Raw genomic sequence first — 115343 nt, 5'->3', positions numbered from 1 at the left:
CTGGTTCGCGTCATCCGATGACCTCTTCTGTTCACGAATGAGAACTCAGTTCCGAATACGGAAAGATTGGCCTGGACCATAAGGAATCTCCGTGTGCATGTCAATGCATGGGGCGACCCGTTCATGGAGAGTCGGTCCCGAACGGCGACGAAGACCCGGCACCCGCGACCGGCTGCGGGGTGAAGCGGCCCGGCGGCCCTGTGAGAGGGCGAGGAGTTCGTCTCCAGAGGAACATGGGCGTTCCTCGGGCAGCGGCTGGGCGGGCACGGAATCGCTGGGAACCCTCGCGCGTTGAGGAGAGCGGGCAGGGGATGCCGGTGGTGTATGTGCCGAGCAGCCCGAGCGACCGAGCTGACAGAAATTGGAGGGGCCGTAATGGCTGCGCAGACGCAGAGGGCCGTGCTGGCGGGCGGATGCTTCTGGGGGATGGAGGAGCTGATCCGCCGCCTTCCGGGTGTGACGGCGACCCGGGTCGGATACACCGGGGGTGACGTGCCGAACGCGACGTACCGTAACCACGGTACGCACGCGGAGGCCATTGAGATCCTTTTCGACCCCGAGAAGACCGACTACCGCGCGATCCTGGAGTTCTTCTTCCAGATCCACGACCCCAGCACCAGCAATCGCCAGGGCAACGACATCGGCCTCAGCTACCGTTCGGCGATCTACTACACGGACGATGAGCAGAAGCGGATCGCCGAGGACACGATCGCTGATGTGGACGCCTCCGGACTCTGGCCGGGGAAGGTCGTCACGGAGGTGGAGCCGGTCGGCCCCTTCTGGGAGGCCGAGCCCGAGCACCAGGACTATCTGCAGCGTTACCCGAGCGGCTACACCTGCCACTTCCCGCGCCCGGGTTGGCGGCTGCCCGCCCGCACGGAGGGCTGACCGGGAGGCGGCTCGGCGGAGGGTGGAGGCTGAGGGCGGAGGCGGGCCGGCCCAGGGTCCGTGGCTGGGCCGCTGTTGCACTCGCGGGGCCGTCGTTTGCAACCGCGGGGCCGTCGTCACCCGCTGCGGACCGGGGCGCCGCTGCATGGCGGTGTTTGTCAGCCCCTCGGCCACCGGAGGCAGCGACGGGGCCACACCTGCGTAGCCCTGAGTCCTAGTTAGGACGGGACAGCGGCGTCGGCCTCCGACTCGTCCGTCTCCGGATCCGGTGACGGTTCGCGGAGCTGATCGCGCACATAGTTCCAGACCACTGCGATCAGCGCGGCGATCGGTACAGCGAGCAGACTGCCCACGATGCCGGCCAGGCTGCCGCCCAACGTCACCGCCAGCAGGACCGCTGCCGCGTGGAGGCCGAGCCCGCGACTTTGGATCATGGGCTGGAACACGTTGCCTTCCAGCTGCTGCACCACGACGATGATGGCCAGCACGATCAGCGCGTCCGTCAGGCCGTTGGAGACCAGCGCGATAAGAACCGCGACGAAACCGGCGAACAGCGCACCGATGATCGGCACGAACGCGGAGACGAAGGTCAGCACCGCCAGCGGGAGCACCAGCGGTACCCCCAGAACCCACAGGCCCAGGCCGATCAGGACGGCGTCGAGCAGGCCGACAGCCGCCTGGGAACGCACGAACGCCCCCAGGGTGTCCCAGCCCCGCGCGGCCACGACCGGGACGTCGGTGGCGAGCCGACCGGGCAGCTGACGGGCGAGCCACGGCAGGAACCGCGGGCCGTCCTTGAGGAAGAAGAACATCAGGAAGAGGGCCAGGACGGCCGTGACCAAGCCGTTCACCACGGTGCTCACTCCCGTGACGACAGCGCCCACCATGCTGCCGAGGCCGTCCTGCGCGCGGGAGACCCCGGAGTCGAAGGCCTTGTTGATCTGGGCGTCGCCGATGTTCAACGGCGGCCCGGCGGCCCACTCGCGCAACTTCTGGATGCCCTCGCCCACGCCGTCGGTCAGATCGCCGGACTGGGATGCCACCGGTACCGCGATCAGCGCCACGATGCCCAGGCCGACCAGGAGGAACAGCACCGTCACGACCGATGCGGCGAGGGCGGGTCTCCACCCGTGACGACGCAGGAAACGGGTCGGTGGCCAGGTCAGTGTGGTCAGAAGCAGGCCGACCACGAGCGGCCAGACGACCGACCACATCTGGCCCAGGACCCACAACGTCACCGCGAGCATCAGGAATATGAGCAGCAACTCCACGGAGACACGCGCCGACGTGCGGAGCGCGCCGCGGACTCTCGTGGAACTCAAGGTGGCAGTCACGGGTGCACCCTATGGGTACTCACGTCATACGAAAAACCGCAGATCGGACGGGTCTCGCGCACGCTCAGCGGGGCAGCGTCGCGGGGCTTCCGCCGTTCGCCTCGTAGCCCGCGACCGCGAGGGCCCGGTACACCGCGAACTCGGCGGCCGGGTCGGCGGACAGGGTCCAGGGCAGGGCGCCGACGTGGCCGTCGATGTGCAGGAGCTGGCTCATCGCCTCGGCCCAGCGCTCGGAGCGGACCAGGAAGAAGACCAGGAGGTGGCGGACGTGCGCCAGCATCGGGTCACCGGGCCGGGAGGAGTGCACGGCGTGCAGCGCGCCGTGGATCGCCTTGGTCACGACCTCGCTCTGGTAGAAGCCGCTGACCAGGTTCACCTCGGGGAGGTGCTCGAAGACCGCGAAGAGCGGCATGGCGGCGAGCAGCGAGCCCCGGGGAGCGCGGGCGGCCGCCGCCTCGGCGAAGTCGTACGCCAGTTCGCGCGAGCCGTGCCACTTCTCGCACCAGTAGTGCAGTGCGGCCAGATGCGCCCCCATGTGGTTCGGGGCGCGGTCCAGGATCTTCAGCCACAGCTGCTCGAACTCCGGCCGGGGATACGCCAGTCCACGCGCCACGGACAGCTCGATGATGTACGGGACCGGGTCGCCGGGCGCCAGCAGCGCCGCCGCACCGCACGCCGCCCTCGCCTCCTCCATGATGATCCGGAACTCGTCCGTTCCGGGTGTCGCTGTCCGCCACGCCTGCTGGACCAGGAACTCCGCGTGCACCGCCGCGCCACCCGCGTCCTTGGGCGCCTCGGCCCGCCACACTCTGAGCCACTGCCCGCCCGGTGTCTCGCTGACCCCGCCGGGCCGCTGCCGCAGCTCCAGCGACGCGGCGCCGGCGAAGGCCTGCACGCGCTGCCAGCGCAGCTCGCCCTCGCTCTCCGTGCCCGCGAGGAGTTGCGCGGCCGCGTGATGGTCCTGCGTGCGCTGCACCAGGTCCAGGACGTCCAACAGGTCCTGGTCGGGGCCCGGCATCCGGATGTCCAGCTCCTCCTGCTGCGCGAATCCGTAGTCCGCCGGGTCCGCGGCGTCCGGGTGGCCCGGATGGACCTGCTCGATCATGCCGCGCCTGCGCCGCAGGAAGGGGAGCAGCACGAAGCCGAACAGGACCAGCGCCATCAGCACCCAGAGAATTTCCATGTCCCAAGGGTTCCAGACGCCTGTGACAATTGGCCAACCCGGTCCGCGGCCTGTGGATAACCGCGGATGACTTCCTCCACGGCCCCTCGTGCCGGACCCGGTGCTGACCCCGCGACGGCCCCCATGCCGACCCTGTACTGGCCCCCCGTGCCTGCCCGTGTCGACCCAGCTGCGCCGACTCGCCGTCCGCCATCGCTTGCGCAGGCGCACTACCCTCGGTGCCCATGAGCGACAGGCACATCAGTCAGCATTTCGAGACCCTCGCGATCCACGCGGGCAACACCGCGGATCCCCTCACCGGCGCGGTCGTCCCGCCCATCTACCAGGTTTCGACCTACAAGCAGGACGGAGTCGGCGGCCTGCGCGGCGGCTACGAGTACAGCCGCAGCGCCAACCCGACGCGCACCGCCCTGGAGGAGAACCTCGCGGCCCTGGAGGGCGGCCGCCGAGGCCTCGCGTTCGCATCCGGACTGGCGGCCGAGGACTGCCTGTTGCGTACGCTGCTCAGCCCCGGCGACCACGTGGTCATCCCCAACGACGCGTACGGCGGCACGTTCCGTCTGTTCGCCAAGGTCGTCTCCCGGTGGGGGGTGGAGTGGTCGGTCGCCGACACCGCCGACCCCGCTGCCGTACGGGCCGCGATCACCCCGAAGACCAAGGCCGTGTGGGTGGAGACCCCCTCCAACCCGCTGCTCGGCATCACCGACATCGCCGCCGTCGCCCAGGTCGCCCACGAGGCGGGCGCCCGGCTCGTCGTCGACAACACCTTCGCCACGCCCTACCTGCAGCAGCCGCTGTCGCTCGGCGCGGACGTCGTCGTGCACTCGCTGACCAAGTACATGGGCGGCCACTCGGACGTCGTCGGCGGCGCCCTCGTCGTCGGTGACCCGGAGCTGGGGGAGGAGCTGGCGTACCACCAGAACTCGATGGGCGCGGTCGCCGGGCCCTTCGACTCCTGGCTGGTGCTGCGCGGCACCAAGACGCTGTCGGTGCGCATGGACCGGCACAGCGAGAACGCCACCCAGGTCGCCGACATGCTGACCCGGCACGCGCGCGTGACGAACGTTCTGTACCCGGGTCTGCCGGAGCACCCCGGTCACGAGGTCGCCGCCAAGCAGATGCGGGCCTTCGGCGGCATGGTCTCCTTCCGGGTGGAAGGCGGCGAGGAGGCGGCCGTCGAGGTCTGCAACCGCGCCAAGGTCTTCACGCTGGGTGAGTCCCTGGGCGGAGTCGAGTCACTGATCGAGCACCCCGGACGCATGACGCACGCCTCCGCGGCCGGCTCGGCCCTGGAGGTGCCCGCCGATCTCGTCCGCCTCTCCGTGGGCATCGAGAACGTCGAGGACCTCCTGGACGACCTGCGCCAGGCGCTCGGTTAGGCCACGGCCGGTCCGTCGTACGTCGCCCGGTGCTCACCAGCCCGTGAGCGGTGGAGTCGTCTCGGAGGGCGGCTCCACCCAGGGCTCCACCATCAGCGCCCACACGATGAACGCCACGACCGCCGCGCACAGCAGCAGCCACATCACACGACGGGCGGCCCTCCTGCGGCGCAGCATCCGGCCGCCACGCCGCACGACGTCCGCGTACAGGTCCGGGGGCACGGCCGACGTCGGCCCCTCGAGGATCCGCCGTACCGCGGCCTCACGTCGTGGCTGGTTCATCGGGACCTCATGACGGCACCATCTTCGCGCCGATCGTGGTGGTGGCCGGGCCCCGCGGCGGATGGAGGAGGTTCGTGATCGAGCGGTCGCAGATCGCGCGGACGCGTTCCCGGGAGAGACCGAGCAGGGCCGCCGCCTGTTCCTCGGCGACCCCCTCGTAGAGACGAAGGACCAGGATCAGGCGTTCCTGCGGGCTGAGCCGGGCCAGCGGGCCGGGGCGGCGCGGGCGGGACCGGCCGAGGGCGCCGGGGGCGCCGTACTGGTGCCATGCCCCGCGAGCGAAGCGGGTGGCGAGGTGCTGGCGGGCCCGGTCGTACGGGTCCTCGCCGCGCAACCGGTCCCAGCACGCGTAGGTGTGGGCGAGGGCCAGCGTCAACAGGTGTCGCGCGCGCGGATTGTCGCGCGGGTCCTCCGCGGTCAGGAGCGTGGCGGCGTGCAGCAGCCGCCCGGCCGCGCCCGCGACGAACGCGTCGAACTCCCGGGACCGGCGGGCGTCCTGGCCCGCATGCCGTTCTCGCACCGCGCCTCCCGCCTGAGGGAGATCCTGAGGGGACCGGCCCTCGGCCGCGTACCACGACACCGTGTACGGAGATCACGTACGGAATACGGAACGGCGACAGGAACGGCGTACGACTGAGGACCTGGTCTCATCTGAGGCCAGGTATGGCCTGTCGGTCAAGAGCCGCGCACCGCCCAGCACGGCAGGCAGCGGGAAGCCGCCCCGGGCCCTGGCGCTCGGCTCGGACGCGCACGCGCGCGTGAGGGCCGCTCAGGAGGCCGGCGGAGGCTCCGCTCCCGGTACGCCCTGCGCCGCCATCCGGGCGGAGAGCGCGGTGTTGAAGCGGGTGAGGAGCGTGCAGAACGACTCGCGTTCCCCCGGCGCCCAGTCGTGTGTCAGCTCGGCCATCAACTGACGCCTCGACGAGCGCACTTCCTCAAGACGCGACTGCCCGCGCGGGGACAGCTGGAGCACCACCGCCCGGCCGTCCTCGGGGTGCGAGGTCCGCTTGACGAGCCCGGTGTCGACGAGTGGAGCCACCTGCCGGGTGACCGTGGACGAGTCGATGCCCATGCTCGCGGCAAGCGCCTTGACGCCCATGGGGCCTTCCTTGTGGAGCCGGTTGAGCAGCAGGTACGCGGCCCGGTCCATGGAGTTGCGCACCTGCCCCACCCCGCCGAGCCGGGTCTGTTCGGCACGGCGGGCGAACACCGCCACCTCGTGCTGCAGCGTGTCGAGGAGACCGGTGTCACCGACGGTCGTCATGTCCATCGACATTTCGGGTGTTGTGGGCATGGCCGGGGGCTCACTTCATGAAGGGGGCGCTGGTTTGGGGGACAGGGTACGCGGCCGGGAGGCGGGCCGTACCGGGGCTGGACAAACCAGTCCCGGAGGTTGGTCACAGCGTCGGTCGCTGCGAACTGCGAGACTTGAGTCATGAACTACCGCGACGCCCACTCCGTGCCGCCGGTCACGCTCGATGATGTGCGCGGAGCCCAGAAGATGCTCTCGGGCGTGGCGCGGGTGACCGCGATGGAGGGCAGCCGGCATCTGACCCAGTTGGTGGGAGCGCCGGTCCACTTCAAGTGCGAGAACCTCCAGCGGACGGGTTCGTTCAAGCTACGCGGCGCCTACGTCCGGATCGCCGGACTGCTGCCCGAGGAGCGGGCCGCCGGCGTCGTCGCGGCCAGCGCGGGCAACCACGCGCAGGGCGTGGCCCTTGCGTCCTCGCTGCTCGGCGTGCGTTCCACGGTGTTCATGCCGCACGGCGCCCCGCTGCCGAAGATCAGTGCCACGAAGGAGTACGGCGCCGAGGTGCGCCTGCACGGCCAGGTGGTCGACGAGACGCTGGCCGCCGCTCAGGAGTACGCGGCCGAGACGGGCGCGGTGTTCATCCACCCCTTCGACCACCCCGACGTCATCGCCGGCCAGGGCACGGTCGGCCTGGAGATCCTGGAGCAGTGCCCGGAGGTACGCACGATCGTCGTGGGTATCGGCGGGGGAGGGCTCGCGGCGGGTGTCGCGACCGCGGTGAAGGCGCTCAGGCCGGACGTGCGGATCGTGGGCGTACAGGCGGCGGGCGCGGCCGCGTACCCGCCCTCGCTGGCAGCCGGGCGCCCGGTGTCGATCGAGAACCCGGCGACGATGGCCGACGGCATCAAGGTCGGGCGGCCCGGCGACGTACCCTTCGGCATCATCGGCGATCTGGTCGACGAGGTGCGCACGGTGACGGAGGACGAGCTGTCCGCCGCGCTGCTGCTGTGTCTGGAGCGGGCCAAGCTGGTCGTCGAACCGGCCGGGGCGAGCCCCGTCGCGGCGCTGCTGAGCGACCCCGGCTCCCTCGAGGGACCGGTCGTGGCGTTGCTGTCCGGCGGGAACGTCGACCCGCTGCTGCTCCAGCGCATCCTGCGGCACGGCATGGCCGCGCAGGGCCGCTATCTGGCCGTACGCCTCCGGCTGACGGACCGGCCGGGCGCCCTCGCGACACTTCTCAAGGTGTTGTCAGTGGTGGACGCTAACGTCCTCGATGTGAGTCACGTACGGACCGACCCACGGCTCGGGCTCACGGAGGCGGAGGTCGAACTGCACCTGGAGACGAAGGGGCCGGTGCACTGCGCTGACGTCGGCAGGGCGTTGCGCGACGCGGGCTACACAGTCATCGCCTGAGGCGCTCACACCGTATAACCCCAGGTCAAAATCCTCTCGTCACTCGATCGGGTAAATCCATTGAGAGACGCGATGCATCGCGTTATGGTGTGTGTCGTAAAGTCGTCGATCGCTCGCCAGTCCGGACGAACCGCTCAGACGGACCCATTCACATCCAGCGCATCTAGGCTTTCCCAAGAATCCCCGAAGACGTGGAGACTCATATGCCAGGCGCCATCTATGCCGAAGGCCTGGTCAAGACCTTCGGCCACGTAAGGGCTCTGGACGGCGTCGACCTCGATGTCCCCGAAGGTACGGTCCTCGGCCTGCTCGGACCGAACGGTGCGGGCAAGACGACCGCCGTCCGCTGCCTGACGACCCTGCTGCGCCCCGACAGCGGCAAGGCCGTCGTCGCCGGTCTGGACGTGCTCGAGCAGCCGGACGCGGTGCGGCGCTCGATCGGCCTGTCCGGCCAGTTCGCCGCGGTCGACGAGTACCTGACCGGCCGCGAGAACCTCCAGATGGTCGGCCAGCTCTACCAGATGAAGGCCAGGGCGGCGAAGGTCCGGGCCGGTGAGTTGCTCGACCAGTTCCACCTCGCCGACGCGGCCGACCGGCCCGCGAAGACCTACTCCGGCGGCATGCGACGCCGCCTCGACCTGGCCGCGGCGCTCGTCGTGTCCCCGCCCGTGATGTTCATGGACGAACCGACCACCGGTCTCGACCCCCGCAACCGACAGCAGCTGTGGGAGGTCATCAAGCAGCTGGTCTCCGGCGGTACGACGCTGCTGCTGACCACCCAGTACCTGGAGGAGGCCGACCACCTCGCCCACGACATCGCCGTGGTCGACCACGGCAAAGTCATCGCCCGCGGCACCTCCGACCAGCTCAAGGCCCGCACCGGCGGTGAGCGCGTCGAGGTCGTGGTCCATGAGCGAGAGCACATCGCGACCGCCGCCGAGGTGCTTGCGGGCTTCGGCAAGGGCGAGACGTCCATCGAGGACCACACACGCAAGCTCACCGTGCCTGTCTCCGGCGGCGCGAAGCTCCTCGCCGAGGTCATCCGCGAACTCGACGTCCGCGGCATCGAGATAGACGACATCGGGCTGCGCCGCCCGACCCTGGATGATGTCTTCCTCTCCCTGACGGGCCATGTGGCCGAGGTCGGGGACGAGGGGAACGAGGCGGCGGCGGACGCCAAGGACCGCAGGCCCAAGAAGGACCAGAAGGGCCAGAGGAATCAGAAGGCCGAGCAGGCCGAGAAGAAGGAGGCCGCCCAGTGAGTGCCGTCACCGACGCCGTGCGGATCGGGGCGCCCGCCAACCCCGTCACCCAGTCCATCCGGGACTCGCTGGTCGTGGCCAAGCGGAACCTGATTCGCATGTCCCGAATTCCTGAAATGGTTATTTTCGGGCTGATTCAGCCCATTATGTTCGTGGTGCTGTTCAGCTACGTCTTCGGTGGCTCCATGAACATCGGCGGCACCACGGACCCGCAGGTCTACCGTGAGTTCCTGATGGCAGGCATCTTCGCCCAGACCGTCACCTTCGCCACCGCCGGGGCGGGCGCGGGCATCGCCGACGACATGCACAAGGGGCTCATCGACCGCTTCCGCTCGCTGCCCATGGCGCGCGGCGCGGTGCTCACCGGGCGCACGCTCGCCGATCTGGTGCAGACCGCGCTCACCCTGTTCGTGCTGGCCATGGTCGCCCTGCTGGTCGGCTGGCGCACCCACACCAACATCGGCGAGGTGCTCGGCGCCTTCGGACTGCTGCTTCTGGCGGGCTACGCGTTCACCTGGATCGGCGCGGTCATCGGGCTGTCCGTACGGACGCCGGAGGCGGCGACCTCGGGCGGACTGATCTGGCTCTTCCCGGTCACGTTCGTCTCGAACGCGTTCGTGGACTCCAGCCGGATGACGCCCTGGCTGCAGCACGTCGCCGACTGGAATCCGTTCAGCGCGACCGTCCAGGCCTGCCGCGTGCTCTTCGGCAACCCCGGGGTCTCGACCTCGGACGCCTGGCCCATGGTGCACCCGGTGTGGGCCTCGCTGATCTACTCGGTCCTGATCATCGTCATATTCAGGACGCTGGCGGTCCGCAAGTACCGCTCCGCCACGGCATGAGCAAGCCCCGCCATGAGGAAGCCCCCGCTATGACGAAGCCTCCGGCGTCACGAAGCCCCCGGCGTCACGGGGAGGACGCTGCTGATGCGTCTCACGGGAACGCCGGGGGCCCGTCAAGGTCAGGCCGGCCGGAATCGGCCGTCGATGGCGACCGAGTGGTCAGCCGCTGTACGGCTCGGACTTGAGGATCGTCACCGAGGCCTTCCTGCCGTTCGGCAGCTCGTACTCCGCGCCCTCGCCGACCTTGTGGCCGATCACGCCGGAGCCCAGAGGGGACTGGGGCGAGTAGGTCTCGATGTCGGAGCTCGCGTACTCGCGCGAGGCGAGCAGGAAGGTCAGCGTGTCGTTCTCGTCGCCGTCGAAGGCGATGGTCACGACCATGCCCGGGGCCACGGTGCCGTCCGTCGAGGCCGGCGCCTCGCCGACCTTGGCGTTCTCCAGGAGCTGGGTCAGCTGGCGCACACGGAGTTCCTGCTTGCCCTGCTCCTCCTTGGCCGCGTGGTACCCGCCGTTCTCGCGCAGGTCCCCCTCCTCGCGCGCGGCGGCGATCTTGGCGGCGATCTCCGTGCGCGCAGGACCAGACAGGTACTCCAGCTCGGCCTTGAGCTGGTTGTACGCCTCCTGGGTCAGCCAGGTGACGTTGTCGCTGGTCTGGGTCACAGGTGCTCCTCGTAGGTACTGGGAATACAAAGCATCGCCCTACCCAGAAGAATGTTCCTTCCTGGATGGGCGAAACCACGAGCCTAACAATTCAGAAGCGGAAGGGGGAGGACATAAGCGACCAGAAACGCGTCTGCGCAGGTCATCGCCCATGTATTCGCGGGCGAGCTGGGCGCGGTCGTCCCCCGGGGCGGGTCAGTCGGCGTGACAGCCCAGGAGCTCGGCCGTGGTGCCGGGTGACGTCGTGCGGAGTGTGACGACCTTGTCGATGCGGGTGGCGTCCCCGGTGAAACGGAAGTCGGCCCGGCCCACCTCGGCGCCGCTCTCCGCCTGGGAGCGTACGGTGCAGTAGCCGCTGACACCGGAGTCCTTGCGGACCTCCAGATGTACCTGGACCGCGTCCTTGCCCTGCTCGAACGTGATCACTTCGGCGCTGATCTTGTTCTGGCCGACGTAGTGGTAGGCGAAGTAGCCCATGAGGGCGAGCAGCAGGGCAGTGAAGACGGACCCCGCGATCTTGAGCTTGTGATCGGCGCGCTCGTCCGAGGAGCGGCCGTAACGGCCCTCGGGCGGTCGCGTGCTCACCGTACTCATGATCGTCCTCTCGGCAGAAGCGGGACCAATCTCCCGGAAGCGGCCTTCGGAGCCGGACCCCGGAACAATTCGCCGCCCGATTCGGTCACTATAGAAGCCTCCCGCTCGCCCCTCGGCCGCCGCCCCTCAACGACGTCCCTGAGGGACGGCACCTATTGAATTGCACCCGTTCACATCGGGCGCCGACTACAAGGATTGAGTCTTGACTGACCAGTTGCGACTGATGGCCGTGCACGCCCACCCCGACGACGAGTCGAGCAAGGGCGCGGCCACCATGGCGAAGTACGTGTCCGAGGGGGTGGACGTGCTCGTCGTGACCTGCACGGGCGGGGAGCGCGGCTCCATCCTCAATCCGAAGCTGCAGGGTGACCCGTACATCGAGGAGCACATCCACGAAGTACGCAAGAAGGAGATGGACGAGGCCCGCGAGATCCTGGGCGTCAAGCAGGAGTGGCTCGGTTTCGTCGACTCCGGCCTGCCCGAGGGCGACCCGCTGCCGCCGCTGCCGGATGGCTGCTTCGCCCTGGAGGACATCGACAAGGCGTCCGGTGAGCTGGTGAGAAAGATCCGTTCGTTCCGCCCGCAGGTGATCACCACCTACGACGAGAACGGCGGCTACCCGCACCCCGACCACATCATGACCCACAAGATCTCCATGGTGGCGTTCGAGGGTGCGGCGGACACCGAGAAGTATCCGGAGGAGGAGTTCGGCCCGGCGTACCAGCCGCAGAAGCTCTACTACAACCAGGGCTTCAACCGCCCCCGCACCGAGGCGCTGCACCAGGCGATGCTCGACCGAGGCCTGGAGTCGCCGTACGGGGAGTGGCTCAAGCGCTGGGACGAGTTCGGCCTCCACGAGCGCACGCTGACCACGTACGTCCCGTGCGGCGACTTCTTCGAGATCCGTGACAAGGCGCTGATCGCGCACGCCACGCAGATCGACCCCGACGGCGGTTGGTTCCGCGTGCCGATGGAGCTCCAGAGGAAGGTCTGGCCGACGGAGGAGTACGAGCTCGCGAAGTCCCTCGTCGATACCTCCCTCCCCGAGGACGACCTCTTTGCGGGCATCCGCGACAATGCCTGACATGAGCGCAAGCGCAAGCCTGGCAATGACGCACCTCGCGACCCTCGCCAAGGAGGTCGACGACGACAAGGTGACCCCCGGTGTCCTCGGCTTCATCGTCTTCGCGGTGATGGCCCTGGCGGTGTGGGCTCTGATGAAGTCCATGAGCCGGCACATGAACAAGGTCGACTTCACCGAGTCCTCGGACGGGAAGGCAGGCTCTGGGGGCACGGGCACTGCGGCCGAGCCGAAGGCGAAGCAGGGCTGAGACCGCCGGGACGCCGCACCGGGAAGCGGGCGGCCGGGCCGACGCCCACCGCACCCGACGCGGGTCGGCGCGGGTCGGCGCGGGTCGGCGCGGGTCGGGTGCGGGTCGGCGCGCCCACCGCGGCCGTCCCGCCCACCGCGGCCGTCCCGCCCACCGCGGCCGTCCCGCTCACCGTGCCACCGCCGTCACGGGGGTCGTCCGGCGGTGGCCGCCGTGGGTGCGGTGGCCGCGGTGGCACGGGCTCCGCGGCCGGTCTACGCCCGCGAACCGACCGCCACCCCCATGATTTCCCGGGCATGCCTCCCCGGCACCATCCCCAGCCGCCACGCCTGCCAGCCCGCTTCGAGGTCCACGCCCCGCTCCAGAAGGAGCTGGTAGGCCTCGATGTGGTCGGCCAGTTTCTTGTCGCGGGCCGGGTGGCCGACTCGGGACAGTTGGGTCAGTTCCTCCTGGGCGACCGCCGTGCCGACCTCGGTGCCTCCCGGCGAGGCATACGGCAGCAGTGTGCAGCGGAGGAGACGCGCCCAGTCCTCGCCCCGTCGGTCGCCGTACGACGTGAACAGCCCCACCGCCTCGTCGCACAGCGCAAGGGCCTGCTGCGTACGGGCGTTCCCCGCCTCCACGACCACCAGCTCCAGGCAGGTCCATGCCTCGCCGTGCGCGACGCCGATGCGCTGGAAGTCGGCTCGGGCGTCCACCAGGAGCTGGCGGGCGAATCCGGAGTTCCGCAACGAGCCCGTCTGTGCCGCTCGCTGGTCCCGGGTCACCCGGGCCGAGTGATGGCGGGCACAGGCGAGGCCGTACACGTCGCGCATACGGGAGAACATCGTGCGGGAACGTTCCAGTTCGCGGACCGCCTGGTCGAGGTCGCCCGCCTCCTCCAGGGCCTGGCCCAGGTAGTAGACCGTCCAGGCCTCGCCGCGGGCGTCCTCGTTGTCGCGGTGGCGGGAGGCCGCCTGGCGCAGGGCGTCCAGCGCCGCGGGCGCGTCGCCGTCGACCAGGCGGGCCCGGGCCAGCTGGGTCAGGGCCCAGGCCTCGCCCCGGGCGTCGCGGGTGCGGCCGTACAGGTCGAGGGCCGCGCGCAGTTCACGTTCCGCGAGCGGGACGTCACCCATGCGCAGGCCCAGCTGGCCGAGCTGGAAGTGGGCCCACGCCTCGCCGTGCACCGACTCGCCGGCCCGGTGCAGGACCAGGGACTCGGTGAGCAGGTCCAGCGCCTCCGACAGACGCGCCCGGTCGCGTTCCACCGCCGCCAGCGCGTGCATCGTCCAGGCCCGGTCGGTGGCCAGCTCCGGGGCGGACTGGAGATCGAGGGCCTCGCGGAGACGGGCCGCGGCCTCGGACAGGTTGCCCTGATGGTGGAGGGTGATGCCGAGGGAGCACAGGGCCCGGGCGGCGCCCGCGTCGTGATGGGCCTCCATATAGAGGTCCACCACCGACGCCAGGGTGGTGCGCGCCTTGTCCAGCTCGCCGAGCTGCCGTGCCGCGATGCCTGTACGCCACTGCACCGAGCGGACCAGCAAACCCTGGTCGACGGCCTGCGCCAGCTCGCTGATCTCGCCCAGGCGGTAGAGGTCGCCGCGCAGCAGGCAGTAGTCGCACAGGGCGCCCAGCAGATTCAGTACGGCGGCCTGGTTCACGCCCTCCGCGTGCCGCAGCGTCGACGTGATGAAGCTCGACTCGTCGTCCAGCCAGCGCAACGCCTCGTCCAGGGAGAGGAAGCCGTGCGGGCTGAAGCGGTCCGAGCGGGTCGACATGTTGCCGTCGACCAGGCGCAGCACGGAGTCCGCGAGGTCGGCGTAGTTCACGATCAGCCGTTCCTGCGCCGCCGTACGTTCGGCCGGTTCCTCCTCGTCGAGGAGGCGGGCCTGGGCGAAGGTCCGCACGACGTCGTGCAGGCGGTAGCGGTTGCCGCGGACGTGGTCGATCAGGCCCGCCCGGGCCAGCGCCTCCAGGTGGCGCTTGGCCTCCGCCTCGTCCGTGGCCAGCAGCGAGGCCGCCGCGGCGGCGCCGAGCGAGGCACGGCCGGCCAGGGCGAGGCGGCGCAGCAGCCGGCGGGCCGTGTCGGACTGGTCGGTGTAGCGCAGCCACAGGACCCGCTCGGTGGGTTCGACCGGGCCGTACGCGCCCAGGTCCGCGGCCAGTTGACGGGGTGAGCGCGGGCCCAGGCAGGACCCGGCGATCCGCAGCGCCAGCGGCAGACCACCGCACAGTTCTCTGATCCGGTCGCTGGACTCGGCGTCGTAGGGGCCGGTGCTGTCCTGCGCGGCCGCGCCGAGCAGTTCCTCCGCACCGGGCGCGTCCAGGGCCTCGACGGGGAGGTGCCGCACCTCCGCGGGCAGGTCGGCGGGCAGGGCGAGGGGCTCGCGGGCGGTGACCAGGACCAGGCTGTCGGAGCGCTCGGGGACCAGTGCGCGGACCTGCTCGGGGTCCGAGGCGTCGTCCAGGACGATGGTGACCGGCAGGCCGGCCAGATGCTGGTGGTACAGCTCGCTCAGCCGCTTGACGTGCTGGTCCGCGGAGGAGCGCTCGCGGAACAGCAACTGTTCGCGGGGTGCACCGAGCCGGTTGAGGAGGTGCAGCAGCGCGTCCCGGGTGGGCAGCGGCTGCTCCTGAGGGGTGTCGCCGCGCAGATCGACCACGCAGGCGCCGCGGAAGTAGTCCTTGAGGTCGTGGGCGGCGCGCACCGCGAGTGTCGTACGGCCGCTGCCGGGCGGCCCGTGCAGCACGACCACCGTGGGCCGGGTCTCCGTGCTCGCCCGGGACGCCTGCACCCACTGCCGGATCCGCGCCATCTCCTGCCGACGGCCGGCGAACGTGCCGCCCGGTTCCGGGAGTTGGCCGAACGACTGCTGCAGCACGCTGCGTCCGCGGGCCGCCGCGCTCTTGTCCGCACCCATGAGACGCGGGCCCGTCTTCTTCGGCCCGGTGGACGCGCTCAGCACCCGCTGCTGATCGAGGAACGGGCGGATGCCCCGTACCTCCAGTGCCGTCAGCCACTGCAGCCGCAGCTGTTCGGGGCCGCCGGGCTGGCTGATCGCGCCCGCGCGGTGGTGCGCGGCCGGCAGATGGGAGCCGGCCACCTTCACGACGGTCGCCGTCGCACCCACCACTCCGACGGCCACCCCGGCGCCCAGCGCGGTGCCCGCGCCGGTGCCGAGCGCCAGGTCGGCGACGGCGGCCGCGACCGCGGCGACGCCCGCGACCAGCAGCGGAGTACCGGAGCCCTCCTGGGCGTAGCGCTGACCGAAGGTGAGCTGACCGGCCTTCGCCTCGTCCAGTGCGCGGGTGTAGGCCTCGTACTCCCCGGCGGCGGTCTGCGCCATCGCGTCCAGCGCGCCACGCGCCCGCGACAGCAGCACGCCGCCCTCGGTGCGCCCGCCCGAGCGCCGTACCTCCTCCTCCACGGCCCGCGCCAACAGCCGTTCGGCCTCCGCGCGATGACTGTCCCGCATGTCTCGTCCCCCTCCGGCCGCAACTCCTTTGACTTGCAGTGTCCTTCGGTGGATGCGGGAGCGCGAGAGGGCGGCGATCAACGAATTCGCGTCGGTTGACCTGAGACCACTCGGATCCGCGGCGGGTGGCTTGGGGCCACTCGGATCCGCGGCGGTTGACCTGAGACCACTCGGATCCGCGGCGGGTGGCTTGGGACCACTCGGATCCGACTCGGGTGACCTGAGACCACCCGATCGTTCTTATCCGTGTGGCGTCGCGGCCAGGTCCGTCCCCTGGTCCGGCGGGACGCTCGGGCAGGATGGGTACATGCCGAACCGACTGGCCCATGAGACCTCCCCCTACCTCCTCCAGCACGCCGACAACCCGGTCGACTGGTGGCCCTGGTCGGAAGCGGCCTTCGCGGAGGCCCGGGAGCGGGGGGTTCCCGTACACCTGAGCGTCGGCTACTCCAGCTGCCACTGGTGCCATGTCCTGGCGCGGGAAAGTTTCGAGGACGAAGCGGTCGCCGCCTACATGAACGCCCACTTCGTCAACATCAAGGTGGACCGCGAGGAGCGCCCCGACGTCGACGCCGTCTACATGGAGGCGGTGCAGGCGGCCACCGGCCAGGGCGGCTGGCCCATGACCGTGTTCCTCACGCCGGACGCCGAGCCCTTCTACTTCGGCACCTACTTCCCGCCCGTCCCCCGCCAGGGCATGCCCTCCTTCCGACAGGTGCTGGAAGGTGTCCAGCAGGCCTGGGCCGACCGGCGGGATGAGGTCGCCGAGGTCGCCGGGAAGATCGTCCGGGATCTGGCCGGGCGGGAGATCTCGTACGGCGACAGCCGGGCACCCGGCGAGGAGGAGCTCGCGCAGGCGCTGCTCGGGCTGACCCGGGAGTACGACCCGCAGCGCGGCGGTTTCGGCGGGGCGCCCAAGTTCCCGCCGTCCATGGTGATCGAGTTCCTGCTGCGGCACCACGCCCGCACCGGCGCCGAGGGCGCCCTCCAGATGGCCCGGGACACCTGCGAGCGCATGGCCCGCGGCGGGATCTACGACCAGCTCGGCGGCGGCTTCGCCCGCTACTCCGTCGATCGCGACTGGGTCGTGCCGCATTTCGAGAAGATGCTCTACGACAACGCCCTGCTGTGCCGGGCGTACGCCCACCTGTGGCGGGCCACCGCCCGCGACGGAGTCGCTGACGAACACAGCGAGCTCGCCCGGCGGGTCGCGCTGGAGACCGCCGACTTCATGGTGCGGGAACTGCGCACCGCGGAAGGCGGGTTCGCCTCCGCGCTCGACGCCGACAGTGACGACGGGCACGGCAGGCATGTCGAAGGCGCGTACTACGCCTGGACGCCCGGGCAGCTCACCGAGGTGCTCGGCGAGGACGACGCCGAGTTCGCCGCCCAGTACTTCCACGTCACCGCGGAGGGCACCTTCGAGGAGGGGGCCTCCGTGCTCCAACTCCCGGAGCAGGAGGGCGTGTTCGACGCCGAGCGGATCGAGTCCGTCAAGCGGCGGTTGCTCGCGTCCCGGTCCGAGCGGCCCGCCCCCGGCCGGGACGACAAGGTCGTCGCCGCCTGGAACGGCCTCGCGATCGCCGCGCTCGCCGAGACCGGCGCCTACTTCGACCGCCCCGACCTGGTGGAGGCCGCGGTGGGCGCCGCCGACCTCCTGGTCCGGCTGCACCTGGACGACTACGCCCGGCTCTCCCGCACCAGCAAGGACGGCCAGGTCGGCGCCAACGCGGGTGTGCTGGAGGACTACGCCGATGTGGCGGAGGGCTTCCTCACGCTCGCGTCGGTGACCGGCGAAGGGGTCTGGCTGGATTTCGCCGGGTTCCTTCTCGACCACGTCCTGGCCCGGTTCGCCGACGACTCCGGGAGTCTCTACGACACCGCCTCCGACGCCGAGCGGCTGATCCGCCGTCCGCAGGACCCCACCGACAACGCCACGCCCTCCGGCTGGAACGCCGCCGCCGCGGCCCTGCTGAGCTACGCGGCCCACACCGGGTCCGAGCCGCACCGCACCGCCGCCGAGAAGGCGCTCGGTGTCGTCAAGGCCCTCGGCCCGCGCGTCCCCCGCTTCGTCGGCTGGGGGCTCGCCGCCGCCGAGTCCCTGCTGGACGGGCCGCGCGAGGTGGCGGTCGTCGGACCGGCGCTGAACGACCCGGGCACCAGGGCCCTGCACCGTACGGCACTGCTCGGCGCCGCGCCCGGTGCGGTGGTCGCCGTCGGGACGCCGGGCAGTGACGAGTTTCCGCTGCTCGCCGACCGGCCGCTGAGCGACGGTGAACCGACCGCGTATGTCTGCCGTAACTTCACTTGTGACGCCCCGACGACCGATGCGGACCGGTTGCGCACGCAACTGGGCGGCTGAGGGAAGTCAACAAGAGTTGATGGCCGCCAACAAGAGTTGACGGCCGTCAATGAGTGTTGATGGCCGCCAACGGGAGCTGAGGCCGGCCGAGGACAGCGCGCCGAGCGCCGGGGATCCGGAACGGGGGGCTTCGTTCAGGGTGCCCAAATGCGCCATGCGTTCGGGTAACTCCCGCTACCTACCTCGCCGTTACGAAACTAACATTTTATCAGAACAACTCCCGCGCTTCACAGTTCCCCCTTAACCTCTGCACAGTGACGCGATGGACGACAGTCCGTCGCGACGGGGGTTTTGGGGATCTGGGGGGATCTGTTGCTCACGTCTGTCTTCCTCGCTGCCGTTTCGCTTGCCTTGTTCTGGATGGCGGCCTTCACCTTGTGGTGGCAGATGCACGCGTGGCGTACGCCCGAAGTGCTCGCCTCCACCCGCTTCCACAGACCGGACGGCGGGGAGAGCCTCTCGTTCTCGCTGCTGCTTCCGGCCCGGCACGAACAGGCCGTGCTCGACCACACCATCCAGCGGCTGCTGGAGTCGAGCCACACCGACTTCGAGATCATCGTGATCGTCGGGCACGACGACCCGGAGACCACGGCGGTCGCCTGCGACGCCGCGGAGCGTGATCCACGCGTCCGGGTCGTCGTCGACACCCATGAGAAGAAGAACAAGCCGAAGGCCATGAACACGGCATTGCCGCACTGCCGCGGCGATGTCGTCGGGGTCTTCGACGCCGAGGACCAGGTCCATCCGGAGCTCCTCGCGCACGTCGACCACGCCTTCCGCACCACCGGCGCGGACGTCGTCCAGGGCGGGGTGCAGCTGATCAACTTCCACTCCAGCTGGTACAGCCTGCGCAACTGCCTGGAGTACTTCTTCTGGTTCCGCTCGCGGCTGCACCTGCACGCGCAGAAAGGGTTCATCCCGCTCGGCGGCAACACCGTCTTCGTCCGTACGGGCGTGCTGCGGGAAGCCGAGGGCTGGGACCCCGACTGCCTCGCCGAGGACTGCGACCTGGGCGTGCGGCTGTCCAGCGTCGGCAAGAAGGTGGTCGTCGCCTACGACTCCGACATGGTGACCAAGGAGGAGACGCCCGGTTCGCTGATGTCGCTGCTGAAGCAGCGCACCCGCTGGAACCAGGGCTTCCTCCAGGTGTACCGGAAGAAGGACTGGAAACAGCTCCCGGGCTTCGGGCAGCGACTGCTGGCCCGCTACACGCTGATGACGCCGTTCATGCAGGCCTTCACCGGCGTCATCATCCCCCTCAACGTGGCCGTCGCGCTCTTCCTCGACGTGCCCGTGAGTATCGCCTTCATCACCTTCCTGCCGCTGGTCACCGCCATGGTGACCTTCGTCTTCGAGCTCGTCGGACTGCACGACTTCGGCAAGCAGTACGGGCTCCGGGTGCGCTTCGTCCACTATCTCAAGCTCGTCGTGGGCGGCCCGTTCTACCAGGTGCTCCTCGCCGGGGCCGCCATCCGCGCCGTATGGCGTGAGCAGCGCGGCCGCAACGACTGGGAGCTGACCTCGCATGTCGGCGCGCATCTCACCCCGTCCGAAGTGACCCGAGAGGACGTTCCCGCGTGACTTCCACCCTTCCCGCGGTGACCACGTCCACGGTCCCCGCGCAGCGGCAGCCTGCGCCCGAGTCCGGCCCGGCCGGCCGCACGGCCCCGCCGAGCCGCCTGCGGTCCTCCCGCTCCGACCTCCTGCTGTGCGGCGCGCTCCTCGTGGCGATCCTGGTCGTACAGGGCTGGAACATCGCCGACTACCCGACCCTCAGCGACGACGAGGGCACCTACCTCTCCCAGGCCTGGGCGGTCCAGGAGGGCAAGGGCCTCGCCCACTACACCTACTGGTACGACCACCCGCCGCTCGGCTGGATCCAGCTCGCCCTGCTGACCTGGATACCGTCGCTGATCAGCCCCGAGTCGATGACGGTCGGCTCGATGCGCGTGATGATGCTGCTCGTCAGCGGCATCAGCGCGATCCTGGTCTACGTCCTGGGGCGCCGGCTGTCCCTGCCCCGCTGGGCCGCCGGGCTCGGCATGCTCCTCTTCGGGCTCTCGCCGCTGTCCGTGGTCCTCCAGCGGGAGATCTTCCTCGACAACCTCGCGGTGATGTGGACGCTGCTCGCGTTCACCCTCGCCGCCTCGCCGAGCCGTCACCTCTGGCACCACTTCGGGGCGGGCGTCGCGGCCGCCACGGCCGTGCTCACCAAGGAGACGATGCTCGTCGTCCTGCCCGCGCTCCTGGTGACGATGTGGCGGCACAGCCATCGCGACACCCGGAAGTTCGCGGTCACCGGCGCCATCACGGCCTGCGTGCTGATCGGTTGCGCGTACCCGCTCTTCGCCCTCCTCAAGGGTGAGCTGATCCCCGGCGGTGGCCACGTCTCGCTCTGGGACGGCGTCAAGTACCAGATGACCAGGCCCGGTTCGGGCTTCATCCTCGACCAGGGCTCCGGCTCCCACGGCGTCCTGCAGTCGTGGCTGTACTACGACCGTGTCCTGCCGTTGGGCGGCCTCGCCGGCGCGCTGCTGCTGCTGGTCACCTGGCGCTGGTCGGTCACCGCCCGCGCGCTGGCCGGACCGGCCCTGACGGTGGCGATCCTCGCCGCGCTGGCCCTGCGGCCCAACGGCTACCTGCCCGCGATGTACGTCATCCAGGCGCTGCCCTTCCTCGCCCTGGTCCTCGCCGGGGGCACCGCGTCCGTCGTCCACGGCGTGGTGCGCCGCTGGCGGGCCGAGGGGGAGAAACGGTTGCTCACGGGCGGGCGGTACGTTCTCGCGACCGTCCTCGCGATCGCCGCCGGCGCCTATGTCGTACCGAAGTGGTACGACGGCGCCCACACGGCCGTCACCGTCGACGCCAACGCCCCCTACCGGGCCGCCTCGAAGTGGCTGAGCAGCGAGGTGGCGGACCCGAAGGACAAGCGGGTGCTCGTCGACGACGCGATGTGGCTGGACCTGGTGCACGCCGGGTACGAGCCCGGACTCGGCGTCATCTGGTTCTACAAGGCCGACCTCGACCCCGCGGTGACGAAGACGATGCCGCGCGGCTGGCAGGACATCGACTACCTGGTCGCCTCGCCGACGGTGCGGCGCGACGCGGTCGACCTGCCCAACGTCAAGGCGGCCATCCAGCATTCGACACCGGTCGCCACCTTCGGCACCGGTGAGGACCGGGTCGAGATCCGGCAGATCCAGACCACCGGCACCGCCGTGGGAGGCGTCCGATGAGCCAGGAATCCACGAGCCAGGAATCCATCGTCCCCGGAGAACTCGACGATCCGGCCGTACGCGCGGTGGAGGTTCCGGAGCCCGGGGCCGTCACCGTCGTCGTCCCGACCTTCAACGAGTCCGCCAACATCCGCGAACTGCTGCACCTGATCACCGAGTCGGTGCCGTCCCGGCTGCCCTGCGAGGTGGTCTTCGTGGACGACTCCACCGACGACACCCCGCAGGTCATCCACGAGGCGGCCAGGGACTGCCCCTTCCCGGTCACCGTCCTGCACCGGGACGAGCCGGTCGGCGGGCTCGGCGGTGCGGTCGTCGAGGGCATGAAGGCGGCCTCCTCCGAGTGGATCGTCGTCATGGACGGCGACTGCCAGCACCCGCCGTCCCTGGTACCCGAGCTGGTCGCCACCGGCGAGCGGGCGAACGCCTCGCTGGTCGTCGCCTCCCGCTACATCAAGGGCGGCAGCCGCGCCGGTCTCGCCGGCAGCTACCGGGTGGCCGTCTCGCGCGGCGCGACCTGGCTGACCAAGTCCCTCTTCCCGCGCAAGCTGCGCGGGATCAGTGACCCGATGAGCGGCTTCTTCGCGATCCGGCGCAGCGCGGTCACCGCGGACGTGCTCCAGCCGCTCGGCTACAAGATCCTGCTCGAACTCGCCGTACGCAGCCGTCCGCGCGGGGTCACCGAGGTGCCGTTCGTCTTCCAGGACCGGTTCGCGGGCGAGTCCAAGTCCAGCGCCCAGGAGGGCCTGCGCTTCCTGCGCCACCTGGTCGGCCTGCGGACCGCCTCCCCGGCCGCCCGCATGGTCGGCTTCGGGCTGATCGGCGCGAGCGGGTTCGTGCCGAACCTGGTCGGCCTGTGGGCGCTGACCCTGGTCGGCCTGCACTACGTGCCGGCGGAGATCCTCGCCAACCAGTTCGGGGTGGCCTGGAACTTCGTCCTCATCGAGCATCTGCTCTTCCGTGACCGGCGACGGCACCGGCGGTGGTGGGACCGCGCGGGGAGGTTCGCGCTGCTCGCCAACGCGGACCTTGTGCTGCGCATCCCGCTGATCGCGGTGTTCGTCGACCGGTTCGGGATGGGTGTGCTGTCCGCGACCGCGCTCGCTCTCGTGACGACCTTCGTCCTGCGTTTCGCGGGAACCGAAGCGCTGGTCTATCTGCCGCGCAGGGGCCGCGGGGGCCGTGGCGACGGCCCCGACGACGGCCCCGTCGACGGCCCCGACGACGGCCGTGACGCAAGGAGATCCGTGTGAACAACCGGGGTGTCACCAAGCACCGGAGAAGAACCGCGCTCATGGGGGTCGGCGCGCTCACCGCCGGCCTGCTGCTCGCCGCACCGCAACCCGCCTCCGCCGCCAACCTGGTGAAGAACCCCGGCTTCGAGACCGCCGGCACCGGGGACATGCCGTACTGCTGGGAGAAGTCGGGCTGGGGCGACAACGACGGCACCTTCTCGACGGTGAGCGACGCCCACAGCGGCTCCAAGGCCATGAAGGTGTCGCTCACCCGACGGGTCGACGGTGACCGCAAGGCGCTGATCACCGAGTCCACCGACTGCGCGCCGGTCGTGACCGTGGGCAAGCAGTACGACCTCGGGCTCTGGTACAAGTCGACCACCCCGGACGCGTCGCTCACGCTCTTCCGGCACGACGCGACCGCGGGCTGGCAGTACTGGACCGACCTGAAGACGCCGGCGATGTCCGCCACGTGGTCCCAGGCGACGGTCCGCACCCCCGAGGTCCCGGTCGGCACCGACCGCATCACCTGGGGCGTCTCCGTGTACGGCACGGGCTCGGCGACCACCGACGACTACACGATGGAGCAGGTCACCGACCCGGTCCCGCCCGCCGCCTGCACGGGCACGGCCGAGGAGTGCGCCAACGGCAGGTGGACGGTGCTGCCGACGCAGAACCCGGTCCGTTCCATGCACTCCGTCGTCCTCAACAACGGCAAGGTGCTGCTGATCGCGGGCTCCGGCAACAGCGAGGAGCAGTTCGACGCGGGCACGTTCACCTCGGCCGTGTACGACCCGGTCAAGGGCACGTACAAGGTCATCCCCACGCCGAAGGACATGTTCTGCTCCGGCCACGTCCAGCTCCAGGACGGGCGGGTGCTGGTGATGAGCGGCAACAAGGCGTACCCGGTGGCGGGCGGGCACGGCTACGAGGGCTACAAGGACTCGTACGTCTTCGATCCGAAGACCGAGACGTACAGCAAGACGAACGACATGAACGACGGCCACTGGTATCCGTCGGCGACCGCGCTCGGCAACGGTGACGTCATCTCCTTCGGCGGTCTGCGCGAGGACTCCACCGGTTCGGTGGCGGCCGAGCGGTGGTCGGACGCCGAGCAGCAGTGGCTGCCGCTGTGGAAGGTCAACCAGACCTGGTCGTACTGGGGTCTGTACCCGTCGATGATCCTGATGCAGGACGGGCGCCTCTTCTACTCGGGCAGCCATGTCTTCGGCAACAACATCCCGGGCACCGGGTCGGCGGTCTACGACTACGACGCCAACACCGTCACCCAGATCCCGGGCCTGCAGAACAAGGATGAGCGCGACCAGTCGGCGAGCGTGCTGCTGCCTCCGGCGCAGGACCAGAAGGTCCTCACCCTCGGCGGCGGCAACATCGACTCCAACCCGGACGGCAACCGGCTGACGGACATCATCGACCTCAAGGCCGCGAACCCGTCGTACGTCGCCGGTCCGCCGCTGCCGCAGGGCACGGTCGATCTCGGCAACGGTCCGGTGGCCGAGACCGGCAACCAGGGCAAGATGTACGTCTCCGCCGTACTGCTGCCGGACGGCAAGGTGCTGGAGACCGGCGGCGCGCTGCACAACCGGGCCAATCCGGTGTTCGAGTCGTCGCTCTACGATCCGGCGACCCACACCTTCGACCCGGTGGCCGCGGACCCCGAGGCGCGGGGCTACCACTCGTCCTCGTTCCTGCTGCCCGACGGCCGGGTGATGTCGACCGGCGACAACCCGGGCAACGGCACCTGGAACCACAACGTGTCGATCTACACACCGCCCTATCTGCTCAAGGGCCCGCGTCCGACGATCACGTCGGTGATCGACACCGAGTGGAACTACGGCGACACCCAGCGGATCACGGTCGACCGGCCCATCGCCAAGGCGGAGCTGATCCGCCCGGCCGCCGTCACCCACTCCTCGGACCCGAACCAGCGGTTCGTCGACCTGCCGCTGTCGGTGTCCGGCGACAACGTCGACCTGAACGTCACGAGCAACCCGAACCTGGCGCCACCCGGCTGGTACATGCTCTTCGGGGTCGACGCCAACGGGGTGCCGTCGGTGGCCAAGTGGGTGCACCTCCAGGGCCCGGCCGCGCTCAGCGCCAGCGACGCCTCGGCGCACGTCCACTCCTTCGCCGACTCGCTCCAGGGCACCGTCAAGGAGCCCGGCAAGAAGAGGACCTCGCAGAAGGTCAGCCCGACCGTCTCCGGCTGCGACCGGCACTACGGCTCGATCAACGTCTGCGTGCCGACCGCGTTCCCGGCGGAGGTCCAGAAGACGACGGCAGCCCGCTGCACCTGGCTGAAGGCGAACGACTACGGCCGCCTGAAGATCAACGGCAGGGACGACCCGCTGAGGCTCGACCCCGACCAGGACGGGATCGCCTGCGGGAAGGGTGATGTGAAGAAGCAGAGTTAGCGGGTCGCCCGCGAATCTGTCAGGGCGCGCTCCACGACGGCCTCCAGCCGTCCGTGGCGCGCGCCCTTCCCGTACGCGCCCTTCCCGTACGCACGTTTGCCACGCGCGTCCGCCCGGGGCGCCGACTACAGGTCGCGCTACACCTCGCGTCGATGGGCGGCTGCCAGCACCCATACGACCAGGCGGCCGTCCTCGACCGTGTGGACGACGCGGTAGTCCCCGACGCGCAGGCGCCAACGGGCGTTGTGTCCTTGGAGCGCCTTGATGTCGAAGGCAGCCGTGCCGTTCGTGTCCAGCGCCCGCTGGAGCTCGGTCAGGCGGTAGAGGATGCGCAGGGCGTCGGGGCGGGGGATCTTGAGCATGTCCCGCTGGGCATGCGGCGTGAACCGCGTGACGTGTCCCATGGTTCAGGGACCGTCGGCGCGGAGCGCGGCCGCCATCTGCTCAAGGGAAACGGACCCGTCGAGTCCCTCGGACTCGGCCTCGTCGGCCAGCCCGTTCAGCCACGCGTCCTCGGCCCGCTCCGCGAGCTCACGCAGCCGCCGGTACTCCTCGATGTCGAGGACGACCGCCTCCTGCCTGCCGCGCCGACTGATGATCGTGGGGGTGTGGTCCCGGTGGGCGCGGTCGATCACATCCGCGAGGTGACTGCGGACCTCGGCCATGGGCTCGATCACTGGCTCAGGCATGTCATCAATGTATCAGGTGTACATCTGTGACATCAGGTGCCTGTCGTGGCGAGCCCGTGCTCGAAGACGCCCAGGGCGCGGTCGAGAAGCTCGCGGAGGTCGTCCCGGAAGTCGTTCTCGGCCCAGTACAGGGAGACCTCGGCCAGGCCGCCGATGAGGGACATCGCGTAGACCCGCACCTCCAGGCTGTCCTCGTCGCGGCCGGTGCGCTCCGCGACGGCGCCGGCGAGCAGTCTGCCGGTGACGGACATGCTCTCCAACATCCGCGAGCGCACCGCCGGGACCTCGACCATCAGCCGTGACCGCAGCCGGGTGACCTCGGGTTCTTCGGCCGTCCCGAGGTCGACGGCCCTCCGCAGGACGTACCGCAGGGAGGTCGTCCATGGCTCGCCCGTGGGCCGGCCGCACAGTTCCTCCAGCAGGAGCGGGTCGTCGTCCGTGAGGACGATGTCCTCCTTCGTGGGGAAGTAGCGGAAGACCGTGGACGGCGACACCTCGGCGCGCTCGGCGATCTGCTCGATCGTGGTGGCGTCGTAACCCTGTTCCTTGATCAGCGTGTACGTCGCGTCGCGGATCGCCGTCCGGGTCTTGATCTTCTTCCGCTCACGAAGCCCCAGTTGGGGGCCGTCGGGGAGGGGGAGGGGGCGTGCGGGTGTCATGCGGGTCATTGTCGGGGAATCGGCCTGCGGAAGGTGGGGCTGCGGAAGGTGCGGCTGCGGGTCAGTACGCGATCAGCGAGATGCCCACGTAATGGGCGATGAAGGCCGCCAGGGTGAGGGAGTGGAACACCTCGTGGAAGCCGAACCAGCGGGGTGAGGGGTTCGGGCGCTTGAGGCCGTAGATCACTCCGCCCGCGCTGTACAGGAGACCGCCGACGATCACCAGGACCAGCACCGCGATGCCGCCTGCCCGCATGAAGTCGGGCAGGAAGAAGACGGCCGCCCAGCCCATCGCGATGTAGCAGGGGGTGTAGAGCCAGCGTGGGGCGCCGACCCAGAAGACGCGGAAGATGATCCCGGCCGCGGCGGCGCCCCAGACGCCCCACAGCAGCCACTGCCCCTTGTCGCTGGGCAGGAGCAGCATTGTCAGTGGGGTGTAGGTGCCGGCGATGATCAGGAAGATGTTGGCGTGATCCAGGCGGCGCAGGACGCCGTCCATCCGGGGGCTCCACTCGCCCCGGTGGTACAGCGCGCTCACGCCGAAGAGCAGGCAGGCCGTCAGGACGTAGATCGCGCAGGCGATCCGGGCTCTGGTGGTGTCGGCGAGGGCCGTGAGCACCAGCCCGGCGACGAGTACGGCCGGGAACATGCCGAGGTGCAACCAGCCGCGCAGCTTGGGCTTGACCGGATGCGGCAGGGAGAGCGCGACGGGACCGCGGCCGGCGGAGGCCGGGTTGTCCGTGGGCGCGTCGGGGACGGACGCAGTCATACGGTGCATCGTATCTACGCAACCGTAAGTGACGGGTCGGCCGGATGGGCTGACCGGCCAAGAGTGGCCAGCGTCTCACGGAGGTTGCTCAAGGAAGCGTCAGCTGAACCCCACGTGGACGCAAAGCGGCCATTTTACACGTGGCATTCCTCACTCCGCTCACCTGTGAGACCCACTGGACATATGGGCGCTCCCGTCGGACGATCATATGAGTGCGGTCGGCACCGGATGAGCGCCGGAGATCACCATCCTGAGGCATCCGGGTCGCAGCCCCCACGGGGCCTCCAAGCTGAATACCCTCATTTATCCCCTCATCTAGGAGCAATCGTGGCGCGCGACATCGCGGCTCCCCCCGTCATCCCCACCTCCCACAAGGAACTGGTCTCGTGGGTGAACGAGATCGCAGAACTGACGCAGCCGGACAGCGTGGTCTGGTGTGACGGATCCGAAGCGGAGTACGAGCGCCTGTGCGAGGAGCTCGTGGCCAAGGGCACCTTCAGGAAACTCGACCCGATCAAGCGTCCCAACTCGTACTACGCGGCCTCCGACCCGACCGATGTCGCCCGGGTCGAGGACCGCACCTTCATCTGCTCCGAGCGGGAAGAGGACGCGGGCCCGACCAACCACTGGAAGGATCCCGCGGAGATGCGCGAGATCTTCGCCGGTGACCAGGGCGTCTTCCGCGGTTCGATGAAGGGCCGGACGATGTACGTCGTCCCGTTCTGCATGGGCCCGCTCGGCTCGGACCTTTCCGCGATCGGCGTCGAGATAACCGACTCCGCCTACGTCGCCGTCTCCATGCGCACCATGACCCGCATGGGACAGCCGGTCCTCGACGAACTCGGCTCCGACGGCTTCTTCGTGCGTGCCGTGCACACGCTCGGGGCGCCGCTGGAGGAGGGCCAGGAGGACGTGCCGTGGCCCTGCAACTCCACGAAGTACATCTCGCACTTCCCGGAGACCCGCGAGATCTGGTCCTACGGCTCCGGCTACGGCGGCAACGCCCTGCTCGGCAAGAAGTGCTACGCCCTGCGCATAGCCTCCGTCATGGCGCGGGACGAGGGCTGGCTGGCAGAGCACATGCTGATCCTCAAGCTCACCCCTCCGCGGGGGGAGTCCAAGTACGTCGCCGCCGCCTTCCCGAGCGCCTGCGGCAAGACCAACCTCGCCATGCTGGAGCCGACCACCCGCGGCTGGACGGTCGAGACCATCGGCGACGACATCGCCTGGATGCGGTTCGGCGAGGACGGTCGCCTGTACGCCATCAACCCCGAGGCCGGCTTCTTCGGCGTCGCGCCCGGCACCGGTGAGCACACCAACGCCAACGCGATGAAGACGTTGTGGGGCAACTCCGTCTTCACCAACGTGGCGCTCACCGACGACAACGACATCTGGTGGGAGGGCATGACGGAGGAGACCCCGGCCCACCTGACGGACTGGAAGGGCAACGACTGGACGCCGGATTCGGCGACTCCGGCCGCCCACCCCAACGCCCGTTTCACCACCCCCGCCGCCCAGTGCCCGATCATCGCGCCCGAGTGGGAGGACCCCAAGGGTGTGCCGATCTCGGCGATCCTCTTCGGCGGCCGTCGCGCCACCGCCGTACCGCTGGTGACGGAGTCGTTCGACTGGAACCACGGTGTCTTCCTCGGCGCCAACGTGGCCAGCGAGAAGACCGCCGCCGCCGAGGGCAAGGTCGGCGAGCTGCGCCGCGACCCCTTCGCGATGCTGCCGTTCTGCGGCTACAACATGGGTGACTACATGGGTCACTGGGTCGACGTGGCGAAGGACAAGGACCCGTCCAAGCTGCCGAAGATCTACTACGTCAACTGGTTCCGCAAGAACGACGAGGGCGCGTTCGTCTGGCCCGGCTTCGGCGAGAACTCCCGCGTCCTGAAATGGATCGTGGAGCGCCTGGAGGGCAAGGGCGAGGGCGTCGAGACCCCGATCGGCATCCTGCCGGCCAAGGGGGCCCTCGACACCGACGGTCTCGAACTGGACGAGAAGGACCTCGACTTCCTCCTCACGGTGGACAAGGAGGTCTGGCGCGAGGAGGCAGCCCTGGTCCCCGGCCACCTCAACACCTTCGGCGACCACACGCCCAAGGAGCTGTGGGACGAGTACCACGCGCTGGTGAAGCGCCTGGGCTGAACCGCCCCCGACCCCAAGACGCCGCGGCCGGTCTGATCGTGCCCTGACCAGCAACATCGTCAAGGCCGGCTGCGGTGACGCACCACAGACCGGCGAGACTGCGCACAACGGTGTGCGGAGCCCTGGGCCCGCCGTCGCCTCCCCCCGTCAGGGCGGACGGGGGGAGGCGACAGCGGGCCTTCGCCTGTCGGGGCGTCGGGGCGTCGGGGCGTCGGGGCCTTGGGGGTCCGGGGTCCTGGGTCTGCCGGTGTGCCACGGTGAGGCGAGGGCACCGCTGCAGCGCGAGCTTGGCGTGTCCTGAAGGCCCTTGATCCCGTGGTGAACGCACCTTGCGTTGATGAATCAAGGCCCACCGGTCGCAAAAAACCGATATTTGCGGACAATGCGTCTATGGTGCTGCAATGTGCGGAATTCGCCACGCGGCGGTCCCGTCGGGTCAGGCGACGGGCGTCACCGGGGTAAGCCCCGCGAGCCGCATCTGAGAGGGTCGACCATTCGGTCAAGATCACCCTTTTGGCGGTGTGGCGAATCGGCGCCAACGGTATCGACGTCGCTCGGGTGATCCTTGGTCACGGAGTGGGTGGATATATAATCATTCTGTCACGAAGCGGGAAGAACTGCCTCGTCTGTGTCCGTAGGGGATGGGCACGCAAGCGAAACGAAGCGCACTGAGTGCGCGCTTGCTGTCGGATCCCTCTTACACGTGAGGAAGGTTCTCTTGAACCGCAGAACGATCCGAATCTCGCGCCTGAGGTCCGCCACGATGGTGTCGGTGGGCGCGGTCGCCGTGGCGCTCAGCGTCGTCCCGAGCACGGTGGCTGTCGCAGACGCGATGCAGGGGTCCGGCGCTGACCGCGCTGCGACGCAGCTGCGCCCGGACAACACCCCCACCGGCGCCATCGAGGACGCGATCCGCAGGGCCGGTTCCGATGGGCGGGCGACAGTACGCCAGGACGACACCGCCGGGGATCGTGCCCTTGCGGTCCGCGACCGCGGTCCCCAGGGCCGACCGGGCAAGCATGGCAAGCCGGGTCCGCAGGGTCCCCAGGGTCCGCAGGGTCCGCAGGGTCCCCAGGGTGCCCAGGGCGCGCAGGGTGCTCAGGGCGCGCAGGGTGCTGACGGTGTTCAGGGCTCTCAGGGTGCCCAGGGTGCTCAGGGCGCGCAGGGTGCTCAGGGTGCTCAGGGCACGCAGGGCTCTCAGGGTGCTCAGGGCGCGCAGGGTGCTGACGGTGTTCAGGGTGCCCAGGGCTCTCAGGGAGCACAAGGCGCTCAGGGCGCTCAGGGCACGCAGGGTGCTGACGGTGTTCAGGGTGCCCAGGGAGCTCAGGGTGCTCAGGGTGCTCAGGGAGCCCAGGGAGCCCAGGGAGCCCAGGGAGCCCAGGGAGCACAAGGCGCCCAGGGTGCCCAGGGTGCTCAGGGCACGCAGGGTGCTGACGGTGTTCAGGGTGCCCAGGGAGCCCAGGGAGCCCAGGGAGCACAAGGCGCCCAGGGTGCTCAGGGCACGCAGGGTGCTGACGGTGTTCAGGGTGCCCAGGGCGCGCAAGGTGCACAAGGCGCTCAGGGTGCCCAGGGCGCGCAGGGTGCTCAGGGTGCTCAAGGCGCTCAGGGTGCGCAGGGTGCGCAGGGTGCTCAGGGCGCTCAGGGTGCCCAGGGCAATCAGGGCTCCCAGGGTGCCCAGGGCGCTCAGGGTGCCCAGGGCACGCTCGGCAGTTCCTACGTCAACACCGCCACCGCTCTGGGAATCGCGTCCGTCGACTGCAACGGCACTGATGTCGCCACCGGCGGCGGTGCTCTGACCGTGGGCACCCTCACCGGGAGCTACCCGACCGGCGGAACCACCGTGACGCCTCCCACCGGGTGGCAGGGCACCGCGGTCGGTACCGTCACCGCCTACGTGGTCTGCGCTGACGTGACCCCGTAACCCCTCTGAGTAACCCCTCAGAGCGGTGCCCCCGAGGCTTCGGCCGCGGGGGCACCGCTCTGAGGGGTGGCGGGCCACTCACCACGTCACTGGCATTGCGCCTACACCAACAGCGGCCCGCCGCACCGTTCTGTGCCGTCCTTCATCGCGATGAGGTTGGCGAGCACGTACGAGATGTTCTTCTCGGAGTGCCACTCCGACGGGAAGCAGGTGGTGAGCCGCGAACTCTGGAACCGGGCCTCGAGATCGGGCACGAAGGTGCGGTAGTGGTTGTCCGTGTAGTACCAGAACGAGTTCTCGTTGTAGTACGCGACGTGACTCGGGTCCTGGTACGCGCCCCGGCCGTCGGAGCTGGGTGTCACGGTGAGGAGCATGCCGCCGGGTGCCAGCAGCCGGTACAGCTCGTTGATCAGCGGCACCTTCGCGGGCACGTGCTCCAGGAAGTTCACGGCCCGCATCAGGCCGACGGAGTCGTCGGGCAGATCCACCCTGCCGGGCAGGGTCGCGACGATGTCGACGCCCTCCGCCGGGTACTTGTCCACGCCCACGTAGCCGGGCGGCTTGCGGCGGGCCGCGCCGAGGTCCAGCGCGACGAGCCCTCTCCGGTAGGTCCAGGCGAGGGCGTTGGCCTCGATGTACTTGTCGTACAGAGCGACGGTCTCGCGCTGGATGTGCGCGTTGATCTCCGGGTCGCGCTGGGTGTTCTCGGGGTGCATCCGCTGGAGGTACAGACAGCGGGGGATGTGGTGGAAGTCGCCGACGTGGTACAGACGGCACATCAGGTCCTGGTCGTCCAGGACCGTGCGGGCCGCGTCGTACCCGCCGGCCTTGTCGTAGGCGTCCTTGCGGAACGCGCGCACGTGGTTGGGCGCGTACCAGATGTAGGCGACGTTGTGCGGAGTCGGAGCCATGGACCTGACTTGGAGCAGCGTGCGTCCGTCGACGCGCACGTCCTCGTAGTGCCAGCCGTGCGTCTCGTTGAAGCGGCTGTCGTCGCGCTTCCCGTCCTCGGTGATCTGCGCGGTGTTGCTGTAGACGAAAACGGTGTCGGGGTGCTCGTCGAAGGCCTTGCCGAGTTCCGCCAGGCACGCCTTCGCCAGCAGGTCGTCGTGGTCGAGTTCCACGAGGATCTCGCCGCGCGCCAGTTCACAGGCCCTGCGCTTCGCCGCTCCGACGCCGACGACCTCGTCCGCGATCTCCACCCGGACTCTTGCGTCGGGGCGCTCCGGCCGCCACCGGGCGCCGTTGTTGAGCAGGACGATCCATTCCCAGTCCGAACAGGTCTGCGCCTGCAGGGTCGCCAGGCACTCATCGAGGAAACGGGGCCGGTGGCTGGGGGTGAAGACGGAGAATGTGGGTGTCGCGGTCGACGTCATCCGATGCTCCCTGCTGATGTGCCGTGGCCGCCTGTGAAGTGAAACCGCGGGCGCACCGGTGAGCGCCACCAGCCATTGCCGGACGTTTCACTGCGTCACATCTCGTGGGCGAGTGTGATGTTCAACGACGTTACGAGGCCGTGCCGACGGTGCCGCCGCTTGGCGGGAGAGTGGGGGCGCAGTCCACCCGAATGTACGCAGGGAGATCCGCTGACGATCCGCTGCCGGGCATGGCGCCCGGTCCGCGCGTCGCTGCGGGTGCACGCGGACCGGGGCCGCAGGAGGAGCCCTTCCGGGCTCAGGCGGACGCCACCTCGCGCGGCTCCAGGGCCACCGTGTGCGCGTCCATCCGCTCGGCGGCGAGGATCGCGGCCGCCGTGTCGGCACGGGAGGCCGCCACCACCAGTGCCCGGCCCGCGAGCGCGTGGGCCCGTCGGTGCAGGGCTGCCAGGCGCGGGGTGTGGCCGTCGGCCACCGTCGCGCGGGCCGGGGCAGGACCGCCGCGGAGTCGGGCCACCTGCCCGGCGAGCTGTTCGGCCGCGGCGTCCAGGTCGGCGGAGGGTGCCGCCCCGCGCAGCTCGTCCGTGACGGTGAGCAGCGCGGCGAGATGGCCCGCGAGCTGGATGTCCAACTCCTCCTCGCGCGAAAGGTGGGGGAAGTCGGAGGTGGTGCCGGCCATCGTGCTGTGGACCGACTTGGTGCGGATCGGCTCGTACATGGGATGGCCTCCTGTGCTGTCAGGAAACCATCCTAGCTTAGATTTCGTCTAAAGTTGAGTCGCTCAAGGGCCGGCCGCTACGGCTGGCTGTAGCCGTCCAGGAACCGCCCGATCCGGCCCACCGCGTCCCGTAGGTCCGTCGCCGTCGGGAGTGTCACCACCCTGAAGTGGTCCGGCTCCGGCCAGTTGAAGCCGGTGCCCTGGACGACCATGATCTTCTCCTGGCGCAGCAGGTCCAGCACCATCCGGCGGTCGTCCTTGATCTTGAACACCGTCGGGTCCAGCCGCGGGAAGAGGTACAGCGCCCCCTTCGGCCGGACACACGTCACGCCCGGGATCTGCGTCAGCAGCTCGTACGCCGTGTCCATCTGCTCCTTGAGTCGCCCGCCCGGCAGCACCAGGTCCTTGATGGTCTGCCGGCCGCTCAGTGCGGCCACCACCCCGTGCTGTCCCGGCATGTTCGCGCACAGGCGCATGTTGGCCAGTATCGTCAGGCCCTCGATGTAGGAGTCGGCGTGCGCGCGCGGCCCCGAGATCGCCATCCAGCCGACCCGGTAGCCGGCCACCCGGTACGCCTTCGACATGCCGTTGAAGGTGAGGGTGAGCAGGTCCGGGGCGACCTTGGCGGTCGGGGTGTGGGTGGCGTCGTCGTAGAGGATCTTGTCGTAGATCTCGTCCGAGCAGATCAGCAGGTTGTGCCGGCGGGCGATGTCCGTCAGTCCTCGGATCATCGCCTCGTCGTAGACCGCGCCCGTCGGGTTGTTCGGGTTGATGATGACGAGCGCCTTGGTGCGGTCGGTGACCTTCCGCTCCACGTCCGCGAGGTCGGGCATCCAGTCGGACTGCTCGTCGCACCGGTAGTGCACGGCCGTACCGCCGGACAGGGACACGGCGGCGGTCCACAGTGGATAGTCGGGTGCCGGTACGAGGACCTCGTCCCCGTCGTCCAGCAGCCCCTGCATCGCCATCACGATCAGTTCGGAGACGCCGTTGCCGACGAAGACGTGCTCGACGTCCGTCTCGATGCCGAGGGTCTGGTTGTGCATGACGACCGCCCGGCGCGCGGCCAGCAGCCCCTTCGCGTCGCCGTACCCGTGCGCCGACGACACGTTCCGGAGGATGTCCTCCAGGATCTCGGGCGGGCACTCGAACCCGAACGCGGCCGGATTCCCGGTGTTCAGCTTGAGGATGCGGTGCCCTGCCGCTTCCAGGCGCATCGCCTCCTGGAGAACCGGGCCCCGGATCTCGTAACAGACGTTGGCGAGCTTGGTCGACTGGATCACCTGCATGTCTGGGAGCTTACGGCCCGGTAACGCTCCATGGGTCGTGTTTTCCGCCACGTGAGACGCGGCGGTTTGGATGGATATCTCCGTCAGCCGTCCCGTCGGCCGCCTCCGTCTCCGGAATGTGCGGCCATGGCAAGGTCACCACGGCGGGCACAGGCCGAAAACGACTCCTTGTCTCCGCGCGCCCCTCCATTGACAATGCGCATGACAAAAATGCCGAGTGGCCGGAAGATCTCCGGTCACCCTTGTCATGCAGAGGGGACCCCACATGAGAAAGCCTCTCGTCGCCGCGCTCTTCGCCCTGGTGATCACCGGGGCCGGCGCGGCGCCGGCGGTCGCGGCGCCCCACCCCGAGGCCGCGGTCAGGAACGTCACCAGGGCCGCCACCAGGGCCGACACCACGGCCGTCACCAGAGCCACCTCGCCCACGCTCCAGGCCGTCACCCTCGCCGGGACCGTCGCGCTGAGCAACTGCTCCGGCTCCGTGGTCCGCTTCCCGACCTCCCTGGACACCGCCCCCGCGCTGGTGCTCACCAACGGCCACTGCCTGGAGAGCGGCTTCCCGGAGCCCGGTGAGGTGATCGTCAACCAGGCGTCCAGCCGTACCTTCGGCCTGCTCAACTCCGCCGGTACTCGCGTCGCGACGCTGCGCGCGAGCAAGGTCGCCTACTCGACGATGACCGACACGGACGCCACGATCTACCAGCTCACCAGCAGCTACGCCGCGATCCGGAACGCGTACGGCATCAGCGCGCTCACCGTGCAGGACACGCACCCGGCCGCCGGAACCGCGATCACCGTCGCCTCCGGCTACTGGCAGCGGCTCTACAACTGCAGCATCGACGGGTTCGTGTACCGCATGAAGGAGGGCGACTGGACCTGGAAGGACTCGGTCCGCTACACCTCCGCCTGCAACACCATCGGCGGCACCTCGGGCTCGCCGGTCGTCGACCAGGCCACCGGCAAGGTCGTCGCCGTCAACAACACCGGCAACGAGGACGGCGCGAGCTGCACGGAGAACAACCCGTGCGAGGTCGACGCGAGCGGCAAGGTCACCGTCCGCAAAGGCATCAACTACGCCCAGGAGACCTACCTGTTCCCGGCCTGCTTCACGACCGGCAACGTGCTCGACCTGAGCGCCTTGGGGTGTGCCCTGCCCAAGCCGTAGGGCTTCAGGGGGTCCTCCGCACCGCCCGCCCCGCCAGTACGTCCGTCCGGCGGCCGTCCTCGATCACGAAACGGCCGTCGACCAGGACGTACGGGATGCCCGTCGGGAGCACCCGCGGGGTGTCGAAGCTCGACCCCGCCGCCACCGTGGCCGGGTCGAACAGCACCAGGTCCGCCCGGAAACCCTCGCGGACCCGCCCGCGGTCCGGCAGCCGCAGCCGGGCCGCCGGGCGGGCGGTGAGGTGGGCGACGCACTCCTCCAGGGACAGCACGCCCAGTTCCCGCACGTACCGGCCGAGGTAGTGCGGGAAGGTGCCGTACGCCCGCGGGTGCGGCTTGGCGCCCTGGAGGATGCCGTCGGAGCCGCCGGTGTGGACGCGGTGGCGCATGATCGCCCGCACGTTCTCCTCGTGCCCGACGTGCTGGAGGATCGTCGAGCCGAGCCGGTCGTCGAGGAGGAGCCGGCGAGCGGTGACCCAGGGGGACTCGCCGAGCCGGTCCGCCGACTCCTGGACCGTACGGCCGACGTACTCGGCCAGCCCCGGAGCCGTCACGCCGGAGATCTCGATCGTGTCCCACTCGACGGGCACCCCGTGGCAGCCGTCCGCGCCGACGACCTCCAGGTCGTACCGGACGCGCTCCGCGGTCTCCTCGTCCACCAGCCGCCGCAGGACCGCCTCCGGGCCGCCCTCGCTCGCCCAGCTCGGCAGCAGCGCGGCCAGCGTGGTGGAGCCGGGCGTGTAGGGGTAGGTGTCGAGGCTGATGTCGGCCCCGGCGGCCAGCGCCTCGTCGAGCAGGGACAGCAGCTCGGGCGCGCGGCCCTTGTTCACGCCGAAGTTCATGGTGGCGTGCGCGAGATGGAGCGCGCAGCCGGCCTCCCGGGTGAGGGCCACCATCTCCTCGTACGCCTGCAACGCCCCGGCCCCGTACGAGCGGTGATGCGGGCAGTAGTAGCCGCCGTACCGCGCCACCACCCGGCACAGTTCGGTCAGTTCGGCGTCCTTGGCGTACATGCCGGGCGTGTAGGTGAGGCCCGACGACATGCCGACGGCGCCCTGCTCCATGCCCTCCGCGACCAACTGCCGCATCCGGTCGAGCTCCTGGGGCGTCGCCGCGCGGTCCTCCCAGCCGACGGCGAGCGCCCGGACCGTGCCCTGGGGGATGAGGTAGGCGGCGTTCACCGCGATGCCCCGGCCGTCGAAACCGGAGTCGAGCCGGTCGAGGTACTCGCCGACCGACCGCCAGTCGAAGTCGATGTCGTCGCCGTCGCCGTTCCAGCCGGTGATGGCCCGGCGCACCTCCTCCCGTGTCCGGTCGTCGACCGGGGCGTACGACAGCCCGTCCTGGCCGAGGACCTCCAGCGTGACCCCTTGCGCGGCCTTGGCGCTGTGGTCGGGGTCGCGGAGCAGGGCGAGGTCGCTGTGCGCGTGCATGTCGATGAAGCCGGGGGAGAGGACGAGCCCCTCGGCGTCCAGTTCCCGGCGGGCCTCGGGGCGCTGGCACCCGGCCGCCGCGGCCTCCTGGACGATCGACACGATCCGGCCGCCGTCGACGACCACGTCGGCACGGTACGACGGACCGCCGGACCCGTCCACGACGTCCGCGTCCCGGATGACGAGCTCTTCCACGAAGGCCTCCTGGCAGTCTCTACTGGCGGTCGTCTCTACCGTCGGTCTCCACCGGCGGTCCCTGCTGCGGTCTCTAGAAGAACGTGCGGATGTAGTCGACGACCGTGCCGTCCGCCTCGGCGACCGGGATCAGCTGCCACTTGTCGAAGGACGTGCACGGGTGGGACAGCCCCAGACCGACCCAGTCGCCGACCTCCAGGTCAGCCTCGGGAGCCGTACGTACCCAGGCGTGCTGGTCGGACAGGGCGGTCACCTCGATTCCGGCGGCCGGGCGCTCCACGCCGTCCCGGCGGACGACCTGGGCGAAGGGCAGGTCGAGGTCGTAGGCCGCGTCCCGCTTGCCCGCGTTGAGGAACGCCTGCTCGGCGGACGGGCGGGACACCACCTGCGTCCACAGCCGGAACGCCGGCTCCAGCGCGCCCTCCTCGGGGACCCGGTTGAAGGGCGTGATCTTGCGGTAGTGGCCGTCGTCGTGCGAGACGTAGGCACCCGAGCGCAGCACCTTCAGTACGGGGGAGGACAGTTCGGGGATCTCCGCGAAGACGTCGGCGACCGCGTCGAACCAGGCGCTGCCGCCCGCGCTGACGACGATCTCGTCCGTGTGCGCGAACCGTCCTGCCTTGTCGAAGTCGACGGCGAGCGCGACCAGCCGCCGCAGCCAGGCGTGCACCCGCTCCGGATCGGCTCCCGGGACCTCGCCCTCGTAACCGGCGACACCGACGAGCCGTAGCGTCCGCGTTCCGGCCACCGCGTCGGCGACCGCCGCGCACTCCGCCTCCGTACGGACGCCGGTGCGCGCGCCTTCGCCGGCGGCGAGTTCCACGACGACGTCGAGGGGGCGGCGGGCTCCGCGCAGGGCCGCGTCCATCAGCTCGACTCCGCGTACGGAGTCGACGTAACAGAGGAGACGGAAGTCGTCGTCGGCGTCGAGCTGGGCGGAGATCCAGCGCAGGGCGGCCGGATCGACCAGCTCGTTCGCGAGGAAGATCCGCTGGACGCCGAACGCGCGCGCCACCCTCACCTGGTGCGGCACCGCGAGGGTGATGCCCCAGGCCCCGTGCTCGATCTGCCGCTGGAAGAGCTGCGGGGCCATGGAGGTCTTGCCGTGCGGGGCGAAGGTGAGTCCGTGGCGGGTCGCGTACGTCTCCATGAGCCGCAGGTTGTGCTCCAGGCGCTCGGCGGAGAGGGCGAGCACGGGGGTGGCGAAACCGTCGGTGAAGAGGTTGCGGCGCCGGCCGGTCAGCTCGCCGACGGTCAGGCCGTCGGCGTCCGGGGGGAGGCCCTTGAAACGGTGGTCGACGCGCTCCTCGGCGAGGCGGGCGAGAGCTTCGGAGGGGCTGGCGAGGGTTTCGGAGGGGCTTTCGGCTGTCACGGAGCCTCCCTGGTTCCAGTGTGTTGCATAGTGTGCAACAGTCATTGCGTATATCGCTTACCGCTGTCTAACATCTCGCCCACGCGGGGTCAACGGAGCCGCCGCCACCCGCACACGGTTGAGGAGCTACGACGATCGTGACCACTACAGGACCCAGCAATGCCCCCGACGTCGTGGACGTCGTCGCGCTCGGCGAGTCCATGGTCACGTTCATGCCCTCCCGGCCCGGTCGCCTCGCCGATGTCCCCTCCTTCGACCGGGGGATCGGAGGCGCGGAGTCGAACGTGGCGTGCGTGCTGGCCGCCGCCGGGCACTCCGTGCGCTGGGTCAGCCGGGTCGGCGCGGACGGGTTCGGCGACCACCTCGTCGAGGAGATCGGGGCGTACGGCGTCGACGTCTCCGCGGTACGCCGGGACCCGGTGCGGCCGACGGGCGTGTACTTCCGTACGGCGGGGGACCGGGCCGACGACGACCACGAGGTGGCGTACTACCGGGCGGGGTCGGCGGCCTCCGCGATGGCGACGGACACCGTGGACCTGACGGCGGTACGGTCGGGGCGGATCCTTCACCTCTCCGGGATCACGGCCGCCCTGTCCGGCGACTGCCTGCGTCTGCTGCGCGAGCTGACCGCCCGGCGCCCGAACCGTCCGCTGGTCTCCTTCGACGTCAACCACCGCGTCGGCCTCTGGCGGGACACCGACGGACCGCGCGTCCTGCTGGAGCTGGCCCGCGGAGCCGACATCGTGTTCGTGGGGGAGGACGAGGCCGAGGAGGCGTGGGGCATCACGGGCGGCGCGGAGGCGATCCGCGAGGCACTGCCCGAGCCCGGCGTGCTGGTGGTCAAACAGGGGGAGCGGGGGGCGACGCTGTTCGGCCACCCCGCGGGCAGCCGTACGGCCGGGACGGCTCCCGACCCGAGGAACGGCAGTTCCCGGCGGGCGTCGGGTGACGGGGTCCACCTCTCGACTGAGGCTGAGGTTGAGGCTGCGGCGGCCACTCCGGCGACGGACGGCAGCCCCCGGCCGGCATCGGACGACCCGGCCCACCCCCCGGCCGCCACTCCGGCGACGTTCGTCCCCGCCCTCCAGGTGGACGTGGTCGCGACGGTAGGCGCCGGTGACGCCTTCGCCGCCGGCTTCCTGTCGGCCACCCTGCGTCAACTCCCCGTAAGGGACCGCCTCCGCCACGGCCACCTCTGGGCCGCCGCCGCCCTCACCACCCCCGGCGACCTCGCCCCGCCCCCCACCCGCGACCACGCCGACCGCCTCGTCGCCCTGGACGACGACGCGTGGGGGAGACTTCGACTCGGCCCCGGCTGGACACAGGCCGCACAACGGGCCGAGGAGGAGGTACGTACGCCATGAGCCAGACCGTCGACCGCGCGCTGAGCATCCTGCCGCTGCTCGCGGAGGGCCCCGCCGACCTGGGGCAGGTCGCCGACCGCCTCGGCGTGCACAAGTCCACCGCGCTGCGCCTTCTCCGCACCCTGCACGAGCACGGCATGGTCTACCGCCAGTCCGACCAGCGCTACCGACTCGGCGCCCGCCTCATCGCCCTCGCCCAGGAGGCGATGGAGAACCTCGACATCCGCGAGATCGCCCACCCGCACCTCGTAGGCCTCAACGAACAGTGCGGTCACACCGTCCACCTCGCGGTCTACGAGGAGGCCGAGGTGCTCTACATCGACAAGGTGGAGAGCCGCTACCCGGTGCGCATGTACTCGCGGATCGGCAAACCGGTGGCCATCACCGTCGCCGCCGTGGCGAAGCTGCTCCTCGCCGACCGCCCGGAAGCCGAGCGCCGCGTCCTCGCCGAGAAGCTCGACTACCCCCTGTACACGGCCCGTTCGACACCCAACGCCGCCGCCTTCCTGCGCGAACTGGAGAAGGTGCGCGAACAGGGCTGGGCCACCGACCTCGGTGGCCACGAGGAGTCCATCAACTGCGTCGCGGCCCCCATCCGCGGCGCCGACGGCAGGGTGGTCGCCGCGATGTCGGTCTCCGCGCCCAACGTCGTCGTCACCGCCGACGAACTCCTCACCCTGCTCCCGCTGGTGCGCCGTACCGCGGACGGCATCAGCGGCGAGTACTCCGGCCGGCCCCCCGTCAAGGAAGTCACCTCATGACCGAGAAGATCTCGCTCACCCCCTCGACCCACACCACACCGCCCGCGAAGTTCTCCCACGGCGTGCGGAAGGGCAACATCCTCCAGGTCGCCGGCCAGGTCGGCTTCCTCCCCGCCGAGGAGGGCAAGCCGCCCACGCCGGCCGGTCCGACCCTGCGCGAGCAGACCCTCCAGACCCTCGCCAACGTCAAGGCGATCCTGGAGGAGGGCGGCGCGAGCTGGGACGACGTGATGATGATCCGCGTCTATCTGACGGACGTGGACCACTTCGCCGAGATGAACGGCATCTACAACACCTACTTCGAGGAGCAGGCCCTCACCGCACCCCCGGCCGCCCGTACGACGGTCTACGTCGGCCTTCCCGCCGGGCTCCTCATCGAGATCGACGCGCTCGCCGTCCTGGGCTGAACCCCTGACGGCCCCGCAACTGGGCTGGACGGTCCCCTCAACTGGGCTGACGGCCCCTCAAGCCGACTGACGGCCCCGCAACTGGGCTGACGGTCCCCTCAACTCGACTGTCGGCCCCTCAAGCCGACTGACGGACCCCCAGCCCGGCTGACGGCACCTCAACTCCCATACGAACCACACGGCACGGCACCTCTCGGGGTGCCGTGCCGCGATCCACCCTGCCCGAAAACTCCGTGAACTCACGCAGAGGACCCCCGAATGTCCCTCCCACTCGCGGCCGCCGCCCCCGAGGCCCCACCCCACACCGGCGGCCTGCTCCTCCTCATCGACGGTACGGCCGGCCTGCTGACCGTCGCCGCCATCGGCATCGCGCTGCTGCTGTTCCTCATCATCAAGGCGAGACTCCAGCCGTTCGTCGCACTGCTCGCGGTCTCCATAGCCGTCGGCCTGATGGCAGGACTGTCGGTCACCGAACTCTTCGGCACCGTCCAGCGCTCGGACGCCGTGTCCACCATCGAGACCGGCATGGGCGGCATCCTCGGCCATGTCGCGATCATCATCGGCCTGGGCACGATGCTCGGCGCGATCCTCGAAGTCAGCGGCGGCGCCGAGGTGTTGGCGTCCCGGCTGCTGAACCTCTTCGGCGAGAAGCGCGCCCCGCTCGCGATGGGCATGACCGGCCTCATCTTCGGCATACCGGTCTTCTTCGACGTCGGCATCTTCGTCCTCGCGCCGATCGTGTACGCCGCAGCCAAACGCTCCGGCAAGTCGATCCTGCTCTACTGCCTGCCGCTGCTCGCGGGTCTGTCGATGACCCACGCCTTCCTGCCCCCGCACCCCGGCCCGGTGGCCGCCGCCGGCCTCCTGCACGTGGACCTCGGCTGGGTCATCCTCATGGGCGTCATCTGCGGCATCCCCGCCGTGCTGGCCGCCTGGGCGTACGCGGCATGGGTCGGCCGCCGCGTCTTCGTCGCCGTACCGCAGGACATGGTCGAGGCGGCGGAGGAGGCCAAGCTGGCGGTGGTCAACGAGCAGCGGGCGCAGGGTGTCGCGCCGCGTGAGCAGCCGGTGCCGCTGGGCACGGTCCTCGGCATCATCGGGACGCCGCTGATCCTGATCCTGGCCGCCACCTTCTCCTCGATCGCCCTGGACCCCTCCACGGGCCGCTCGGTGATCGAGTTCTTCGGCCACCCCTTCGTCGCCCTCACCATCGCCCTGCTCCTCGCCTACTACCTGCTCGGCATCCGCCGCGGCTGGTCCCGCAAGTCCCTGGAGACGGTGTCCACGGCCTCCCTCAAGCCGGTCGGCAACATCCTCCTCGTCGTCGGCGCGGGCGGGATCTTCGGCGCGGTCCTCAAGGCCAGCGGGGTCGCCCAGGCCCTCTCCGACACCTTCAACGACGTCGGACTGCCGGTGATCGTGCTCGCGTACCTGCTCTCGCTCGTGCTGCGGGTCGCGCAGGGCTCGGCGACGGTCGCGATCGTCACGACGGCCGGCATCGTCGCCCCGCTGCTCGCCGAGGGCCACCACTCCCAGGCCTTCGTCGCCCTGGTCATCATGGCCATCTCCGCGGGCTCCATCTTCGCCTCGCACGTCAACGACGGCGGCTTCTGGATGGTCGCCAAGTACTTCGGCATCAGCGAACGCGACACCCTGAAGACGTGGACCGTGCTGGAGTCGGTGCTGTCGGTGGCGGGGTTCGTGATGGCGGGAGTGCTGAGCGTGTTCGTGTAGCCGTAGTGTGTTGGTGTCGCCCCATGTGGTCGGGTAGCCCCATGTAGGCGTCCGGTAACGAAGTTGGGGCTGGCTGTGTGCGACACAGGATCGTCGACCATACTGCCCGCTGTGGAGCAGCGCATAGGTTCGAGCAGCCAGCCCCTGAAGGGCGAGCCCGTGACGGGTGCCGGATTCGACCCGGCCTTCATCCCCGGGCTCACCGCACCCGCGCCCGGAGCCGCATCCGGCGAGCCGGCGGACGCCGAGCCGGCGGAGACGGCCGCCTCGGGGGAGAAACCCGCCCCGGAGAAGCCCGCCGCGGGCTCGGAGGTCTCCGAGCCCGCGGAGACCTCCGAGGAGACGGACTCCGAGTCCGCGGAGGCCTCCGAGGCCCCCGACGGCCCTGTCTTCGAGGCGTCCGACCGCCGCGCGAAGATCGTCGCCGACCACCGGGGCGTACGACTCGCCCTGGACGACCAGGCGTGCGAGTTCCGCTGGGACGAGATCGGTGCCGTGGAGACGGAGGTCCCCCGTTTCGGCAAGCGGCTCACCATCACGGTGCACACCCCCGACCGCCGCTGGTACCCGATCGAGATCGAGGCCGAGTCCAGAAGCGCCTTCGACGCGTGGGACGAACAACTGGACGCGGTCCTGGACGCCTACTTCGAGGACGGCGACGAGGAGAGCGCGGACGAGGGCGAGGCCACCGAGGGCGCAGCAGCAGCCGAGGCAGCCGAGGTCGCAGAGGCAGCCGAGGCCGCTGAGGAACAGAACGGCGGGGCGGCGGAGAAGACCGAGGCCGGAGACACCAAGGCAGCGAAGTCCAACGCCGGGAAGTCCAAGTCGGCGAAGGCCGGTGCGGAGGCATCCGACGAGACGGACGCCGACTGACCAGAGTGGCACCGCCTGTGGCGGAGGGGTCGGCAGTCGGCACGGTGACAACCCAGGTCCGCGCAGGTCGCGGCGCGAATGGGTGCCCCTACGCGCCCCCTTCCTTCACCGCACGCCCTCTTGTGTCCTCGGCCGCTTTACGCTTTCTTGATCCGCATGGCGGACACCACGGACACCACGGACACCACGGACAGCAAGGACAGCGCAGCGACAGGGGCGTCGGCCACCTCGACACCCCGGAAGTCCAGTTGGAAGTACATCGGCCCGGGCATCGTCGTCGCCGCGACCGGCGTCGGCGCCGGTGACCTCGTCGCCACCCTCATCGCGGGCAGCAACTTCGGCTACACCCTCCTGTGGGCGGCCGTCATCGGCTGCCTGGTCAAGATCTCCCTCGCCGAGGCGGCGGGCCGCTGGCACCTGTCCACCGGCCGAACCCTCTTCGACGGCTGGGCGAGCCTCGGCCGCTGGACCACCTGGTTCTTCGTCGTCTACGTCGTGATCTGGGGCTTCGTCTACGGCGCGGCGGCGATGTCGTCGAGCGCGCTGCCCCTGCAGGCCCTGTTCCCCGACGTGATGGACCTCAAGGCGTGGGCCGTCGTGTGCGGGCTGGTCGGCCTGGTCTTCGTCTGGTTCAACAAGTACGAGGTCTTCGAGAAGGTCATGACGGTCCTGGTGGGCGTCATGTTCGTCGTCACGGTCTACCTGGCGATCCGGGTCACGCCCCACCTGGGCGACGCCTTCGCGGGTCTGCTCCCGGTCCTGCCCGACGAGAAGGACTCGATCCTCAACACCCTCGGCCTGATCGGCGGCGTCGGCGGCACGATCACGCTCGCCGCGTACGGCTACTGGGTCAACGCGAAGGGCTGGACGAACACCGGCTGGATGAAGGTCATGCGCCTGGACAACCGGGTCGCGTACGCCACCACCGGCATCTTCGTCGTGGCGATGCTCTTCGTCGGAGCGGAACTGCTCCACACGGCGAACGTGGAGATCGCGAGCGGCGACAAGGGCCTGATCCAGCTGACCGACATTCTGGAGGACAAGTACGGCACGGCGACGGCCAAGTTCTTCCTCATCGGCTTCTTCGCCACGTCCTTCACCTCCCTCATCGGCGTCTGGCACGGCGTCAGCCTGATGTTCGCGGACTTCGTGGCGCGGTACCGGTCGGGTCGGGTGCGCGAGAAGGGCGAGGGCGGGGAGGTCGCGTCGGGCGGGGAGGTCGCATCGGGCGAGGCGATCGCATCGGGCGGCCGGGAGAAGTCCTGGCCCTTCCGCGCGTACCTGCTCTGGCTGACCTTCCCCCCGATCGTCCTGCTCTTCCAGGGCCAGCCCTTCCGCCTGATCATCCTCTACGGCGTCCTCGGCGCCGCCTTCCTCCCCTTCCTCGCCGGCACGCTGATGTGGCTCCTCAACACCTCCCGCACGCCTCGCGAATGGCGCAACGGCCTGCTCAGCAACGCGATGCTGACGATCGCGGGCCTGCTGTTCCTGATCCTGTGCGTCAAGCAGATCTGGGACCAGCCGTGGGGGGAGTTCTTCTGAGCCGGCCTGCTCTGCCCGCCCTGCTCTGTCGGCGTTCGGCTCAAGGGGACGCTGTGCGCCTGCGTGACTGGAGTACTTCGCTGCTCCGGCCGGCTGCGATGACACCACGCAAGGGGAACGCGACGAGGACCGCGACCAGGACGAGGAGCCCGCTTGCCCACAGCGGCCCGAGGTCTCCGGCCGCGGTGCCGAGGGTGGTCGCGGCGAGGAGTGGTCCGACGGCGGCGCCGACGTTGAGTGCGGCGGTCGCGTAGGAGCCGCCCATGGTGGGAGCTCCCGCGGCCTCGTACAGGACCCGCGTGATCAGCGTGCTGCCCAGCGCGAACGACAGCGCGCCCTGCACGAACACGAGGGCGAGCAGCGCGACGGGCTTGTCGGCCAGTACGGCCAGGGCCGGCCAGCCGAGGAGCAGCAGCGGACCGCCGACTGCGAGGACCGAGCCGGGTCGCTGGTCGGACATCCGGCCGGCGACCGTGACCCCGGCAAAGGAACCGACACCGAAGAGCACCAGAACGACAGAGATCCACAGCTCGCCCAGCCCGGCCGTGTCGGTCACGACGGGGGCGAGGAAGGTGAAGCCGGCGAAGGTTGCCGCGTTCACCAGCGCGCCGAGCAGCATGACCACGAGCAGCCTCGGGCTTTTGAGGAGTGCGAGCTCCGATCGCAAGGCCAGCCTGTCAGCTGTCTCCTTCTGCTCACGGCGTCCTGGGATTCCTGCGAGGATGCCGATGGCTGCGGGCAGGCAAAGAGCAGCGACAGCCCAGAACGTGGCCCGCCAGCCGAGCAGCGCGCCGAGCACCGCTCCTCCGGGGACCCCGGCGATCGTGGCCACTGTGGTGCCCGACAGCAGCACGGCGAGCGCGCGTCCCTTCCTGTCGGGCGAGACGAGCGTGGCGGCAATCGTCAGCGCCACGGCGAGGAACCCCGCGTTCGCCAGCGCGGCGACCACCCGGGTCGCCAACAGGACCGGGAAGCTCGATGTGGCAGCGCCCACGGCGTGGGCTGCCAAGAACACGAAGACGAACCCGAACAGGCTGGACCGTCCGGGCCAGGTGCGGGCAAGCCCGGCCATGAGCGGGGCGCCGACGATCATTCCGATCGCGAAGGCCGTGGTGAGCATGCCTGCTGTTCCGACGGTGACATTGAGGTCCGAGGCGATGTCCGGCAACAGGCCGGCGAGCATGAACTCCGAGGTGCCCATGGCGAAGACCGCCATGGCAAGCAGATACAACGGGAAAGGCATCGAGTGGCTCCGAGGTGAGGAGAAGCACGAGAAGGTCATCTCGTCACCGCGGTCAGCACCCAAGGGCACACTCGTCCGGCCACAGCACGCGGCGGAACGGCACGACTACGAACTCAGTGGCTCAGTGGCTCAGGGGGCTGACGGCGTGACCGAAAGCCCCCACCTTGTCCGACTCAGGGCTCGACATAGCCCGCACGGTACCCGACCGATACCCGTCCGGGCACCTGGGTTTCACTGCTGTCGGCGTGTGGCACCAACGCGAGGTTGGGCAGCACCTGGTCGCAAGCGACCCAGGTCGTCTGGCCCAGGAGGCTGGTCACCGACATGCGGTTGCCGCGGTCGTCGCACTGGGTTCTCGTCTCGCGGTCGCCGGGACGGGCCAGGTGAGAAGGTTGCCTGTCCCGTCGTAGCGGAACGGTGCCCGGTGGATGAGTGGGTCGGCGTTCAGAGGAGGTAGTCGGCCTTCCCTGCCTTGATGTCGAGGATCATCGTGCGGAGCGCTTCGCGTGAGTCCGTGAGGTAGGTGTCCTCGGCACCGGCTATGGCGATGTAGGCGTTGCCTTCGGGGTCGGTGCCGAGGCGGAAGCAGTTGTTGCCTTCACCGCAGAAGGGTTCTTCCCAGGCGATGCGGTCGGTCATGGCGTCTCCTACAACTCACGGGCGATCTTGTGGATGACGTCACGTGATTCTTCCGGACTCATCGTCGCGGCATCCATCCAGTCCAGATGCGCACGGTACTTCGTCAGCTGCGCCTCGGCATGGGTGAATTCCGGCCCGTGCGCCGAGTCCAGTTGCACGGTGTCGAGTTGGGGCACGATCCCGTCCGCGTAGAGCAGGGCATGTCCTGCACCGGGGAAGTCACCCTTGGACGTGGGAATCACCCGGACCTCGATACTCTCGCGCTCGGTCTGGCCGACCAGATGCTTGAGCTGCTGCAGAGTTGCTTCCGTGCCGCCGTAGGGCATGCGCAGGGCGGCCTCGTGGACGTAGGCGATGTACGGCAGTGGGTCCGGCCGCTCGAAGACCTGCTGGCGCTCCATCCGATGCGCGACGCGCAGCTCGACTTCCAGACGGCTCAGCGGCGGCAGTACGGCTGTGAAGACGGCGCGGGCGTACTCCTCGGTCTGAAGCAGTCCCGGGATGTGCATGACCTGAGCGGTACGGATGCGCGCGGCGTTCCACTCCAACTCGGCGATGTCCAAGAGTCCGGACGGCAGCGTCCCTCGGTGGCGCTCCCACCACCCACGCTCCTTGCCGCCGGCCATGCCCACCAGAGCTTCGATGTAACTCTCCTCTGTGCATGCGTAGTTGCAGGCGAGGGTGCGAATGCGCTCGGGCGAGAAGGGGCGGATACCGGACTCCATGTTGGACAGCCGCGTCCTGTCGATCCCCAGGAGCCCCGCCGCGTACTCCGTGGTGGCCTCCGCCGCCAGCCGCATCTTGCGCAACTCGGCACCGAGGCGTTTCTGCCGTTCCGTTGGAGTGGTTCTCGTTGGCATGGCGACAGTCTGCCCGCAATGCGGCGATCACGTCCACGCGCTTAGGGGGTAATTATCTCCGACGTGATGGACACCGTGACCCCCTCTTCTCTACAGTCTGTAATGCACCAACTACGTAAAGCAGTTGGCAGTGCATCGCGTGAGTCTGCCCGCACTCTCCTTCCCTGGGAGGAGCGGGCTCGCGTCAGGGAGACAGGCCACCGACTGCCGCGCCGCACCACATCCACACACCCACCCGAAGGAGTCACTCATGCCCATCTCCCACTGCCCCGTCACCCCCGCCTCCACAGCCGACCCCATCGCCCCCACCGCCGAAACCCTGTCCTACAGCTTCACCCTCCCCGCAGCCCTGGCCACCCCCGCACTCGCACGAGCCACGACCCGCGAGGTCCTCAAAGTGCACGGTCTCCCCGACCTGCTGGACCCGGCCCTACAAGCGGTCAGCGAACTCACCGCAACGGCAGCTCAGTTCACCGACTCCCCGACCATCTACCTCTCCCTCCGCTACCGCTCCTCCACCCTCCGCGTGATCGCTTACGACAGCCATCCCCGCCACACTCACCCCCGCCTCGCCACAGCCTGCGACACCCGCCGCCGCGCAGCCCTCCGCTTCCTGGCCTGCGTCTGCCGCGCCTGCGACGGCACGTGGGGCTTCGGCGAGTCCCACGAACCGGGCGGCGGGACGCGGATGTGGGCAACGCTGCCGAGGGCGGGCGCGGCGGCGTACGGAAGGGCTACCGGAAGGGGATGTTGAGCCAGGGACTGCCGGGGTCGGTCATCAGGATCCGGTGGGCGTCGACCATGTCCGTGTACCACTCACCGAACTCCTCGTCGTCAAAGTGCAGGCACCGCCCGAGGATGTAACGGCGGAGAAGCCCTGCCAGGACCTGTATGGCCGGGCCGCCGTCCGGCCGGTCTCAAGGACGGTGGCTTCGGCCTCGTGCAGGGTCCCGAACCTGGCATCCAGCCCCCACCGAGCCATCTTCGAAGCACGACCGAGATTCCAGGCGTCGAGGGAGGTTGTTGACCGGTTCTTGTCCAACACTCCGTCGGCCCGCATTCGGGCTCTGTATCGGGTGATACGCCCGATGAGAAGCTGAACGCCCTCGATGTGAGCCTCGGTCTCGGCCGCCGGCTGGGGGCGGGAAGGACCCGCCTGGGCAGAAGCGGATCGAGGTCGGCACCGACCTGTTCCAGCACATACCCAGGGGCATCGGCGATCCACTCGCCGACCGCCAGCAGCGAGGTCGCTCCGGCCAGCATCGCGCACGCGGTGAGAGCAAGCACGACGGCCAGGCGGTGGCGCACCCCGCGTGGGTCACGCGGGTCCGGCACCTCGGCCAGCCGCTCCAGCAGGCCCGGGACCTCCTCACGTCCGACCTGCGGATTCCTCGCGCAGTTGGTCAAGGGCAGGCGGGAACGGATCAGAGATGATGCGTCGGCTGGCACGGTCTTCCACTTGGGTCACGGGGCGTAGCGAACTCCATGATCTTGGAAGCCGTGCCTGTCACGTTCCGAGGCACCGCTGAGCTGGTAGTTCGCCACGAGCTGGGCGTCACGCGACTATGCCGAAACCCTGGGTAGGGGCCGTCACCGCGGATCTCCCGGACCATGAGCACGAACAGCACACATGCGGCGAACTGCACGGTGGCGTAGAAGGCGGATCGGAGGGGAGTGGTACTGCTGTTCCTACCCTCGCGACTGGCGGCCGGCGTATCGCCCAGAAGATAATCGAACAAGCGAACTGCGGCCCGGGACCGCAGCGCCACAGGCACGACACAGTCCGAACCGGAGACAGTCATGACTGGCAAACCGGACTTGAACGCACGCATCATCCACGAGTTCCGTGCCGAGGCACGCATCGAGGTGGGCGACGCGATCCTCGCCGTGCGCGCCGTCGAACTGCGGGGCACGGAGCGCGACACGGCGTTCGCCGAGCAGGCTCGCCGCTCTCCCGGCTTCGCCGGCTATCAGAGCAAGACCGAGTGGGTCATCCCCGTGATCGCGCTCATTCCCCTCGGTGAAGGCGCCGAGTCCGCCGATCGCGCAGAACGGACACCGTCATGACCATGGCCTACCTCGCCCAGCCCGAGCAGCAGCAGAGGCTCGAATGGCTCGACGGCGGCGAGTTCGCCGTACTTCTGGACAGCGTGGCCACCGGCGGACAGGTGACCGTCGGACGGTTCTCCGTCGGCAAGGGCGAGGCGCCGCCTTACCACACGCACACCCGTGAGGACGAGATCTTCATGCTGATCAAGGGCAGTGCGCTGCTGTGGTGCGACGACCAGGAGATGGAACTGTCGGAGGGCGGCATCGTCTACCTCCCCCGGAACGTCCCCCACGGCTACCGGATCACTTCCGACACCGCCGACCTGCTGATGATCTGCACCCCCGGCGGCATCGAAGGCATGTTCCGCCACGCCGGACGTGACCTGGCCACCCCGCGCCCCGAAGGCTTCGAGATCTCACGGGACCTCATGGCCGAAGCCGCCGACATGTACGGCCAGATCATCGTCGGGCCGCCGCGCTGACCGTCGGCAGGTCCGCAGCGATCACCGTTCCGCCGTACCGCACTTACCGGAACCACGAAAGGCACTGCCATGTCCCGGCAACAGCGCCAAACCCTCGACGACCTGCTGCGGCACGGCCCGCTCGACCTCGGAGGCGACGTCGCCGAACAGCGCGCCGTCTTCCACGGCATGATGACGTCCCTACCGTTGCCCCCCGACGTCTCGACCACGGCAGGCAAGTTGGGCGGCGTGCCCGTCGTCACCGTGGAGACACCGGCGAACGACCCGGCAACCGTGCTGCTGTACCTGCACGGCGGCGCTTATGCCATCGGCTCGGCGGCCGACGCCGCGGGCCTGGCCGGGGACGTCGCCCGGCGCACCGGTGCACGCGCCGTGTGCGTGGACTATCGGCTGGCCCCCGAGAACCCGTTCCCCGCAGCCGTCGACGACACGCTGGCCGTCTACCGCGCTCTGCTCGACGACGGTGTTCCCAGCTCCGCCATCGCCTTCATCGGCGAGTCGGCGGGCGGCGGTCTCGCCGTCGCGACGCTGGTCGCCGCCAAGGACGCCGGCCTGCCCCAACCCTCGTCGGCCGCGGTCTTCTCCCCGTGGGCCGATCTGAGCGTGTCCGGTGACAGCGCGGTCGGCAAGGCCGCCGTCGATCCCGCGCTGACCCCCGAAGGCCTGCGCACACGCGCCCGCGACTATCTGCGGGACACGGATCCCGCCACGCCGTATGCCAGCCCGGTCTTCGCCGATCTGACCGGCCTGGCGCCCCTGCTCATCCAGGTCGGCTCTCACGAGATCCTGTTGGACGACGCCGTACGGCTGGCAGCGCGCGCCGCCGAACACGACGTCCACGTCGAACTGCAGGTCTGGCCCCAAGTACCGCACGTCTTCCAGGCGTTCGCCGCCATGCTCGACGAGGCCGACGCCGCGCTGCGGGCCGCCGCCGCCTTCACCCGCGCACACTGGGCCGCCACCGACGACGCGTTGGGCGAGGGGCTGCCGACGAGTAAAGAGTCTGTTGTGCGGCAGTAGAAGCACCATGCGGTCCAGGGCATCTGGACGACGATGACCTGCATGGCAACGACGAACCACTTCGGCACCGCGCTGCGGGGCTGGCGCGAGCGCGTGTCACCGCAGGACAGCGGGCTGGAGGCGGGCGAGAACCGGCGAATCCCCGGACTGCGCCGAGAGGAACTGGCCCGACTGGCCGGGCTGTCGGTCGACTACGTCGTTCGGTTGGAACAGGGCCGCGCTCGGCACCCCTCGGCCCAGGTGGTCGCAGCCCTGGCCAGAGCGCTGCACCTCGACCCGTCCGAGCGTGACCATCTGTTCTGCTGCGCCCGTCTCGCACCGCCCGCCACCGGGAACGTGTCCCGGCAGGTGCCCGCGAGGGTGCACCGACTGGTAAGCCAGCTGGGAGACAACCCCACCGCGGTCTACGCCGCCGACTGGACCCTCGTCGGCTGGAACGCCATGTGGTCCGCCGTAGTCGGCGATCCCCGTACGTACGGCTGGGACGAGCGCAATCTCGTCGCCGGGATGTTCCGGTCGAGCGGTGGACGAGCGCGGGAACCGATCGCGGCATGGCCCGTTCTGTCCTGGGCGGGGGACGAAGTGGAGGAGGAGGACCTCGTCGCGGACCTGCGTGTGACAGCGGCCGCCCATCCACACGACGGACGACTCACCTCATTCGTCGACCACATGCGGCGGAACAACCCCCGCTTCGCCCGCCTGTGGTCCAACGGCACCGCCCGCACCCATGTCGGTGACCGCAAGACCATCGAACATCCGCTGGTGGGCGACATCGCCCTCGACCTCGACGTCCTGATGGCCGCCGGCACCGACCTCAGGATCGTCACGTACACGGCCGAGGCCGAGACCACGGACGCGGAGAAGATGAACGCTCTGCGTGCCGCCTGCCATCAGCCGGGCAAGAGCCCGTCCCGCCCCACGTCAGAGATCTCCAGCCCCGGCTGATGACGCCGATCCCAGGTTCAGGACGATGTGCCGGAACGTCGGCCAAACGGGCCAGCAGTTCGGGCAGTTCAACCACGGCAGCGTCAGGCTGATCACGGAGTTGGTCAAGGACGGGCGGGATCGGAGAAGATACGACGGCGGGCACGGACTTCCGTAGGGATCACTGGACTCGACACCCACATGATCTTGGAAGCTCGCGCCTGCCCTACGTTCCGGGCCCATATCGGGACGAACTCGCTCAACCCGCGACTACGCCGAGAATCGTATCTGTGCCGGCAGCGTCCAGGCGCTGGCCGGGACACTGGAAGGGCGGCGGCGCGACCTCACGTCCCGTGGAAGGGCCCAGCTGTACGCCGCCAGTCAGCTCTCCGCCTCTCCCGACGCCTTGGACCGGGACCGGGAAAGACATGTGGCGGCTGCGGGACACCGGTCGTGACGGACCCGGTGCCCCGCCCGATGTACTGCGGGAATGTCAACTTCCCGATTCGAAGGGGATGGTCACGGCAGCGCGTGCACGTGCGGTCCCACCGCCCCCGACCACGCGTTCCCCGCCGCCGCATCCCAGTTGGTGGACCACGTCATGGCCCCCCGCAGCGCCGGATAGGTCCGCGACGGTTTGAACGACCCGCACCCCGTGCCCTTCGTCAGGCAGTCCAGGGCGTTGTTCACCACGGTCGGGGACACGTACCCGCTGCCCGCCCCGCGCGCAGAGGCCGGCAGGCCCAGGCCCACCTGGGACGGGGACAGGCCGCCCTCCAGCTGGATGCAGGCCAGGGCGGTCAGGAAGTCGACCGAGCCCTGGCTGTACACCTTGCCGTCGCAGCCCAGCATGGAACCGCTGTTGTAGTACTGCATGTTGACGACCGTGAGGATGTCCTTCACGTTCAGGGCGGTCTGGAAGTACGTGTTGGACGTCGACTGCATGTCGATCGTCTGGGGGGCCATGGTGAGGACCAGGGACGGGCCCGCCTTCGCCGACAGCGCCCGCAGCGCCTGCGTCATGTACGTCGCGTTGAGGCCGTTCTCCAGATCGATGTCGACGCCGTCGAAGCCGTACGTCTGCATCAGGGAGTACACGGAGTTCGCGAAGTTCGTCGCCGATGTCGGGTCGGTCACCGAGATCGTGCCGTTCTGGCCGCCGATCGAGATGATGACCTTCTTCCCCGCCGCCTGCTTCGCCCTCACGTCCGCCTTGAACTGGTCGACCGTGTAGCCGCCGAGGCCGGCCGAGTCCAGGGCGAAGGTCACGGCGCCCGGTGTGGTCGTCGCGTCGGCGAAAGCGACCGCGATGATGTCGTACGGGGACTGGACGTCCGAGAGTTTCTGGACCGTCGCTCCGTTGTTGAAGTTCTGCCAGTAGCCGGTCACGGCGTGCTTGGGCACGTTGCCGCCGTTGCCCGAGGAGGCCGCCGTGCGGCCGGTCACCGTCGCCGACTTCGCCGACTCACCCGCCGCGTTCGTCGCCGTGACCTGGAAGGAGTACGACGTGGTGGCCGCGAGGCCGGTCACCGTGGCCGATGTTCCCGTCACCGCCGTGACCTTCGTGCCGTTGCGGTAGACGGTGTAGCCGGTCGCTCCCGAGACCGTGTTCCAGGCCAGGGACACGGACGAGGAGGAGGTTCCGGTCACGGACACACCGCTGGGCGCGGCCGGGATCGTCGGCTGCGGGTCGTCGCCACCGCCGCCGCCGTCGGGGCCGTACACCGAGATGTCGTCCGCGTAGTACGCGGCCTGGCCGTACCAGCCGTGGGTGTACACCGTCACCGAGGTCGTCGACGAGCCTGTGGTGAACGTCGTCGACAGTTGTTTCCACGAGGACGAGTCCGGGGTCCAGGTCGACACGTCCGTCGTTCCCGTGCCGGTCGCGCCCAGGTAGGCGTACCCGCCCTGCACCCACGCGCTCAGCGTGTACGTCGAGTTCGGCTTCACCGCGACCGTCTGTGAGCAGAGGGCGTTGTCCTGTCCGGCCGGCGTGGCCTTCAGGGCGGCCGAGCCGCCGTGCACCGGGGAGGAGGCGGTCGTACCGCTGCCGCCCGAACACGTCCAGTTGGCCAGGCCCGACTCGAAGCCGGCGTTCTTCGTGTTGTTGGTGTCGGCTTTCAGGTTGTCGGTGTCGGCCGCGGCGGCCTGACCCGCGGCAGCCTGACCCGCGCCCGCCGCTCCGGCGGTCAGGGCGAGGACGGTCGCGGTGAGGGCGCCGGCGAGGGTACGTATCCGTCTGCGTCCGGGCATGCCTGGTTCGCGGTGCACTGGTGCCTCCGGTGGGGGAGAGGAACGAGGACGAACGGTGGCCACCGCGTGCCCTATAAGTTGGTCCAGACCAATTCACCTGTCAAGAGTCGTGCCGCCGGAGTCAGGTGGAAAGTCGGAAAAGGCGGCTCCAACTCACCCCGCGGAACCCGGCTTCGTGGCAAGTGCGCCCCATCTGGGTGGAAAACACTGCCTTTTTGGTACTCAAGAGCAGCAGGAAGTCACAGAAACGCTGTTCTCCGGCCACAAGGGCGTGGATACAGTGCTCAGGTAGTCACGCAGTGAAGTCGAGGAGGTGCCCCGGAGTGACGCCGGGGGCCCGCGGGTATGGGGATTCGGGGAGCTGCGCGTGTCAACTGCCATCGCTGTGACCAGTGCCGACATGGCGCTGCCGCCGCAAGACGACCGAACCGTGCCCGCAGCTGTCCTGTCGGACCTGGACCGCCAGCCCCTCGACCGGTCACTGGCCGCCCTGCAGACGCTGATCGACCTGCACGGGCATGTGATCGTCGTGTGCTCGCAGGCGGTCCCCCGGGAGGTCGAGCGGCGGTTGCTCACGGTCCGCTCCCTCCTGGAAAGCGACCGGATCGCCCTGTTCCAGCCCGATCTGCCACCCCTCGGACTCGCCGTGCTGGCCCGCCAGTTGCGCCAGCTCGCCTCCTGCGACCTGAGCCCCGGCGTGCTCGCCTCAGCCGCCCGGCTGCTCACCCACTATCTTCACGCCGGCGCGCTCCTCGGCTCCGTCGCCAGGCTCGACCGCGTCCCCGTGAACCTGAAGTCGCACGCCAAGTCCTGGATGCCGGGCAGCCAGTTCGGTGTACTCGCCCACCCGCAGCAGCAGCTCGTCCGCATCGAACCCGGCGTCACCCTGACGGGCCCGGAGTTCACCACCTCGATGCTGGTCGCCCGAGGGCAGCTGCAGTCCGACTGGGTCAACGCGACGCTGGCCAAGTCCTGGAACGTGCAGGGGCTGCGCGAGGCCACGCTGCCGGCCGAGTCGGCGCTGTGGTGGGGCACCGGCAAGCTGATCGAGTTCTGCACCTTCCTGCCCGACCTGTCGGTGCTTTACCAACTGGTCACCTCGGTACGGCAGAACATCTGCCACTGGTGCGGCATCGAGGTCATCGGCGACCGCTGCGTCTTCTGCTCCGCCGTATCGCCGGTATCGCCCGCATACGAGTCGCCCGCATATGAGTCGTCCGCATACGAGTCGTCCGCATACGAAGACCAGTCGCTCGTGGACGAGAGCCAGTCACCCGCGTACGACAACCTGTCCCCCGCGTACGACAACCTGTCACCTGCGCGCGAGAACCCCGCGCACAAGAACCCCCCGCACAAGAACCCCGTACCCAGGAACCAACTGCCCGCCGGGTGAGCCGCCGCGGAACCTGCCCGCTCCGCCAAGACCCGCCCGCAAGACCGGCTCCGCCAAGACCCGCCCGCAAGACCCACCCGCCAGACCCAACCCCCCCCCGACGAGGTCGTACGGTTCATGAACTCCCGTCAGCGCCGCGGCGTGATACTCCTGCTCCTGTCGGTCCTGTGCGCCCTCGGCGCGTTCGCCGGCGTGCTGTCCGTCATCAACGACGTGAAGTCCAAGGTCGGCCCCGAGGTCACGGCGTACCGGCTGAAGTCCGAGGTGGAGCCCTACACCAGCCTCAGCGCGAGCCAGTTCGAGAAGACCGAGATGCCGAAGCGCTGGCTGCCGGACACCGCGGTCACCGATCTCTCCGAGCTCCGCGGCAAGATCGCCGTCACCACGCTGAAAGCGGGCTCCCTGCTGCAGAGCGACATGGTCGTCGATCAGCCCGCTCTGCGGCCCGGGGAGCAGGAGGTCGCCATCATGATCGACGCGGCCACCGGTGTCGCGGGGAAGATCACGGCGGGTTCGGCGGTCAACGTGTACGCCACCTTCGAGGGACAGCGGGAGGGTGCTCCCGACCAGTCCAAGATCATCGTGACCAGCGCCAGGGTCATCGACGTCGGCAAGATCCCCGTGCTCAAGCAGGACGCGGACGACCGCACCCGGCAGGAGACCAAGGCCGTCCCGATCACCTTCGCGCTCACCACTCTCGACGCCCAGCGCATCACGTACGCCGAGTCGTTCGCCAAGGAGGTCCGGCTCGCACTCGTCGCGCCCGGCACCGGCACCACCGTCCCGGAGCAGGACCGCACCTACGAACTCGCCAAGGACAAGTGAGAGGCCGCCATGCCCACGAGGATCCTCCCGGCAGTCGGCGACGCGGACGCGGTACGGTCCATCACCACACTGCTCAGCCAGCTCCCGGACGCCGAACCGCTCGCCCCGGTGGTCGACTCCACCCAGCTCATCGACGCCCTCGCCCGCCTCGCCGCCGAGTCGATCGACGAACTGCCCGAGGTCGTGGTCGTACATGAACGCATCGGCCCGGTCCCGGCCCTGGAACTCATCCGCGAGGTCGCTCTCCGCTTCCCGTCCGTCGGGGTCATCCTGGTCACCTCCGACGCCAGCCCCGGCCTCTTCCAGGCCGCCATGGACTACGGTGCCCGCGGCCTGATCGCCTTGCCGCTCGGCTACGAGGAGCTGGCCAGCCGGGTCCAGGCGGTCGCCCAGTGGTCCGTGGGCGTACGGCGTCACCTGGGCGCCGGGGGAGACGTGTTCACCGGCGTCGGCGGTACCGTCGTCACGGTCAGCGGGGCGAAGGGCGGCGTGGGGGCCACCCTCACCGCCATCCACCTCGCCCTCGCCGCGCAGGCCTCCGGCCGGAGCACCGCCCTGCTGGACATGGACCTGCAGACCGGCGACATCGCCTCCTATCTCGACGTCCAGTTCCGCCGCTCGGTCGTCGACCTCGCCGCCATCACCGACCTCTCCCCGCGTGTCCTCGCCGACGCCGTCTTCCGCCACGACACCGGCGTCGCCCTGCTGCTCGCGCCCGGCGAGGGCGAACGCGGCGAGGAGGTCACCGACCGCGCCGCCCGCCAGATCGTCAGCGCCCTGCGCTCCCGCTACGAGGTCGTCGTCGTCGACTGCGGCGCCCAGCTCGGTGGTGCGGGCGCCGCCGCCGTGGAGATGGCCGACACGGCCCTGCTGGTCACCACGCCCGACGTGGTCGCCGTCCGGGGCGCCAAACGCACGGTCCGCATGTGGGACCGGCTGCAGATCCGCAAGGCCGAGGAGACGACCGTCGTCGTCAACCGGCACACCCGCGGTACGGAGATCCAGCCCCCGCTGATCCAGAAGATCACCGGAACCCTCGTCGCGGGCACGGCGATCCCGGCCAACTTCAAGGAACTGCAGAGCGCGGTGGACGCCGGCCGGGTCCACGAACTCGACGGCAAAAGCACGGTGAAGCAGGCCCTGTGGGGTCTCGCGGCCGAACTGGGGCTGGTCAAGGGGGCCGAGGGGCCCGGTCACCGGGCGGGCCGGTTCCGGGGTGGCGACCGGAGTGGCAGCCGGGGTGGCAGCCGGGGTGGCGACCGGGGTGGTGACCGGGGGACGGTCGGCTTCCGGCGGCGCAGAGAGCTGGGGAGGTAGCGGTGCGCTCACCCGTTCCCGTTCCCGTTCCCGTTCCCGGACGGAGGGACGAGGGCCAGGTCACCGTCGAGTTCCTCGGCATGACCCCGCTGATCCTCCTCACCCTGGTGCTGATGTGGCAGTTCGTGCTGCTGGGATACACGTTCACGCTCGCGGGGAATGCTGCGGACGAGGCGGTACGGGCGGGAACGGCGGTTCCGGAGGGCGAGCGGCAGGGGGCGTGCGAAGAGGCGGGGCTGGACAAGCTCCCGGACGCGTGGGGCGGTGAGGTGGAGTGCGCCACGTCCGGCGGCTATGTCACGGCCGACGTCACCCTCCACGTCCCCGTCCTCTTCCCGGGCTCGATCGGCTTCCCCTTCGACGTGAGGGGCCACGCCGGCGCCGTAGAGGAGGTGAAGGACTGAGATGTCGTACGAGGGGAATCGCCACAGCGGACGCGGGAATCGCCACGACGGGCGCGGGAATCGCCACGACGGGCGCGGGAGCCGCCGCAGCGGGCGCGGGGTTCGCCGCGACCGCGGTCAGGTCGCGCTCGAATACCTCGGGTTCATCCCGATCCTGATCCTCGTGGCGATGGCGGGCGTACAGATCGGACTCATCGCCTACACCGCCCAGCAGGCCGGCACCGCGGCCCGGGCGGGTGCGCGGGCGGCCTCGATCGGCGAGAGCGCCCAGGAGGGGTGCGTGAATGCGATCAGCGACTGGCTGACCGTCGATTGCCCCCCTGTGGAGAGCGGTGACGAGGTCACCGTCACCGCCACCGTCCCGATCCCGTCGATCGTCCCCGGCTGGAACTTCGACCCCGCCCGGAAGACCGCCACCATGCCGCTCGACCACTGAGGAAACACCCATGAGCCTGCGGTCACGCATCAACTCCCCGGAAGAGAACGGCAGCCGGGGCGAGGACGGCCACATGGTCGCCTCCTACCGGGCCAAACTCCTGGAGGAGATCGACCTCGCGGAGATGAGTGCCCTGGCGGCGGCCGAGCGCCGGGCCCGTCTGGAGCGGGTGCTCGGGCACATCATCAGCCGGGAGGGCCCGGTGCTCTCGACGGTGGAGCGCTCGCAGCTGATCCGCAGGGTGGTCGACGAGGCGCTGGGCCTCGGCATACTGGAGCCGCTGCTCGAAGACGCGTCGATCACCGAGATCATGGTGAACGGCCCGGACGCGATCTTCGTCGAACGCGGCGGCCGCGTCGAACAGCTCCCGCTGCGCTTCCCCTCCCACGACCAGCTGATGCAGACCATCGAGCGGATCGTGTCGACGGTCAACCGCCGGGTGGACGAGTCGAATCCGATGGTGGACGCCCGGCTCCCGTCCGGCGAGCGCGTCAACGTCATCATCCCGCCCCTGTCCCTGACCGGCGCCATCCTCACCATCCGCCGCTTCCCCCGCTCCTTCACGCTCAGCGAGCTGGCCGGCTTCGGCTCGCTCGACGAGAACATGCTGTACCTGCTGTCGGGCCTGGTGCAGGCGCGGTTCAACATCATCGTGTCGGGCGCGACGGGCACCGGCAAGACGACCCTGCTCAACTCCCTCTCCGGACTGATCCCGGACAGCGACCGCATCATCACCATCGAGGACTCCGCCGAACTCCAGCTGCAGCAACGGCATGTGGTCCGGCTGGAGTCGCGTCCGGCGAACGTCGAGGGCAAGGGCCGTATCACCATCCGCGATCTGGTCCGCAACTCGCTGCGTATGCGCCCCGACCGGATCGTGGTCGGTGAGGTCCGCGGCGGCGAGTCCCTCGACATGCTCCAGGCGATGTCGACCGGCCACGACGGCTCACTGGCCACCGTGCACGCCAACAGCGCCGAGGACGCGCTGATGCGGCTGAAGACCCTGGCGTCCATGTCCGAGGTGGAGATCCCCTTCGAGGCACTGCACGACCAGATCAACAGCGCCGTGGACCTCATCATCCAGCTCACCCGGTTCGCCGACGGCGTCCGCCGGATCACCGAGATCGCGGTGCTCGACAGCCATGGCAGCGAGCCGTACCGGCTGGTCACCCTCGCCCGCTTCGACGCGCGGCCGATGGCGGCCGACGGCCGGATCCACGGCGCCTACCAGCACTTCCCGCTCCCGCGCCGCACCGCCGACCGCCTCTACATGGCGAGTCAGCCCACGCCCCAGGCCTTCGGCGTGGCCCGGTCCGAAGATCAGCTAGCCATCCGAGAAGCCAGGTAGGACCGCCCTCATGGATCTCCAGAACCTCGTCACGCTCACCATCGGCGTCACTCTGCTGACCTGTGTCCTCGCCGTCATCGGCGTGCACACCTACGGCAAGGGCAGGGCACAGCGGGCCGCACTCGTCGAGCGCCTGTCGTCCGCCGGGCAGCTACCGGTCACCGGCCGCCGACGCCACTTCCGCAACCTGGACCGCCGGCTGCGCCGTACGAAGCTGGGCCGAAAACTGGAACTGCGGCTGGCGGCGACCGGCATGGACATCACGCCGGGCGAGTTCTTCGCCGCGATGCTGATGGCCGTGGCCGGCCTCTGGCTGATCGGCCAGGCGACCCTGGCGCCCTTCTTCGGGCCGATCGCCGGACTGCTCGGCATCTGGGCGGCGCTGCAGTTCCTCAGCTGGCAGCGGCAGAAACGCATCGAGAAGTTCATCAACCAACTACCGGAGATGGCCCGCCTGCTGGCCAACGCCACCCAGGCCGGTCTCGCCCTGCGCACCGCGATCGGCATGGCCGCGGAGGAGCTGGAGGCCCCGGCCGGCGAGGAACTCGCCCAGGTGGCCAACCAGTTGGCGATGGGCGCGACCATGGACGACGCGCTCGGCGAGATGGCCGACCGGCTCCCGTCCCGCGAACTGGTCGTCCTGGTCACGACCTTGGTCCTCTCCAACCGGGCCGGCGGCCAGGTGGTCAGCGCCCTGCGGAACCTCACGGAGACCTTGGAGGAACGCAAGGAGACCCGGCGTGAGGTCCGCACCCAGTTGTCCCAGGTGAGCATGACGTCGTACGCCGTCCCGGTGCTCGGTGTCGGCTCGCTGTTCCTGATGAACGGGGTGAAGGACGGCGCCCTGGACCGTATGACGGGCTCCCCGGCCGGCCAGGCCGCGGTGATCATCGCATTCGCGCTGTACGCGATCGGCTTCGTCCTCATCCGCCGCCTGTCGCGGATCGACGTCTGAGCGCCGGGAAAGAGGAGGGGACGAAGCGATGGCATACCTACTGGCCCTGCTGATGGGCCTCGCCGTCTGGGGCGCCTTCACCGGCGTCCGCATGTACCGGGCGGACGCGAAACTGCCGAGCGACCTGGCGCTGGCCCTGGAGATCGGCGCCACCCGCACCGGCGCCGTGGACTCGCTGATCGACCGCATGGGCATGCGCTACGCCCCCGCAATCCTGCGGCTGATGGGCCCCGGACAGGTCGCGAAGTACCGCCGGAAGATCGACCTCGCGGGCAACCCCGGCGGCCTCACGATAGACCGCTACGCCGCCCGCAGGGCGGTCTACGGCTTCCTCGGCGGTGTCGGGTTCCTGGTGTTCCTGCTCCGGGGCGACATCCTGGTGGCGCTGCTCCTGCTCGCGTTCGGCGCCTTCTGGACGGAGGTCGGCATCTGGTCGGCGATCCGGATCCGCAAGGACGTGATCGAGCGCACCCTGCCGGACTTCCTGGACGTGCTGGCGGTGGTGGTCAGCGCGGGCCTCGGTTTCCGCCAGGCGCTGGACCGCGTCGCCTCCAGGTACGAGGGCCCCTGGGCGGACGAACTCCGCATCACCCTCCGCCAGATGGACCTCGGCATGAGCCGCCGCCAGGCCTTCGCGGAGCTGCGCCGGCGCAACGACTCGGAACAGGTGGCGATGTTCGTGACGGCACTGCAGCAGGGGGAGGAACTGGGCGCCCCGATCGTCGACACACTCGTGTCCCTGGCCAAGGACATGCGCCGCACAGACGCCCAGAACGCCCGCCGCAAGGCCGCCCGCGCGGTCCCCAAGGCCACGATGATGATCACGACGTTCATGGTCCCGGCCACGATGATCCTGCTGGGGGCGGGTCTGCTCCTGGGGTCGGGGACGGACTTCGGGTCGATCACGGGGGAGTAGGGGAGGGGGAGTGGAGAGCAGGGGGTTGTGAACTGCTGCGGATTTACTGAGTGGTAGTGACTTTGGGTGAGTGTGAGTGTGAGTGTGAGTGTGAGTGAGTACCGCAGGGGTGGGCCTGGTTGTACGGGCCGGGTGGTGCCGTGTGGTGTGCCTGTTGCGGTGTGGGGAATGAACGTTCTTGGGTCGAATGGGTGACCTTTGCGGGTGTTGGTCGTTCACTGCGGTGACTGGGTTCTTCGGCTGGTGGGGGGTGAACAGGTGGGCAGGTTGCGGGAGTTGGCGGCATCGTTCGTGGTGCCCGGCCCGGCCGGGGTCGCTGTGCGGGACCGGCTGCGGGTATCGGACGCGGATGCGGCGGTGCTGACCGAGGTCGGCGTCTTCCTCGGCTCGCTGGCGTCTGGTGATCTCGCGGAGCGCTCCCGGCAGGGCCTTGCGCACGACGCCACTGGCCGGGCGGTGCGCAAGCGGGCGCTGACGGGGAAGTCGTCGGCGCGCTGGGCGGGCAGCATCACCAAGGCCACCCACGATCAGTGGGCGCTGGCGAGGCGCGGCCAGGCCGCCCACCTGAGCCGGCTGCGCGGGCAGATCGCCTCCATCGAGGCGCGGCTGGCCCGGCCCCTGGGCGCCAAAGCCGACAGAGGGGCAGGGCTGGCGCGCGGCTATGCCTTGCGTGGTGAGTGGCATGCCAAGTCCCGCCGCCTGCACACCCTCAAGGACCGCCTTGTGGTGGTGGAGGCGGACTGGGCGGCGGGCCGGGTGCACGTGGTGCGCGGTGGCAAACGCCTGGCGAACACCCGCCACCAGCTGACCGCAGCCGGGCTGAGCGAGCAGCAGTGGCGGCAGCGTTGGCAGGCGGAGCGGATGTTTCTGGCCGCTGACGGGGAGTCCGGCAAACGCTTCGGCAACGAGACCATTCGCATCACCGACACCGGCAAACTCACGCTCAAGCTCCCTGCCCCGCTGGCCCATCTGGCGAACGCCCCGCACGGCCGGTACGTCCTGGACGCGACTGTACGGTTCCGGCATCGCGGCCAGGAGTGGCGCGACCGGATCACCGCGAACCGGGCGGTGGCCTACCGCATCCACCACGATCCCGTGCGCGGCCGCTGGTACGTCACCGCCTCCTGGCAGCGCGCCGCCGTACCCGTGCTGCCGCTCGAAGCGGCCCTGGCCCGGGGGGTGGTGGGGGTGGACATGAACGACGACCACCTGGCCGCCTGGCATCTGGACGTGCACGGCAACCCGGTCGGCGCACCGCAGCGCTTCTTCTACGACCTGACCAATAGCGCGGAGCACCGGGACGCCCAGATCCGGCACGCGCTGAGTCGGCTGCTGCACCACACACGCCGGTGCGGGGCCGCCGCGATCGCCATCGAGGACCTCGACTTCACCGACAGCACCAGCCGGGAGAAGCACGGCCGTAACAAGCGCTTCCGCCGCCTGATCTCCCGCTTCCCGACGGCGAAACTCACAGCGCGGCTGGTGTCGATGGTCGCCGAACAGGACATCGCCATCGTCGCGGTCGACCCCGCCTACACCAGCGGGTGGGGTGCTCAGCACTGGCAGAAACCACTGGCCACACCGGCTCGCACAATTTCCCGGCACGATGCGGCAAGCATCGCGGTCGGGCGACGCGCCCTCGGGTATCCGATCCGGCGACGGACGACACCGCTCCCTGCACACCAGAGTGATGTGCAGGGGCATCGGACCGTCCAGGCCCGACCGGAGGCCCGGCGGCGTGAGGAAACCCGCCCCCACCCACCCGGACCACGCACACGATGCGTGCCACCGGAAGTGGAGCGAAAGCGGGAGACCAGCCTGCCCAAAACCGTCCGGGGCAGCGCCACCGAGCAGCAGTCCTGGCAACAGGACTCACTCCCGCTCAGTGTCTAGGAACGGTACTGGTGGTGCGGACGGCGCGGGTGGTGCGACCGCTGAGAGTACGACTGGCGCGGGTGCGACGGGTGCGACGGGTGCGACGGGTGCGACGGGTGCGACGGGTGCGACGGGTGCGGGCGGGGCCGGCAACCCGGCCGAAAGCCCGTCAGCACCCCCGATCCCTCTCCAGGTGAACGCCCTCCAGGCCATGTGCCGCCAGGTCTTCGGGTTCCGCCTGGCGATGATCGCTCTCGCCGCCCCCTCCGCTCTCCTCAACGCCAACCCCGGCCTCGGCGTCCGCCTCGTCGGCGCCGCCGTGGTCGTCACCTTCATGGGCTCGTACGTCCTCTTCAGGGACTGGGAACGCTTCGGCCCCCTCCTCCTGCGCCACCCCGCACTCCTGGCCGTCGACACCCTCTTCGGCTCCCTGTTGCTGATCTCGGCGGGCCCGGACACCACGCTCGCCTACGTCAGCGTCTGCACCCCCCTCCTCGCCGGCATCGTCTACGGCTGGCGAGGCGCCGCCGTCTTCGCCTCGCTCCAGTCCCTGATCCTCCTGCTCGTGTACGCCACCCTGAAGGACGCCCGGGCCGAACTCACGAAATCCCTCCTCATCCCGGGCCTCTGCGTCATCACGGGAGCCGTCGGCTCCACCCTGCGCAACCTGATGCTCCGCTTCGGCGCCGCCACCCAGGCCCTGACCGTCGTCCAGGCCCGCCTCGCCGCGACGGAGGCGGTGAGCGCCGAACGGGCCCGCCTGGCCCGGGAGATGCACGACTCCGTGGCCAAGACCCTGCACGGCGTGGCCCTGGCCGCGGACGGCCTGGCGCACTCGGCAGGCGCCCCCCGCATCGACCCGACCCTCATCAAGCAACAGGCCGAACTCGTCTCCCGCTCGGCCCGCAGGGCAGCCGCCGAGTCCCGTGAACTCCTCGCCGACCTGCGCCGCGAGCCGGACTCGGTCCACCCCACCGACGTACTCACCGAACTGGCCGCCCGCACCACGGACTTCAGCACCCGCACCGCGCTCCCCGCCACCTACCACCCCACCGGCGACCGGACGCAGCCACCGTCCCGGATCCCGTCCGCCGTGGCCCGCCAACTCCTCACCATCGCCACGGAGGCCATGGAGAACGCCCACCGGCACGCGTCCGCGACCCGGGTCGACGTGCACGCGGGAGTCCACGACGACGTCCTGAGCATCAGCGTCCACGACGACGGCTGCGGCCTCCCCCCGGACACAACCCTCGAAGAACTCCGCCGCTCCGGCCACTTCGGCCTGGTCGGCATGGTCGAGCGAGCGGCAGCGGTGGGCGCCCGCATCCACATCGGCAAGGGCACGCACCCCCAGGGCACGGAGGTCCTCCTGGAACTCCCCCTGACGGCACTGACCCCGGAGACCCCGTGACGAGGACATCGATGAGCCAGACGAGCCAGACGAGCCGGATGAGCCGGATGAACGCGGCGAACCAAACGAACCCGACGAACCATATGAAACCGACGAACCCGACGAACCCGAAGAGTCCGAAGGAACCGAAGAGTCCGACGAACCCGATGGCGACGAACCCGGACCTCCAGGCTCCCCCCGAGCCCGCCACGCCACCCGCCCCCGGCCTACGGGTCGTCGTGGCCGACGACAACCCGGTGGTCCGCGCCGGCCTGACCGCCCTGCTCTCCGGCCGCCCGGACATCACGGTTGTGGCGGAGGCCGCCGACGGCCACGAAGCCTGCGAGGCGGCCCACCGACACCGCCCCGACGTCGTCCTCCTGGACGTCCGCATGCCGGGACTGGACGGCATCTCGGCACTTCCGTACCTCGTGACGATCGCCCCGGTGATGATGCTGACCTACAGCCGCGAGCAGGAGATCGTGGAGGAGGCCCTGCGCCGAGGCGCCGGCGGCTACTTGGTCCACGGCGAGTTCACGGCCGACCAACTGGTGTCCGCAGTGCGGGACATCAAGCAGGGCCGCCCCCACTTCACTTACACGGCCGCCGGAGCGCTGCTGGCCCAGCTCCGTGCGACAAGTGCGACTGCATACGAAGTCCAACCTTCCGTTTCTTCTCGTCAGCAAAGAGAACTGCCGCCCCCGGAAGGCAATTTCACCCTCCCGTGGTTACCGTTCCCCCTCGATTCCGCAAAAAGCACTTCACGAGTGCAACCAGATATGGCACAGTCGTCGTCTGGGTGGAGGAGCGGCCGTGCGGCCGCCGCGAACCGGTCGCGACTCCGGTTGAGTACGAGGGAGGCGGAGATCATGGACCTCATCACATCGGGGATGAACAACCAGCAGATCGCCGCCGCCTGCTTCATCAGCGAGAAGACGGTCAAGAACCACATCAACCGCATCTTCGCCAAGCTCCACAGCACCACCCGTTCCGAGGCCACCGCCAAGTGGCTCGGCACGGCGCCCGGTTCACACCGAGGACTGGGGTGACCTGTGGCGACACGAGGGGGGAATGGCGGGAGCGGTCGTTGGGCCCGGGATTGGGTCCAGGGGCCCTCGGCAAAAAGGGGTGTTCCGTCGTACGTTGGACCGATCGCTCGCCGATCGGCCGCCATCGGAGGGGAACACCATGAGCAACTGGTTCAACACGACCATCTCGTACCTTCAGTCCCGCGCCGCCCGCAACGACAAGGGGCAGACGGCGGTGGAGTATCTGGGGATCATCGCGGTGGTGGTGGCGATCGTTCTGGCGATCACGGGGACGGACATCGGGCAGACGATCTTCGACGCGATCACGACAAAGATCGCCGAGGTTACTGGCGGCTGAACCAGCGCTGTAGGCACGGCGACGCTGGGCAGGCCTTTCCCATCTACATCACGGTGGTGGCGGGTCTGCTCCTTCTCGCGTTCGCATACCTCGCGGTCGGCCAGGCCGCGGCGAATCGGAACGGCGCCCAGACGGCAGCAGACGCGGCGGCACTCGCGGCTGCCATGGACACACGGGACGAACTCTCCGACGAGTGGGTGGAGAGCGTACTCGACCCGACCAAGTGGCAGGCGATCTTCGACGGTGACGGGGTGCCGTACGACGGATGTGGGCGGGCGGTGCAGTTGGCGGTGCAGAACGACGCCACTGCGTACTGCGGGCAGGCAGCGGGGCTGCTACCCGGCTACACGGTCGAGGTCGAGACCAACAAGGCCGTGGGCGACTCCATCGTGCCCGGCACTGAGACCATGCACTCGGTGGAGACCTCCACGGCTGTCATCGAGCCGCTCTGCGAGCCCCCTGGAGAGGGCGCCGGGGATGGCGCGCTTCCGCAGCTCAGTTGCAAGGACAACAAGAACTGGGACCTGGATCCGGACGATCCGACCACCTTTCCGGAACCCGAGGACCTCTTCGACGTCCATCTGGTCGACGGACCGGCGAACGACGAGTGACGAAGGAAACAGAGTGATGAGCATTCGGTTCACTGCGAAGGCCCGCAGGGCGGTGGTCGCGTTGACAGTTGTGGCCGGAGTGGCTCTCGGTATGGCCGGCTGCGGTGGTGGAGGTGACGACGACCAAAAGCCGGAGAGTTCGGCGTCCAACTCCAAGGAGAGCGGGCCTCAACCGAGCACTCAAGAGGGCCAGTCCGAAGAGCCCATGGCCGAGTTGAAGGGACCAGACGGGCTCCTGCTCCAGATCACCTCCGCCGAGCGGGATTCCGGCGGTTTTGTCACGGTGAACGGGAACTTGAAGAACGACGGCGCCAAGGGCGTGGCTATTCCCGCCTCGTTGAGTGGCAATGAGACCGAGGTCATCAGGAACGGCAGGTCACTCGGCGGCGCGACGCTCGTGGATTCGAAGGGCAAGAAGCGGTATTACGTGCTGCGCGATACGGACGGACGCCCCCTGACGACCACGGGATTCTCGACGGTGAAGGCCGGCGAGACCGTGCCTGTCTTCCTGCAGTTCCCCGCGCCCCCTACTGACACGACCGAAGTCACCTTCCAGCTCCCCGCCTTCGCCGCTGCCCCCATCCAGATCTCCGGGTGAGGCCGCCAATGACCCACAAGCGTCTCCCACTGATTCTCACGACAACCTTCTTCCTCCTTGCCGGCACAGCCCTTGCGGCCCACGCCGACACCACCCCCAGCGTCCCCCCCGGCACCGAACCCACCGCCTCTGCTCCCGTCAAAGTCGACGCCAACGATCCCGACCTCAAGCTCCCCGAAGGCGGCACCCTCGCCGAACCCAAAGTCCTGGACATCAAGCAGGTCGTCGAGGACCAGACCGGGGACGAACGCCGGGAGGACACGAACGCGGACGTGAAGTTCGCGCTCCAGGCCGAGGTGTTGTTCGGCAAGGACAGCGCGAAGCTGAGCGGGGAAGCGCGGGCCCGTATCTCCTCGATCGGGGCGGAGATCAAGAAGCAGAACGCGACGAAGATCCGTGTCTTCGGCTTCACGGACGACCTCGGCTCCTCCGCCCACGGCGACGTCCTGTCCAAGCAGCGCGCCACCGCCGTACAGGATGTCCTCGACCAGGAACTCAACGACCCGAACGTCACCTTCGAGGTCCGCGGCTACGGCGAGCAGTACCCGATCTCCTCCAACGCGACGGAATCCGGCCGCAAGAAGAACAGACGAGTCGAGGTCTCCTTCCCCCGCGGAGAGAACTGACCGAGAGCTCTGCAGGAACGGGGGGAGCCGGGGGTAGGGAAGGAACCGGGGGAAACGGGGAAGCGCACGTGACCATACTGATGGTGGCCAGGCCCCGTACAGGGTCCTGCAACTCGTGGCCCTCTCCTGGCCGACCCGTTCCGCACGCCTCTCCACCGTCCTGCTGGCCACCCTCGTTGGCGACTACGCCTGCGGAACGGCCGCCGCGCTCCTGGAACTCGCCTGCACGCGAACGATCGCCGCGCAGACCGGCCGCCTCCTGGTCGAGGTGGTGAACATGACGGCCTGCACCACGGCCCGGCTTTCTCTGCTCGGCCACTGCTTGCTCGGCCACTGCCTTGGGACCAGCATCTCCTACCCGGCCGTCTCCACCCCTACCTCCACCTCCACCTCGACCTCTACCCGCGCCCCCACCCGCACGCCCCACCCATCCATCTGCCCCGCCTCCGCCTCCAGCACATGCCGTGAACGGATTCGGGGCAGGCCCAGTCGCCCCGGCTTCATGGTGCGGACGGCGATGACCTTCAGGTGGCGGTCGAGGTAGGCGACGTCAATGGGAATCCGCATACGAAATGTGTGCACGCTGCCCGCGGGGGAGAGGAGCAGCGCCCCGTCGACGGCGTCCCGGCCGAGCAGTCCCTTCGTGCGGGCCCGGTAGGAGGATGCGATCTCCAGCGGCACGGTGATCCGCCTCTTTGCCCCGTCGTGTCCGCCGCACCCGTCGTGCCCGCCGGGCACCACGAGCTTGCCCCGTCCGTCGGACCAGCGCCCCATGCGAGGTCACCTCCCTGTGTCGCCGCCCTGTACCGACCATCACGGTCCCAGACTCGGCTACGTTCGGTCGATGACCAGCCGTGCCGTCGTCCGCGCAACCGGACGAACACACAACCAGGTGGCAGGGACATGCGAAAGATCGTTCTGATGATGTCGGTCTCCCTCGACGGCTATATCGAGGGCCGCGACCGGGACATCAGCTGGCATCGCGTCGACGACGAACTGCACCGCCACTTCAACGAGTTGGTCGTAGGGATGGGCGGGCTGCTGAGCGGCCGGGTGACGTACGAGCTCATGGCCGAGTACTGGCCCACCGCCGACTCCGACCCCGAGATCCCCGCTGTCATGGCCGAGTTCGCCGGCCTGTGGCGGGAGATCCCGAAGATCGTCTACTCGCGGACGTTGGAGCGAGCGGACTGGAAGACGACGGTCGTCCGGGAGGTCGTCCCGGAGGAGGTCCAGGCCCTCAAGGAGCAGCCGGGCGGCGACCTCGCCCTCAGCGGAGCCGACCTCAGCGGCGCCTTCCTGCGCCACGACCTCGTCGACGAGTTCCGCGTCTACGTCCACCCCGTCCTCGTCGGCGCCGGCAAGCCCCTCTTTCCCCAGTCAGACACTCTGCGGTCCCTGAACATCACCGAGTCCCACACCTTCGGCAACGGTGTCGTCCTGCTCCACTACGAGCGGTAGCGCGGGTAGCGCGGGTAGTGCGGGTGGTGCAGGTAGCGCGGGCAGCGCAAGCGGGTGGCGAACGGACGTGCCGAGCGCGCGGCGACTGGGTAGGTACGGCTCCATGACCACTCTCGGAGCCGTGTTCCGTCCCCAGTTGCCGCCCGAACGTCTCCGGGCCGTCGCCCGGCTCGCGGACGACGTAGGTCTTGAGGAACTGTGGCTGTGGGAGGACTGCTTCCTGGAGGGCGGGATCTCGGCGGCCGCCGCCGCGCTCGCCTGGACCGAGCGGGTGCGGGTCGGAGTCGGGCTGTTGCCGGTGCCGTTGCGGAACGTCGCCGTCACCGCGATGGAGGCGGCCACCCTGCACCGGCTGTTCCCCGGCCGTGCCGTCCTCGCCGTAGGGCACGGGGTGCAGGACTGGATGGGCCAGGTCGGCGCGCGGGCCGAGTCCCCGCTGACGTTGCTGCGCGAGTACCTGGTCGCGTTGCGCGCCCTGCTGCGGGGGGAGAGGGTCACGACCGGCGGGCGTTACGTCACCCTGAACGACGTCGCTCTCGACTGGCCGCCGGCCGGCGACACGGACATCCCGGTGTTCGCCGGGGCCACCGGTCCGCGCACACTGCGCCTCTCCGGTGAGGCCGCGGACGGGACCATTCTCACCGCGAGTACGTCGCTCGACGGGGTGCGACGGGCCCGCGGCCTCATCGACGAGGGACGGGCCGCGGCCGGGCGGAGCGAACCGCACCGGGTCGTCGTCTATCTTCTCGCCGCCACCGGCCCGGACGCCACCGCCCGGCTGCGTGCCGAACTGGTGGCGGAGGGGCTGGACCCCGCCCCGGACCTCGGGGTCGCCGGGGACGCCGGGGCCGTCGCCAAGGCCGTCCAGCGGCTGGCCGAGGCGGGCGCCGACTCGGTGATCCTCCAGCCGACGGCTGACGAACCGGACCCGGAGGGATTCATACGGTTCACGGCGCAGGAGGTCCAGCCGCTCGTGTCGTGAACGCCGCTCGCCCCCGTCCCTCCCCTCAGCTCGCCCGCAGGATCTCCTTCTCGCCGGCCGCGTACGGCATCCCTGAAAGATCCGGAAGGTCCTGAGTCGTCGTCCTGCGCGGAAAATCAGCAGCGCCCACTGACAACTCCCTGCGACGCTCACCCCATGGACCAGTCAACCGCGAACCCGCCGAACGGTCACACGCACCCCCGTACCTCCGAACGTACCTTCGAGGACCTCGTCGCCGAAGGCGCCGCCGTTCCCACCGAGGGGTGGGACTTCTCGTGGTTCGAGGGGCGGGCCACCGAGGCACGGCCCTCGTGGGGGTACGCCCGGTCGTTGGCCGGGCGGCTGGCCGGCGCGACCGCCGCGCTCGACATCCAGACCGGGGGAGGGGAGGTCCTGGACTTCGCCCTCGGCACCGCGGCGCCGACCGCGCCCGTACTCACCGTCGCCACGGAGGGCTGGCCGCCGAACGTCGCCAAGGCCACCGCCCTGCTCCGCCCGCGCGGCGTCGCCGTCGTCGCGACGCCGGAGGACGCGCCGCTGCCTTTCGCGGACGCCACCTTCGACCTGGTCGTCAGCCGCCATCCCGTCCGCCCCGACTGGCCGGAGATCGCCCGGGTGCTGGGACCCGGGGGGACGTACTTCGCCCAGCACGTCGGCCCCGCCAGCGTCTTCGAACTCGTCGAGTACTTCCTCGGCCCCCAGCCGGACCAGGATCGCAGCGACCGCCACCCCGACCGGGAACGCGCCGGGGCCCAGGCGGCCGGTCTGGAGATCGTCGGCCTGCGTGCCGAGCGGCTCCGCGTGGAGTTCCACGACATCGCAGCCGTCGTCCACTTCCTGCGCAAGGTGGTATGGATGGTCCCCGGCTTCACCGTCGAGACGTACGCGCCCCGACTCCGCGCGCTGCACGAACAGATCGAGTCCGAGGGCCCCTTCGTCGCCCACAGCACCCGCCACCTCGTCGAGGCCCGCAGACGGATCGGGTGAGCCGCAGACGGATCGGGTGAGCCGAAGGCCGATCGGGTGAGCCGAAGGCCCCTACGCATGAAGCCCCCTACGCATGAAGGCCCCCACGCATGAAGCCCCTACGCATGCGGACCCGCCGTGACCGTCCCGATCACCAACTCGGCCCGCGCCTCCAGCACTTCGCCCACCCGGTCCGCCTGCTCGCCGAGCTCGCGCTCCTGGTGTGCCGTCAGGCGCCTCAGAGGCTCCACCGTGACGGTTGTACGCCGTCCCTGGCGCCGCTGGTGCCAGACACCCGCCACCACCCCGTCGACCAGGAGCACGGGATAGTTTCCGGCCTGCCCGCCCGCCAGCGCCCGCCGGTACGCCGCACCCGGGAACAGCCGTTCACGCGGCTGTACGGCGATGCCGTACGCGTCGAAATACGGCAGCAGCCGCACCCCGCGGACCGGCTCCTCGGGGAAGACGGTGTCGCCGGCCGCCACCCACGCCGGGGCGCCCTCGAAGACGACCTCCTCGATCTCCCCGCCCCGGCTCATCCCGTCGAACAGGGGGCCCGCCCAACCGCCCGGCGCCGCCAGCCACTTCGCGAAGTACGCCGGGGTCGACGGCCCGTAGGCGCGCAGATACCGCCGTACGAGCTCACGCACCGCCTCGTCCGGCGGGAGCGGGGCGAAGTACGGCGGGCGGGTGTAGGTGACCTTGCGGCCCCGGTTCGGGCCGAAGCACAGGGCGCCCGACTGGCCCGCCCGGTGCAGCACCTGACGCCAGCGCGGCCACAGGTCCTGGAAGGCCGGCATCACCCGGTCGCCCGCCCAGGGGCCGGTGCGGGCGACGACCTCCTCGCTCAGCTCGTCGATGGTCAGGCACACCCCGTCGAGGGCGTCCCCGATCGCCGCCACGATCTGCCCGGCCTGCTCCTCGGTGACCCGTACTCCGGCCGCAAGGGGACTCCTGCCGGACGGAACGGCCGACAGCGCGGCGCACCACAGCGGCAGCTCGTGCGAGGCCAGCAGATGAACGGTCCCGCGCGGGCCGTGCGTCTTGACGAGTGAGCGGACCTCCCAGAGCGCGGCCCGGACGTCCGCCCGGGTCGTCCCGTCGGCCCGCACCCCCACCGAGACCTCCGCCGCCGACAGCACCTGCGCATGGGCGGCGAGCATCGCACCCACCACATCGGCGACGACCGTACCGTTCTTGGCGGGGATGGCCAGGAACTGCCGTTCCAGCCGCCGCGTGCTTGCCTGCTCCCACGTGATTCTCGAGGTCATGGCCCGACGCTAGGACCCAATGAGGTCAGATCCTGTCCGCTTCGCCGCGGATGCTCTGGGAGCGCGCCCAGAGCGCGGTCACTCCCCGTACATCCATGGCTCCACGAGTTTTCCACATTGTTATCGCAGGTGGATCGAGTACCCTCCGCGCGTCACGTACGTTCCGACCAAGGTATTTCGCGTGAGCAGGCTGCGCGGGCGGTACCGCGCAGCGGAGGGGGCTGCGCGGTGCCGTGGCTCCTGGTGCGGCGTCCGGTGCGGCGTCCGGTGCGGCGTCAACAGGTGATGCGGCCCACCGTCACCCGCCGGAGGGAACCTGCCCCCATGTGTTCTCTTCGAGATTCCGCCGCGATTCGGCCACACCGCAGCCACGAAAAGGCCTCAGACTGGCCGTCGCCGCGTTGTCGTCCGACTCCGGAGAGTAGTTGTGGCACGCCGAGGCACGCAGCATCACTTACGAAGGGTTATGGTGGAAACCCCCCCTCGGGCCGGTCCGTCTCCCCCCCCCACGGACCGGCCCGTTTTTTCTGCGCCCACGGGGCACTCGTCCTCTCTGCGCTCCAGGGGCACTCGTCTGCGGCACTCGTCCACCGCACTCGCTTGCTCTGTGCGCAGGGGGCGCTCATAGGGGGTGGCGCATGGTCCGACACAAAGCGGCGCGGGACGGTATCGATGGGCGGCTCCGCCGCATGCGCGCGACCAGCCGCAGACGGACCCGAACCCGCGACCAGCCGCAGACGGACCCGAACCCGCCCAGAAACCCCGACAACCCCCGCCCGGGGCGCCCCAATCCCGGCCCAGGGTGCCCCAACCCCCCGCACCCCAAAAGGAAACAGCGCGGTACCCTTCGGGTCGCGGGGACCGCATCCGCACAGAGGGGCTGACAATCAAGTGAACCTGCGCGACACACTGCGCGGCCTGCTCGTCAGGCTGTACGCGCGCCGGGTGGAAGGCCACCTGGACCACGCCCAGGTGCCCAAGCACATCGGCGTCGTCATGGACGGCAACCGGCGATGGGCGAAGGCCGCCGGTTCCACCACCGCCCAGGGTCACCGCGCCGGCGCCGACAAGATCGAGGAGTTCCTCGGCTGGTGCTCCGAGACGGACGTCGAGGTCGTCACCCTCTGGCTGTTCTCCACCGACAACTTCGACCGCCCGCAGGAAGAGCTCGTCCCGCTCTTCGGCATCATCGAGGACGTCGTCCGCACCCTCGCCGCCGACGGCCGCTGGCGGGTGCACCACGTCGGCGCGCTCGACATCCTCCCGCAGGGCATGCAGGCGGCCCTCAAGGAGGCCGAGGAGACCACCGCGAAGACCGACGGGATAGTGGTCAACGTCGCCATCGGCTACGGCGGCCGCCAGGAGATCGTCGACTCGGTCCGCTCCATGATCCTGGACGCCGCCGACAAGGACACCTCGATGGAGGAGCTCGCCGAGTCCGTCAGCATCGAGTCGATCGGCCGCCACCTCTACACCGGCGACCAGCCCGACCCGGACCTTGTGATCCGAACGAGTGGTGAACAGCGGTTGTCCGGATTCATGCTGTGGCAGACCGCTCACTCGGAGTATTACTTCTGTGAGGTCTTCTGGCCTGCCTTCCGCAAGGTCGATTTTCTGCGTGCCCTGCGCGACTACGCAGCGCGCCACCGCCGCTACGGAGGCTGACGGGCGGCTGGTGGGCGGCTGACGGAGGCCGCTCCGGAGTCGGCACGTCTACCCGTTTTGGGGCGGACGTAACAAGGAGTTCACCAGCGCGCCGTCATATGCGCCTGCATGGCATCGCACGTTCGAGGGCATAAACCAAACAGGCCGACGCCCGAACCACGGGTGTCGGATCTCAGCGGACGGCACGGGGCCGTCCGCCCGGGAGGCCCTTTGCACCAGCCCGACCGCGCGGTCTCAGCGCGGGCGAAGCAGTGGAGGGCCGGTCCCCGGCCCGTGCATCGCGGCCGACGACCGGTCCAGCTCCACTCCGTCGCTCCCCGACCTCATCCGAGGGGGTACGTCCTTCCGTGGTGACCAGCACAAAGCGCCATAAGCCAGACCGGCGCACATATGTTCTCGACACCAGCGTCCTGCTGGCCGACCCGAACGCCCTGAGCCGCTTCGACGAGCACGAGGTTGTGCTTCCCATCGTCGTGGTGACGGAACTGGAGGCCAAGCGGCACCATCCCGAACTGGGCTATTTCGCCCGACAGGCCCTGCGTCTGCTGGACGAGTTCCGGGTCAGGCACGGTCGCCTCGACTCCCCTCTCCCGATCGGGGACCTGGGCGGGACCGTCCGTGTCGAGCTCAACCACTCGGACCCCAGCGTGCTGCCCAGCGGCTACCGCCTGGGGGACAACGACTCCCGCATCCTCGCGGTCGCCCGCAACCTGCAGGCCGAGGGGTTCGACGTCACAGTCGTGTCGAAGGACCTCCCGCTGAGGATCAAGGCATCCTCGGTCGGACTCCTCGCCGAGGAGTACCGCGCCGAACTCGCCATCACGGACGCCTCCGGCTGGACCGGAATGTCCGAGCTGACCCTGCCCGGCGAGCAGGTGGACATCCTCTTCGAGGAGGGGCACGTCCATGCGCCCGAGGTGGCCGCCATGCCGGTGCACACCGGGCTGATGATCCAGTCGGAGCGCGGTAAGGCTCTCGGCCGGGTCACGCCCGAGGGCGGCATCCGGGTGGTGCGCGGGGATCGCGAGGTGTTCGGCATCAAGGGGCGCAGCGCGGAGCAGCGCATCGCGCTGGACATCCTCCTCGACCCGGACATCGGAATCGTGTCCATGGGCGGCCGGGCCGGCACCGGAAAGTCGGCACTCGCGCTGTGCGCGGGGCTCGAGGCGGTCCTGGAGCGCCGCCAGCACAAGAAGGTGATGGTCTTCCGTCCGCTGTACGCGGTGGGCGGGCAGGAGCTCGGCTATCTGCCGGGCAGCGAGGCCGAGAAGATGGGCCCCTGGGCGCAGGCGGTCTTCGACACACTGTCCGCGGTCACCAGCCGTGAGGTCATCGAAGAGATCACCGCGCGGGGAATGCTCGAAGTCCTTCCGCTCACCCACATCCGCGGCCGCTCCCTGCACGACGCGTTCGTGATCGTGGACGAGGCGCAGTCGCTGGAAAGGAACGTACTGCTGACCGTTCTGTCCAGAATCGGTGCGAACTCGCGGGTCGTTCTGACCCACGACGTGGCGCAGCGGGACAACCTGCGGGTCGGCCGCTACGACGGAGTCGTCGCCGTGGTCGAGAAGCTGAAGGGGCATCCACTCTTCGCGCATGTCACGCTGACGCGGTCCGAGAGGTCCCAGATCGCGGCCCTGGTGACCGAAATGCTCGAAGACGGGCACGTCTGATACGGCTGGCCCACTAGGGGCCGGTTACGCGGCAGTTGGCGCCGTCCGGGAAAAAGCAATGAGCTTACCCGGGCGGCGCCTTCGCGCAAGGAGCTTTCTCGAATTCCCCGGGGGCAAACGGGATGTGAGCTTTCACACGCAACTCAGAATTGCCTTGCGGCGTCGGGTTACGGCAGAGTCTCACTCCTGTCAGGCCCCGCATACGACACACCTGTACCCCCAGCGGTACGGCACCACGGAAGCACCACAGCCAACTCCATAGCGTTGTCGTATGCCGCCCGAGTCATCACACGGCTCTCCCCCCAAGGGAGTTGCTTGCCGGGCCCGCGCCTCCCGTGACCAGGTAGTTGGGAGGACTGTGCCAGGGGCACGATTGCGTCCGCCAGGGTCACCGAAGCGGGCGATGCTGGAAGGAAACCGTGTGAGCCCGATTTCGGTCCGGGGATTCGCAGTGGCCTCGGCCACGGCAGTCACCGCTGTCGGTAGCGTCGTCGGAGTTGCCTCTGGCAGCACCGCGCAGACCAACGACGTGGAGGCTACGGCAGCCGACTCGACGCTCCTCTCGGAGATCCCCGCGGGCCAGTTGGCCCAGGTGCAGACCGAGTCCCTCACGCAGCAGGCCGACACCCAGGCCATCGCCGCGGACGTGAGCGCGAAGAAGGACGCGGAGGAGGCGGCCCGCAAGCAGGCGGCCAAGGACGCCGTCGCGAAGCAGAAGGCCGCCGAGGCGGAAGCGGCGGCGGAGGCGGCGAAAGCTGCGGATGCCAAGGCGCGCAAGGATGCCGCGGAAGCCACCACCCGCTCCGCGCCGCGAGGCCCCATCAGCCTGGCGCCGCAGTCTTCGTACACCGTCGCCGAGGTCCAGGCCCTCGCGCGCTCGATCGTCCCCAGCGGCCAGTTCCAGTGCTTCAGCAACATCGTGGACCACGAGTCCACCTGGAACTACAAGGCGCAGAACCCCTCGTCCGGCGCCTATGGTCTCGTCCAGTCGCTGCCCGGCAACAAGATGGCGTCCGTCGGTGCCGACTGGCAGACCAACCCGGCCACGCAGATCAAGTGGGGCCTCAACTACATGAACGAGCGCTACGGCAGTCCCTGCGACGCCTGGTCGTACTGGCAGGCCAACGGCAACTACTGAGCCCACGCCGCTCAGGCCGCTCAACCTTTCGAAGCCCCTTCCCGTCCTACGGGGAGGGGCTTCAGCCATGTACGGTCTGACCCGGCGACTCCAGGGGGAGTGGTGAGGAGGGACGGGGGAAGAGGACAGATCATGTCGCGAGTGCCAGGGTGGATCGGCCGGCTCGGCGCCGGACTGACCGAGATGGGCGAGCGGTTGGACGAGGCCCGCGCGCAGGCGGAGCGCGAGGACGCGGAGTCCGAGCGTGCTTCGTACGCGGAGTCCGAGCGTGCTTCGTACGCGGACGACGACCCGCCGCCCGACCACGACCACACCTCACCGGCCCCGGACCACCCGGCCGTCGTCAGCACCGCCCGGCAGGATCCCGCGCAGGCCGTGCCGTGGGGAATGCGGGTCGCGGCCGAGGCGGGCTGGCGGCTGCTGGTGCTGGCGGGCACGCTCTGGGTCCTCATGCGGGTCATCAGCGCCGTACAACTGGTGGTACTCGCGTTCGTGGCGGCGCTGCTCATCACGGCGATCCTGCAGCCGATGGTGGCGCGGCTGATGCGGCTCGGCGTTCCGCGCGGGCCGGCCACCGCTCTGACCGTGACCCTCGGGTTCGTCGTCATGGGCCTGATCGGCTGGTTCGTGACCTGGCAGGTCATGGAGAACATCGACAACCTGTCCGGCCAGGTCCAGGACGGCATCGACGAGTTGCGCAAGTGGCTCCTCAACAGCCCCTTCCACGTCACCGACAAGCAGATCAACGACATCGCCGAGAACCTGCGGAACGCGGTCGGCGCGAACACCGACCAGATCACCTCGGCGGGCCTGGAGGGCGTCACGGTCGTCGTCGAGGCACTGGCCGGGATCCTGCTGGCGGCCTTCTCGACGCTGTTCCTCCTCTACGACGGCCGGCGCATCTGGGAGTGGACGCTGAAGCTGGTCCCGGCGGCGGCCCGGCCGGGGGTCGCGGGCGCGGGCCCACGGGCGTGGCGGACCCTGACCGCCTACGTCCGCGGCACGGTCTTGGTGGCGCTGATCGACGCGATCTTCATCGGCCTCGGCATCTACTTCCTGGACGTCCCCATGGCCGTCCCGCTCGCCGTCTTCATCTTCCTGTTCGCCTTCATCCCGCTCGTCGGCGCGGTGGTCTCCGGTGCGCTGGCGGTCGTGGTCGCGTTGGTGACGCAGGGCGTGTTCACGGCGGTCCTGACGCTGGCGGTGGTGTTGGCCGTCCAGCAGATCGAGGGCCACATCCTGCAGCCGTTCATCCTGGGCCGGGCGGTCCGGGTACACCCGCTGGCGGTCGTGCTGTCCGTCGCGGCGGGTGGGATGGTCGCCGGGATCGGCGGTGCGGTGGTGGCGGTCCCGTTGGTGGCGGTGACCAACACGGTGGTGGGGTATCTGCGGTCGTACTCCCAGGAGGCGGCCCTGAAACGGTCACCCCGCCCGCACGGGGCCACGGCGGTGGGGTCGGCCCCGGTGGACCCGCCTCCGGAGCCGTAGCGCACGGGGGCCACGCGTCCCCGCCTGGGAGCCGTAGCGCAAAACGTCGGCCACGCGGCCGACCCCTCGGTATCGCCGCACCCGCCGCCCCCACGTGCGGCCCGGCTCTCCAAGTCCCCTTGCCGCAGCCCGTTCCGCGTCGCCGGGCGGGCTGGGAGAAGCCCCGGGACTGGGCAGAAACAGCCGTCCAAGTTTCGATCAAATGAACGCCGAACACAGGCAGTTGGGTAGCCGTAAGGCTCAACTTCCGCCAGTCGGCGACAGCTCGGAATACGGCGTCCGGAATATGCGCCCGGCCTGATACATCTTCCTCCCTCAGCGCTACGCGTCAGGCGTATGTGCGACACCCGCCGAGGTGAGTGATGTCGGGCTACGAACTGCTCGCACCGGCCCTGGCCGGGTGCGGGCGCGAACGTTTCACGGGAGAACTGCGGATCGCCGGATCCCCCGGCGGCACCGTGCACCTCCGGGACGGACTCGTGGTCGCCGGGGAGTCCCCGGGCGCGCCCGGCCCCGAGGCGTTGCTGCTGCGCTCCGGCCGGGTCAGCGGCGAGCAGTGGGCCGAGCTGGTGCGGGAGTCCGGCGGCGCGCGCTGGCCGGCCACCGGACTGGTCGCGCACGGGTACGCGGGGGCCGCCCAGCTCAAGGTCGTCTGTGTGATGGCGCTGCACGACGCCGCGTTCGCGATCGCCGCGGGCCGGACCGACGGCTGCGAACGCGCCCCGGCCGCCGAGCCGTTCGCCCAGGTAGCCGTGGGAGAGTCGCCCTCCCGGCTGCTGCGGGAGACGGCCCGTCGGCTCGCCGCACTCGCGGCCCTGCCGCACCCCGTGCACCCCGACCGTGAACGACCCGTGCCCGTGTCGCCGTCCGACACCGGCGAGGGCCCCCGCCCGCTCTCCGAGCTCCGGCGCGAGCTCCTCGCCCATGCCGACGGCCGCCGTACCGCACGGGACCTCGCCTTCCGCACCGGACGCGGGGTCTACACCGTCACCGTCGAGGTCGCCCGGATGCTCGCCGAGGGGCTCCTGCGATGCCCCCCGGAGCCGCTGCCGATCCCCGTCCTGCGCACACCCCCCGACAGCGGGGGCGTACGCCCCCGGACCCCCGGGCCGCCCCCCGGGCCGCACCCGTCCCCGCCACCCGCGATTCCCGCCGCCCTGCCCCGCCGTAGACCCGGCGGATTCTTCCGCCTACGGAACGGAATCCCGAAATGAACCAGCCGAACAGAACAATCCGCCCGATGGTCCGCCCGATGGTCCGCCCGCTGAACCAGCCGATGAACCCCACCCGATGAATCACCCGATGAACCAGGGGAGTTGAATACATGGATCACCAAGCCCTCGCACGCGAGATGCGTGGTCTGCGCGAACAGGTCACCGGAATCACCGACACCGCCGTGGCCGCCGCGGACGGGCTGCTGATCGCCGCCGACACCGCCGACTCCATCGACCCGGAGGGACTCGCCGCCCTCGCCGCGGCCGGCGTCGGCCTCGCCCGCCGTACCGCCGAGGCGACCGCCCGGGGCAGCCTGCTCCGCACGGTCACCTACGGCAGCCACGGCTGCGCCGCCTTCTACGCCGTCGGTGCCACCGCGCTGATGGTCGTGCTGGGCGACGAGGGCATCGACGTGGACGACCTGCACCGGGCTGCCCAGCCGGCCCTGCGCCGCATCGGCTCGATACTCACCGACGAAGCAGTCCTCACCGACGAAGCAGTACAGCAAGCAGCCGAAGGAGTCTGAAGGGATGGCGACGAAGCGTATGACCTCCGGTTTCTCCGACCAGGTGATGGGCCTGGTCAAGTCCCTCCGTGCCGACGCCCCCGACTGTGTCGCGGCGGGCCTGGTCGACATGTCGACCGGCATGCTGCTGTCGTACGAGACCGTCGAGACCCATCCGCCCGAGGTCCTGGACCTGCTGGCGGGCGCGACCCTCGACCTGTTCCAGGGCCGTACGGTCGTGATGATCGAGGACGTCTTCAAGGAGCGCCGAGGGATGGTCAGTGACCAGCACTTCTTCCAGGAGATCCTGGTCAACAGCGAGAACCTCACACACCTGTTCGTGCGGATGAACGAGCAGCAGGACGTCGTCGCGGTGGTCGTCTGCCGTAAGTCCGTCAACGTGGGCATGCTGTTCGCCCAGGTCCGGCGGGTGATCAAGGAGTACAGCCTCTGAGAACTCTGAGAACGACAGCGGGCCCCTCCGGGACCGGATCGACCGGTTCGATCGGATCGACCGAGCGACTCAATGACCGAATGACCGGAAGGGCCCACTGCTGCGTCGGCGTTCCTACTCCGTGCGCAGCCCGTCCGGCCGCATCAGCCGCAGCAGCGGCGGCAGGCTGAACAGGGTCACCACCAGGACGACCGCCGCGCCCACGCCGGTCATGGACAGCACGCTCGGCCAGTCCACCCGCACGGTGGTGTCCGTCATCCGCAGCAGCACCGCGCCCAGCGTGAGCCCCACCGCCGACGCCAGCAGCAGACCGAGCGCGATCGGGATCGCCGTCTGCCACAGCACCGACAGGCTCAGCGTGCGCCGCCGGGTGCCGAAGGCGACCAGCGCCGACAACAGCTTCTTGCGCTCGCGCAGTTGCTCCAGCTGCGACACCAGCAGGCTCGCCCCGATCAGCGCCAGCACACACGCGGCGCCGACGAACAGGCCGGTGCGGATGGCGGTGAACCGGTCGGTCTGTTCGACCGACTGCCAGACCATGGGTTCGCTCAGGGGGTCGATGGTCGCCGCCGTGTTGCGGATCAGGTCGTACACGTCCGGCACGGTCTCGTCGACTTTGAGGTACAGCTGGCCGCTCAGGGCCGAAGCGTTCGCGGCCGGCAGTGCCTTCGGGGTGATCAGGAAACCGCCCCGCGCCGACCAGGTCGGATCGTCCGTGCGGCTCTGTGCGTCCCTCATTCCCGACGGGACCACCCACGGGATCTCCGCGCCCTTCGCCCCGCCCTTGTAGGACGGGTCGAAGTACAGCGTGCGGCCCGCCTTCGCCAGCTTCGGGGTGCCGGTGTCGTACTCGGCACCGCGTGCGACGAACACGTCGCCGTCCCGGCACGAGGGCAGGACCGCGACCTCCCGGAGCGCCGCGCAGTCCCCGACGGTCACCTGGGCGTTGAGCTCCGGTGCCGCGCGCCGATCGCCGACCTCCCCCTCGGAGTACGCGTAGACCTGGCGCACGCCCTCGGTCCGGCGGTACTTGTCGGTGGCCCGGCCGAGCGGTATCTCCTTCGGGACCGTCACCTGCAGCTGGGCCCGGCTGACGTCGTGGCCGGTGGCCTTCGTGTAATCGCTCTCCACGCCGGCGAACAGCATCTGCAGCGCGATCGCCCCGGCCACCGCCACCGCGATCCCGTTGACCATGCGGGCGGCCGACCCGCTGCTCAACTGGAGCCTGCGTACGGCCAGTTGCCAGGCCACCCCGCCGCCGCCGAGTCGACCGACGACCGCCTCGACGATCCAGGGCAGCAGCGCGGTCACCCCGATGAGCAGGAGCATGACACCACCGACGACCAGGTACTGGTTGAAGTCGCCGTCGCCCCGGCCCTTCCCGATCATCGGGTAGAGCAGCGCGAGCCCGCCCAGCGGCAGCAGCAGCCGCCACCACAGCCGGCGCCGGGCCGGCTTGGCCGCCCGGACCACGCCGAGCGGCTCGATGACGACTCCGCGCAGGGCGACCAGGGTGACGAGCACCGCGGCCGCCGGCACGGCGAGCCCGACCAGCAGGGCGAGGGCGGGGGAGGGGTTGAGGTAGCTCGGGAACACGCTGATGTCGAACACCTCGACCGCACCCGCGGCCTGACGGCCCATCATGAAGAAGCCCGCGCCGAACACCAGTCCGAGCGCCGCGCCCGCGAGGGCCTCACCGGCGGCGATCCGCCGGGTCGAGCGGCCGTCGGAGCCGACCAGCCTGAGCGCCGCGAGCCGCCGGTCGCGCCGCTCGCCGCCGAAGCGTACGGCCGCTGCGATGAACACGGCGACCGGCATCAGCAGCACCACGAACACGACGAGGATCAGCAGGATGAGCACCGGGTCCGTCTTCTCGGCGGTCGGGTTCACGTCCCCGAACCGGTCGATCCGGGCGACCCGGACGCCGTGGATGCCCTCGGCGGCGAGACCGTGGGCGCCCCGGTAGAAGGCGAGTTCGGCGGAGCCGATCAGCCCGCGCTCGCCGACGGTCCCGACGATCCGGCCCGAGAGCCGCTCCCGCAGCAGCTTTCCGCTGTCCGACTCCAGCAGCTTCTTCAGCGCGGGCGAGACGACCAGTTCACCCAGCCCGGGGAACTTGTCCACGCCGGGCGGCAGCGGCGCCCGCGTCCCCTCGGGCTCCACCTCCCGGCCCCGGATGTCCTTGTCGCGGAAGGTCGTGTCCGTGTTGGCGACGACCAGGGTGTCGTTCGCCTTCGGTATGACCTCATCGCTGTACGTGATGTCCGTGCGGGCGATCTCCCGGTCGTGCCGTGCCGCCAGCGCGTTCGGGATCGCGGTCGTCAGCAGCAGCAGCGCCACCCCGAGCCCGACCCCGACCGCCGTCAGCAGCGCCCGGACCCATCCCTCACGCCCGCCGGCGAAGGCGAACCTGACCCCCATGGCAAGGTCTCGCGACCAGTGCCTCACGTTCATACGACCCGCTCCATGTCCCGGGACTTCCCGTCCCGTACGACGATCTCGCGGTCGGAGTAGGCGGCCACCCGGGCCTCGTGCGTGACCAGCACGACGGCGGCGTTGGTGGACCGGGCCGCCTCGGTGAGCAGCTCCATCACGCGCTCGCCGTTGAGCGAGTCGAGCGCTCCGGTCGGCTCGTCGGCGAACAGCACCCGCGGGCCGGTGACCAGCGACCGGGCCACGGCGACCCGCTGCCCCTGGCCGCCGGACACCTCGCCGGGCCGCTTCTTCCGCAGGTCGTCGACCTCCAGCCGTTCCATCCACGTCAGCGCGGCCCGCTCGGCCTCCTTGCGGGAGGTCCCGTTCAGCCGCAGCGGGAGGGCGACGTTCTCGACGCAGGTCAACTCGGGCACCAGCTGCCCGAACTGGAACACGAACCCGAACTCGGTGCGCCGGAGGGCACTGCGCTGGGCGTCGTCCATGGTGGCCATCTCGCGCCCGTTGTACATGATCGAGCCCGAGTCGGGCGTCACGATCCCGGCGAGACAGTGCAGCAGCGTCGACTTGCCGGACCCGGAGGGGCCCATCACGGCGACGACCTCGCCGGCGTGGATGGAGAACCCGGCGCCGTCGAGCGCGAGGGTCGGGCCGTACACCTTGCGCAGATCGTCGGCCACGAGCAGGGAACCAGCGGGATGCGTCACTCGGCCACCGCCTCGGCGAGCTTGCCGAGCCGCGCGGCCGTCAGTTCCAGCCACCGCAGATCGGCCTCCAGATGGAAGAGCGCGTGGTCGCAGATCAGCTGGTCCGCCAGATCGCCCTTGCGCTTGCGGTCGGTGAGGATCCGCATCATGCGCAGGTGCTCGGCGCGCTGCGTGTCCAGGATGTCGGCCGCGTTCCGCCGGGTCAGCAGCGCGAGGACGACCTTGGTGTACAGCGTCGACTGCAGATACGGCTCGGGCTTCTCCGGCGTCGCGAGCCACCGCTGTACGTCGGTGATCCCGGCCTCGGTGATCGCGTACCGCTTGCGCTCCGGCCCGTCGCCGGGCTCCATGCCGTCGACCTCGACGAGGCCGTTCTTCAGGAGCCGGGACATCGTCGAGTAGACCTGGCCGTAGTGCAGCGGCCGGTCGTGACCGAACTTCTCGTCGAAGGCCCGTTTCAGGTCGTAACCGTGACGCGGGCCGGACTCCAGGAGTCCCAGGAGAGTGTGACCAATGGACATGGAGAGGAATGTACACACCGTGTATACCCCGCATGTATACGTCGAGTGTTCAGACGATGGCGGGGCGTGCGGCCCTCCAGGTGGGAGCCCATTGTCACGGTTCCGCGACAGGCCCGGAATCCTTGGGCGGCCGACCGCGACGCGGGATCGCTCCGGCATCGCCGGGCAGGCGACCGGCGTCCGCGAGTGCCTTGCGCAACAGGAACTCGATCTGCGCGTTGGCCGAGCGCAGCTCGCTCCCGGCCCACCGTGCCAGCGCCTCGTACACCAACGGGTCCAGCCGCAGCAGCACCTGCTTGCGCTGCTGCGGCCGCCTCCGGGGCGTGGGCCCCTCGGGGGACGCGGTCACTGGTAGAGGGTCCCCGTGTTCAGCACCGGCTGCGGGGCGCGGTCGCCGCACAGCACCACCATCAGGTTGGACACCATCGCCGCCTTCCGCTCCTCGTCCAGTTGGACGATGTCCTGCTCGGTGATCCGGGCCAGCGCCGCCTCGACCATCCCCACCGCGCCTTCCACGATCTCCCGCCGGGCCGCGACGACCGCGCCGGCCTGCTGCCGCTGGAGCATCGCCGAGGCGATCTCGGGCGCGTACGCGAGGTGCGTGAAGCGCGACTCGATGATCTGCACGCCGGCCGCCTCCACGCGCGCGTGCAGCTCGACGGCGAGCTTCTCGGTGATGTCCTCGGCGTTGCCGCGCAGCGAGAGCCCGTCCTCGTCATGGGCGTCGTACGGGTACTCGATGGCGATGTGCCGCAGGGCCGTCTCGGTCTGGGTGGCGACGAACTCCAGGAAGTCGTCCACCTCGAAGGTGGCCTGGGCGGTGTCCGCCACCTTCCACACCACGACCGCGGCCAGCTCGATCGGGTTCCCGTAGGCGTCGTTGACCTTGAGGACCGGGGTCTCGTGGTTGCGGACCCGGGTCGAGATCTTCTCTCGGGAGGTGAGCGGGTTCACCCAGCGCAGCCCGTCCTCGCGGATCGTCCCCCGGTAGCGCCCGAAGAGCTGGACGACCCGGGCCTCGCCCGGCGCCACCGTGTTCAGGCCGCACATCGCGGTGAACGCGGCCAGGCCGATCAGGATGCCGCCGACGATCAGGACCGCCTTGACGCCGGTCGCCGCGACCGTGGTGGCGGTCACCACCATGCCGACGCCGAGCAGCAGCCCGACCAGGCCCAGCAGCAGCGCGAGCCCGCCGCCGATGTTGTGCGCGGGGAACTCCCGCACGCGGGGCGCGGGCATGGTGGGTATGTCGGCGGTCTCGGTGGTCGCGGTGGTCTCGGTTGTCTCGGTGGTCAGTGTGGAGTCGTGCGTGGACATGGATATCCCCCGTTTCTCGTACGTTCGTTCGTGTACGAACAGCGTGCATCCTTTATCTAAGTGATATCACTTTACCCCGTCACGGCAACCCTCACCCGCTCTCGCGCGTCGGTTCCACCAGGACGGGTGCTGATTGTCACGTCCGTAAAAGGCGGGATCGGGAGCACTTTGTCATACCAGGCGGTGTTAGTTTTCGGAGCTGATCCGAGCCGGCCATCGGCGTGACAGCAGAGAAGGAAGCGGAGCGAGCGGACTCATGGGACGAGCGGAAGAGAGACGAGCGCGACAGCGCGGCGGCCACCGCACGGAGCCCACAGGCTCGTCCGCGACACCGGCCACGGGCGTCGGCGGCGGCCGGGCGGCGGCCCGCCGGGCGGCCACCGGCAAGCGCGCGCAGACCGGCACCGGGAAGAGCGGCCTGCGCAGGCTGTTCACCTGGAAGAAGATCATCGGCACCTTCTTCGGCCTCTGCCTGCTCGGCATCGGCGCCTTCGCCGTGCTGTACATCATGGTGTCCGTCCCCGACGGCAACGCGGCGGCGCAGGCCGCGCTGCGCCAGAGCAACGTCTACAAGTACAGCGACGGCACCGTCCTCGCCCGTGACGGCAAGGTCAACCGCGAGATCGTGGACCTGTCCAAGGTGCCCAAGGGTGTCCAGCACACCTTTGTCGCCGCCGAGAACAAGACCTTCTACCACGACTCCGGCATCGACCTCAGGGGCACGGCCCGCGGTCTGTACAACACCGCCAGGGGCCGGGGCGCGCAGGGCGGTTCGACGATCACCCAGCAGTACGTCAAGAACTACTACCTCAGCCAGGAGCAGACGGTCACCCGCAAGCTCAAGGAGATGGTCATCTCCCTGAAGGTGGACCGCCAGATGTCCAAGGACGACATCCTCGCCGGCTACATCAACACCAGCTACTACGGCCGCAACGCCTACGGCATCCAGGCCGCCGCCCAGGCCTACTACCGCGTCGATGCCGAGAAGCTCACGGTGGAGCAGGGCGCCTACCTCGCGGCCCTTCTGCAGGCGCCGAGCCAGTACGACTGGGCGGTCGCGTCCGACACCGGCAAGCGGCTGGTGAAGGCCCGCTGGAACTACGTCCTGGACAACATGGTCGAGGAGAACTGGCTGGACAAGGGCAAGCGCGGCGCCATGAGGTTCCCGGAGCCGAAGGATCCCAAGCCGGTCGCGGGCCTGGAGGGGCAGAAGGGGTATCTGGTCGCGCTCGCCAACCAACAGCTCGAGCAGCAGCTGATGGGGCAGGAGGGCATCTCCCTGTCCGAGGCGCAGGCCAAGGTCGAGAACCAGGGCTGGACCATCACCCTGAACATCGACAAGAAGAAGCAGGCCCAGCTGGAGAAGTCCGTCAAGTCCCGGCTGACCAGCAAGCTGGACCCGAAGAAGCGGAAGGTCGACAAGAACATCCAGGCCGGCGCGGTCTCGGTCGCCCCCAAGACGGGCGCGGTCGTCGCGCTGTACGGCGGTGTGGACTACTTCAAGCACTACACCAGCAACGCGACCCGCACGGACTACCAGCCCGCGTCGACGTTCAAGCCGGTGATCCTCGCCGCCGCCCTGGAGGAGAAGGCCACCACCCAGGACGACAAGCCGATCAACGCGAACACGGTCTACGACGGCACCAGCAAGCGCCCGGTCAAGGGCAGCGACATCGGCTTCGCGCCGGAGAACGAGGACGACCGCGACTACGGCGACGTCACCGTGCAGACGGCGATGAACAAGTCCATCAACTCCGTCTTCGCGCAGCTGGGCGTGGACGTCGGCATGGACAACGTGCTGAAGGTGGCCGACCAGCTCGGCATGGACACCGCCGGCATGAAGCCGGTACCCGCGCTGACCCTCGGCACCATGGGCGCGAGCCCGCTGCAGATGGCCGGCGTCTACGCCACCCTCGACAACCACGGCAAGCAGGTCACGCCGACCATCGTCAAGGCGGCCGAGCACTCCAACCGCTCGGTGCAGATACCCGACCCGATCGGTGACCAGATCCTCAGCCGGGGGACCGCCGACACGGTCACCTCGGTGCTGACCGGTGTGGTCGACGACGGTACGGCCCGCACCTCCGTGCGCGACAACTCCGCGCGCGACGGCCAGCAGGTCGCCGGCAAGACCGGTACCTCCGACGACAACAAGTCGGCCTGGTTCACCGGATACACGCCGGACCTGGTCACCTCCGTCGGTCTTTTCGGCGAGGACGAGAAGACCCGCGCACATGCCAAGATGTACGGCGCGGGCGGCGAGGACCGCGTCAACGGCGGCGGTTTCCCGGCGAAGATCTGGGCGGCGTACACCTTCGGCGCCTCGGCCCGCAACGGCAAGTTCGACCTGGACACCGACCAGGGCGCGGCGGTCAAACCGACCAGGACGCCGGCTCCGTCCGTGCCCCCGACCCGGACCCAGACCCCGTCGGAGGAGCCGTCCACGGAGCCCCCGCCGTCGAAGCCGACGACGTCCTCGGCGCCCCCGTCCTCCGAGCCCCCCGTGTCGGAGTCCCCCACGAACTCCCCGAGCATCACCCCACCGAGCACTCCGGTGACGTCCCCTCCGGCGTCGAGCGGCACCCCGTCCGACGAGCCACTGGACCCGCTTGACGGTCAGTAGCCGGTCCCCGCGGGTCGGCAGCCGATGAAGAGGAACCTGAGTTCCCGATGACGTCGCTCGGTCCGGCGGTACTGATCGCCCTCGTGCGAAGGAAGGACCGGCCTGGCCGGAAGGCGACGACGGGACGCTCTACGTCCGATTCAGCTCGAACCAGACAACCTTCCCGGTACTCAGCCGAGTCGCGCCCCACCGCCTGGCCAGCCTGTTCACGAGGTACAAGCCACGCCCGCCCTCGTCCGTGGCGCGCGCCTGCCGCAGCCGCGGCAGTTGCGGCACATCGTCGCCCACCTCGCAGCGCAGCACGTCCGTGCGCAGCAGCCGTAGCGTGATGGGCCGGGTCGCATACCGCACCGCGTTGGTCACGACCTCGCTGACCAGCAGCTCCATCGAGTCGCTGAGCTCCTCCAGGCCCCAGCGGGACAGCGCCTGGCGGGCCAGCCGACGGGCCCGGCCGGGGGCCATCTCCTCCGGCTCCAGGTACCAGTACGCCACGTCGCTCGGCGCGATCCCGTCGAAGCGGGCGGCGAGCAGCGCGATGTCGTCGTCCCGGTCGCCCGGGCCGAGCATGTCCAGCACCTCGTCACACAGGGCCTCGAGCGGCGGCGGATGGTCGGGCCCGGTCAGCTGCGCGGTCGCGGCGAGCTTCTCGCGCAGCTGCTCTATGCCGGTCCACACGTCCCGCAGGCGCGACTCCACGAGCCCGTCCGTGTAGAGGAGCAGGGTCGCTCCGGCGGGCGCGTCCAGCTCCACGGCCTCGAAGTCGACACCGCCCACCCCGATCGGCGCCCCCGGCGGCACCCGAAGCACCTCGGCCCGGCCGCCCAGGTGCAGCAGGACCGGTGGGGGATGGCCGGCGTTGGCGACGGTGATCCGGTGCGCCACCGGGTCGTAGACGGCGTACAGACAGGTAGCCATGCGGTCGGTGCCCAGGCGCTGCGCCTGTTCGTCGAGGTGGTGCAGGACCTCCTGCGGAGGCAGGTCGAGCCCGGCGAGCGTCAGGGCCGTCGTCCGCAGCTGGCCCATGATGGCCGCGCTGGTCATGGAGTGACCCATGACGTCACCGACCACCAGCGCGACCCGGCTGCCGGGCAGCGGGATCGCGTCGTACCAGTCGCCGCCGACCCGCGCGGTCTCGGCGGCGGGCAGATAGCGGGACGCCAGCCGCACACCCGTGGGCCGCGGCAGCGTCTCGGGCAGCATGGCGCGCTGGAGTTCGTCGGCGATGTACGCCTCACGGCCGTACAGCACCGCCTTGTCGATGCCGAGCGCGCTGTGCGTGGCGAGCTGGGCCGCGACCAGCAGGTCGTCGGGGTCGAAGGGGATCCGGTCCGGGCGGCGCAGGAACAGCGCGGCGCCGATCACCCGGCGTCGGCCGCGCAGCGGGGCGAGGATCGCTCGCTGTCCGCTGGATACGACGAACTCGCTGTTGTCACCGAGAAGTTCGGGCAGGGCGGCGCGGGCGGCGGGGGTGTCCGTGAAGACGGGGCGCACCCCGCGCAGCACCTCGGCGAGCGCGCTTCCTGGCTGCACCTCACACAGTTCGGTGCCGATCGTGCCCAGTTCGGACGGATCCGGCACGGGCACCGGCAGGATCCCGTCCTCCAGGTCCCGTTCCTGCGGAATCCGGTCGGTCCGGCGCAGTCGCAGCACCAGCGGTCCGACGGGGCGCTCGTCGCCCACCGGCAGCGGGTCGCGCAGATAGACGAGGATCGCGTCCGAGAACGTCGGCACGGTCGCCCGGCACAGCCCCATCACGATCTCGTCGAGGTCGAGGCCGCGGGCGATCCGCCGGGTCGCGGCGCCCACGAAACGCAGCCGGTCCCCGTCCCGCCGCATCGGCGTGGGCCGGCCGGGCGCCAGACCCCGCCCGGACCGGCGCTCCTGGCCACCGTCCGACCCGTCGACGGGCTCGGCCCCCGGCTGGACCGGGATGCCCTCCGGAACGGGCCGCGGGCGGTGTGTGTCGGGCTCGGCGGAGGCGGGCTGGGAGTGCTCGGGGCCGGGGCCCGCGGGGTTGTTGTCCATGCCGCTCGATGTCGTCGTGCCGGGCGTGGGCGTCGTCGTACCGGATCCGGCGGGCGGTGTCTCGCCGGCCCGGGCCTGTACCGGTAAAGCGCCGGCGCCGGGCGCGTACGACGGCGTGTCCGTGTCGTCCGCGCCGTGCGGGTGGGACGGCGTCGAGGCACGCAGGAGCGCCCCGCGGCCGTCCGCAGGGTCGATGCCCGCCTGGGGGGGTTCGAAGGTCGGCTGCTCCGTCACGCGTGTCGAATCCGTCCGTCAGAGCCGGTGCGCCGTGTGCGCAGTTGGTCCCGCCGAGAACCCGATACCCGGAATACATGCCCCAGGAACGGATTTCCCGCGTGGTCAGAGGCTGTTCCTGTGGCACCGGACCGTACTCGGCCTTCACCGGTGTTGCGCTCGTACCCCTCGCTCACGTCCTGCCGCCCCTCGATGACGATCGGTCAAACTCAGCGCGGTCCCTGATAGTTGCCACTGCGCGCCCTTGCGGAGGACGATCCTACGTTTCTTGCCCCGGGGCGCATCAAGGGTCTCACGAGCCCAAATGCGCGGGTGTTCGATCCCAGTCCGGCGGCAGGGACGGGACGGACCAGGACGGATCGGGCCGCCAGTGCTGCCAGCCGTCGGAGAACGGCGGCCCCCAGGCGCGGATCACCTCCACCGCCGAGTGGCCGGCTTCCCGTACCTTCTGCGCGAGGCGGGCGTCCATCAACCCGTCCCGCTGGGCCTGCGCGAACTCGTCCTCGTCCCGCCACTGCCACCTGCGGTCCGGCTCCACGGTGATGTCGAGGAAGTGGTCCTCGGAGTCGACCCCGCCGGCCCAGCGCGCCAGCGGCTCCTCCAGGTTCACGTACCAGTTCTTGAACTGCCAGCCCGGCTCCCAGAACAGCCACACCGACCAGGGCTCACCGGGCCGCGCCAGCTTCAGCACCCCCGTCCCGAACCAGCGGCCGCGGGTCACGGCCCGCGGCTTGGTGTAGCGGGTCTGCAGCGGCTCGACGTGCACGGGCGTGCCGTCCGCGAGCACCGGCTTCACACACTCGGTGCCCGGCGCCATCCACGTGGCGAGCAGCTCGCTGTCGTCGCGTACGACGGTCACCGGGCGCGCGATGTGGAAGCGCGCGCCGCCGTTCTCCCGGTAACGCCACAGGATCTGACTCCCGGGCGCCCAGAACACCGCCGGCCCGCCCGCGTCCACTTCGGCTCTCACCGCTCCACCGTCTGCCATGCACAGATATTAGGTGCCATGGGCATACGACGCTGCGGTGCGCGTCACGGTTCGCGCGCCTGGCGGGAAGGGTTCGCGCGCCGGGCGGAAATTTGTTCGCGAGTGGTTACGGGTGTGTCATCCGCAGGACATCCAGCGCCTCGTCGAGCTGCTGTTCGGTGAGGTCGCCGCGCTCGACGTACCCGCGCTCGACGACGACCTGACGGATGGTCTTCCGCTCGGCCAGCGCCTTCTTGGCGACCTTGGCGGCCTCCTCGTACCCGATGTACTTGTTGAGCGGCGTCACGACGGACGGCGACGACTCGGCGTACTCCCGGGCCCGCTCCCGGTGGGCGACGATCCCGTCGACGGTCCGGTCGGCGAGCAGCCGGGAGACGTTGGCGAGCAGCCGGACGGACTCCAGCACGTTCTTGGCGATGACCGGCAGCATCACGTTGAGCTCGAAGTTGCCGGCGGCGCCCGCGGTGGCGACGGTCGCGTCGTTGCCGATCACCTGCGCGGCGACCATCAGCACGGCCTCGGGAATGACCGGATTGACCTTGCCCGGCATGATCGACGACCCGGGCTGGAGGTCGGGAAGGCTGATCTCGGCGAGCCCGGTCCGGGGGCCGGAGGACATCCACCGCAGATCGTTCGCGATCTTCGTCAGTCCGACGGCGATGGTCCGCAGCTGCCCGCTGGTCTCCACGATCCCGTCCCGCGCGCCCTGCGCCTCGAAGTGGTCGCGGGCCTCCGTGAGCGGCAGCCCGGTGGTCCGGGCGACCTCCTCGATGACGGCGGCGGAGAAACCGGGCGGCGTGTTGATGCCGGTGCCGACGGCCGTCCCCCCGAGGGGCAGCTCGGCGAGCCGGGGGAGGGAGGCGTTCAGCCGCTCGACGCCGTACCGGATCTGCGCCGCGTACCCACCGAACTCCTGCCCCAGGGTGACCGGGGTGGCGTCCATGAGGTGGGTGCGCCCCGACTTCACGACGTCGGCGAACTCCTCGGACTTGCGCTCCAGCGAGCCGGCGAGGTGATCAAGGGCGGGGATGAGGTCCCTGGTCACCGCGGCGGTGGCCGCGATGTGGATCGAGGAGGGGAAGACGTCGTTGGACGACTGCGAGGCGTTGACGTGGTCGTTGGGGTGCACGGCCCGGCCCAGCCGCTCGCCGGCGAGGGTGGCGATGACCTCGTTGGTGTTCATGTTGGACGAGGTCCCGGACCCGGTCTGGAACACGTCGACCGGGAAGTGCTCGTCCCACCGGCCCTCGGCGACCTCTCCGGCCGCCTCCTGCACGGCCTCGGACACGTCCTTGTCGAGCACCCCGAGCGCGGCGTTCACCTTCGCCGCGGCCGCCTTGATCCGGGCGAGCGCCTCGATGTGGGCGCGTTCCAGACGCTGCCCGGAGATGGGGAAGTTCTCCACGGCCCGTTGCGTCTGGGCCCGCCACTTCGCGTCCGCCGGGACGCGTACCTCGCCCATGGAGTCGTGCTCGATGCGGTATTCGCTCATGCCCTGTACAGCGAACGGGACGCCGGGGATGTTCCGGACGCTCGGCCGCCCGTGTCCCGACCGCCGTGTGACTCAGGTCTCACAGCCGCCGTGCAGCAGAACGCCTGGCGTCCGCGTCGAGGAGGGGTGACAGGAAGGGAGGAGCGTGTGGAGACGGACTTCGACGGATTCGTCGCCGCCCGGTCGGCTGCGCTGTTCCGGGGTGCGCTGATCCTCACGGGGAGCCGCGACGCCGCTGAGGACCTGGTCCAGGAGACCCTGGAGCGGGCCTGCCGCAAGTGGCGCACGATCTCCGGCAAGGACGCCCCGGACGCCTACGTTCGGCGGATCATGGTGAACCTGGCCAACGACCGCTGGCGTCGCTTCCGCCGTACGGTTTCGCAGGCGGACACTCCCGACCGGGCCGCCCCCGGCGACCAGTACGGACAGGTCGACAGCAGGGACCAGTTGGTGCGCGCGCTGCAGCAACTGCCCATGCGGATGCGGACGGTCGTGGTGCTGCGGTACTTCCACGAGCTCTCCGACGGCGAGATAGCGGCCGACCTGGAGATCTCGGCGAGCACCGTGCGCTCCCAGCTCGCCCGGGGGATCGAGAAGCTCAGAAGCGAGTTCCCCGCACTCTCCGACCCTTCACCACGGCAGCACGCGGAAGGAATCCGATGACCTCGTACGGCGACGCACCGGCTTCCGGCTGCACACCTTTCGAAGAGGAACTGATGAACGCCATGAACCGATTCGCGAACTCCACCGAGGCCCCCGAGTTCGACGCGCCCCAGATCGTGCGCCGCACCCGCCGCAGGCGGACCGCCGGCATCGCCGCCGTCGCCGCCGCCCTCATCCTCGGGGGCGGGGGGACGGCCCTTGCCACCTCGGTCGTCGGCGGCGACGCGGAGCCCACGGCGAGCAGCACGGCCACCCAGAACGACGCCACCACCATGCTGTACGGCACCCCCGGCGGCGTCATCATCCCGATCGACTTCGGGGGCTGGAACATCGACAGTGCCAAGACGTACATGCAGAAGACGCAGACGAAGGTCGGCACCGTCACGAAGAAGGCCGTCAAGGGCTGTAAGCCGACCTCGGTGATCGGCGTGTCCCCGCACGCCCCGAAGACCGTACAGAACGGCGACACGGTCAACTTCACCGTCTGCGCCGGCTGACCAGGCCCTGACCTGACAGGACGCCCGCCCCTGCGCCAATCAGGGGCGGGCGTTCGTCACAGGATCACACCGGACCCGGCCCCGCAGCGACTGGGTCCGGGATCCGCCGCCGGTGCGGGGCAGGATCCGGGAGAGCCCCCGGCAAGGTCGGCCAGGGGCTCTTAGTGGGTATCGCCGCCGGTCAGCCCAAGCCGGGACCCCGCACCGGAATCGACGTGAACGTCGGCTGCGGAGCCGGATCTTGGAAGAAGTCGTTGCCCTTGTCGTCGACCACGACGAACGCCGGGAAGTCCTCCACCTCGATCTTCCAGACGGCCTCCATGCCGAGCTCCTCGTACTCGACGACCTCGACCTTCTTGATGCAGTCCTGGGCGAGCCGGGCCGCCGGGCCGCCGATCGAGCCCAGGTAGAAGCCGCCGTGCGCGTCGCACGCGTCGGTGACCTGCTTGCTGCGGTTGCCCTTGGCGAGCATCACCTTGGAACCGCCCGCCGCCTGGAACTGCTCGACGTAGGAGTCCATGCGGCCGGCCGTCGTCGGGCCGAAGGAACCGGACGCGTAGCCCTCGGGCGTCTTCGCCGGGCCCGCGTAGTACACCGGGTGGTCCTTCAGGTACTGCGGCATCTCCTCGCCCGCGTCCAGGCGTTCCTTGATCTTGGCGTGCGCGATGTCACGGGCCACGACCAGGGGGCCGGTCAGTGAGAGGCGGGTCTTCACCGGGTACTTGGTCAGCTCGGCGAGGATGTCGTCCATCGGCTGGTTCAGGTCGATCCTGACACTCTGCCTGTCAGCGGCTTCGCCGCGGGCCGAGGCCTCGGCACCCTCGTCGAGGGTCTCGTCCGTCGTCTCCGGCAGGAAGCGCGCCGGGTCCGTCTCCAGCTGCTCCAGGAAGACGCCCTCGGCAGTGATCTTCGCGACGGCCTGCCGGTCGGCGGAGCAGGAGACGGCGATGGCGACGGGGCAGGAAGCGCCGTGGCGGGGGAGGCGCACCACGCGCACGTCGTGGCAGAAGTACTTGCCGCCGAACTGCGCCCCGATCCCGATCGTCTGCGTCAGCTCGAAGACCTTCTCCTCCAGCTCCTTGTCCCGGAAGCCGTGACCGAGCGGCGAGCCCTCGGCGGGGATCTCGTCCAGGTAGTGCGCGGAGGCGTACTTCGCGGTCTTCAGCGCGTACTCGGCGCTGGTGCCGCCGACCACGATCGCCAGGTGGTACGGCGGGCAGGCGGCCGTACCCAGCGAACGGATCTTCTCCTCCAGGAACTTCATCATGGAGGCCTCGTTCAGGACGGCCTTCGTCTCCTGGTAGAGGAACGACTTGTTGGCGGAGCCGCCGCCCTTCGCCATGAACAGGAACTTGTACGCGCCGCCGTCGGTGGCGTACAGCTCGATCTGCGCGGGGAGGTTGGAGCCGGTGTTCTTCTCCTCCCACATGGTGAGCGGGGCCATCTGCGAGTAGCGCAGGTTGAGGTTCAGGTACGCGTCGTAGATGCCGCGGGACAGGGCCTTCTCGTCCTCACCTTCGGTGAGGACGTTCTGTCCGCGCTTGCCCATGACGATCGCCGTGCCGGTGTCCTGGCACATCGGAAGCACGCCTGCGGCGGCGATGTTCGCGTTCTTCAGCAGGTCCAGAGCGACGAACTTGTCGTTGGCGGACGCCTCGGGGTCGTCGATGATGCGGCGCAGCTGGGCCAGGTGGGCCGGACGCAGATAGTGCTGGATGTCGTGGATGGCCTCCTCGGAGAGCTTGCGCAGCGCCTCCGGCTCCACCTTGAGGAAGGTCCGCCCGTCGGCCTCGAAGGTGGAGACACCCTCGGAGGTCACCAGCCGATAGGGGGTGGTGTCCTCTCCCATGGGGAGCAGATCGGTATACGCGAACTCAGGCATCTCAGCCCATTCCTTCTCGACGAACGGCACCCGCCTCCGTTGGCGGGCGCCCACCAGCGTAGAACCTGCCGAAGGCAGCGAGCTTGTGAGGTAGTCCTCATTCGGCCGGGGCAATGTTTTCCACAGGGCTGGTCGCGATCTATCGCGTTTCGGTACGCTGCTGCCGTGGACCTTCAGAAGCACACCGAACCGCAGGTGCAGGAACCCTCCGCCCCGCGGGCCGGCGCTCCGCAGGCCGGTGACCTGCGGGCCGGTGACCTGCGTGCCTCGGACGCCGAGCGCGACCGCATCGCCGACATCCTGCGCGAGGCCCTGGCCGAGGGCCGCCTGACCGCCGACGAGCACGCCGAGCGCGTCGAGGGGGTGCTGAGCGCGAAGACGGTGGGTGAACTGGAGGTCTTCATACGGGACCTGCCCGCCGCCCACGCGCGCCGGTCCGCCCCCGCCTACACCCCGGCCCCCAACCGCCCCACGGACACGCTCCCGCACGACCCGGACGACAACGTGGTCGCGGTCTTCAGCGCCGCCGTCCGCAAGGGCCGCTGGCGCGCGGGCCGCCGTATCCACGCGTACGCGGTCTTCGGCAGCGTCGAGATCGACCTCAGTGAAGCGATCTTCGAGTACCAGCAGGTCGTGATCAAGGTGATCTCGGTCTTCGGTACCGTCGAGGTGCGCGTCCCGGAGAACGTCTCGCTGCGCGGCACCGGTGGCGGAGTGCTCGGCACCTTCGAGGTGGACAACCGCGACTCGGACGATCCGGAGGCCCCCGTCGTCTACGTGGACGGCTGGGCGGTGCTCGGCACCATCGAGGGCAAGCCGAAGCGCGGCAAGCTCGTCGCGGACATCCTCGAACGGGTTCAGCACAAGGTCGACAAGGGTTTGCGCAAGCATCTGGATCGTTGACGGTGGTGAATTCGACCCCGGGGGAAGCGGTGGACGGCGCCCGGGGTCCACGCGCTTCCGGTGCGCGCGAACCCACGGAGTCCAGCGGTTCGGAACTCAGTGCATAGGCGCGCGCACAGCGGGTAGGCCTTGCTGCATCGTCTCTCGCTCGCGAAGCCGTCGTCAGGAGTAGACCGTGCTGCAACCGCCGCATTCGTCCGTGCAGGTAGCTGCCGTTCCGGCCCAGCGGGTGCCAGTGCGGGACAGGGACCAAGACGCACCCTGGCACACCGAGGCGGTGTGCCGGCGCGACGAGGCCGGCCTGTTCTTCGCCCCGTCCAAGGAACCCACCGCCGCCCGCCTCTCCCGCGAGGAGGCCGCGAAGCGCGTCTGTGCCCGCTGTCCCGTCATGGTGGAGTGCCGCGAGCACGCACTCCTGCAACCGGAACCGTACGGAGTCTGGGGCGGCCTCACCGCCGCCGAACGCCGAGTGGCCCTGGCCAGGCGCCGTCGCCGCGAACTGGAGATCAAGAAGACGACCAGGGGAGCCGACCGCATAGCGGCAGCGGGCTGACCTCCCGCCCAGGAAGGTGAACACGTGAAGAGGAGCGCCCCCACCGCACTGGGGAGCGCCCCTCTTTCCGGCGTACGGGGTGGGTCCCCGTCCGGTGTCTACTTCCCGCGGTCGAAGTCGATCGCGCTGTAGGCCCGCAGCTTGCTGAGCCGGTGCTCGGAGTTGATCCGCCGCACGGTCCCGGATTTCGACCGCATCACGATCGAGTCGGTCGTCGCCGTCTCCGACCGGTACCGCACCCCGCGCAGCAGCTCACCGTCGGTGATCCCGGTGGCGACGAAGAACACGTTCTCCCCGGACACCAGGTCGTCGGTCATCAGCACCCGGTCCAGGTCGTGCCCCGCGTCGATCGCCCGCTGCCGCTCCTCGGCGTCCTTCGGCCACAGCTTGCCCTGGATGGTCCCGCCCAGGCACTTCACGGCACAGGCCGAGATGATGCCCTCCGGCGTACCGCCGACGCCGAGGAGCAGGTCGACACCGGTGCCCTCGCGCAGGGCCAGGATCGAGCCGGCCACGTCACCGTCGGAGATCAGCCTGATGCGCGCGCCGGTCTCCCGGATCTCGTTGATGATGCCCTCGTGTCGCGGCCGGTCCAGGATGACCACGGTGACATCCTCCGGCGTGGACCGCTTGGCCTTGGCGACCCGGCGGATGTTCACCGACACCGGCGCGTCGATGTCGACGAAGTCGGCGGCTTCGGGCCCGGTGACCAGCTTGTCCATGTAGAAGACGGCGGACGGGTCGAACATCGACCCGCGGTCGGCAGCGGCCAGCACGGCGATCGCGTTGGTCATGCCCTTGGCGGTCAGTGTGGTCCCGTCGATCGGGTCGACGGCGATGTCGCACTCCGGCCCGGTCCCGTCGCCCACCCGCTCACCGTTGAAGAGCATCGGGGCCTCGTCCTTCTCCCCTTCGCCGATGACGACGACGCCGTTCATCGACACGGTGTGGACGAGGGTCCGCATGGCGCGCACGGCGGCACCGTCGGCGCCGTTCTTGTCTCCCCGCCCGACCCAGCGGCCCGCGGCCATCGCCGCGGCTTCGGTGACCCGGACGAGTTCCAGGGCGAGGTTGCGGTCGGGAGCCTCGGAAGGAACTTCGAGCTCGGACGGCAGATGATGATGCTCGGTCATCGAGCGCACCTTTCTGATACGGCGACGGCCGGATGAGGGTATGGACCCGACTCTATCGCCAGACAGACAAAATGAGCAGGGGGCCCCACGGATGAGCGGGCCAGGGCACCTGCGACGATAGGGACGTGGCAGGTTCGAAGGGCAAGCAGAAAACGGTCCGGGACATGATTCTCTCCCTGGGCCTGATCGGTATCGCGGCGGCGGTCATCTACGTGTTCATCCCGCACAACGACTCCGCTCCGGACCTCAAGAAGGTCGACTACCGCGTCGAGTTGCTCACAGCGCGCCGCGCCGCGTCCTACCCGGTGGCCGCACCCGAAGGCCTGTCCGGCAGCTGGAAGGCGACGTCCGTCCGCTTCCAGGGCGACCGGTTCGACGCCTGGCACCTCGGCTTCCACGCCCCCGGCGGGGAGTACGTGCAGATCGAGCAGTCGACTCAGAAGCCGTCGACGTTCATCGACGCGGCCAGCCAGGGCGGCAGGGAGACCAAGGCCACCCAGGAGATCGACGGCCGGACGTGGACGCGCTACACCGGCGGCCGCTACGACGCCCTGGTGCTCACCGGGAAGGGCGCGACGACGGTGGTGGCCGGCACGGGCTCGTTCGCCCAGCTGACCCGGATGGCCGAGGCGCTGAAGACGGCCTGAGCGGCCGTACCCGGCGGGCGGCCTGAGCGGCCGTACCCCGCGGGCGGCCTGAGCCGCCGTACATGACGAGAGGCCCCCGGTGTCGGTACCGGGGGCCTCTCGCGTGCGATGTCGCTCAGACGGTGGTGACGACCTCGTCGTACGCCAGCCGCGGGGAGCGCGGGAACCAGGCGTCGTCGCCCGGCTTGCCGATGTTGACGACCATCAGCGGGGTGTGGTCGTCGTCCAGGAACTCCTTGCGGACGCCCTCGAAGTCCAGACCGGTCATCGGGCCGGCGGCGAGGCCCGCGGCACGGACGCCGATGATGAAGTACGCGGCCTGCAGGGCGGCGTTCAGGCCGGCGGCACCCTCACGAGCGGAGCGCTCGGCGAAGAAGAGGTCCTTGGCCTGCGGGAAGTGCGGGAGCAGGGCCGGCAGCTCCTCGTGGAACTCGTTGTCCGCGGAGAGGATCGCGACCAGCGGGGCGGTGGCGGTCTTGGGCTGGTTGCCCTCGGCCATGTGCTGGACCAGACGCTCCCGCGCCTCGGCGGAGCGGACCAGGGTGATGCGCAGCGGGCTCTGGTTGAAGGCCGTCGGGCCGTACTTGACCAGGTCGTAGATCGCCTGCACCTGCTCGTCGGTCACCGGCTCGTCGGTGAAGGTGTTCGCGGTGCGGGCCTCGCGGAACAGCAGGTCCTGGGCGGCGGAGTCAAGAACGAGAGACATACGGGAACCTTCTCGGGGATGTTCGTCGGATCCGGGGGGTGCCGGACCGGCTGACGTCTCCGACCGTACGGTAATAAACTTCAATGTTCAACCAAAATCGGGGCTGGTGATCCGCTTCACAGCCACGGCTTCGTCGGCCGCCCCGGTCGCGCGGACCGGCGCTACTCGGCGCCCTTGCCGGCCGTGTCGGCCCCATCGGCCTTGCCTGACTCGCCCCGGCCGCCCTCCTCCTCGGCCAGCGCCGCGTCCAGCCGCGCCCGTGCCCCCTCCAGCCAGCGCCGGCACACCTTGGCCAGCTCCTCGCCGCGCTCCCAGAGGGCGAGGGACTCCTCCAGCGTCGTACCGCCCGCTTCCAGCCGCCGTACGACGTCGATCAGCTCGTCCCGCGCCTGCTCGTATCCGAGACCCTCGGTCACCGCGGCCGTCTCCTCCACCTTGCTGGTCATTCGTCCACCCTATGCATCGACACGCACCTCGAACTCGCCCTCGGCCACCCGCGCGCGCAGCACCTCGTCCCCCGTGACCTCGCCCGGATCGCGGACGACATGCCCGTCGGTCTTCTGCAGCACGGCGTACCCCCGCTTCAGGGTCGCGGCGGGGGAGAGGGCCACCACGCGCGCGTGGGTGTGCGTCAGCTCCGAGTCGGCGCGGTCGAGGAGATGACCCAGGGTGCGACGCCCCCGGTCGACCAGCGAGGCCACCTGGGCAGCCCGCTCGTCGATCATCCGGTACGGGTCCTCCATCGACGGCCGGGCGAGCGCATGGGCGAGCCCGCGCTCCTCCCGCTCGATGAACGCCCCGACACACCGCCGCGCCCGGTCCCGCAGCAGCCGCACCCGCCCGTACTCCTCGCCCACATCCGGTACGACCTTCTTCGCGGCGTCGGTCGGGGTGGACGCGCGAAGATCGGCGACGTGGTCGAGGAGGGGGTTGTCCGGCTCGTGCCCGATGGCGGACACGACCGGCGTACGGCACTGGGCGACCGTCCTGATCAGCTGCTCGTCGGAGAACGGCAGCAGATCCTCCACGCTGCCACCTCCACGGGCGACGATGATGACGTCCACGTCGTCGAGCGAGTCGAGCTCCTTCACGGCCTGCACGACCTGCGGCACGGCGTGCACGCCCTGCACGGCGACGTTGCGCACCTCGAAGCGGACGGCGGGCCAGCGGTGCCGGGCGTTCTCCAGGACGTCGCGCTCGGCGGCCGAGGCCCGCCCGCAGACCAGCCCGACGAGCTGGGGCAGGAAGGGCAGCGCCTTCTTCCGGTCGGCCGCGAACAGTCCTTCCGCGGCAAGGGACTTCTTCAGCTGCTCGAGCCGCGCGAGGAGCTCCCCGACCCCGACGGGCCTTATCTCGGCGGCCCGCAGCGACAGTTGCCCCCGCGGCGCGTACCACTCGGGCTTCGCCAGGACGACGACCCGGGCTCCTTCGCTCACCACGTCCGCCACGGCGTCGAACACCTGGCGATAACAGGTGACGCTCACGGAGATGTCGTACGACGGGTCCCGCAACGTCAGGAACACGACACCCGCGCCGGGCCGCCGTGACAGCTGGGTGATCTGCCCCTCGACCCACACGGCCCCGAGCCGGTCGATCCACCCACCGATGAGCCGGGACACCTCACCCACAGGCATGGGGGTTTCCGCGGACGTGTTGACAGCCATGCGGCGAGCGTAACGGCCCGGTCCGACAACGCCCCTGTGACCGGACGGGCCGGGGCGGCGGGGCAGGGCGACGGGGGCGGCGGCGGGGGCGGCGGCGGGGGAACGCGGGGAAACGCGGCCTTACGATGGGACCCATGACTGCTTCTCCTGGCCGCCGTGTCCTGCTCGCCGCCCCCCGTGGCTACTGCGCGGGTGTGGACCGCGCTGTGATCGCCGTCGAGAAAGCGCTGGAGCAGTACGGCGCTCCGGTGTACGTGCGGCACGAGATCGTCCACAACAAGTACGTCGTGCGAACCCTGGAGAAGAAGGGCGCCATCTTCGTCGAACAGACGGAGGAGATTCCTCCAGGGAACATCGTCATGTTCTCCGCGCACGGTGTGGCCCCCGTCGTCCACGAGGAGGCCGAGCGCGGCCGTCTCGCCACCATCGACGCCACCTGCCCGCTGGTCACCAAGGTCCACAAGGAAGCCGTCCGCTTCGCGGGCGAGGACTACGACATCCTCCTGATCGGGCACGAGGGCCACGAGGAGGTCATCGGGACCTCAGGCGAGGCCCCTGACCACATCACCCTCGTCGACGGCCCCGCGGACGTGGAGAAGGTCGAGGTCCGGGACCCCTCCAAGATCGTCTGGCTCTCCCAGACCACGCTCTCCGTCGACGAGACCATGGAGACCGTCGACGCCCTCAAGGAGAAGTTCCCGCAGCTGATCTCCCCGCCCAGCGACGACATCTGCTACGCCACGCAGAACCGTCAGCTCGCGGTGAAGCAGATGGGCGCGGAGGCCGAGCTGGTGATCGTCGTCGGCTCCCGCAACTCCTCCAACTCCAAGCGGCTCGTCGAGGTCGCCAAGCTCGCCGGCGCCCGCGAGTCCTACCTCGTGGACTTCGCGAGCGAGATCGACGAGGCATGGCTGGAGGGCGTGACGACAGTGGGCGTCACCTCCGGCGCCTCCGTCCCGGAGGTGCTCGTCGAGGAGGTCCTCGAGTGGCTCGACGCGCGCGGTTACGGCGACGTCGAACTGGTCAGGGCGGCCGAGGAGACCATCACCTTCTCGCTGCCGAAGGAACTCCGCCGCGACCTGCGCGAAGAGGCGGCGGCGCTGGTGGCCGAGCGGACGGCGCTGGTGGCCGAGCGCGGTGGCTCCGGCTCGGCGTCCGGCTCCGAAGGTGCCTCGGCCGAATGACGGTCACTCGTTCGTCGTAACGTAAGGCCATGCAGATCTTCGGCGTGGACATCGGCGGATCCGGGATCAAGGGCGCCCCTGTGGACCTGGACAGGGGCGATCTCGCCCAGGAGCGCTTCAAGGTGCTGACCCCGCACCCGGCGACGCCCGACGGGGTGGCCGACGGCGTGCGACAGGTCGTCGAGCACTACGGCTGGACCGGGCCGGTCGGCCTCACCTTCCCCGGCGTGGTGACGGACGGATCACACATCCGTACGGCGGCCAACGTCGACAAGAGCTGGATCGACACGGACGCGCGCGCCCTGTTCAGCGGGCGCCTGGGCGGCCTGCCGGTGACGGTGGTCAACGACGCGGACGCCGCGGGCGTCGCCGAGATGAACTTCGGCGCGGGCCAGGGCCGCCGGGGCACGGTCTTCCTGCTCACCTTCGGCACGGGCATCGGCAGCGCCCTCTTCGTCGACGGCGTCCTCGTCCCCAACACCGAACTGGGCCACCTGGAGCTGCACGGCCACGACGCGGAGAAGCGGGCGTCCAGCAAGGCCAAGGAGGACGGCGACCTGACGTGGGAGCACTGGGCGCACCGCGTCCAGAAGTACCTCGCCCATGTCGAGATGCTCTTCTCGCCCGAGCTGTTCATCATCGGCGGTGGCGTCAGCCGCAAGTCCGAGAAGTTCCTCCACTACATCGAGGGCATCAAGGCGGAGATAGTCCCGGCGCAGCTGCAGAACAACGCGGGGATCGTGGGGGCGGCGATGAGAGCGGCCACGGAGTAGCTCCTTTCGCGGGGCCCACTTGGCGGGCCCGGGGTGCTGGGCGCGGGGCGGGCCGGGCGGGCGGGCGTTTCGGGCGGACGGGGCGGGCGGGGCGGGCGGGCGTTTCGGCAGGTCGGTGGGCCGGGCAGGCCGCTGGGCTCGTGGGCCGGTGGGCCGGGCAGGCTCGTGGGCCGGTCTGCCGGCGGGAGAAAAAACCGGCGGCTCGACAGCGGAAAGGGATCACGCGGGCCGGCGCTTCCGGGCCGCCCGGCGGGCCATCAGGCGGATCTTCCGTACCGTCGCGATCAGGCCGGCGATCAGCGTCCCCCCGTAGAGCCACCCCGCCTGGGTCGCGAGGGCGGTGAAGAGGCCCATCAGCCGGTCGCCGAGTCCGCTGCCGCTGTCAGCCACCGGAAGAAGCCCCACGGCGAAGGCGATCGGCACGATGACCGGCGCGGTCACCAGATCGGCCCGGCGGATCCACAGGGCGGTCATCGTGCACACGGGGAGGAACAGGACGCCGTACACCGTCAGCGAGGCCCCGAACAGCACACCGTCGACCCAGCCGAGCAGGAACATCAGTGTCCCGCAGAACAGTCCGCCGCCCAGTCCGGTGAGCCGGGGGTTGGGCATCCGCCGTACGGCCTGGACCAGCGGCGGCCCCGACGGCCGTACCGCCGCCGTGGGACGGCGCGGCACCCCACCGATCTGCCCCGCACGGCCCGGTGCATCGGTTCTGCCGGGCCGCGCCGGGCGGCCGTTCGCTCCCCGGGCCGCCTGCGGGGGCAGGGGCGGGGTCGTGCCGCGTCGTGGGCCGTACTGGCGGGGTCGCGTCCTGTGTTGCTCCACTGGACCAACTTAGGTCGGTTAATGTGCTGAATCGCTCCTCGGACACGCCGTCGATCGGACCTTGGCCAAGCGTTCGATACGTCGCCGGTGCGGGCGCGGGCACGCCGTAGACTGGTGGATCGGCCCCGGGCCTGTTCCCAGGAGCCTGTTCTCAGGGGTCCGTCCGACAGGCCCCAGGCCCGTCCTCTCACGCCAGCCCTCTCACTCCGGGAAGTCGCACCGTGTCGCTCACGATCGGAATCGTCGGTCTGCCGAATGTCGGCAAGTCGACCCTGTTCAACGCCCTGACCAAGAACGACGTGCTGGCGGCCAACTACCCGTTCGCCACGATCGAGCCGAACGTCGGCGTGGTGGGAGTGCCCGACCCGCGCCTGGTGAAGCTGGCCGAGATCTTCGCGTCGGAGCGGATCCTGCCGGCCACCGTCGACTTCGTCGACATCGCGGGCATCGTGCGCGGCGCGAGCGAGGGTGAGGGCCTGGGCAACAAGTTCCTGGCGAACATCCGTGAGTCCGACGCGATCTGCCAGGTCATCCGTGCCTTCAAGGACGAGAACGTCGTTCACGTCGACGGCAAGGTCTCGCCGAAGGACGACATCGAGACGATCAACACCGAGCTGATCCTCGCCGACCTCCAGACCATCGAGAAGGTCCTGCCGCGTCTCCAGAGGGAGTCGCGCATCAAGAAGGACGTCGCTCCGAAGGCGAAGGCCGTCGAGGAGGCCATGGGGATCCTGGAGAGGGGCGACACGCTGTTCTCCCAGGGCATCGTCCAGGGCAGCGAGCGTGCGGAACTCCTGCACGACCTGCACCTGCTGACGATGAAGCCCTTCCTCTACGTCTTCAACGTCGACGAGGACGAGCTGGTGGACGACTCCTTCAAGGACGAGCAGCGCGCCCTGGTCGCCCCCGCCGAGGCGATCTTCCTGAACGCCAAGCTGGAGTCGGAACTCGTCGAACTCGACGAGGAGGACGCGATGGAACTCCTCCAGTCCGTCGGCGTCGAGGAGCCGGGCCTCGCCACCCTCGCCCATGTCGGTTTCGACACCCTCGGCCTGCAGACCTACCTCACGGCCGGCCCCAAGGAATCCCGCGCCTGGACCATCAAGAAGGGCGCCACCGCCCCCGAGGCCGCCGGTGTCATCCACACCGACTTCCAGAAGGGCTTCATCAAGGCGGAGGTCATCTCCTTCCACGACCTGGTCGAGACCGGCTCGGTCGCCGAGGCCCGCGCCAAGGGCAAGGCCCGCATGGAGGGCAAGGACTATGTGATGCGGGACGGGGACGTGGTGGAGTTCCGGTTCAACGTGTAGCGGCTGACCTATCACCACGTCGCTGATCTGCCAAACATGCAGGTCAGGGAGGGCTCAACTCTTCGGAGTCGGGCCCTCTGTTTTTCCCGTGCGGGGATGGTGCTGGGATAGCTGACCCCTCGTCACCTGCTGTCATCCCTGGTCATCCGTACCGTGCTGGGATCGTGCTGGGAAGAGATGCGAGAGCCCGTGCTGGGTCGTGCACTGTCCAGGGCCCGGCGCAGTCCCGCGGTCTGTATGGCGCCCGAGATGTTGATCACCAGCACGGACTCGTCCCCGCTCTGGAGGCTGCGCAGGGCGCGCTGTCCGCGACGGCATGCCGATCGGCGGGGCGCACTCGAAGGGCGCTGCCCACGGCTCTGTCTACCTCGCCACAGCCTCTGTGAAGCGCCAGCAGGCCGACCTCGCGGGTTGGGCCGGTGGATCCGGCGGAAGCCTTCGATGCCGCGCTGGTCACCGGTGGGCTGCCACTGATCTGCGCGGAGTGGCCGCGGGGCGCAGGGCTGTGGGACTTCCTCGGTGAGGCACTGAGTGACCCGGTCTCGGCTCTGCTGGTGTCGGCCGAGCGCTCGCTGGCTGCTGAATTCCCTCCGCAGGCTCAGGCGCGTACGGTGCTGGCGGCTATCGGCAGTGGCGAGCGGACCATCACCAACATCGCCCGCGCAGCCGGCGGAATCGGGGCCACGCCGCTGCAGCGAGCGCTGGCGCTGCTTACGGGCAAGCGGATCGTCGCTGCGGAGCTGCCCGTATCGCCGCGCCCGTCGAAGGATCGCCGCTACCGAGTGCCGGATCCCTACCTGCGGTTTTGGCTGCACCTGCTCGGCCCGTCCATGGAGGAGATCGAACGGGGGCGGGGTGATCTGACCTTGGCGCGGATCCGGGAGAGCTGGACCAGTTGGCGCGGCCGGGCGATCGAGCCGATCATCCGCGAGGCGCTGGCCCGGATGCTGCCCGACGATCAGCTCCCCGCAGCCCCCGCAGCCCCCGCAGCCCCCGCAGCCCCCGCAGTGGGTGGCTACTGGACCCGCACCAACGACGTCGAGATCGATATCGTCGCGGCGGATCGCGCCCCCATTGCCAAGGAGCTGCTCTTCGTCGGCTCCATCAAGTGGCTGGAGCAGTCGCCCTTCGACCGGCACGACCTGGCGGCTCTCCATCGGCACCGGGCCGCCCTCACCGGCGGTCCTGTCCCCGTCGTGGCGGTCTCGCGCAGCGGAGTGGACTGTCCGGGACTCGATGCCATCTACGGCCCTGGCGATTTGCTGACCGCCTGGCCGCTGTGAGTGGCGGATGGCGGCAAGCGGTAGCGACCCGGCGAGGCCGGGGCCCCGAGATCGTCAGTGTGGGGCGATCGGGTGATATGGGTGCTATGGCGGCTGTTTACGCTTACGTCATGTTCTGAGATGTCTAGTGTTGACGCGGAAGTGAAACGCCACGGGGTCGATTCCCGTGCCGACCGTCTCGGAGAACGAGGTTTCGCCGCGTGCGCGGGTGCGGATTTCAGCGGGTTCTGGGACAGCGGGTTCTGGGTCAGCGGGTTCTGGGTCAGCGGGTTCTGGGAAAGAAGGTGCCTTCCGTGCGGACGCGACGGCTGCGAGGTCTCGCTGTGCTGCCGTTGCTCGCGTCTGTGCTGGCCGCCTGCGGTGGCGGCGAAGGCTCCGGACCGATCGCTGTCAACTGGTACAACTTCCCTGACGACTCAGGGGCACTGCAGAAGGCGGCCGACAGGTGCAGCAAGGCCTCCCAGGGGCGCTACCGGATCGTTTACCACAAGCTGCCGCGTGCCGCCGACGGCCAGCGCCAGCAGCTCGTCCGCAGGCTCGCCGCGCAGGACAACTCGCTCGACATCCTGGGCCTGGACGTCACCTGGGCGGCGGAGTTCGCCGAGGCCCGCTGGATCCGTGAGTGGACGGGGGCGGCGAAGCGGCAGGCTCTCGAGGGCACTCTGCGTGTGCCGGTGCAGACCTCGATGTGGAAGGGCAAGCTGTACGCCGTTCCGTACAACACCAACACCCAGCTTCTCTGGTACCGCAAGGATCTGGTGCCGACTCCGCCCAAGACCTGGGCCGAGATGCTGACCATGGCCCGCGGCCTCGCCCAGAAGGGCAAACCGCACTTCGTGGAGATCCAGGGCGCCCAGTACGAGGGCCTGACCGTCTGGTTCAACACACTGATCAACAGCGCGGGCGGTTCGATCCTCAACAAGACCGCCACCGAGCCGTCCCTCGGTCCTCCCGCGGTGCGGGCCGCCTCCGTCATGCGCGACATGGCGAGATCTCCGGCCGCGGACCCCTCCCTGTCCAACCAGATGGAGGACCAGAACCGCCTCGCCATGGAGTCGGGGACGGCGGCGTTCGAACTCAACTACCCGTTCGTCTATCCGTCGATGAAGGCGAACAATCCGGCGCTGTTCAAGAACTTCCGCTGGGCGCCGTACCCCCGGGTCGACGCGAACCGTCCGGCACGGCCCACGATCGGCGGGATCGACCTGGCCGTGAGCGCCTACTCGCGCCACGCCCAGCCGGCCTTCGCGGCGGCCCTGTGCCTGCGCAACCGGGAGAACCAGCTCACCGCGGCGCTCGAAGGCGGTCTGCCGCCCACCCTGCGCGGCATCTACGACGAGCCGTCCTTCATCAAGCAGTACCCGTTCGGCAAGGAAGTCCTGGCCGCCCTGGAGTCGGCGAGCGTACGCCCGCTCACTCCGGCCTACCAGAATATCTCGATCGCGGTCTCCCACACGCTGTCCCCGCCGTCCGGGATCAAGCCGGAGAGTTCGGTCAGGACCATCAGGGACCAGATCGACAACGCTCTGCAATCCAAGGGTGTGATCCCGTGAGTCCCCATTTCCCGCACCACCGCGCCCGCGGCTGCCCCCGCGCCCGCGGCTGCCCCCGCGCCCGTGGGTGTCCCCGCGCGCGGGCCTGGTCTCCCGGCGGCGGGAGATGAGCACGCAGGTCCAACCGGGCGGAGCGCCGCCGCCCGAGGCGGAGCAGAAGCGGCGGACCCGGGCGGCGCTCTCGGCGGGAGCCCGGCAGGAGCGGCGGCTCGGCTGGCTGCTCTGCGCACCGGCCGTTCTGGTCATGCTCGCCGTGACCGCCTATCCCATCGGGTATGCCGTCTACCTCTCCCTCCAGCGGTACGACCTGCGCTTCCCGGCGCAGGCGAAGTTCGTGGGCCTGAGCAACTACGGGGCGGTGCTGTCCTCCCCGTTCTGGTGGGACGCCTTCTGGGTGACGCTGTTCGTCTCCGGGGTGTCCGTCGTCATCGAGCTGGTCCTCGGCATGGCTATCGCCCTGGTGATGCATCGCGCCATCTTCGGGCGCGGGACGGTCCGCACCTCGGTCCTCCTGCCGTACGGGATCGTCACCGTCGTCGCCGCCTTCTCCTGGCAGTACGCGTGGACACCGGACCTCGGGTACCTCGCCGGGCTGCTGCCCACCGGATCGGCTCCACTGACCGAGCACTGGCCCGCCCTGTGGCTGATCGTGCTCGCCGAGGTGTGGAAGACGACCCCGTTCATGGCGCTCCTGCTGCTCGCGGGACTCGCGCTGGTCCCCGAGGAGACCCTGAAGGCGGCCATGGTGGACGGCGCCACCGGCTGGCAGCGCTTCGTCAAGGTCATGGTGCCGCTGATGAAACCGGCCATCCTGGTGGCGCTGCTCTTCCGCACGCTGGACGCGTTCCGGATCTTCGACAACATCTACATCCTGACCGCGGGCGCCCAGGACACCGGTTCTGTGTCGATCCTCGGTTACGACAACCTGTTCACCTCGCTGAACCTGGGCATCGGGTCGGCGATCTCGGTGCTCATCTTCGTCTGCGTCGGGATCATCGCCTTCACCTTCGTCAAGCTGTTCGGCACTGCCGCACCCGGCGCGGAGGTGAAACGCTGATGGCCGCCGTCGGAAAGACGCACGCCGCCCGATGGGGCGTCGTGAACGTGGTGGTGATTCTGTACGCGCTGTTTCCGGTGTGGTGGATCGCCGCGCTGTCGTTCAAGAAGCCCAGCACCCTGACGGACGGCACCTACATCCCCAGGCAATGGACCTGGGAGAACTACAAGGGCATCTTCCAGACCTCCGAGTTCACCCGTGCACTGGTCAACTCGATCGGCATCGCCCTGATCTCCACGGTGATCGCGGTGGCGCTGGGCACCATGGCCGCGTACGCCGTGGCCAGACTCCGGTTCCCGGGCAAGCGGGTGCTCATCGGGATGTCGCTGCTGATCGCGATGTTCCCGCCGATCTCCCTGGTGTCACCGCTGTTCAACATCGAGCGCGTCGTGGGGATCTTCGACACCTGGATCGGTCTGATCATCCCGTACATGACCTTCTCGCTGCCTCTTGCGATCTACACGTTGTCCGCGTTCTTCCGGGAGATCCCCTGGGACCTGGAGAAGGCCGCCAAGGTCGACGGGGCCACGCCCGCGCAGGCGTTCCGGATGGTCATCGCGCCGCTGGCCGCGCCGGGCGTGTTCACCACGGCCATCCTCGTCTTCATCTTCTGCTGGAACGACTTCCTGTTCGCGATCTCGCTGACCTCCACCACGGCCGCGCGTACGGTGCCGGCCGCCATCGCGTTCTTCACGGGGAGCTCGCAGTTCCAGCAGCCCACCGGTTCGATCGCCGCAGCGGCCGTGGTGATCACCATTCCGATCATCGTTTTCGTTCTGTTCTTCCAGCGGCGGATCATCGCCGGACTGACCTCCGGGGCGGTCAAGGGGTGACCTGTCCGGCCGCGCGGACGGCCCGCCCGTCCGAGACACCGGCCACGCGACGCCCGGACCGGAAGGCACGAAGGCACGAAGGCAAGGAGGCACCACCGATGGCCGAGATCATCCTTGAGGGAGTCTCGAAGCGTTTTCCCGACGGAGCCCTCGCCGTGAAGGACGTGGACCTCGACATCGCCGACGGCGAGTTCGTGATCCTGGTCGGTCCGTCCGGATGCGGCAAGTCCACCACCCTGAACATGATCGCCGGACTCGAGGACATCACCGAGGGCACCCTGCGCATCGGTGGCCGGGTCGTCAACGACCTCGCTCCCAAGGAACGTGACGTGGCCATGGTGTTCCAGAGCTACGCGCTGTACCCGCACATGAGCGTCCGGGAGAACATGGGCTTTCCGCTGCGTCTGGCCAAGGTGGACAAGGCCACCGTCAACGGCAAGGTCGAGGAGGCCGCCCGCGTCCTCGACCTGACCGAGCACCTGGACCGCAAGCCCGCCAACCTCTCGGGCGGCCAGCGCCAGCGAGTGGCCATGGGGCGGGCCATCGTCCGCGACCCCAAGGCCTTCCTCATGGACGAGCCGCTGTCCAACCTGGACGCCAAACTCCGCGTACAGATGCGCACGCAGATCTCCCGGCTCCAGCGGCGCCTGGGCACCACCACCGTGTACGTCACCCACGACCAGACGGAGGCGATGACCCTCGGCGACCGGGTCGTCGTCATGAGGCAGGGCCTGGTCCAGCAGATCGGCACGCCGGCGCAGCTCTACGATCTCCCGCGCAACCTCTTCGTCGCGGGCTTCATCGGGTCCCCCGCGATGAACTTCCTGAACGCCACCCTGGAGGAAAGCCTCCTGCGTTCGCCCCTGGGGCCACTGCCTCTCGACGACCGGACGCGCAGGGAGCTGGAGCGCAAGAACGCGCGCCGCGACGTCATCGTCGGGCTGCGACCCGAGGCGTTCGAGGACGCGGCGCTGGCGCACGACCGAGGTCTGGGCGGGCCCGTGTACACAGCCACTGTGGACGTACTGGAGTCGCTGGGCTCCGATGTGTACGTCTATTTCACCGCGGAGGGCGGGCCCGTGACGACCGCCGAACTCGAGGAACTCGCCACGGATTCGGGCCTGCGTGACACCGGCGCCGGCGGGACCCAGCAAGTGGTGGCCCGCCTGGACGCCGCCACACGCGCCCGCGAGGGTCAACCCCTGGAGCTGCACGTCGACATGAGCAAGGCGCATGTGTTCGACCCGGCGACCGGCGCCAACCTCTCACATCCGGAGAACGTGGGCTGACGACCCATCCTCCGGTTCCCCCCAGGGGCGCCGGTGAGTCCTTACGTCGGCAATGGGGGTGGCGCCGGAGAAGTCATCCTTCATGGCGTCGACGACCTACTGAGGCCGGGCCAGTTCTACCAACGACTGGCGGTCCAGGTCAGCGGCACAGCTCGTCCACCAAGAACTGGAGTCGGTTCCCGTCGAGGGGGACACGGTGGGCGAGGAGGTTGCGGGCTTCGCGCAGAGTACGCAGGCGATGGCGCTCGGCGGGGGTGAGGGCGATCGAGCCGTCGCAGTGGGCGCTCCACATGCCGCCGAGTTCCATGATGTCGACGGTGGCGGCGGGCTCCTGAGCTGTGCCAGGTCCGCGCTGCGGGCCATAGTCCTGCGCGAGCCGGGCCAGCGGAACGCGCGCACGATGCCGGACGGTGGAGGTGAACTGGTCCCAGCGCTGCCGCAGAAAATGCGTACACCTCGCCTGCGGCAGCCGGAGAGCCCGCCACAGGTCGCGATGATCACCGTAGGGCTGAGGTTTCGCCATTCTCGTGATCGGCTACTGGGTTGCGAGTGACGGTGTGTGAGGTTGGCTGGTCGTCAGGGGGTTGGCGGGTGGGCCGACCCAGAAGCCAGGCACGGAACGCATAAGCGCGCCCCGGCCTACGGCACCCAATTGCGGACCGCGAAGAGGCATCATTCCGGGGCCGACCCTGATGGTGCGCCGAGGCTGACCATGCCTGGCCGTTGCCGTTTCGACCCGGTTGCGAAAACGCGTCAGCCTGTGGGCGCGCCGATCTGGTCGCGCTCCAGGACGGAACGCAGCTCCGAGAGGGCCTGCGCGGCGGCTCTCAGGGGGGACGCCTTGAGCGCATCCGCGGTCAGCTCGGCCAACCGCTCGGTAAAGGTCCCTTCTGCTGCGTCGACCAACTGCAGGCCGTCGTCGGTCAGGGCCAGCAGTGAGGACCGGCGATCGGATGGATTCGGCTGCCGGACGGCCCATCCCTGCTTCTCCAGACGGTCGATGGTCTTGCTGGCCGCCCCGATGCCGATGGCGAACTCGGCGGCGAGGTCAGCCACGCGGGACTCGGGGTGGTCGCGCAGGTAGCGCAGGGCCTCGAACTGCGAGGTGACGATTCCGTGCCGCTCACGGAGACGGTCGTTGAGGGCGTTGTAGAGACGCGTCTCGCATCGGACCAGGTCAGCGAAGAAGCCCGGAAGGTCGACCGTGTCACTGCTTGTTTTGGATGCCACGGCATGCAGTTTACGATACATGCCACGGCATATAGTGCCGTGGAAGTCACTTGCGGCAGGGGAAGAACGATGAGCAAGGAACAGCGGGCGCAGATTGACGCGATGCTGCGGCAGCCGCGGCCCGAAGGCCCCAGGTCTGTCGAGGCGATCCGAGCCGGATTCGAGGCGCTGATGGCCAAGATGATCGTGCCCGACAACATCCGCACCACGCGGACCACGCTCGGCGACCGACCCGCACTGCGCGTCGAGCCGGGCGAGGGTCTGCGCGCCGGGACGATCCTGTACTTCCATGGCGGCGGCTGGGTGTACGGCTCCCCCGAAAGCGTCCTGTCGCTGACGGGACACCTCGTTGCCAAGACCGGCTTCGGGGCATACTCGGTGGACTACCGGCTTGCCCCCGAGCACCCGTTCCCGGCCGCGATCGACGACGCACTGAGCGCCTACCGCGCCCTCCTCGACAGGGGCCAGGACCCTTCGACCATCGCGCTCGCCGGTGACTCGGCCGGCGGCGGCCTCACCGTCACGACCTGCCTGGCCGCCCGCGACGCGGGCCTCCCGCTGCCCGCTGCCGTCGTGACGTTCTCCCCGGGCCTCGACGCCACCCGCACGGGCGAGAGCATGGACACCAAGGAAGGCATCGACCCGATCCTCACCCGCAAGTCCGTGGAACACACCGGAGCCATGTACCTCGCCAAGCAGGACCCGCACCAGCCCATGCTCAGCCCAGCCGTCCTCGCCGACCTGACCGGCTTCCCCCCGATGCTCATCCAGGTGGGCACCAACGAGATCCTGCTGAACGACTCCACGCGCCTGGCCGCCCGCGCCCGCGCAGCCGGAGTGGACGTCATCCTCGACATCACCGCCGACGTACCCCATGTGTTCCAGTCTTTCGCCGGCGTTCTCGACGAGGCCGACCAGGCACTGGACCGCGCGGCCCTGTTCCTCACGCAGCACGTCCACATCCCCGACACAGCAGCCGCGTCAGCCGGGTAGATCGGGTCTATCATGATTTAGGTGTTTTTAGGCCCTTTGGCCTAGTGGCTTTTTGTTGGTCTGCCTGGCCTATACCCGTCCGGCGGTAAGGCGGCCG

Annotated in this window: 103 protein-coding genes and 5 pseudogenes (1 of these 108 running past the window's edge); 65 read left to right on the top strand and 43 right to left on the bottom strand. The window is 69.7% G+C overall.

All coding sequences use genetic code 11. The features are described from left to right. A protein-coding gene (locus M2271_RS13295) for an alginate lyase family protein (RefSeq protein ID WP_280887374.1) crosses the window boundary here: on the bottom strand, nucleotides 1-14 show its 5' portion. Its footprint begins 1189 nt before the window's first position; only the first 14 of its 1203 coding nucleotides appear in the window; the start codon lies at nucleotides 12-14; its stop codon lies beyond the left edge, outside the window. A gap of 361 nt (nucleotides 15-375) precedes the next feature. Between M2271_RS13295 and msrA the strand changes: the two genes are divergently transcribed. Continuing rightward, nucleotides 376-888 carry a peptide-methionine (S)-S-oxide reductase MsrA gene (gene msrA / locus M2271_RS13290; protein ID WP_280887373.1) on the top strand — a complete coding sequence of 171 codons (513 nt, stop codon included), beginning with the start codon at nucleotides 376-378 and terminating at the stop codon, nucleotides 886-888. 218 nt (nucleotides 889-1106) lie between these two features. On the opposite strand, the gene M2271_RS13285 is transcribed toward msrA, so the two are convergent. Beyond that, entirely contained in the window at nucleotides 1107-2222 is a 1116-nt protein-coding gene (locus M2271_RS13285; RefSeq protein ID WP_280887372.1) for an AI-2E family transporter, read from the bottom strand. A gap of 64 nt (nucleotides 2223-2286) precedes the next feature. Beyond that, nucleotides 2287-3405: a hypothetical protein gene (locus M2271_RS13280; protein ID WP_280887371.1), complete on the bottom strand. Its 1119-nt coding sequence runs from the start codon at nucleotides 3403-3405 to the stop codon at nucleotides 2287-2289. Nucleotides 3406-3629: 224 nt separating this feature from the next. Between M2271_RS13280 and M2271_RS13275 the strand changes: the two genes are divergently transcribed. Continuing rightward, nucleotides 3630-4784: a cystathionine gamma-synthase gene (locus M2271_RS13275; RefSeq protein WP_280887370.1), complete on the top strand. Its 1155-nt coding sequence runs from the start codon at nucleotides 3630-3632 to the stop codon at nucleotides 4782-4784. A 33-nt stretch (nucleotides 4785-4817) separates the two neighbouring features. Here the strand turns inward: M2271_RS13275 and M2271_RS13270 are convergent, their stop codons facing one another. The 3 genes from M2271_RS13270 to M2271_RS13260 all read right to left on the bottom strand — a co-directional run bounded on the left by M2271_RS13270 (nucleotide 4818) and on the right by M2271_RS13260 (nucleotide 6342). Continuing rightward, entirely contained in the window at nucleotides 4818-5066 is a 249-nt protein-coding gene (locus M2271_RS13270) for a hypothetical protein (protein ID WP_280887369.1), read from the bottom strand. Between the two features lie 7 nt (nucleotides 5067-5073). Further along, nucleotides 5074-5586, bottom strand: a complete 513-nt coding sequence (locus M2271_RS13265; RefSeq protein ID WP_280887368.1) for a sigma factor-like helix-turn-helix DNA-binding protein — start codon at nucleotides 5584-5586, stop codon at nucleotides 5074-5076. 249 nt (nucleotides 5587-5835) lie between these two features. After that, nucleotides 5836-6342 carry a MarR family transcriptional regulator gene (locus M2271_RS13260; protein ID WP_280887495.1) on the bottom strand — a complete coding sequence of 169 codons (507 nt, stop codon included), beginning with the start codon at nucleotides 6340-6342 and terminating at the stop codon, nucleotides 5836-5838. Nucleotides 6343-6501: 159 nt separating this feature from the next. Here M2271_RS13260 and ilvA point away from each other — a divergent pair, with 159 nt between their 5' ends. The 3 genes from ilvA to M2271_RS13245 all read left to right on the top strand — a co-directional run bounded on the left by ilvA (nucleotide 6502) and on the right by M2271_RS13245 (nucleotide 9835). Beyond that, nucleotides 6502-7731 (top strand): threonine ammonia-lyase, encoded by a 1230-nt coding sequence (gene ilvA, locus M2271_RS13255; RefSeq protein WP_280887367.1) that lies wholly within the window; start codon nucleotides 6502-6504, stop codon nucleotides 7729-7731. 203 nt (nucleotides 7732-7934) lie between these two features. After that, a complete protein-coding gene (locus tag M2271_RS13250; protein ID WP_280887366.1) occupies nucleotides 7935-8993 on the top strand; it encodes an ATP-binding cassette domain-containing protein in 1059 nt (352 codons plus the stop codon). Beyond that, nucleotides 8990-9835 (top strand): ABC transporter permease, encoded by an 846-nt coding sequence (locus M2271_RS13245; protein ID WP_280887365.1) that lies wholly within the window; start codon nucleotides 8990-8992, stop codon nucleotides 9833-9835. The genes M2271_RS13250 and M2271_RS13245 overlap by 4 nt, the downstream gene beginning before the upstream one ends. 159 nt (nucleotides 9836-9994) lie before the next feature. Here M2271_RS13245 and greA read toward each other — a convergent pair whose 3' ends face one another. Next, complete coding sequence (gene greA, locus M2271_RS13240; RefSeq protein ID WP_280887364.1) at nucleotides 9995-10495, bottom strand: transcription elongation factor GreA; 501 nt, start codon at nucleotides 10493-10495, stop codon at nucleotides 9995-9997. Nucleotides 10496-10690: 195 nt separating this feature from the next. Next, nucleotides 10691-11089, bottom strand: a complete 399-nt coding sequence (locus M2271_RS13235) for a DUF4307 domain-containing protein (RefSeq protein ID WP_280887363.1) — start codon at nucleotides 11087-11089, stop codon at nucleotides 10691-10693. Nucleotides 11090-11291: 202 nt separating this feature from the next. Here M2271_RS13235 and mca point away from each other — a divergent pair, with 202 nt between their 5' ends. Continuing rightward, nucleotides 11292-12173 carry a mycothiol conjugate amidase Mca gene (gene mca, locus M2271_RS13230; protein WP_280887362.1) on the top strand — a complete coding sequence of 294 codons (882 nt, stop codon included), beginning with the start codon at nucleotides 11292-11294 and terminating at the stop codon, nucleotides 12171-12173. Further along, a complete protein-coding gene (locus tag M2271_RS13225; RefSeq protein WP_280887361.1) occupies nucleotides 12166-12420 on the top strand; it encodes a hypothetical protein in 255 nt (84 codons plus the stop codon). The genes mca and M2271_RS13225 overlap by 8 nt, the downstream gene beginning before the upstream one ends. 254 nt (nucleotides 12421-12674) lie before the next feature. Here the strand turns inward: M2271_RS13225 and M2271_RS13220 are convergent, their stop codons facing one another. Next, nucleotides 12675-15875, bottom strand: coding sequence for a tetratricopeptide repeat protein (locus M2271_RS13220; protein ID WP_280887360.1), 3201 nt, complete (start codon nucleotides 15873-15875; stop codon nucleotides 12675-12677). 307 nt (nucleotides 15876-16182) lie between these two features. On the opposite strand from M2271_RS13220, the gene M2271_RS13215 reads away from it, so the two are divergent. The 5 genes from M2271_RS13215 (at nucleotide 16183) to M2271_RS13195 (ending at nucleotide 25140) form a co-directional block, all read left to right on the top strand. Then, nucleotides 16183-18237 (top strand): thioredoxin domain-containing protein, encoded by a 2055-nt coding sequence (locus M2271_RS13215; RefSeq protein ID WP_280887359.1) that lies wholly within the window; start codon nucleotides 16183-16185, stop codon nucleotides 18235-18237. A gap of 312 nt (nucleotides 18238-18549) precedes the next feature. Further along, nucleotides 18550-19818, top strand: a complete 1269-nt coding sequence (locus M2271_RS13210; RefSeq protein ID WP_280887358.1) for a glycosyltransferase — start codon at nucleotides 18550-18552, stop codon at nucleotides 19816-19818. Next, a complete protein-coding gene (locus M2271_RS13205) occupies nucleotides 19815-21473 on the top strand; it encodes a glycosyltransferase family 39 protein (RefSeq protein WP_280887357.1) in 1659 nt (552 codons plus the stop codon). The genes M2271_RS13210 and M2271_RS13205 overlap by 4 nt, the downstream gene beginning before the upstream one ends. Continuing rightward, complete coding sequence (locus tag M2271_RS13200) at nucleotides 21470-22723, top strand: glycosyltransferase family 2 protein (RefSeq protein WP_280887356.1); 1254 nt, start codon at nucleotides 21470-21472, stop codon at nucleotides 22721-22723. The genes M2271_RS13205 and M2271_RS13200 overlap by 4 nt, the downstream gene beginning before the upstream one ends. Nucleotides 22724-22764: 41 nt before the next feature. Then, entirely contained in the window at nucleotides 22765-25140 is a 2376-nt protein-coding gene (locus M2271_RS13195; protein ID WP_280887494.1) for a galactose oxidase early set domain-containing protein, read from the top strand. Between the two features lie 137 nt (nucleotides 25141-25277). Here the strand turns inward: M2271_RS13195 and M2271_RS13190 are convergent, their stop codons facing one another. The 4 genes from M2271_RS13190 to M2271_RS13175 form a co-directional block, all read right to left on the bottom strand. Beyond that, nucleotides 25278-25544 (bottom strand): type II toxin-antitoxin system RelE/ParE family toxin, encoded by a 267-nt coding sequence (locus tag M2271_RS13190; protein ID WP_280887355.1) that lies wholly within the window; start codon nucleotides 25542-25544, stop codon nucleotides 25278-25280. Nucleotides 25545-25547: 3 nt separating this feature from the next. Continuing rightward, entirely contained in the window at nucleotides 25548-25829 is a 282-nt protein-coding gene (locus M2271_RS13185; protein ID WP_280887354.1) for a type II toxin-antitoxin system Phd/YefM family antitoxin, read from the bottom strand. Between the two features lie 32 nt (nucleotides 25830-25861). Then, nucleotides 25862-26488, bottom strand: coding sequence for a TetR family transcriptional regulator (locus M2271_RS13180; RefSeq protein ID WP_280887353.1), 627 nt, complete (start codon nucleotides 26486-26488; stop codon nucleotides 25862-25864). A gap of 61 nt (nucleotides 26489-26549) precedes the next feature. Continuing rightward, nucleotides 26550-27257 (bottom strand): hemolysin III family protein, encoded by a 708-nt coding sequence (locus M2271_RS13175; RefSeq protein WP_280887352.1) that lies wholly within the window; start codon nucleotides 27255-27257, stop codon nucleotides 26550-26552. 327 nt (nucleotides 27258-27584) lie between these two features. Here M2271_RS13175 and M2271_RS13170 point away from each other — a divergent pair, with 327 nt between their 5' ends. Next, nucleotides 27585-29408, top strand: coding sequence for a phosphoenolpyruvate carboxykinase (GTP) (locus tag M2271_RS13170; RefSeq protein WP_280887351.1), 1824 nt, complete (start codon nucleotides 27585-27587; stop codon nucleotides 29406-29408). A gap of 697 nt (nucleotides 29409-30105) precedes the next feature. Here M2271_RS13170 and M2271_RS13165 read toward each other — a convergent pair. From M2271_RS13165 to M2271_RS13150, 4 genes are all read right to left on the bottom strand, one after another. Continuing rightward, entirely contained in the window at nucleotides 30106-31005 is a 900-nt protein-coding gene (locus M2271_RS13165) for a hypothetical protein (RefSeq protein WP_280887350.1), read from the bottom strand. A 425-nt stretch (nucleotides 31006-31430) separates the two neighbouring features. Further along, entirely contained in the window at nucleotides 31431-32705 is a 1275-nt protein-coding gene (locus tag M2271_RS13160; protein ID WP_280887349.1) for a glycosyltransferase, read from the bottom strand. 298 nt (nucleotides 32706-33003) lie between these two features. Then, nucleotides 33004-33423 carry a hypothetical protein gene (locus M2271_RS13155; RefSeq protein ID WP_280887348.1) on the bottom strand — a complete coding sequence of 140 codons (420 nt, stop codon included), beginning with the start codon at nucleotides 33421-33423 and terminating at the stop codon, nucleotides 33004-33006. 77 nt (nucleotides 33424-33500) lie between these two features. Continuing rightward, nucleotides 33501-34712, bottom strand: a complete 1212-nt coding sequence (locus M2271_RS13150) for a pyridoxal phosphate-dependent aminotransferase (RefSeq protein WP_280887347.1) — start codon at nucleotides 34710-34712, stop codon at nucleotides 33501-33503. A 265-nt stretch (nucleotides 34713-34977) separates the two neighbouring features. Between M2271_RS13150 and M2271_RS13145 the strand changes: the two genes are divergently transcribed. Continuing rightward, nucleotides 34978-35877 (top strand): serine protease, encoded by a 900-nt coding sequence (locus tag M2271_RS13145; protein WP_280887346.1) that lies wholly within the window; start codon nucleotides 34978-34980, stop codon nucleotides 35875-35877. Nucleotides 35878-35881: 4 nt separating this feature from the next. On the opposite strand, the gene M2271_RS13140 is transcribed toward M2271_RS13145, so the two are convergent. Further along, nucleotides 35882-37504, bottom strand: coding sequence for a D-aminoacylase (locus tag M2271_RS13140; protein ID WP_280887345.1), 1623 nt, complete (start codon nucleotides 37502-37504; stop codon nucleotides 35882-35884). A 73-nt stretch (nucleotides 37505-37577) separates the two neighbouring features. After that, nucleotides 37578-38921, bottom strand: a complete 1344-nt coding sequence (locus M2271_RS13135) for an amino acid deaminase (protein WP_280887344.1) — start codon at nucleotides 38919-38921, stop codon at nucleotides 37578-37580. Nucleotides 38922-39013: 92 nt separating this feature from the next. On the opposite strand from M2271_RS13135, the gene M2271_RS13130 reads away from it, so the two are divergent. From M2271_RS13130 to M2271_RS13105, 6 genes are all read left to right on the top strand, one after another. Continuing rightward, nucleotides 39014-40240, top strand: a complete 1227-nt coding sequence (locus M2271_RS13130; protein ID WP_280887343.1) for a sugar kinase — start codon at nucleotides 39014-39016, stop codon at nucleotides 40238-40240. Next, complete coding sequence (locus M2271_RS13125; protein WP_280887342.1) at nucleotides 40237-41001, top strand: IclR family transcriptional regulator; 765 nt, start codon at nucleotides 40237-40239, stop codon at nucleotides 40999-41001. Before M2271_RS13130 ends, M2271_RS13125 begins: the two co-directional genes overlap by 4 nt. After that, nucleotides 40998-41408 (top strand): RidA family protein, encoded by a 411-nt coding sequence (locus M2271_RS13120; RefSeq protein ID WP_280887341.1) that lies wholly within the window; start codon nucleotides 40998-41000, stop codon nucleotides 41406-41408. Before M2271_RS13125 ends, M2271_RS13120 begins: the two co-directional genes overlap by 4 nt. A gap of 258 nt (nucleotides 41409-41666) precedes the next feature. After that, entirely contained in the window at nucleotides 41667-43142 is a 1476-nt protein-coding gene (locus M2271_RS13115; protein WP_280887340.1) for a gluconate:H+ symporter, read from the top strand. Nucleotides 43143-43253: 111 nt separating this feature from the next. After that, nucleotides 43254-44015 (top strand): hypothetical protein, encoded by a 762-nt coding sequence (locus M2271_RS13110; RefSeq protein ID WP_280887339.1) that lies wholly within the window; start codon nucleotides 43254-43256, stop codon nucleotides 44013-44015. 156 nt (nucleotides 44016-44171) lie between these two features. Continuing rightward, nucleotides 44172-45557 (top strand): Nramp family divalent metal transporter, encoded by a 1386-nt coding sequence (locus M2271_RS13105; RefSeq protein WP_280887338.1) that lies wholly within the window; start codon nucleotides 44172-44174, stop codon nucleotides 45555-45557. A gap of 40 nt (nucleotides 45558-45597) precedes the next feature. Here M2271_RS13105 and M2271_RS13100 read toward each other — a convergent pair whose 3' ends face one another. From M2271_RS13100 to M2271_RS13090, 3 genes are all read right to left on the bottom strand, one after another. Beyond that, nucleotides 45598-46800 (bottom strand): Cmx/CmrA family chloramphenicol efflux MFS transporter, encoded by a 1203-nt coding sequence (locus M2271_RS13100; protein WP_280887337.1) that lies wholly within the window; start codon nucleotides 46798-46800, stop codon nucleotides 45598-45600. 444 nt (nucleotides 46801-47244) lie between these two features. Beyond that, entirely contained in the window at nucleotides 47245-47439 is a 195-nt protein-coding gene (locus tag M2271_RS13095) for a hypothetical protein (protein ID WP_280887336.1), read from the bottom strand. An 8-nt stretch (nucleotides 47440-47447) separates the two neighbouring features. Continuing rightward, entirely contained in the window at nucleotides 47448-48299 is an 852-nt protein-coding gene (locus M2271_RS13090; RefSeq protein ID WP_280887335.1) for a DUF5753 domain-containing protein, read from the bottom strand. 250 nt (nucleotides 48300-48549) lie between these two features. On the opposite strand from M2271_RS13090, the gene M2271_RS13085 reads away from it, so the two are divergent. Continuing rightward, nucleotides 48550-49053 carry an ATP-binding protein gene (locus M2271_RS13085; RefSeq protein WP_280887334.1) on the top strand — a complete coding sequence of 168 codons (504 nt, stop codon included), beginning with the start codon at nucleotides 48550-48552 and terminating at the stop codon, nucleotides 49051-49053. Here M2271_RS13085 and M2271_RS13080 read toward each other — a convergent pair. Together M2271_RS13080 and M2271_RS13075 are read right to left on the bottom strand one after the other, a co-directional pair. Then, nucleotides 49034-49440, bottom strand: a pseudogene (locus tag M2271_RS13080) (DUF1266 domain-containing protein); the annotation flags it as partial. The gene M2271_RS13085 and the pseudogene M2271_RS13080 sit on opposite strands and share 20 nt — an antisense overlap. Before the next feature lie 77 nt (nucleotides 49441-49517). Continuing rightward, nucleotides 49518-49607: pseudogene (locus tag M2271_RS13075) on the bottom strand (hypothetical protein); the annotation flags it as partial. 492 nt (nucleotides 49608-50099) lie between these two features. Here M2271_RS13075 and M2271_RS13070 point away from each other — a divergent pair. From M2271_RS13070 to M2271_RS13055, 4 genes are all read left to right on the top strand, one after another. After that, complete coding sequence (locus M2271_RS13070; RefSeq protein WP_280887333.1) at nucleotides 50100-50366, top strand: nitroreductase/quinone reductase family protein; 267 nt, start codon at nucleotides 50100-50102, stop codon at nucleotides 50364-50366. Further along, complete coding sequence (locus M2271_RS13065) at nucleotides 50363-50830, top strand: cupin domain-containing protein (RefSeq protein WP_280887332.1); 468 nt, start codon at nucleotides 50363-50365, stop codon at nucleotides 50828-50830. The genes M2271_RS13070 and M2271_RS13065 overlap by 4 nt, the downstream gene beginning before the upstream one ends. Before the next feature lie 69 nt (nucleotides 50831-50899). Next, a complete protein-coding gene (locus M2271_RS13060) occupies nucleotides 50900-51850 on the top strand; it encodes an alpha/beta hydrolase (RefSeq protein WP_280887331.1) in 951 nt (316 codons plus the stop codon). Between the two features lie 42 nt (nucleotides 51851-51892). After that, entirely contained in the window at nucleotides 51893-52795 is a 903-nt protein-coding gene (locus M2271_RS13055) for a helix-turn-helix transcriptional regulator (RefSeq protein ID WP_280887330.1), read from the top strand. Between the two features lie 498 nt (nucleotides 52796-53293). On the opposite strand, the gene M2271_RS13050 is transcribed toward M2271_RS13055, so the two are convergent. Then, a complete protein-coding gene (locus tag M2271_RS13050) occupies nucleotides 53294-55045 on the bottom strand; it encodes a glycoside hydrolase family 18 protein (protein ID WP_280887329.1) in 1752 nt (583 codons plus the stop codon). A gap of 382 nt (nucleotides 55046-55427) precedes the next feature. On the opposite strand from M2271_RS13050, the pseudogene M2271_RS13045 reads away from it, so the two are divergent. The 15 genes and pseudogenes from M2271_RS13045 to M2271_RS12975 all read left to right on the top strand — a co-directional run. Next, nucleotides 55428-56201, top strand: a pseudogene (locus tag M2271_RS13045) (hypothetical protein); the annotation flags it as partial. Nucleotides 56202-56537: 336 nt separating this feature from the next. Then, a complete protein-coding gene (cpaB, locus tag M2271_RS13040) occupies nucleotides 56538-57245 on the top strand; it encodes a Flp pilus assembly protein CpaB (protein ID WP_280887328.1) in 708 nt (235 codons plus the stop codon). 9 nt (nucleotides 57246-57254) lie between these two features. Further along, nucleotides 57255-58562 (top strand): AAA family ATPase, encoded by a 1308-nt coding sequence (locus M2271_RS13035; RefSeq protein ID WP_280887327.1) that lies wholly within the window; start codon nucleotides 57255-57257, stop codon nucleotides 58560-58562. Nucleotides 58563-58642: 80 nt separating this feature from the next. Then, complete coding sequence (locus tag M2271_RS13030; protein ID WP_280887493.1) at nucleotides 58643-58966, top strand: pilus assembly protein; 324 nt, start codon at nucleotides 58643-58645, stop codon at nucleotides 58964-58966. Nucleotides 58967-59072: 106 nt separating this feature from the next. Further along, a pseudogene (locus M2271_RS13025) lies at nucleotides 59073-59402 on the top strand (TadE/TadG family type IV pilus assembly protein); the annotation flags it as partial. 10 nt (nucleotides 59403-59412) lie between these two features. After that, complete coding sequence (locus tag M2271_RS13020) at nucleotides 59413-60750, top strand: CpaF family protein (protein ID WP_280887326.1); 1338 nt, start codon at nucleotides 59413-59415, stop codon at nucleotides 60748-60750. A gap of 10 nt (nucleotides 60751-60760) precedes the next feature. Further along, nucleotides 60761-61705 carry a type II secretion system F family protein gene (locus M2271_RS13015; protein ID WP_280887325.1) on the top strand — a complete coding sequence of 315 codons (945 nt, stop codon included), beginning with the start codon at nucleotides 60761-60763 and terminating at the stop codon, nucleotides 61703-61705. Between the two features lie 28 nt (nucleotides 61706-61733). Then, a complete protein-coding gene (locus M2271_RS13010) occupies nucleotides 61734-62621 on the top strand; it encodes a DUF5936 domain-containing protein (RefSeq protein WP_280887324.1) in 888 nt (295 codons plus the stop codon). Nucleotides 62622-62879: 258 nt separating this feature from the next. Then, nucleotides 62880-64514 (top strand): transposase, encoded by a 1635-nt coding sequence (locus M2271_RS13005; RefSeq protein WP_280887323.1) that lies wholly within the window; start codon nucleotides 62880-62882, stop codon nucleotides 64512-64514. Continuing rightward, nucleotides 64507-65907, top strand: coding sequence for a histidine kinase (locus M2271_RS13000; protein WP_348539166.1), 1401 nt, complete (start codon nucleotides 64507-64509; stop codon nucleotides 65905-65907). Before M2271_RS13005 ends, M2271_RS13000 begins: the two co-directional genes overlap by 8 nt. Before the next feature lie 146 nt (nucleotides 65908-66053). Then, a complete protein-coding gene (locus M2271_RS12995) occupies nucleotides 66054-66935 on the top strand; it encodes a response regulator transcription factor (protein ID WP_280887322.1) in 882 nt (293 codons plus the stop codon). Between the two features lie 139 nt (nucleotides 66936-67074). Further along, entirely contained in the window at nucleotides 67075-67272 is a 198-nt protein-coding gene (locus tag M2271_RS12990; RefSeq protein ID WP_280887321.1) for a hypothetical protein, read from the top strand. After that, nucleotides 67269-67883: a pilus assembly protein TadG-related protein gene (locus tag M2271_RS12985; RefSeq protein WP_280887491.1), complete on the top strand. Its 615-nt coding sequence runs from the start codon at nucleotides 67269-67271 to the stop codon at nucleotides 67881-67883. Before M2271_RS12990 ends, M2271_RS12985 begins: the two co-directional genes overlap by 4 nt. A gap of 16 nt (nucleotides 67884-67899) precedes the next feature. Beyond that, the gene (locus M2271_RS12980; protein ID WP_280887320.1) at nucleotides 67900-68481 is read left to right on the top strand and encodes a hypothetical protein; all 582 of its coding nucleotides are present in this window, start codon (nucleotides 67900-67902) and stop codon (nucleotides 68479-68481) included. An 8-nt stretch (nucleotides 68482-68489) separates the two neighbouring features. After that, on the top strand, nucleotides 68490-69107 hold the full coding sequence (locus M2271_RS12975) for an OmpA family protein (protein WP_280887319.1): 618 nt from the start codon (nucleotides 68490-68492) through the stop codon (nucleotides 69105-69107). A gap of 354 nt (nucleotides 69108-69461) precedes the next feature. Here the strand turns inward: M2271_RS12975 and M2271_RS12970 are convergent, their stop codons facing one another. Further along, the gene (locus tag M2271_RS12970; protein ID WP_280887318.1) at nucleotides 69462-69881 is read right to left on the bottom strand and encodes a DUF192 domain-containing protein; all 420 of its coding nucleotides are present in this window, start codon (nucleotides 69879-69881) and stop codon (nucleotides 69462-69464) included. Nucleotides 69882-70010: 129 nt separating this feature from the next. Here M2271_RS12970 and M2271_RS12965 point away from each other — a divergent pair, with 129 nt between their 5' ends. The 3 genes from M2271_RS12965 to M2271_RS12955 all read left to right on the top strand — a co-directional run bounded on the left by M2271_RS12965 (nucleotide 70011) and on the right by M2271_RS12955 (nucleotide 72537). Then, nucleotides 70011-70568, top strand: coding sequence for a dihydrofolate reductase family protein (locus M2271_RS12965; protein ID WP_280887317.1), 558 nt, complete (start codon nucleotides 70011-70013; stop codon nucleotides 70566-70568). A gap of 103 nt (nucleotides 70569-70671) precedes the next feature. Then, complete coding sequence (locus M2271_RS12960) at nucleotides 70672-71550, top strand: LLM class flavin-dependent oxidoreductase (protein WP_280887316.1); 879 nt, start codon at nucleotides 70672-70674, stop codon at nucleotides 71548-71550. Nucleotides 71551-71706: 156 nt separating this feature from the next. Further along, nucleotides 71707-72537 carry a class I SAM-dependent methyltransferase gene (locus M2271_RS12955; protein WP_280887315.1) on the top strand — a complete coding sequence of 277 codons (831 nt, stop codon included), beginning with the start codon at nucleotides 71707-71709 and terminating at the stop codon, nucleotides 72535-72537. 98 nt (nucleotides 72538-72635) lie between these two features. Here M2271_RS12955 and M2271_RS12950 read toward each other — a convergent pair whose 3' ends face one another. Then, nucleotides 72636-73787 (bottom strand): winged helix DNA-binding domain-containing protein, encoded by a 1152-nt coding sequence (locus M2271_RS12950; RefSeq protein WP_280887314.1) that lies wholly within the window; start codon nucleotides 73785-73787, stop codon nucleotides 72636-72638. Between the two features lie 891 nt (nucleotides 73788-74678). On the opposite strand from M2271_RS12950, the gene M2271_RS12945 reads away from it, so the two are divergent. From M2271_RS12945 to M2271_RS12915, 7 genes are all read left to right on the top strand, one after another. Continuing rightward, nucleotides 74679-75452 (top strand): isoprenyl transferase, encoded by a 774-nt coding sequence (locus M2271_RS12945; protein ID WP_280887313.1) that lies wholly within the window; start codon nucleotides 74679-74681, stop codon nucleotides 75450-75452. Between the two features lie 347 nt (nucleotides 75453-75799). Beyond that, nucleotides 75800-77125, top strand: coding sequence for a PhoH family protein (locus M2271_RS12940; RefSeq protein WP_280887312.1), 1326 nt, complete (start codon nucleotides 75800-75802; stop codon nucleotides 77123-77125). A 421-nt stretch (nucleotides 77126-77546) separates the two neighbouring features. Then, entirely contained in the window at nucleotides 77547-78263 is a 717-nt protein-coding gene (locus M2271_RS12935; RefSeq protein ID WP_280887311.1) for a transglycosylase SLT domain-containing protein, read from the top strand. Between the two features lie 132 nt (nucleotides 78264-78395). After that, nucleotides 78396-79751: an AI-2E family transporter gene (locus M2271_RS12930; RefSeq protein WP_280887310.1), complete on the top strand. Its 1356-nt coding sequence runs from the start codon at nucleotides 78396-78398 to the stop codon at nucleotides 79749-79751. A gap of 362 nt (nucleotides 79752-80113) precedes the next feature. After that, nucleotides 80114-80965 carry a MarR family transcriptional regulator gene (locus tag M2271_RS12925; RefSeq protein WP_280887309.1) on the top strand — a complete coding sequence of 284 codons (852 nt, stop codon included), beginning with the start codon at nucleotides 80114-80116 and terminating at the stop codon, nucleotides 80963-80965. 110 nt (nucleotides 80966-81075) lie between these two features. Further along, nucleotides 81076-81492: a roadblock/LC7 domain-containing protein gene (locus tag M2271_RS12920; RefSeq protein ID WP_280887308.1), complete on the top strand. Its 417-nt coding sequence runs from the start codon at nucleotides 81076-81078 to the stop codon at nucleotides 81490-81492. A 4-nt stretch (nucleotides 81493-81496) separates the two neighbouring features. Further along, nucleotides 81497-81925: a hypothetical protein gene (locus tag M2271_RS12915; RefSeq protein WP_280887307.1), complete on the top strand. Its 429-nt coding sequence runs from the start codon at nucleotides 81497-81499 to the stop codon at nucleotides 81923-81925. A 114-nt stretch (nucleotides 81926-82039) separates the two neighbouring features. Here the strand turns inward: M2271_RS12915 and M2271_RS12910 are convergent, their stop codons facing one another. From M2271_RS12910 to M2271_RS12890, 5 genes are all read right to left on the bottom strand, one after another. After that, a complete protein-coding gene (locus M2271_RS12910; protein ID WP_280887306.1) occupies nucleotides 82040-84379 on the bottom strand; it encodes an FtsX-like permease family protein in 2340 nt (779 codons plus the stop codon). Then, nucleotides 84376-85065 (bottom strand): ABC transporter ATP-binding protein, encoded by a 690-nt coding sequence (locus tag M2271_RS12905; RefSeq protein WP_280887305.1) that lies wholly within the window; start codon nucleotides 85063-85065, stop codon nucleotides 84376-84378. Before M2271_RS12905 ends, M2271_RS12910 begins: the two co-directional genes overlap by 4 nt. Next, nucleotides 85062-85586 carry a PadR family transcriptional regulator gene (locus M2271_RS12900; protein WP_280887304.1) on the bottom strand — a complete coding sequence of 175 codons (525 nt, stop codon included), beginning with the start codon at nucleotides 85584-85586 and terminating at the stop codon, nucleotides 85062-85064. The genes M2271_RS12905 and M2271_RS12900 overlap by 4 nt, the downstream gene beginning before the upstream one ends. Nucleotides 85587-85680: 94 nt before the next feature. Further along, the gene (locus M2271_RS12895) at nucleotides 85681-85935 is read right to left on the bottom strand and encodes a hypothetical protein (RefSeq protein ID WP_280887303.1); all 255 of its coding nucleotides are present in this window, start codon (nucleotides 85933-85935) and stop codon (nucleotides 85681-85683) included. Next, nucleotides 85932-86903 carry an SPFH domain-containing protein gene (locus M2271_RS12890; RefSeq protein ID WP_280887302.1) on the bottom strand — a complete coding sequence of 324 codons (972 nt, stop codon included), beginning with the start codon at nucleotides 86901-86903 and terminating at the stop codon, nucleotides 85932-85934. The genes M2271_RS12895 and M2271_RS12890 overlap by 4 nt, the downstream gene beginning before the upstream one ends. A gap of 256 nt (nucleotides 86904-87159) precedes the next feature. Between M2271_RS12890 and M2271_RS12885 the strand changes: the two genes are divergently transcribed. After that, a complete protein-coding gene (locus M2271_RS12885) occupies nucleotides 87160-89526 on the top strand; it encodes a transglycosylase domain-containing protein (protein WP_280887301.1) in 2367 nt (788 codons plus the stop codon). Nucleotides 89527-89655: 129 nt separating this feature from the next. Here M2271_RS12885 and M2271_RS12880 read toward each other — a convergent pair whose 3' ends face one another. The 3 genes from M2271_RS12880 to M2271_RS12870 all read right to left on the bottom strand — a co-directional run bounded on the left by M2271_RS12880 (nucleotide 89656) and on the right by M2271_RS12870 (nucleotide 94265). Further along, the gene (locus M2271_RS12880; protein WP_280887300.1) at nucleotides 89656-91785 is read right to left on the bottom strand and encodes a SpoIIE family protein phosphatase; all 2130 of its coding nucleotides are present in this window, start codon (nucleotides 91783-91785) and stop codon (nucleotides 89656-89658) included. 292 nt (nucleotides 91786-92077) lie between these two features. Continuing rightward, complete coding sequence (locus M2271_RS12875; protein WP_280887299.1) at nucleotides 92078-92773, bottom strand: DUF402 domain-containing protein; 696 nt, start codon at nucleotides 92771-92773, stop codon at nucleotides 92078-92080. A gap of 106 nt (nucleotides 92774-92879) precedes the next feature. After that, complete coding sequence (locus M2271_RS12870; protein ID WP_280887298.1) at nucleotides 92880-94265, bottom strand: class II fumarate hydratase; 1386 nt, start codon at nucleotides 94263-94265, stop codon at nucleotides 92880-92882. Between the two features lie 147 nt (nucleotides 94266-94412). On the opposite strand from M2271_RS12870, the gene M2271_RS12865 reads away from it, so the two are divergent. Both M2271_RS12865 and M2271_RS12860 read left to right on the top strand, forming a co-directional pair. Continuing rightward, on the top strand, nucleotides 94413-94928 hold the full coding sequence (locus tag M2271_RS12865) for a SigE family RNA polymerase sigma factor (protein WP_280887297.1): 516 nt from the start codon (nucleotides 94413-94415) through the stop codon (nucleotides 94926-94928). A gap of 62 nt (nucleotides 94929-94990) precedes the next feature. After that, entirely contained in the window at nucleotides 94991-95425 is a 435-nt protein-coding gene (locus M2271_RS12860; protein WP_280887296.1) for a PASTA domain-containing protein, read from the top strand. Between the two features lie 181 nt (nucleotides 95426-95606). Here M2271_RS12860 and M2271_RS12855 read toward each other — a convergent pair whose 3' ends face one another. Next, nucleotides 95607-97307: a fumarate hydratase gene (locus M2271_RS12855; protein ID WP_280887295.1), complete on the bottom strand. Its 1701-nt coding sequence runs from the start codon at nucleotides 97305-97307 to the stop codon at nucleotides 95607-95609. A gap of 243 nt (nucleotides 97308-97550) precedes the next feature. Here M2271_RS12855 and M2271_RS12850 point away from each other — a divergent pair, with 243 nt between their 5' ends. Together M2271_RS12850 and M2271_RS12845 are read left to right on the top strand one after the other, a co-directional pair. After that, nucleotides 97551-98210: a DUF1707 domain-containing protein gene (locus M2271_RS12850; RefSeq protein WP_280887490.1), complete on the top strand. Its 660-nt coding sequence runs from the start codon at nucleotides 97551-97553 to the stop codon at nucleotides 98208-98210. A gap of 175 nt (nucleotides 98211-98385) precedes the next feature. Continuing rightward, a complete protein-coding gene (locus M2271_RS12845) occupies nucleotides 98386-98763 on the top strand; it encodes a WhiB family transcriptional regulator (RefSeq protein WP_280887294.1) in 378 nt (125 codons plus the stop codon). A gap of 98 nt (nucleotides 98764-98861) precedes the next feature. Here M2271_RS12845 and glpX read toward each other — a convergent pair whose 3' ends face one another. Further along, complete coding sequence (glpX, locus tag M2271_RS12840) at nucleotides 98862-99896, bottom strand: class II fructose-bisphosphatase (protein ID WP_280887293.1); 1035 nt, start codon at nucleotides 99894-99896, stop codon at nucleotides 98862-98864. 125 nt (nucleotides 99897-100021) lie between these two features. On the opposite strand from glpX, the gene M2271_RS12835 reads away from it, so the two are divergent. Then, complete coding sequence (locus M2271_RS12835) at nucleotides 100022-100543, top strand: DUF4245 domain-containing protein (protein ID WP_280887292.1); 522 nt, start codon at nucleotides 100022-100024, stop codon at nucleotides 100541-100543. 115 nt (nucleotides 100544-100658) lie between these two features. Here the strand turns inward: M2271_RS12835 and M2271_RS12830 are convergent, their stop codons facing one another. The 3 genes from M2271_RS12830 to xseA form a co-directional block, all read right to left on the bottom strand. Continuing rightward, entirely contained in the window at nucleotides 100659-101249 is a 591-nt protein-coding gene (locus tag M2271_RS12830; RefSeq protein WP_280887291.1) for a malonic semialdehyde reductase, read from the bottom strand. A 161-nt stretch (nucleotides 101250-101410) separates the two neighbouring features. Next, entirely contained in the window at nucleotides 101411-101695 is a 285-nt protein-coding gene (locus M2271_RS12825; RefSeq protein ID WP_280887290.1) for an exodeoxyribonuclease VII small subunit, read from the bottom strand. A 9-nt stretch (nucleotides 101696-101704) separates the two neighbouring features. Then, entirely contained in the window at nucleotides 101705-102913 is a 1209-nt protein-coding gene (xseA, locus tag M2271_RS12820) for an exodeoxyribonuclease VII large subunit (RefSeq protein WP_280887289.1), read from the bottom strand. 125 nt (nucleotides 102914-103038) lie between these two features. Between xseA and M2271_RS12815 the strand changes: the two genes are divergently transcribed. Both M2271_RS12815 and ppgK read left to right on the top strand, forming a co-directional pair. Continuing rightward, entirely contained in the window at nucleotides 103039-104097 is a 1059-nt protein-coding gene (locus tag M2271_RS12815) for a 4-hydroxy-3-methylbut-2-enyl diphosphate reductase (RefSeq protein ID WP_280887288.1), read from the top strand. A gap of 29 nt (nucleotides 104098-104126) precedes the next feature. Further along, the gene (ppgK, locus tag M2271_RS12810) at nucleotides 104127-104870 is read left to right on the top strand and encodes a polyphosphate--glucose phosphotransferase (protein ID WP_280887287.1); all 744 of its coding nucleotides are present in this window, start codon (nucleotides 104127-104129) and stop codon (nucleotides 104868-104870) included. Between the two features lie 219 nt (nucleotides 104871-105089). On the opposite strand, the gene M2271_RS12805 is transcribed toward ppgK, so the two are convergent. Next, nucleotides 105090-105698, bottom strand: coding sequence for a DUF6542 domain-containing protein (locus M2271_RS12805; RefSeq protein ID WP_280887286.1), 609 nt, complete (start codon nucleotides 105696-105698; stop codon nucleotides 105090-105092). 221 nt (nucleotides 105699-105919) lie between these two features. Here M2271_RS12805 and ychF point away from each other — a divergent pair, with 221 nt between their 5' ends. The 6 genes and pseudogenes from ychF (at nucleotide 105920) to ugpC (ending at nucleotide 113023) form a co-directional block, all read left to right on the top strand. Then, entirely contained in the window at nucleotides 105920-107008 is a 1089-nt protein-coding gene (gene ychF, locus M2271_RS12800; protein WP_280887285.1) for a redox-regulated ATPase YchF, read from the top strand. A 419-nt stretch (nucleotides 107009-107427) separates the two neighbouring features. Then, nucleotides 107428-108291: pseudogene (locus M2271_RS12795) on the top strand (DUF234 domain-containing protein); the annotation flags it as partial. A gap of 293 nt (nucleotides 108292-108584) precedes the next feature. Continuing rightward, nucleotides 108585-109844, top strand: a complete 1260-nt coding sequence (locus tag M2271_RS12790) for an ABC transporter substrate-binding protein (RefSeq protein WP_280887284.1) — start codon at nucleotides 108585-108587, stop codon at nucleotides 109842-109844. 106 nt (nucleotides 109845-109950) lie between these two features. Continuing rightward, entirely contained in the window at nucleotides 109951-110901 is a 951-nt protein-coding gene (locus M2271_RS12785) for a sugar ABC transporter permease (protein ID WP_280887283.1), read from the top strand. Next, on the top strand, nucleotides 110901-111734 hold the full coding sequence (locus M2271_RS12780; RefSeq protein WP_280887282.1) for a carbohydrate ABC transporter permease: 834 nt from the start codon (nucleotides 110901-110903) through the stop codon (nucleotides 111732-111734). Before M2271_RS12785 ends, M2271_RS12780 begins: the two co-directional genes overlap by 1 nt. A 98-nt stretch (nucleotides 111735-111832) precedes the next feature. After that, complete coding sequence (gene ugpC / locus M2271_RS12775) at nucleotides 111833-113023, top strand: sn-glycerol-3-phosphate ABC transporter ATP-binding protein UgpC (RefSeq protein WP_280887281.1); 1191 nt, start codon at nucleotides 111833-111835, stop codon at nucleotides 113021-113023. Between the two features lie 139 nt (nucleotides 113024-113162). On the opposite strand, the gene M2271_RS12770 is transcribed toward ugpC, so the two are convergent. Next, entirely contained in the window at nucleotides 113163-113546 is a 384-nt protein-coding gene (locus M2271_RS12770) for a hypothetical protein (protein ID WP_280887280.1), read from the bottom strand. Between the two features lie 230 nt (nucleotides 113547-113776). Beyond that, the gene (locus M2271_RS12765; RefSeq protein WP_037738445.1) at nucleotides 113777-114253 is read right to left on the bottom strand and encodes a MarR family transcriptional regulator; all 477 of its coding nucleotides are present in this window, start codon (nucleotides 114251-114253) and stop codon (nucleotides 113777-113779) included. Nucleotides 114254-114322: 69 nt separating this feature from the next. Between M2271_RS12765 and M2271_RS12760 the strand changes: the two genes are divergently transcribed. Further along, entirely contained in the window at nucleotides 114323-115246 is a 924-nt protein-coding gene (locus tag M2271_RS12760) for an alpha/beta hydrolase (protein WP_280887279.1), read from the top strand. Nucleotides 115247-115343 lie beyond the last annotated feature (97 nt).

Origin of the sequence: Streptomyces sp. LBL (assembly GCF_029893585.1) — a bacterium.
Taxonomy (GTDB): Bacteria; Actinomycetota; Actinomycetes; order Streptomycetales; family Streptomycetaceae; genus Streptomyces.
Note: the sequence above shows the minus strand (reverse complement) of the source record. Positions and strands in the feature narration are given on the sequence as shown.

Bases quoted from the DNA above. Each gene is read 5' to 3' on its own strand.
- msrA (WP_280887373.1), top strand. From the start codon at position 376: ATGGCTGCGCAGACGCAGAGGGCCGTGCTGGCGGGCGGATGCTTCTGG.
- M2271_RS13280 (WP_280887371.1), bottom strand. From the start codon at position 3,405: ATGGAAATTCTCTGGGTGCTGATGGCGCTGGTCCTGTTCGGCTTCGTG.
- M2271_RS13275 (WP_280887370.1), top strand. From the start codon at position 3,630: ATGAGCGACAGGCACATCAGTCAGCATTTCGAGACCCTCGCGATCCAC.
- M2271_RS13270 (WP_280887369.1), bottom strand. From the start codon at position 5,066: ATGAACCAGCCACGACGTGAGGCCGCGGTACGGCGGATCCTCGAGGGG.
- M2271_RS13260 (WP_280887495.1), bottom strand. From the start codon at position 6,342: ATGTCGATGGACATGACGACCGTCGGTGACACCGGTCTCCTCGACACG.
- ilvA (WP_280887367.1), top strand. From the start codon at position 6,502: ATGAACTACCGCGACGCCCACTCCGTGCCGCCGGTCACGCTCGATGAT.
- M2271_RS13250 (WP_280887366.1), top strand. From the start codon at position 7,935: ATGCCAGGCGCCATCTATGCCGAAGGCCTGGTCAAGACCTTCGGCCAC.
- M2271_RS13235 (WP_280887363.1), bottom strand. From the start codon at position 11,089: ATGAGTACGGTGAGCACGCGACCGCCCGAGGGCCGTTACGGCCGCTCC.
- M2271_RS13225 (WP_280887361.1), top strand. From the start codon at position 12,166: ATGCCTGACATGAGCGCAAGCGCAAGCCTGGCAATGACGCACCTCGCG.
- M2271_RS13220 (WP_280887360.1), bottom strand. From the start codon at position 15,875: ATGCGGGACAGTCATCGCGCGGAGGCCGAACGGCTGTTGGCGCGGGCC.
- M2271_RS13215 (WP_280887359.1), top strand. From the start codon at position 16,183: ATGCCGAACCGACTGGCCCATGAGACCTCCCCCTACCTCCTCCAGCAC.
- M2271_RS13200 (WP_280887356.1), top strand. From the start codon at position 21,470: ATGAGCCAGGAATCCACGAGCCAGGAATCCATCGTCCCCGGAGAACTC.
- M2271_RS13195 (WP_280887494.1), top strand. From the start codon at position 22,765: ATGGGGGTCGGCGCGCTCACCGCCGGCCTGCTGCTCGCCGCACCGCAA.
- M2271_RS13190 (WP_280887355.1), bottom strand. From the start codon at position 25,544: ATGGGACACGTCACGCGGTTCACGCCGCATGCCCAGCGGGACATGCTC.
- M2271_RS13185 (WP_280887354.1), bottom strand. From the start codon at position 25,829: ATGCCTGAGCCAGTGATCGAGCCCATGGCCGAGGTCCGCAGTCACCTC.
- M2271_RS13180 (WP_280887353.1), bottom strand. From the start codon at position 26,488: ATGACACCCGCACGCCCCCTCCCCCTCCCCGACGGCCCCCAACTGGGG.
- M2271_RS13175 (WP_280887352.1), bottom strand. From the start codon at position 27,257: ATGACTGCGTCCGTCCCCGACGCGCCCACGGACAACCCGGCCTCCGCC.
- M2271_RS13160 (WP_280887349.1), bottom strand. From the start codon at position 32,705: ATGACGTCGACCGCGACACCCACATTCTCCGTCTTCACCCCCAGCCAC.
- M2271_RS13155 (WP_280887348.1), bottom strand. From the start codon at position 33,423: ATGTACGAGCCGATCCGCACCAAGTCGGTCCACAGCACGATGGCCGGC.
- M2271_RS13150 (WP_280887347.1), bottom strand. From the start codon at position 34,712: ATGCAGGTGATCCAGTCGACCAAGCTCGCCAACGTCTGTTACGAGATC.
- M2271_RS13145 (WP_280887346.1), top strand. From the start codon at position 34,978: ATGAGAAAGCCTCTCGTCGCCGCGCTCTTCGCCCTGGTGATCACCGGG.
- M2271_RS13135 (WP_280887344.1), bottom strand. From the start codon at position 38,921: ATGACTGTTGCACACTATGCAACACACTGGAACCAGGGAGGCTCCGTG.
- M2271_RS13125 (WP_280887342.1), top strand. From the start codon at position 40,237: ATGAGCCAGACCGTCGACCGCGCGCTGAGCATCCTGCCGCTGCTCGCG.
- M2271_RS13120 (WP_280887341.1), top strand. From the start codon at position 40,998: ATGACCGAGAAGATCTCGCTCACCCCCTCGACCCACACCACACCGCCC.
- M2271_RS13115 (WP_280887340.1), top strand. From the start codon at position 41,667: ATGTCCCTCCCACTCGCGGCCGCCGCCCCCGAGGCCCCACCCCACACC.
- M2271_RS13105 (WP_280887338.1), top strand. From the start codon at position 44,172: ATGGCGGACACCACGGACACCACGGACACCACGGACAGCAAGGACAGC.
- M2271_RS13100 (WP_280887337.1), bottom strand. From the start codon at position 46,800: ATGCCTTTCCCGTTGTATCTGCTTGCCATGGCGGTCTTCGCCATGGGC.
- M2271_RS13095 (WP_280887336.1), bottom strand. From the start codon at position 47,439: ATGACCGACCGCATCGCCTGGGAAGAACCCTTCTGCGGTGAAGGCAAC.
- M2271_RS13090 (WP_280887335.1), bottom strand. From the start codon at position 48,299: ATGCCAACGAGAACCACTCCAACGGAACGGCAGAAACGCCTCGGTGCC.
- M2271_RS13085 (WP_280887334.1), top strand. From the start codon at position 48,550: ATGCCCATCTCCCACTGCCCCGTCACCCCCGCCTCCACAGCCGACCCC.
- M2271_RS13070 (WP_280887333.1), top strand. From the start codon at position 50,100: ATGACTGGCAAACCGGACTTGAACGCACGCATCATCCACGAGTTCCGT.
- M2271_RS13065 (WP_280887332.1), top strand. From the start codon at position 50,363: ATGACCATGGCCTACCTCGCCCAGCCCGAGCAGCAGCAGAGGCTCGAA.
- M2271_RS13060 (WP_280887331.1), top strand. From the start codon at position 50,900: ATGTCCCGGCAACAGCGCCAAACCCTCGACGACCTGCTGCGGCACGGC.
- M2271_RS13055 (WP_280887330.1), top strand. From the start codon at position 51,893: ATGGCAACGACGAACCACTTCGGCACCGCGCTGCGGGGCTGGCGCGAG.
- cpaB (WP_280887328.1), top strand. From the start codon at position 56,538: ATGAACTCCCGTCAGCGCCGCGGCGTGATACTCCTGCTCCTGTCGGTC.
- M2271_RS13035 (WP_280887327.1), top strand. From the start codon at position 57,255: ATGCCCACGAGGATCCTCCCGGCAGTCGGCGACGCGGACGCGGTACGG.
- M2271_RS13030 (WP_280887493.1), top strand. From the start codon at position 58,643: ATGACCCCGCTGATCCTCCTCACCCTGGTGCTGATGTGGCAGTTCGTG.
- M2271_RS13020 (WP_280887326.1), top strand. From the start codon at position 59,413: ATGAGCCTGCGGTCACGCATCAACTCCCCGGAAGAGAACGGCAGCCGG.
- M2271_RS13015 (WP_280887325.1), top strand. From the start codon at position 60,761: ATGGATCTCCAGAACCTCGTCACGCTCACCATCGGCGTCACTCTGCTG.
- M2271_RS13010 (WP_280887324.1), top strand. From the start codon at position 61,734: ATGGCATACCTACTGGCCCTGCTGATGGGCCTCGCCGTCTGGGGCGCC.
- M2271_RS12995 (WP_280887322.1), top strand. From the start codon at position 66,054: ATGGCGACGAACCCGGACCTCCAGGCTCCCCCCGAGCCCGCCACGCCA.
- M2271_RS12990 (WP_280887321.1), top strand. From the start codon at position 67,075: ATGAGCAACTGGTTCAACACGACCATCTCGTACCTTCAGTCCCGCGCC.
- M2271_RS12980 (WP_280887320.1), top strand. From the start codon at position 67,900: ATGAGCATTCGGTTCACTGCGAAGGCCCGCAGGGCGGTGGTCGCGTTG.
- M2271_RS12975 (WP_280887319.1), top strand. From the start codon at position 68,490: ATGACCCACAAGCGTCTCCCACTGATTCTCACGACAACCTTCTTCCTC.
- M2271_RS12970 (WP_280887318.1), bottom strand. From the start codon at position 69,881: ATGGGGCGCTGGTCCGACGGACGGGGCAAGCTCGTGGTGCCCGGCGGG.
- M2271_RS12965 (WP_280887317.1), top strand. From the start codon at position 70,011: ATGCGAAAGATCGTTCTGATGATGTCGGTCTCCCTCGACGGCTATATC.
- M2271_RS12960 (WP_280887316.1), top strand. From the start codon at position 70,672: ATGACCACTCTCGGAGCCGTGTTCCGTCCCCAGTTGCCGCCCGAACGT.
- M2271_RS12955 (WP_280887315.1), top strand. From the start codon at position 71,707: ATGGACCAGTCAACCGCGAACCCGCCGAACGGTCACACGCACCCCCGT.
- M2271_RS12950 (WP_280887314.1), bottom strand. From the start codon at position 73,787: ATGACCTCGAGAATCACGTGGGAGCAGGCAAGCACGCGGCGGCTGGAA.
- M2271_RS12930 (WP_280887310.1), top strand. From the start codon at position 78,396: ATGTCGCGAGTGCCAGGGTGGATCGGCCGGCTCGGCGCCGGACTGACC.
- M2271_RS12925 (WP_280887309.1), top strand. From the start codon at position 80,114: ATGTCGGGCTACGAACTGCTCGCACCGGCCCTGGCCGGGTGCGGGCGC.
- M2271_RS12920 (WP_280887308.1), top strand. From the start codon at position 81,076: ATGGATCACCAAGCCCTCGCACGCGAGATGCGTGGTCTGCGCGAACAG.
- M2271_RS12915 (WP_280887307.1), top strand. From the start codon at position 81,497: ATGGCGACGAAGCGTATGACCTCCGGTTTCTCCGACCAGGTGATGGGC.
- M2271_RS12910 (WP_280887306.1), bottom strand. From the start codon at position 84,379: ATGAACGTGAGGCACTGGTCGCGAGACCTTGCCATGGGGGTCAGGTTC.
- M2271_RS12900 (WP_280887304.1), bottom strand. From the start codon at position 85,586: ATGTCCATTGGTCACACTCTCCTGGGACTCCTGGAGTCCGGCCCGCGT.
- M2271_RS12890 (WP_280887302.1), bottom strand. From the start codon at position 86,903: ATGTCCACGCACGACTCCACACTGACCACCGAGACAACCGAGACCACC.
- M2271_RS12885 (WP_280887301.1), top strand. From the start codon at position 87,160: ATGGGACGAGCGGAAGAGAGACGAGCGCGACAGCGCGGCGGCCACCGC.
- M2271_RS12875 (WP_280887299.1), bottom strand. From the start codon at position 92,773: ATGGCAGACGGTGGAGCGGTGAGAGCCGAAGTGGACGCGGGCGGGCCG.
- M2271_RS12870 (WP_280887298.1), bottom strand. From the start codon at position 94,265: ATGAGCGAATACCGCATCGAGCACGACTCCATGGGCGAGGTACGCGTC.
- M2271_RS12860 (WP_280887296.1), top strand. From the start codon at position 94,991: ATGAACCGATTCGCGAACTCCACCGAGGCCCCCGAGTTCGACGCGCCC.
- M2271_RS12855 (WP_280887295.1), bottom strand. From the start codon at position 97,307: ATGCCTGAGTTCGCGTATACCGATCTGCTCCCCATGGGAGAGGACACC.
- glpX (WP_280887293.1), bottom strand. From the start codon at position 99,896: ATGACCGAGCATCATCATCTGCCGTCCGAGCTCGAAGTTCCTTCCGAG.
- M2271_RS12830 (WP_280887291.1), bottom strand. From the start codon at position 101,249: ATGTCTCTCGTTCTTGACTCCGCCGCCCAGGACCTGCTGTTCCGCGAG.
- M2271_RS12825 (WP_280887290.1), bottom strand. From the start codon at position 101,695: ATGACCAGCAAGGTGGAGGAGACGGCCGCGGTGACCGAGGGTCTCGGA.
- xseA (WP_280887289.1), bottom strand. From the start codon at position 102,913: ATGGCTGTCAACACGTCCGCGGAAACCCCCATGCCTGTGGGTGAGGTG.
- M2271_RS12815 (WP_280887288.1), top strand. From the start codon at position 103,039: ATGGGACCCATGACTGCTTCTCCTGGCCGCCGTGTCCTGCTCGCCGCC.
- ppgK (WP_280887287.1), top strand. From the start codon at position 104,127: ATGCAGATCTTCGGCGTGGACATCGGCGGATCCGGGATCAAGGGCGCC.
- M2271_RS12785 (WP_280887283.1), top strand. From the start codon at position 109,951: ATGAGCACGCAGGTCCAACCGGGCGGAGCGCCGCCGCCCGAGGCGGAG.
- M2271_RS12780 (WP_280887282.1), top strand. From the start codon at position 110,901: ATGGCCGCCGTCGGAAAGACGCACGCCGCCCGATGGGGCGTCGTGAAC.
- ugpC (WP_280887281.1), top strand. From the start codon at position 111,833: ATGGCCGAGATCATCCTTGAGGGAGTCTCGAAGCGTTTTCCCGACGGA.
- M2271_RS12770 (WP_280887280.1), bottom strand. From the start codon at position 113,546: ATGGCGAAACCTCAGCCCTACGGTGATCATCGCGACCTGTGGCGGGCT.
- M2271_RS12760 (WP_280887279.1), top strand. From the start codon at position 114,323: ATGAGCAAGGAACAGCGGGCGCAGATTGACGCGATGCTGCGGCAGCCG.